Consider the following 108,989-nt stretch of genomic DNA (forward strand, 5'->3'; position numbering starts at 1 on the left):
CGCGCTCACCGACAGCCTCACCGGCCTGCCCAACCGCCGCCGCTACGACGCGGCCCTCGACGAAGCCTGGCAGCGCGCCGTGCGCCATCGGGAGCCGATCGCGCTGCTGCTGCTCGACGCCGACCACTTCAAGCGGTTCAACGACCATTTCGGCCATCACCGCGGCGACGCGGTCCTCCAGGCCCTGGCCGCGTGCGTGCTGCAGCGCCTGGCCGGCCTCGACGCGGTCGCCTGCCGGATCGGCGGCGAGGAGTTCGCGGTGATCCTGTCCGGCCTGCCCGACGACGCGGTGCGCGCGCTCGCCGACCGCATCCGCCGCGCGGTGGTCGGGCTTCAGATCGCGCACGCCACCGATGTCGGCGGCGTCGCCACGATCAGCGTCGGCCTCGCCTGCCGGGTGCCGGGACCGGGCGACGACGCGGCGGCCCTGTTCGCCGACGCCGACGCCGCGCTCTACGCGGCCAAGCGCGCCGGCCGCAACCGCGTCCGCGCGGCGGCCCACGCTGCGCCGGCCGAGCCGGTCGCCCTGACCGCCTGAGGCGCGCCCGCCGACCGGAGCGAGGGCCGGATCGGCAACGCACATCCACCTACCAATTCACTTCCACCTACCAATTCAAAGCCACTCACCAATTCCATTGCACTTATCGAGGCACTTGCACCGACCCCGCGGCGTCCCCTCACCAGGCGACCTGGAACCGCCCGATGAACACGTCGGTGTCGATCGCGCGGCCGCCCTGGAGGGCGGAGGGCGCGGCCCGCGACCGGACGTAGTCGGCCATGATCCGCACGTTGCGGTCCGGGTACCAGTTCACCCCGACGCTCACGTCGCGCTCGATGCCGCCGCGGATCGCGCCGTCGTCGAGGTCGATCGCGCTCACGCGGGCGGCGAGCTCGAACACGCCGATGCCGCCGCGGCTCACCCGCGCCTCCTCGCCGACCTTCACCGCCTCGAAGATCGCGTAGGTCGTGCCGTAGTTCGGCGTCACGGCGTAGGCGCGGCCCTGGCCGTTGAGCACGTAGCTGGCCTCGACGTAGCCGCCCTGGAACGAGACCGACCGGGCGCCGTCGAAGCGCGACACCTCGGTGCGGATGTACTCGGCCTGGATCAGCAGGCGTCCGGTGCGGTAGGCGGCCTCGAGGCCGAGCCGGCCGACGCTCGCCGCGTCGCGGATGTCGCCGGTGTTCACGAAGGGCCGCGCGAACAGGAACGCCTCCGAGCGGCTCGACAGGGCGAGCGGCGACTCGTCCCGCGGCAGGCTGCGGAAGCTTCCGGCGATGCCGAGATGGAGCACCGCGTCGTCGGTGTGGATCGGCGCGAAGGTCGCGCGCGTGGTCGAGGCGACGCCCTCGCTGCGGATGCCGGTGTTGGCGTTGCCGCCGAAGACGCTGGTGACCACGGTCCAGTCCTGACCGGACCGGCCGATCGCGAAGCCGAAGTTGCGGGCCGGCGCGAATGCGTCGGCGAGCGAGCGTTCGGTGAAGACGGTGTTGTTGTCGCTGGTCAGCTGGTCGAGGCTGAAGGGCTCCTTCATGTTGCCGACCGTGAGGATCATGCCGGGGATGCCCTTCCAGGCGATCGCCGCATCGTTGATCGGCCGCATCGGGTCGGCGAAATCGTACTGGAACGCGAGCTCGATGGTCTTGCCGAGGGTCAGGTAGCTCTCGATCCAGGAGCGCCGGACGCCCACGTTGTCGGAGAATGGCTCGGGGAACCCGGTCTGGCGGATGCCGGCCGCCCCGAAATCGAGCTGCAGCTTGCCGCCGATCCGAAGCTTGGCCGCGTCGTCGGGAAAGCGCAGCGTGATGCCCTTGTCGTCGACGGTCAGCGTCTCGCCGTAGGGGCCGGCAAGCGGCGACCCTTCGGCGGCGCCGGCAGGCGCCGCGCATCCGAGCAAGGTCGATCCGAGCAAGGTCGATCCGAGCAAGGTCGATCCGAGCAAGTCGGCGCGCGGGCCTAACCGCAGGATCGAACGGTCCGCCATCGCAACCTCCGCGGGCGCCGAACCAGGACCCGGGGCAAGGGATAGCGCGAAATCGCTGACGATATCGCGACACGCGGGCAACGGTCGCGCGGGTTTCACAGCATGGGAAGCGTCCGCGGACGCGGGCCGCGGGGAAACTGCGCCTCGATCATCGCGATCTCGGCCGCGTTGAGGTGGAGGGAGGCCGCGCCGGCATTCTCGACCGCCCGGGAGGCGCGGCCGGTCTTCGGGATGGTGAAGGTGTTCTCCATCCGCGTCAGGAACGCCAAAGCCACCGCGTAGGGCGTCGCGCCGTGCGCCTCGGCGATGCCGGCCAGCACGCGGCCGCCGGGGCTGGCGGGGTTCGGGAAGTCGCCGCTGCCGAAGGGTGAGTAGCCGACCAGCGCGACGCCGTTCTTGGCGCACCACGGCAGCACCGCGTGCTCGATCGCACGCTCGCCGAGATGGTACAGCACCTGGTTGCAGGCGATGCGGTAGGGGCCGGCGATGCGCAGCGCCCGGTCGAGGTCCTCGACGTCGAAGTTGCTCAGGCCCCAGGACAGGATCTTGCCCGCCTGCCGCAGGTCCTCGAAGCCGGCGATGGTCTCCTCCAGCGGGTGGTGGCCCGGCCAGTGCAGCAGGTAGGCGTCGAGGCGGTCGGTCCCGAGGCGCCGCAGCGACTGCTCGCAGGCGCGCGCCACCCCGCGGCGCGTGGCGTTGCCCGGCACCACCTTGGAGACGAGGAAGATTTCTTCCCGCGCGCCCCGGATCGCCTCGCCGACGATGGCCTCGCCGTCGCCGTACATCTCCGCGGTGTCGATATGGGTCATGCCGGCGTCGATGCCCGCGCGCAGGGCGGCGACGGCCGCCTCGCGGGCGGCGGCGTCGATCCGCCAGGTGCCCTGGCCGACCACCGAAACGTTGAGGCCCGTCGCGCCGAAAGGTCTGGCGTGCATCACGTGGATCCTGTCTCCAAAAGGCGCACCGTGCGCCCGGGAAGAGGCGCGCCGTGCGCCCCGAAGGTCCGGTCTCGTGGGCGCGGCCGCTCCATCGCCGGAACGGATGGCGCCTGCGCCTTAATCGCGCCATCATGGGACGTTGAGCAATGGCCCGGCACCAAGTCCGGACCTAGACTTTGGTCGATGCCCCGTTCCTGTGGCGGGGCGCCGTCCAGCCCGCTTCGTTCCGCACCGGGTCGAGAACGCTTCAGGATCGGTTTCGTGCACGCTGCCTGTCCGCCTCACGCCTCGTTCCTCGCCCAGGCGGACCACTGAATGCTCCCGCAGCATCGCTGGTTCTGGGCTCTCATCGTCGTCGCATCCGGCGGGGCGGGCCTCCTCTACAACCTGCTGTTCGTCGGCGGCACCTCGCTCGCGGCCGGCACGATCTACGGCCTCGCCGTCGGCGTGACGGTGCTGGCCTTCGACCGGGGCCTGATCCTCTCCGGCCTGCAGACGCGCCTGCGCCGCCTGCCGGCGATGCTGTACGTGCCCTCTGCCGAACTGCTCTACGTGCTGATGATCGCGCTCGGCTGCGCGCTCGGCGGCTCGGTGGTCTGGGCGCTCGGCCTCACCGACGACACGCTGTCCTCCGCGGTGCGGATCACCCCGCGGGTGCTGGCCTATTCGCTCGCGGTCTCGGCGCTCCTCGTCTTCGTCGTGCGGATGCGCGACCTCATCGGCGGCGAGGTGTTCGTGAACTTCCTCGTCGGGCGCTATCACAAGCCGGTGCGCGAGGAGCGGATCTTCCTGTTCCTCGACGTGGTCGGCTCCACCGCCTTCGCCGAGACGCACGGCGACCTGCGGGCGCAGGAATATCTCGGCGCGATCTTCGCCACGCTGGCCGAGCCGGTGCGGCGCAATGCCGGCTCCACCGACGACTACATCGGCGACCTCGCCATGATCACCTGGCCGATGGCCCGCGGCCTCAAGAACGCGCGCTGCGTCGCCTGCGTCTTCGACGTGCTCGACCGGATCGAGGCGGACGCCGCCGCCTGGACCACGCGGTTCGGCACCGTGCCGCGCCTGCGCGCGGCCCTGCACGGCGGCTCGGTGGTGACGGCGGAAGTCGGCGTCGATCGGCACAAGATCGCCTATTTCGGCGACGCGGTGAACGTCACCTCGCGGATCGAGGCCCTGTGCCGGCCGCTGGGCGTGAACATGCTGATCTCGCAGGACCTGCTCGACCGCCTCGACGCCTTGCCGGCGGGCATCGCGGCGCGGTCGCTCGGGGCGCACGCCCTGCGCGGGCGCGGCCAGCCGCTCTCCGTCGCGACCCTGGAGCGGGCCGCCCCCGAGATGCCGCAGCCTATCGAGACGGAGCGCCCGGCGCTTCGGATCGCGCGATGAGCGCACCCTGGCTCACCGGCCTGCGGATGGCGCTGCGCTTCGGCCTGCCGCTTCTGGGCATCCTCGTCGTCGGCCGCGCCATCGTCCTGTCGATCGGCGGCGAGATTTCGAGGGCGCAGTTCGCGCTCGGCGTGCTGCTGATGGCGGCCGGGTTCTCCGCCCGCCTCGTGCCGAAGCCGCGGACGCCGAAAGCGGCTGCGGGGAAACGTTCGTCGTGACCGGCCCGATCGCGATCTACGTCGACGCCGACGCCTGCCCGGTGAAGGACGAGACCTACCGCGTCGCCGCCCGCTACGGGCTGCACGTCTACGTCGTGGCCAACAGCTTCCTGAACGTGCCGCGCGAACCCTGGATCGAGCGCGTCGTCGTCGGCGACGCGATGGATGCGGCCGACGACTGGATCGCCGAGCGGGCTGGGCCGGGCAGCGTCGTCGTCACGGCCGACGTGCCGCTGGCCAGCCGCTGCGTGAAGGCGGGCGCGACGGTGATCGGCCCGAACGGCAAGCCGTTCTCGGAATCGGCGATCGGCATGGCGCTCGCCACGCGCAACCTGATGCAGGACCTGCGCGAGGCCGGCACGATCACCGGCGGGCCGCGCCCGTTCTCGGCGCGCGACCGCTCGGCGTTCCTCGGCGCCCTCGACCGAGCGGTGAACCGCATCCGGCGCGGCACCGCCTGATCCGGGACCCAGCACCATAAAGGGGCCGCGTCGGCGGCTCGACATGTACGGCGCAAGGGTTTCGACGCTTCGCGACGTCCCGAGCTGGGTCCCGGATCGCATTCCGCTGACGCCTCACCCGTCCGGGAAAACGGGCGCCGTACTCACCGAGCCGATCAACCGAAAATCCGATGATCCGGCGTGTTTCAGGCCGAGGCGATCGCCTTGAGGGCGTCGTTGATGCGGTCCTGCCAGCCCGGGCCGTCCTTCTGGAAGTGCGCCAGCACGGCGCTGTCGATGCGCAACGTCACCGACTCGCGCGCACCCGGGGCGGCCTGTGGCTGGCGCGGTGCCGGCGCCGCCGCCGCGGGCGCCGGGGCCGGGGCCGGCTTGGCGGTGGTCGCCGCCTTGAAGGCGGCCTCGGCCGCCTGGCGCGGATCGGTGATGCGGCGTGTCCGGTCGAAGGCCATGGTCGCGCCTCAGGCCTTCTTGGCGGCTTTGGCCGCGCTCTTCTTCGGGGCGGCCTTCTCGGCGCCGGCCTTCTCGGCCGCCTTCTCAGCGGCTTTGGCGGCTTTGGCGGCGGCGGCCTTCGTCAGCGGCTTGACCTCGGCGGCCTTCGCCTGCGCGTCGGAGGCCTCCTTGGCGAGGCGCAACGCCCGCAGGCGCACGGTGCGCTCGTCGACGGCCTTGATCGAGGCGATGTGCTCGGCCATGGCCTGGGCGCCCTCGCGCTGCATGCGCTCGGCCCGCTCCGCGCGTTCGGCCCGCTCCTCGGCCTTGTGCTTGGCTTCCTCTTCCGGAGTGCGGACTTCGTCCTCGGTGTCCGCGCCGGTATCGATCTCGTCGCTCATCGTATTCCTTTCGTCCCTGCCGGTGCCGTCGCGCCAAGGGCGCTCCACGTGCGAAGGGAGCGCTCCCGGTCGTCGGAATGGGCGGGTTCGGCGCGACCCGAGGACAGGTGGGCGGCCGGTTCGCATCGTCTCCGCCGGTCCGCCGCGAACCCGTCGCGGCGTGCGGAACTCAAGGTGGTGTAGCATGTCGGGCGCCCCGATGGCGAATGCCGCGGCGGCACGGACGGCAAGTCACGGCGACTTTTCCCGTGCCGTCGTAGCCTCGGGCGTCGTCGAAGCCGCCCGTCAGACCCGCCGGCACCTTGCGCCGGCGGCGTTTTCCTCTGTTCAACGCACGCGATAGTTGAGCGGGATCGTCACCGACAGGCTCGACTGGGTCACGCCGGGGGGCGCGGCCGGCAGGCTGCCGCGCACGGCGCCCAACGCCGCGCTGTCGATCTGGCCGACGCCGCTGCTGCGCGCGAGGCCGGCGCTCGTGACCTGTCCGGAGCGCAGCACGGTGAAGCGCACCATCGCCGTGCCGCCGGCGGTGCCGGCCGCCGCGCCCGGGTTCATCCGGCCGTGGATCGCCGAGCTGATCGCGCCGGTCCACTGGCGCATCGCGCTCGGATCGCTCCCGGCCGAGGCCCGGCCTGCCGCGTTCTCGCGCGAGGACGAAGCGGAGCTTCGGGTCTCGGCGCCCGCGCGGGCCTGGGCCTGCTTGGCCTTCGCCTCGCGCGCGGCCTTCGCCTTGGCCTCGCGGATCGCCTCCTTGCGCTCCTCGATCGCCTCGCGGCGCGCCTCCTCGATCTGCTCCTGGCGCTTCTGCGCCCGGATCTTCGCCTCGCGCTCGGCCTTGAGCTTGGCGAGGTCGACCTTCGGCTTCTCCGGCTCGGCCGGCTTTGCGGGCTCGGGGGCCTGCGCGACCACCGGCGGCGGGGGCGCCAGCGGCTCGGCCTGCTCGGCCTGCGAGGTGATGACCTGGCTCTCCGGCTCGACCGGGACGGCGTCGGGCGGCACCTCCGCGACGGTGGCCGGCGGCGGGGGCGCGACCACCGCCTCGTCGGGCTTGGCCTCGGCGGCGTCCGGCGGCGGCTTGGTCGGCTCCGCCTCGGCGGGCTCGTCCACGGGCTTGGTCTCGGGCGGGGCGGCCTCGCTCGCCTGGGTCTCGCTCGGCGCCTGCGTGTCCGCGTCGGTCATCAGCGGCGCGAGGTCGATCGAGATCTGCTGCTCGCCGGGGGGCGTCGGCGGCGTCAGCTTGAACAGGGCGAGGCCCGCCAGCGCGGCCAGATGCAGGGCGAGCGCGACGAGGAAGGCGGGAACGAGCCCCGACGAGCGGGAGTCCGGCCCGGTGTCGACGATGGCGGACATGGCTTACCGCGCCGCCCCGTTCGCCGGCGCGGCGGCGGGGGCGCCCGGAGCCGGTCCGCCCGGAGCAGGTCCGCCCGGAGACTGCGCGATCAGCGACACCTTGGTGAAGCCGGCCTGGCCGACGAGGCCCATGACCTCCATGATCTTGCCGTAGGCCACGTCCTTGTCGCCGCGGACCAGCATCACCTGGTCCTTGTTCTCGGCCGCCATGGCGCGCAGGCGCGGCACCAGCGTCTCGTTGGTGAAGACCTCCTTGGCGATCGAGGGCTTGCCGTCCTTGTCGATCGTCACCTCGACCGGCTTCTGCGACTGCGCGACCTTGGCGGCTGCGGTCTTCGGGAGCTGCACCGGCACGCCGGTGGTCATCAACGGCGCCGCGACCATGAAGATGATCAGCAGCACCAGCATGACGTCCACCATTGGCGTGACGTTGATCTCCGACATCGGAGCGGTGTCGAGGTCGTCGTCGCCGGAACCGCTCGCGCGGATCGAACCCATCGCCATGCGGCGTCCTCCGGGGTCGGCGGCTCGGGCCCCCAAGGGGCGGCCGCGTCGGGAATGGAAGGCCCGGCCGCCTGAGCGGGCCGGGATCGCGGGTCTCGGATGGTCGCGCGGCTATTCGGCGGCGGCGCGGTGCTGGACGCCGCGGTCGCGGGCGAGGCGGTTGCCGAGCAGGCCGATGCCGGAGACGAAGGTGCTCTGGATCCGCCCGACGTCGTTGGCGAGCTTGTTGTAGGCCATCACCGCCGGGATCGCGACGACGAGGCCGATCGCCGTGGCGAACAGCGCCTCGGCGATGCCCGGCGCCACCACGGCGAGCGAGGTGTCCTGGCTGCGGGCGATGGACGAGAACGAGTTCATGATGCCCCAGACCGTGCCGAACAGGCCGACGAAGGGCGCCGTGGACCCCGACGTCGCCAGCAGCGCCAGGCCGTTCTGAAGGCGCTTGACCTCGAGGGTCAACGCGCCGCGCATGGCGCGCTCGATCCGGTCGCGCCGCTCGGCGCGGGTCTCCGAGGCGTCCTGGTCGCGCCAGGCGTCCAGAGCCGCCTTCACCACGTGGCCGGCGATGCCCGGCATCCCCGTCTCCAGGCTGCCGCCCGAGCGCACCAGCGCATCGAACGCCTTGGCCTGGCGCCGCGCGGCGGCGAGGCGGACGACCTTCTCGAACACCACGGTCCAGCAGGCGAGCGAGGCGACCACCAGCAGGATCATCACCCCCTTCACGATCGGGTCGGCCTGCAGGAACAGGCCCACGAACGAGAAGTCGTGACCGGCGTCGATCGGGGCGGAGGTCGGATCCATTGCGAGTTCCTTGCAAGGTCGTTCGGGTGCGGCGACGGCCGCGGGCCGCCCGGCGGCTCTGGGCCGCCGGCCGGTATCGGTTCTCAGGGGCGGCCGGCGTCGCGCGCCGGGCCGGCTCGGCTCAGCGGTCGAACGGGATGTTCGCCTTGGTCTCGGTCTCGGTGCGTTCGAGGCAGGCTTCGCGGGTCGCGTCGCCGCCCTCGCAGGCGAGCACGTCGCTGAGCAGCACCCGGCTCAGCTTCGGGCAGGCGATCCCGGGGAAGTTGAAGATCTTGACGGTGGTCTTGCGGGCCGGGATCGGCCCGAGCTCGGCCGCGACCCGCTTCTGCACGATCCCGTCGGTGTCGAAGGCGAACAGGTCGAGCTTGTACGACTTCAGCGCAGCCCCGCGGCTGTTGTCGACGACGATCGTGGCCCGGCAGGAATCCTCGACGGATTCGAGCCGGTTGAGCTGAAGCTTGAGCGGCGCGGCCTTCTCGCCGGCCGGCGCATCCTGCGCCATCGCGGACACGGCGAGCGAGGACGCGAGCACGAGGGAGAGCCCCACGCAGGCGGCGGTGTCCAGGGCGAGCCGCCTGATGCGGAGCCGGTTAAGCGGGACGCCTCGCCCGAGCATCTGTTGAGCCATCGAAACGCTTCCCATCCTCCGCTCCGCGGGCGGCCCGTCCGGCGCCCCGCGCCGTGTCGAATTCGTCTGCCGCCGGGTCCATCCGGTTCGCGAGGCACGAAGCGGACGGCCGCGGCCGCGAAGCGGGCGGCCGAGAGGACCGGCGCCATCGCATCGCCGTCTCGGACCCTCCCTCGGACCACGGCCTCGGCGCGTGTCTGGAAAGGGGCGATGCGGTCGTCCGGCCTCGCGAAGATGCGCGCCCCGGCGCGATCTCCCGCAAGAGCGGAATGCAATGTGCCTGCGCGGCGGAAGTATCCGAGGTGCAGGGCAAGGATCAAGAGCGGCGCTGAAAATCAGAGCCGTTCCAAACTGTTACGAATACATCTCGCGTTGCGGCGTGCATCCTTGCCGAATGGTCCCGGCCTGCCTTGCCGGATCTGCCCGGCCGCCTGGTGGGATCGCGGCCGGCGGCTCTCTTGATGGGGCGGGCATGCTCGACCATATCGTTCCGGGCCGGATCGATGGTCCGGAAGGGGTGCCGCTTGCGGGCCCCGCAACGAGGTGCCCGCCGGCATTCCGGTCACGGGGCCTCCACAGGGGCGTTGCCGATGACCCGTCCATCCCCGTTCGGACACCCGTTCCTGCTCGGATTCGACGAGATCGAGCAGGCGCTGGACCGGGTCTCGAAGGCCGCCAACGACGGCTACCCGCCCTACAACATCGAGCGCCTCGTCCGCACCGACCAGGAGCCGGACCGCCTCCGCATCACCCTGGCGGTGGCCGGCTTCACCCGCGACCAGCTCGACGTGATGCTGGAGGAGAACCAGCTCGTCGTCCGCGGGCGTCAGGTCGACGACAAGGAGCGGCTGTTCCTCCACCGCGGCATCGCGGCGCGCCAGTTCCAGCGGGCGTTCCTGCTGGCCGACGGGATGGAGGTGCTGGGTGCCGACCTGTCGAACGGCCTGCTCTCGATCGACCTCGCCCGTCCCGAGCCCGAGCGGGTGGTGCGCCGCATCGCCATCCTCGAGCGCGATTGATCCGCCGGCGAAACACCCCACATTCGATTCAGGCCCACGATCGCCGGATCGGTTCGATCAAGACGGGATCGTTTCCGGGCTGTTTGCTCTGCCTCGAAAGGAGGGCACGACATGACCGACCTCACCACCTCCCCGCTGACGGCCGCCGACCTCGACCCGGCCGAGTTCAACGCCGCCGACCTCGCGGCGCTCGGCGAAGGCCACATCGCCTACGTCCGCTCGATCCGGTCCGACGAGGTGATGCGCCTTTTCCCGCAGGCGCCGCAGCTCACCCCCGGGCTCGACCTGTTCGCCCTGCTGTCGGCGAGCGGCGCCCCGATCCTGCTCGCGGATTCGCGCGAGGTGATCCTCGCCAACGCCGCCGAGCACGACCTCTACCCGGTCAGCCTGCACTAGAGCATTTTCAAGCGAGGTGGATGCCGGCTCGCGTGAAGAAAATACGTTTACACAGTCAGTTAGAGCATTTTCCGTGATCCGGAGATCATGGAAAATGCTCTAGCGGGCGTCGCCATCTCCGCCACCGCCGAGAGCAGCCGCGCGACGTCCTGCGGCCGCGACAGGCGGTGGTCGCCGTCGGCGATCAGCGTGAGAACCGTGCCCGCCGCCGGCAGCCTTTCGAGGATGCGAAAGGCATGCGGGTGCGGCACGTCCGGGTCGTTCATCCCCTGAAGGATGTGGACCGGGCAGCCGAGGTCGAGCGGACCGGTCAAAAGGCGGTTGCGCCGGCCATCCTCGATCAGCGCCATGCTGATCGCGTCGGGCTCCGGAGCGTAGGCGCTCTGGCGCAGCCAGACGCCGTCCTGTTCCAGCGTCCTGCGGATTTCGGGCGAGAATTTGTCCCACATCAGGTCCTCGGTGAAGTCGAGGGCCGGCGCGATCAGCACGAGGCCGGTCGGCGCCGGCTCGCCGCGCGCCGCGCAGTTGCGCGCCGCCAGGCAGGCGATCCAGCCGCCCATCGACGAGCCGATCAGCACCGGCGCCTCCGGTGCGTGCGCGGCGAGCACGGCTTCCGCGTCTTCGAGCCAGGTCGAGATCGTGCAGGCCGCGAACGCGCCCTCCGACTCGCCGTGGCCGGAATAGTCGAACCGCACGAAAAGCCGCCCCTCGGCGGCGGCGAAGGCGTCGACCGCCATCGCCTTGGTGGCGCCCATGTCGGAGTGGAAGCCTCCGAGCCAGACGATCGCCGGGCCGACGCCGTCGCGCACCCGCACCGCGATCCGACGTGCGTCCGCCCCTTCGCCTACCGTGACGTGCTCCAGCGTCGTGCCGTCCCGCATCCCGTTCTCCCGCCTTCGTCGAGGCCTGCGTTCCCGACCTGAACGCCGCGTCTTCAGCCGCCGTTTACCAGACCGTAAAGCGTACCCGTGATCCTATGACAATGAACGCTTCCCTGCGGCCGCGGCCCGCCTGCGCCCTCTCGCCGCGCGATCCCTCATGACGGAGGATCACCGGCCGGCGGTCGGATTTCCCGGCGACGCCGCGCCGCTGGCCGGCGCCTGCGTCCTCCAGATCATTCCCGAGCTCGATGCGGGTGGCGCCGAGCGCACCACCGTCGACATCGCAGCCGGCCTCGCCGCGGCCGGCGCGCGCGCGCTGGTCGCCACGGAAGGCGGCCGACTCGTCGGCGAGCTGCAGGCCAAGGGCGGCATCTGCCTGCCGTTTCCCGCCGCCTCGAAGAACCCGCTCCAGATGGCGCTCAACGTCGGCCGGCTGGCCCGCCTGTGCCGGCGCGAGGGGGTGCAGATCATCCACGCCCGCTCCCGCGCCCCGGCCTGGGTCGCGCTCGGCGCCGCGCGGCGGCTGAAGCTGCCCTTCGTCACCACCTATCACGGCAGCTATTCCGGCCGGACGGGCGTGAAGGTGCTCTACAACTCGGTGATGGCGCGCGGCGACGTGGTGATCGCCAACTCGCACTACACCGCCGACCTGATCCGGCGCCTGCATGCCGAGCAGGCGGGCGACCGCGTGCAGGTGATCCACCGCGGCACGGACCTCTCCGCCTTCACCCCCGTGGCGGTCGGCGCCGCCCGCGTCGAGGCGTTGCGCCGGAGCTGGGGCGTCGCGCCGCACGAGCGGGTCGTGCTGCTGGCGGCGCGTCTCACCGCCTGGAAGGGTCAGCGCATCCTGATCGAGGCGGCGGCGCTGCTCAAGGCGCAAGGGGTCGGCGACTTCGCCATCGTGCTCGCGGGCGACCCCCAGGGCCGCGTCGCCTACGAGCGCGAGCTCGACGCGCTGGTCGCGGCGCGCGGGCTCGAAGGCGTGGTCCGGCGGGTCGGGCATTGCACAGACATGCCGGCGGCCTTCCGGGCGGCCTCCGTCGTCGCGGTGCCGTCGGTGGAGCCCGAGGCGTTCGGCCGCTCGGCGGTCGAGGCCCAGGCGCTGGGCACGCCGGTGGTGGTGTCCGACCTCGGCGCGGTCCCCGAGACCGTCCTCAGCCCCCCCGAGGTTCCGGCCGGGCAGCGCACCGGCTGGCGCGTGCCCGCCGGCGACGCGGCGGCGCTCGCGGGCGCGCTGGCCGAAGCGCTCTCGCTCGGCGCCAGCGCCCGCGACGCGCTGGCGCGGCGCGAACGCGCGCATGTCGAGGCCAACTTCTCCCTCGCGCGCATGGTCGACGACACGCTGGCGATCTACGCCGGGTTGCTCGGCCGAGCGGGGCCGGCGTGACCGCGCGCCGACGGGAAGTTCTGCTGGGGGGCTTGTCTTTTCGCCCCGGACCTTCACATCACACGAAAGGCTTTCGCGTCGCGGAAGTCGGCATCGTGTCGAGTCGATCCCCGACATGTGTTGACTTGCCGCACGGTTCGGCCAAGGTAAGCTGTCCGGGATAGGCCGGAGCGATCGGTGGTCAGGGTAGCCCGGAACGGGATGCCAGCGGCCGCCGTTTCGTCGTTGCATCAGGAGAACACCGCCATTCGTAGACCCATGAGAGCCATGCCGGCCCCGCAGAAGGACGGGCCTCGCGCCAACCGGGACATCCGCGGCGTGCGCGACGTGCAGCTCATCGACGACACCGGCCTGAACCGGGGCGTCGTCGCCTTCTTCGACGCCTTGGCGCTAGCCGAAGAGGCCGGCCTCGACCTCGTCGAGATCGCGCCGAACTCCGTCCCTCCCGTCTGCAAGCTGCTCGATTACGGCCGCTTCCGCTTCAACGAACAGAAGAAGCAGAACGAGGCCCGCAAGCGGCAGAAGACGGTCGAGGTCAAGGAGATCAAGCTCCGTCCCGGCATCGACAAGCACGACTACGACACCAAGATGAAGTCGGTGCAGCGCTTCTTCGAGGAGGGCGACAAGGTCAAGGTGACCCTGCGCTTCCGCGGTCGTGAGATGGCGCACCAGGACATCGGCCTGCGCCTGCTCGAGCGGGTGAAGACCGAGACCGCCGAGATCGCCAAGGTGGAAAGCGAGCCGATGCTCGAAGGCCGCCAGATGATCATGATCCTGGCGCCGCGCTGATCCGTTCGCGCGCGTCACGAGATTCCGAAGCGCCGTCTCGCTCAGCGAGGCGGCGCTTTTCTTGTGCGAACCTACCCTGCGTTTCCGGGGCCGTGCATTCCGTGGATCCAGGCTTTCGCCGATCCGGCCCCCGGCCTATCTGCACGGGATGGCCCTGAACCCCGACGAGATCGAACGCTACGCCCGCCACCTGGTGCTGCCGGAGATCGGCGGCCCGGGGCAGGGCCGGCTGAAGGCGGCGCGGGTGCTGGTGGTCGGCGCCGGCGGGCTCGGCGCGCCGCTGATCCAATATCTCGCCGCCGCCGGCATCGGCACGATCGGCATCGTCGACGACGACACGGTGTCGCTCTCCAACCTGCAGCGCCAGATCATCCACGGCACGCCGGACGTCGGGCGGCCGAAGGTCGAGAGCGCGGCTGACGCCGTCGCCCGCCTCAACCCGCACGTCGCGGTGGTCGCGCATCCGATTCGGATCGACGCCGCGTCGGCCGAGGCGCTGGCCGCCGACTACGACGTGGTCGCCGACGGCTCGGACAACTTCGCCACGCGGTACGCGGTCTCGGATGCCTGCTACCGAGCGCGCCGGCCCCTCGTCACCGCCGCGCTCGGCCGTTTCGACGGCACGCTCACCACGATCCGCGCCCACGAGACCGGGCCGGACGGCCGCCCGAACCCGACCTATCGCTGCCTCTTTCCGAACCCGCCGCCGCCCGGAACCGTCCCGCCCTGCGCCGAGGCCGGGGTGCTCGGGGCGCTCGCCGGCGTGATGGGCTCGTTGATGGCGATGGAGGTGATCCGCGCCGTGACGGATTTCGGCGAACCGCTGGTCGGCCGCCTGCTGATGGTCGACGCCCGCGCGATGCGGTTCGAGACCCTGGGCTACGCCTTTGACGAGGCGAACCCGCTCAGCGGTTCGGGATCTTCCCGAGAAGGCTGACGATCTCGCTCACGTCCCGCTGGTCCGCCTTGCCGAGGCAGCACTTCTTGAACTTCTTGCCGCTGCCGCACGGGCACGGATCGTTGCGCCCGACATCCTTGAACGGGTTGACCGCCGGCATGCCGTAGCCCTCGCGGGTCCAGGCGAGCTGAGTGATCGGGTCGTCCAAGTAGCCATGGTTCCACGGGTCGAGGCGCTCGCGGTCGTCCGGCTTGCGCTCGGCCTCGCGCAGGGTCTCCTTGAACCACGCGGCGTCGCTGAATTCGTCGGTGATGCGCTTGTCGCGCCGCGCCGCCTCGGCCCGCGGGGCGAGCTCGCGCAAGCCGAGGAAGGCGATCGCCTCCTCCCAGCCGATCCAGCCCATGCCGTCCTCGACGGCCGCCTTCGCGTCGTCGAAGCGGACCAGCAGGTCGCGCATGGCGCCGCGGTCGATCCGGCCCTCGATCGTGAGGTAGACGCAGGCGCCGAGCAGGGCCTGGCGCACGGCGTCGTCGAAGGTGCTGTCGAGGACGAGCGCGAAGAGCGGGTCGGTCCGGCCGTCGAACAGGCTCGCCACCATCCGCGCGAGCGTCGTGGTGACGGCGTCGCCCAGGATCGCGTCGACGGTCTCCTCGTCCTGCTTGAGGAAGCGCAGGAGCGGTTCGAGCAGCCGCGCGTCGCGGGCGTGGGCCAGCACGTGCACACCCCAGAACAGCAGGTTCTCCTGCTCGGGCGTCAGCTCCGCGCCGGCGCCCGCCTCGGAGAGCAGGCGCAGGGTCTCGCCGGCGACGAGGTCCGGCTCTGCGAGCGCGCGCCGCAGCAGCGGCTCGGGCAGGGTCTCGGCCAGGGACAGCGCCTGACACAGGGATTCGGCGTCGGTCATGATCGGGGTCGCCTCGGTTGGGGTGGGATCAGCCGCGCAAGGTCGCGCCGGTCTTGCGGCCGACCTCGGCGACGATCCGGGCGCTCGCGGCCTCGATCTCCGCGTCGGTCAGCGTCCGCTCCACCGGCTGCAACCGCACCGCGATCGCCACCGACTTCGAGCCTTCGGGCACGCCGGCGCCTTCATACACGTCGAACACCTCGACGCCGGCGACGAGCTTGCGCTCCGCGCCCGCCGCCGCCTTGACGATCTCGCCGGCGGCGACGTCGCGGCCGACCACGAAGGCGAAGTCGCGCGACACCGGCTGGAAGTCCGAGAGCATCGCGGCGCCCTTGGTCTTGGTCGGCTTCTGCTTCGGCGCCGGGATCGCGTCGAGCACGATCTCGAAGGCCACCAGCGTGCCCTTCAGGTCGAGCGCCTTCATCACCCGGGGGTGCACCTCGCCGAAGTGGCCGACCTGGTTCTTCGGGCCGAACTGGAGCGTGCCCGAGCGGCCGGGATGCAGCCAGTCGGCGCCGGCGGCCACGACCTGGAGGCCGCCGGTCGGCACGCCCAACGCCGCGAGCATCGCCAGCGCGTCGGCCTTGGCCTGGAAGGCGTCCACGGTCGGCGCTGTGCCGTCCCAGTGCCGACCGCCGCCGGCGAGGTTCGCCGACCCCCGCCGCACGGCCGCGGCGCGGATGGTCTGACCCTCCGGCGCGTCGTCGGCGAAGCACTGCCCGACCTCGAACAGGGCCGCGTCGGGATAGCCGCGGTCGGCGTTGCGTTGCGCGGCGCGGAGCAGGCCCGGCACCAGGCTCGGGCGCATGTCGGAGAGCTCCGACGCGATCGGGTTGGCCAGGACGAGGTCGGCGCCGCCGCCGCCGAACAGCACCGCGTCGTCGTGCGGGATGAACGACCACGTCACCGCTTCCATCAGGCCGCGGCTCGCCAGCGCGCGCTTGGCGCGGCGGGTGCGCTTCTGGATCAGGGTCAGCGTCGGGCGCGTGATCCCCGCCAGCGGCGGCAGCGGCTTCGGCTCGATCCGGTCGAGGCCCGCGATGCGGATGATCTCCTCGACGAGGTCGGCGTTGCCCTCCACGTCCGGCCGCCAGGACGGCGGCACCACCTTCACCCGGTCGCCGGTGCCGGAGACCCGGAAGCCGAGGGCTTCGAGCGTCACCGTCATCTCGGCGCGGGACAGGTCGAGCCCGGCGAGGCGACGCACCTCGGACCAGGGGAAGTCGATGGCGTGGTCGCTCTCGGGCATCGCACCCGCGACCGTCGCCTCGGTCGGCGTGCCGCCGCAGAGGTCGAGGACGAGCTGCGTCGCCCGGTCGAGCCCCGTCAGCGTCGAGGCCGGGTCGACGCCGCGTTCGAAGCGGTAGCGGGCGTCGGTGATGACGCCGAGGCGCCGGCCGGTCTGCGCGATGTTGGCCGGATTCCACAGGGCCGATTCGATCAGCACGTCCGTGGTCGCGGCGTCGCAGCCCGAGGCCGCCCCGCCGACGATGCCGGCGACCGACTCGACGCCGTCGTCGTCGGCGATGACGACCATATCGCCGCCGAGCGCGTGGTCGCGCCCGTCGAGGCCCTTCAGGGTCTCGCCGGCGCGGGCGAGCCGGACGACGACGTCGCCCGCGACCTTCGCGGCGTCGAACACGTGCAGCGGCCGGCCGCGGTCGAAGGTCATGTAGTTGGTGATGTCCACGAGCGCGTTGATCGGGCGCAGCCCGATCGCCCGCAGCCGCGCCTGCATCCAGTCCGGCGATGCACCGTTGGTCACGCCGCGCACGAAGCGCAGCGCGAAGTGCGGGGCGAGGCCGCTCGCCGCCGGCACGTCGAGCGACACCGCGACGGGGCAGGGGCCTTCGCCCAGGATCTGCGGCTCGGCCGAAGATTTCAGGGCGCCGATTCCGGTGGCGGCGAGGTCGCGCGCGATCCCGAGCACCGAGGCGCAATCCGGGCGATTGGGGGTCAGGTTGATCTCGATGACCGGGTCGTCGAGCCCGGCCCAGAGGGCGTAGGGCGTGCCGACCGGCGCGTCCTGGGCCAAGTCGAGGATGCCGTCGTGGTCGTCGCCCAAGCCGAGTTCGGCCCCCGAGCATAGCATGCCGCGGCTCTCGACGCCGCGGATGTTGCCGACGGACAGGGTGATGTCCTTGCCCGGCACGTAGGTGCCGGGCGGCGCGAACACGCTCAGCATGCCCGCCCGCGCGTTCGGCGCGCCGCAGACCACCTGGAGCGGCTTTCCGTCCCCGGCGTCGACGCTGCAGACCCGGAGCCGGTCGGCGTTGGGATGCGGCTCGGCGCTGAGCACCTTGGCGATCACGTAGGGCTTGAGCGCGGCGGCCTTGTCCTCGACGCCCTCGACCTCTAGCCCGATCCGGGTGAGCGTCTCGGCGATCACGTCGAGGGACGCCTCGGTGTCGAGGTGGTCCTTGAGCCAGGAGAGGGTGAATTTCATGGGATTCGAGACGCTTCGGTTCAGGCGGCGCGCTGTCGCGCGATCGGAAGGATGGCGAGTTGCAGACGCTTGGGCGCTTCGAGGCCGCTCGACAGAGAAACGGCTTCCTGCGCATCCGCAACGAGCGTCAACGTCTGGGTTCGGCTGAAAAGGGGTGAGGGAGGAGCGTAATCGGCGGCATGACGCTGCTCCTGCAGGCTGCCGAACAGGAAGGCGACGCGTTCGATCCGCTCGTCGATCTGTCGGGCTTCCCGGCTTCGCAGCTTCTTGAGAACGGGTCCATGATCGAGCGAGCGATAGATCGGCGCCAGGATCGACGCCTTGCTCCATCCGACGAGGGCGTCGGAAAAGGTCGCGCACGGGGCGTGGAACACGGCGTCATACGCGCCGCTCACGGCACGCCGCATGCAGGCCTGCCGGAACGTCGGCTGCCCGGGACTCGCGGCGAGCAGTTCGGCCGTCGCGATCAGGTCGGCGACGAGGGGCCCTGGTATCCGGCGAGGCTTCATTCCGCGGCCTGGACGTCGTCCGAATACGGGGGCGGATCGTCAGGGAACGCGTAGATCAGATACGGGAAACGGTGTTCGCCGGCGGCTTCCAGAGCGTGCCCGAGTGCGACCATGGCTTCGCCGGTCACGCCGCCGCCCGTGACGCCTGCGCCGGGCTTGAAGCGCACCGTGATGAAGAGCGCATCCTCGCCTGCGGAGTTGGGACGTGCCTCGACGTGCGCTGCATCGAAACTCGTACCGTGCAACGACGCGCCGAGGACGCGCTGTGCGATCGTCTGGACCTCGAACTCGGTCATCGAAACCTCCCGAGACGTTTACCCCGTCAGCCCGCCGATCAAGCTCGGCACGTCGAGCGGGCGGAAGCCGTAATGCTCGATCCAGCGGATGTCGGCCTCGAAGAACGGCCGCAGGTCCGGCATGCCGTACTTGAGCATGGCGATGCGGTCGATGCCGACGCCGAAGGCGAAGCCCTGGAACTCGTTCGGATCGAGCCCGCAATTGGTCAGCACGTTCGGGTGCACCATGCCGCAACCGAGGATCTCGAGCCAGTCCGTGCCCTCGCCGAAACGGATCTCGCCGCCCTTGCGCGAGCACTGGATGTCGACCTCGGCCGAGGGCTCGGTGAAAGGGAAGAACGAGGGCCGGAAGCGCATCTTCACGGCGTCGACCTCGAAGAACGCCTTGCAGAACTCTTCCAGGACCCATTTCAGGTTGGCGATGTTGGCCGCCTTGTCGATCACCAGCCCCTCGACCTGATGGAACATCGGCGTGTGGGTCTGGTCGGAATCGTGCCGGTAGGTCCGGCCCGGGATGATCACCCGGATCGGCGGCTTTTGCGCCCGCATGGTGCGGATCTGGACCGGCGAGGTGTGCGTGCGCAGCACCTTGCGCTTCCCTTCCGCGTCGGGCGCGAGGAAGAAGGTGTCGTGCATCTCGCGCGCTGGGTGGCCCGGCGGGAAGTTCAGCGCGGTGAAGTTCAGCTCGTCGGTCTCGATGTCCGGGCCTTCGGCGACCGAGAACCCCATGTCGGCGAAGATCGCGGTGATCTCGTCGATGACCTGGCTGATCGGGTGGATGCGCCCGCGCGCTTCCGGCGCCTCGCGCAGGGGCAGCGTCACGTCGATGCGCTCGGCCGCGAGCCGGGTTTCGAGGGCCGCCTCGGCCAGCGCCTCGCGGCGCTGCGCGATCGCGCCCTGCACCCGGTCGCGCAGGCCGTTGATCAGGGGGCCGCGCGCCTTGCGCTCCTCGGGGCTCATGGCGCCCAGCGTCTTCAAGAGCTCGGAAACACTGCCCTTCTTGCCGAGCGCCGCGACGCGCACGGCCTCGAGCGACGCCTCGTCGGCTGCGGACGCGACCTGGGCAAGCAGGTCGCCTTCGAGGGTGTCGAGATCGGTCATCGCGGTCCCATCGCGTGCGGGTCGCCGCCCGGCGCAGCGGCGCGGGCTGGCGGACAAGGGGTCTGCGAACATGACGAAGGCGCGGCGCCCCCGAGGGAGCCCCGCGCCTTTCGCCGGTTCGTCGCTCGGATGGGGCTCAGGCCGCCTTGGCGGGCTGCGCGGCCGGCAGCGCGGCCTTGGCCTTCTCGACCACGACGGCGAAGCTCGCCGGCTCGTGGATCGCGAGGTCGGACAGCGCCTTGCGGTCGACGACGATGCCGGACTTCGCCAGGCCGTCGATGAAGCGCGAATAGGTCAGGCCGTGCTCGCGGACGGCGGCGTTCAGGCGCTGGATCCAGAGGGCGCGGAACGTACGCTTCTTGTTCTTACGATCGCGGTAGGCATACTGCATGCCCTTCTCGACCGCCTGCTTGGCGATGCGGATCGTATTCTTGCGCCGGCCGTAATAGCCACGGGCGGCCTTGAGGACTTTCTTGTGCTTGGCGTGACTGGTCACGCCGCGTTTGACGCGGGCCATGTTGTATCTCCTGGATCGAAAAAAGCAGTCTCGGCGGTCGTGAAGCGCTTACCGGCTGTTGGGCAGGAAGTACTTCTTCACGTTGGCGGCATCGCCCTCGAATAGGGTGGTGGTGCCGCGCAGGTTGCGGATCTGCTTCGTCGTCCGCTTGATCATCCCGTGGCGCTTACCGGCCTGGGCGTACATGACCTTGCCGGTCCCGGTGATCTTGAAGCGCTTCTTGGCGCCCGATTTGGTCTTCAGCTTGGGCATTTGGCTCTCCGCTGCGCGAAACCCCTGCCGTCCGACGATGGCCGGAGGGGTGCGCTCGATGGATGCTTCTGGTGGAGCAGCATGAACCGCCACGGCAGCCCTAACCGGCCGGGCGGTTCCACGCGGGGCGGCTTATGGCAGAAACCGCGCTCCGCTTCAATGCCTTCGCGGATGCCCGATCGATCCCGACGTTCCCGCCGGAGCGTCCGGAGGCCGGGTCACAGCTTGGCGGTGATGGTGGCGAGCACGGAGAGCGGCGCGCCGGGTGCGTTGTTGAACTGGTTGAACGGCTGCTCGATGTAGCGCCGGTCGGTGAGGTTGCGCGCGTTCAGCGAGAAGCGGCCGTGCTCGTCGAAATCGTAGAACAACGCCGCGTCCAGGCGCGCATAGCCGCCGACGGAGTAGCTGTTGTTCAGGTCGCCCGTGCGCCGCCCGACATAGGTGATGCCGCCGCCGACGGTCCAGCCGCGCAGGAAGCCGTCCTGGAACTGGTAGGTCGACCACAGGCTGGTGCTGAAGCTCGGCACGCCGACGAGGCGGTTGCCCACCGTGAAGGTCGTGTCCTTGGTGATCCGCGCGTCGAGCTGCCCGATGCTGCCGATGACCTTCCAGCCGGGCAGGATCTGGCCGGCCAGGTCCGCTTCGACGCCCTGCGAGCGCTGCTCGCCGGTGATCACCGAGAAGCCGGTGTTGGCCGGGTCGGTGGCGGCGACGTTCTGGCGGGTGATGCGGAAGGCGGCCGCGCTCAGGGTCAGGTCCGGCGTGAGGTCGAGGCGGCTTCCGACCTCGATCTGGTCGCCGGTCTCGGGGGCCGGGTTCGAGACGTTGAGGACGTTGGCGGTCTGCGGTTTGAACGAGGTCGTGTAGCTCGCATACAGCGTCAGCGGATCGAACGGCCGGTAGACGAGGCCGACGCGCGGCGAGGTTCCCGACAGCTCCTGGTCCGGCGGCACCGCGCGCGAGGTCGGCGTCCGATTGAAGTAGAACTGCGTTCCGGTGTCGTAGCGGACGCCGAGCAGCAGCTGCAGGCCGTAGCCGAGGTCGACCTGGTCCTGCACGTAGAGGCCGTAGAGGTCGTTGTTCTGCCGGAGGTCGCCCTGCAAGGTCGTGCCGACGACGGCCGAGCCGAAGGTCGGGTTGAGGAAGCCGACCGACGGGTAGCCGGTGCTCTGCGTCGTGTAGGAATGGCGATAGCCGTTGTTATACTCGAACCCGACGAGCACGGTGTTGCGCAGGCCGAACAGGTCGAACTTCGCGACCATCTCGGTCTGGCTGTCGATCGAGGCGTAGGCCGAGCGCACGGCGGTCTCCCGGCGTGCCACGATGCTGTTGTTGTTTGTCAGGCCGGTCGCGCGGGTCGCGATCAGGTCGAAGGCGCCGCCCTGGGCGCTGAAGACCTCGCGCAGGGTGACGTTCTCGTTCACGTCGTGCTCGATGCGGAGCAGACCGAAATTCGCCGTGCCGTTGTAGCGGCTGAAGGGCTCGCCGTAGTACCGGCCGATGTCGTCGAGGGGCACGCGCCCGTTCCGGGCGATCAGGCCCTCGTCGTATTGGGTGTCGGTGCGGGTGAACTCGCCGAGGAACGACACGCGGGTGTCGGGCGACGGGTTCCAGGTGAAGGCCGGCGCCACGAAGGTGCGGGAATTGTCCCGACCGCCGTAGTTGCGGAAGGTCGGGTCGGACTGCCCGGCGAAGCTGATGCGGGCCGCCAGGCCCTCGACGCTCGGGATCGGGCTCGACACCGAGCCCTGCACGCGGCGGAAGCCGAAGCTGCCGCCCTGGATGCTGAGGTCGCCCGAGGGCACCAGGGTCGGCTGGCGGGTGACGACGTTGATCAGGCCCCCCGGCTCGCCGCGGCCGTAGAGCACGGAGGCCGGCCCCTTCAGAACCTCGATGCGCTCCACGTCGGCGAGGTCGCGCTGGACGGTGTAGAAGTTGCTCGCCTGGTTCAGCAGGACGCCGTCGATCGCGTAGGTCTGGGTGGCGAAGCCGCGGATGATGAAGGTCTCGCTGCGGCCCTGCAGGGTGCCGCCCGGCTGCACGTTGCTGACGTTCTGCAACGCGTCGGCGAGGCGGACGTCCTGCTGGTCCACCAGCACGTCGCGCGGCACCACCTGGATCGATTGCGGCGTGTCCCGCAACGCCGTGTCGGTGCGGGTGGCGGTGGCCGAGCGTGCGGCGCGATAGCCGGCGACCGGGCCGCCGGCCCGCTCGGCGCTGACGCCGGTGACGCTCAGCTCCGACAGGACGACCTCGTCCGCCGCCGGGGCGGTCTGCGCCTCGGCCGCGGAGGCGAGGCCGGCCGTCAGCGAGACCACCGAGGCCAGCAAGCAACCGGTGGTCTCAGCGCGTCGTCGTCTCGTATCTCCGCCGTCCCAGACCATCGTTCTCGCTCGCGCTCATAGTGTCGGAGGCGATCGGCCCCGCTCGATCCCTTGGCGGATCATGGGCGGTACTTGCAATGATCGGACGAAATAAAGCGACGTATAAGCAAGATCCTTCGCGATGCGTCGCCCAAAGGGCACAACATCGATTTGGAATACTTCAAAACTATGATTTTACGATCTTGGTTTCCGCAAATGGCTCGGCTCGGTGTTTTCGGCCGACTTCGGCACCGTACAGGCTGTTCGCGCCGCCGGGTTCGCGTCGGGTCCGCGTCGGGTCCGAAGGGGCTTCGAGGATACCGGGGACAAGTCGCGGCGACGCCGACAGAGAGCTGCCTTCGCACCGCACAAGGAACCATAACCTTGGCCGTGGGTTTCGTTCATGTCCCACTCAGCCCGGGTCGGGTTAGATCCCCGAAACGCTGGCTACTCAGGAGACCTTTCGTGCGCATTGCCCAGATCGCCCCGCTCTCGGAAGCCGTACCGCCGAAGTTCTACGGCGGCACCGAGCGCGTCGTCAGCTGGATCACCGAAGAGTTGGTCCGCCAGGGCCACGACGTCACCCTGTTCGCGAGCGGCGATTCCGAGACCTCGGCCAAGCTCGCGGCCTGCACGCCCGAGGGTCTGCGCCTGCTCGGCTACCGCGACCACACCGCGAGCCACCTCGCGATGCTGCATCAGGTCCATCGCCGGGCGCACGAGTTCGATATCCTGCACTTCCACATCGACCTGCTTCAGTACCCGATGTTCGAGGACCTGAACCACAAGTGCATCACCACGATGCACGGTCGCCTCGACGTGCCGGACTTCATGCCGGTCTACAAGACTTTCACCGGGATGCCGCTGGTGTCGATCTCCGACAACCAGCGCGAGCCGATGCCGCCGAACGTCAACTGGCTGTCGACGATCCATCACGGCCTCCCGGCCCAGAACTGCCCCTATTCGCCGGAGGCCAAGGGCGGCTACCTCGCCTTCCTCGGCCGCATCTCCCCCGAGAAGCGCCCCGACCGCGCGATCGAGATGGCGATCCGCTCCGGCACGCCGCTGAAGATCGCCGCCAAGGTCGACAAGGCCGACCAGAAGTACTGGGACGAGGTCATCGAGCCGATGACCCACCACCCGCTGGTCGAGTACATCGGCGAGATCAACGAGGATCAGAAGAAGGAATTCCTCGGCAACGCCCTGGCGCTGGCCTTCCCGATCGACTGGCCGGAGCCCTTCGGCCTCGTCATGATCGAGGCGATGTCGGCCGGCACCCCGGTGATCGCCTTCCGCAACGGCTCCGTGCCGGAGGTCATCGCCGACGGCGTCAGCGGCGTCCTGTGCGAGACCATGGACGACGCGGTCGCCGCGGTCGCCACGGTCAAGACCATGAGCCGCGCCGGCGTGCGCCGCCACTTCGAGACCGCCTTCACCGCCGAGTGCATGGTCAAGAAGTACGTCGCCGCCTACGAGCAGCTGCTTTCCGCCCGCGATTCGGTCATCGCGCTGCCGGGCGCCGCGTCCTTCGCCCCGCATTACGGCGAGATGAACGGCTCGGCCCGTCCGGCGATCTCCATCGCCGCGATGCCGGCCTGATCCCACACCTCCGGCATCCGGCTTGCTTCGGGCTGGATGCGGATGAGCTGACCGACGCGGACGAGGGTTTTCTCCGTCGGCGCGGCGTCGTACAAACGGCTCAATCAGACGGTCACCAGGGCCGCCGCATCGCAAATTCGCGATCCGGCGGCCCTTTCGATTCGCACTCCTGGATGCGCGGAGCAGGTCACGCATGGCGGACACGACGACGGCAAAGGCGCAGCTCGGCGGCGACGGATCGCGGACGGTCGCGCACGGCTTCCAGGATGCCGACGAGGTGCTGCCGCAGTACCATATCGAGGCGCAGACCTCCCTGGTCGACCGGCCGCTGCGCTCGCTGAAGTTCGGCGAGGCCTTCGCGGTGCTCGATTCCTTCGGCGACATCGGCGTGCAGCCGGGGCCGGAGGGGCTGTACTTCCAGGACACGCGCTACCTCTCGCGCCTGCACTTCACCATCGAGGGCCAGCGCCCGCTGATGCTGTCCTCGGTGATGCAGGACGACAACGGCGCGCTCTCCGTCGACATGACGACGCCGGACATCCGCCTCGACGGCGGCGACGAGATCACGCTGCCGCGCGAGATCATCGCCATCGAGCGCACCAAGTTCCTGTTCCGCGGCGCCTGCTACGACCGGATCGGCCTGCGCTCCTACGATTCGCGCCACCGGACGCTCCGGATCGAGGTGACGTTCGACGCCGACTACCGCGACCTGTTCGAGGTCCGCGGTACGGCCCGCACCAGCCGCGGCAAGCGCGCCGTGCAGGTCGCGAGCGAGCACGAGGTCCAGTTCCGCTACGTCGGCCTCGACGAGATCGTCCGCACCACCGCACTGCATTTCGGGCCGAAGCCCAAGCTGCTCGAGCCCGGCCGCGCGGTGTTCGAGGTGACGCTCGCCCCCGAGGGCCGCGCCTCGCTGTTCGTCCGCGTGGTCTGCGAGGCGCACCGCGCCTTCACCAGCGCGCCCTCCGTCGAGAAGACCGGCGAGGACGCCGCCGCCGCGCTCTCGCTGGCCTCTGGCAGCACCGCGGTGAAGCCGCCGAAGGGCCTTTACGAGGGCATGGTCTTCGCCCGCGCCTACCGCGACGCGCGCCGGGACCTGCGCGAGCTGACCGCCGGCATCACTACGATCATCTCGTCGAACGACCAGTTCAACGAGGCCGCCTGCCGCGCCACCGCCGACCTTTACATGCTGGCCAGCCGCACGCCGGAGGGCATCTACCCGTTCGCCGGCATCCCCTGGTACTCCACGGTGTTCGGGCGCGACGGCATCATCACCGCGATGATGGCGCTGTGGATCGACCCGAAATTCGCCAAGGGCGTGCTGCGCTACCTCGCGGTGACGCAGGCCAAGGCGGTGGACCCGGCCGCCGACGCGCAGCCGGGCAAGGTGCTGCACGAGACCCGCCGCGGCGAGATGGCGATGCTCGGCGAGGTGCCGTTCCGGCACTATTACGGCACCATTGACGGCACGCCGCTCTTCGTGATGCTGGCCTCAGAATACTACGCCGTCACCGGCGACCGCGAGACGATCACCCGGATCTGGCCGGCGCTCGAGCTCGCGCTCGCCTGGATGAACGATTACGGCGACCGGGACGGCGACGGCTTCGTCGAATACGCCCGCGACACCGACAAGGGGCTCGAGAACCAGGGCTGGAAGGACAGCCACGATTCGATCTTCCACGACGACGGCCACCTCGCCAAGGGTCCGATCGCGCTGTGCGAAGTCCAGGGATACGTCTACGCCGCCAAGAACGGCATGGCCAAGCTCGCGGCGATGCTCGGCCACGACGCGATGGCCGAGACCTTGACCCTGGAGGCGGACGCCCTGAGGGATGCGTTCGACGCCGCGTTCTGGAACGAAGAGATCGGCACCTACGCCCTGGCGCTCGACGGCGAGAAGCGGCAATGCGCCGTGCGCTCGTCGAATGCGGGTCACGCCCTGTTCACCGGCATCGCCAAGCCCGAGCGGGCGGCGCAGGTGGCGGCGACGCTGCTGTCCAAGGACGGCTTCAACGGCTGGGGCGTGCGCACGATCGCCCGCGGCGAGGCGCGCTACAACCCGATGTCGTACCACAACGGCTCGATCTGGCCGCACGACAACGCGATCATCGCCATGGGGCTCGCGCGCTACGACCTCAAGCACGAGGCCGCGCGCATCTTCCAGGGCATGTTCGAGACCGCATTGTACCAGGACCAGAAGCGGCTGCCGGAACTGTTCTGCGGCTTCATGCGTCGGCGCCAGCGCGGGCCGGTTTCCTATCCGGTGGCGTGCAGCCCGCAGGCCTGGGCGGCGGCGGCGCCGTTCGCGTTCCTCTCGGCCTGCCTCGGCCTGGAGCTCGACCACGCCCGCAACCGCGTCCGCCTGCGCAACCCGATCCTGCCGGCGTTCCTCGACGGCGTCTCGCTCTACAACGTGCGGCTGGGCGAATCGCGGGTGGATCTCCGCTTCCACCGCCACGGCGACGACGTCACCGTCAGCGTGATGCGCCGCGTCGGCGACGCGCAGGTGGTGGTCCTCAAGTAGCTGCGCCGGGCATCTCGGGTGCAGGCATCTCGGGTGCAGGCATGTCGGCGTCGGATGTGTCGGCGTCGGGCTTGGCGACAGCCAGCACGACGCCGGCGAAGTCGCCGCGCTGCCATTGGCGCGCGACTGCGTAGGCGACGGCCTGCCCCGGGATCGCGAGCGTGACCTCGGCGGGCAGCCGGTGGCGGCGCGAGATCGCGAGCTTCGCGCCCGTCGCCGACATGTCGCGGATCACGCAAGGATGGGTCGCCCCGTCGGGGCAGACGATCGTGGCCGGCATCATCACCGCGTTGCGGCGGCCGCCGGAACGCTTCTCCGACGGCGCGGGCACGAGGCTGAGATGGCTGCCGGCCTTGGCCGGCTCGGACCCCGCCTTCGCATCCATGCCTCGGTGCTCCCCTCGCGTGCGCGACCCGTCGGGCGGCTTTTGTCCCGGCCCCATGTTGTCGTAAGCTTCGTTTCTCAAGAAGGGTTGAAGATGCAGGCTCCGCGCTCCGGGACTACGTCGTCTTGCGCGAGCAGGCCGACCTGCCCGACCATCCCCGGGCCTCCGGTCGTCGGGCGCCCGGCGTGAGCGTGCAAGCGAGCCCCCTCGATCTGGCGCAGGCGCTGCTCCGCTGCCCCTCGGTGACCCCCGAGGAGGGCGGCGCCCTGGCCCTGCTCGACCGGGTCCTCACCGAGGCCGGGTTCTCCGTCGCGCGTCCGGTCTTCTCCGAGCCCGGCACGCCCGACGTCGAGAACCTCTACGCCCGGATCGGATCGGGCGGCCCGTGCCTGCTGTTCGCCGGCCATACCGACGTGGTGCCGCCCGGCGACGCGGCGGCGTGGCGGAGCGGACCGTTCGACGGTGCGATGGCCGACGGCATCCTCTACGGGCGCGGCGCCGTCGACATGAAGGGCGGCATCGCCTGCATGCTCGCCGCCGCCCTGCGCTTCCTGCAGGCGCGCGGCCCGAATTTTTCCGGGTCGATCGCGTTCCTCGTCACGGGCGACGAGGAGGGGCCGGCGGTCAACGGGACCGTCAAGCTCCTCGATTGGGCGAAGGCCCGGGGCGAGCGCTTCGACCATTGCCTGCTCGGCGAGCCGACGAACCCGAGCACGCTCGGCGAAATGATCAAGATCGGGCGGCGCGGATCGCTCACGGGCAAGCTCACGGTCCACGGCCGGCAGGGCCACGTCGCCTACCCGCACCGGGCCGAGAACCCGATCCCGGGGATGCTGCGCCTCGCCTCGGCGCTCGCCGCCGACCCACTCGACGGCGGCACCGCGCATTTCGACGCCTCGAACCTCGAATTCACGACGATCGACGTCGGCAACAAAGCCACCAACGTCATCCCGGCGGATGCGCGGGCGGTGTTCAACATCCGCTTCAACGAGGGCTGGGATGCCGAGACGCTCGGCGCCGAGATCCGCCGCCGCCTCGATGCGGCCGCCGGCAACGCCGTCCGCTACACCCTCGACCTCGCGCCCTCGAATTCCCCGGCCTTCCTCACGCGGCCCGACGCCTTCGTCGACCTGGTCTCGGACGCGATCGCGGCCGAGACGGGCCTGCGCCCGACGCTCTCCACGACGGGCGGCACCTCGGACGCGCGCTTCATCAAGGACGCCTGCCCGGTGATCGAGTTCGGCCTCGTCGGCGAGACGATGCACCAGGTCGACGAGTGCGTGCCGGTGGCCGACCTGGAACGGTTGACGGCGATCTACGTGCGGATGCTCGACGCCTACTTCCCAACCGGCGCCTGAGGAAGAGGCTCAGGCGCGCTCGCCCCGAATCCCGCGGCAAATCCAGCCCTTGCGCGACCGATTCCGGCACAGCACCCGGTAGCCGCCGCCGCGGAAGCGGCGGCTCTTCGAGCCGAGCCGGTCGCCGACGGCGATGTAGATCTGTCGCAGGCGCTGCACATGCGGGTCGTCGAGGCGCAACTCGATGCTCGCGCGGACGAGGGCGGCGGTGGCGGCGCGATCCTTCGGGTCGAGGGGCACCAGCGCCTCGCCGAGGATGATGCGCCCGACCTCCAGCAGAAGCGCGTCCTTGGACGGGTCCTTACCGGCGGCGAGCCGTTCGAGGTCGAACAGCGTCCGCACGCCGAGCGGCCACAGCCGCACGATCTTGTCCCGCCCGACGGAGCAGCAGAGCTGCGCCTGCGCGACCCAATCCATGATCTGGTAGACGCCGTAAGGTGTCTCGACGAACAGCATCAGGGGGTTGGCCGCAGCGAGGTTCTGCGTCGAGTGGATGTGGTGGTCGTCGAGCCGGACCCGGATCTCGCTGTCGATGCCGTCGACGATCTCGACCGGGGTGATCTTGAACGCCCGGAAGACCTCTTCTTCCTCGCGCTTGAAGTTCTTCAACTGGTCGCGCTGGATGATGCTGCGCAGGACGACCTCCGGCATGACGCCGGCGACGAAGCAGGCGGTGATGGCCGCGGCCGCCGTCACCGCGGGCGAGACCGGCACCACCAGCGTCACGAGCTGGCTTCCGAACCAGATGATCGAGGTGGAGACGATCGGCCCGAGGACGAAGCTGATGAGGATCTTGTTGGTCTCGTTGGCGATCATGCCCGGGCTGAGGTCGAAGTTCTTGATCGCGCGGTACAGGCTGCGCAAAGCCGTGATGTAGCTGCCGGCGAAGGCTGCGCAGATGCCGAGCAGCCAGACCATGCCGACGCCCGTCGGCGTCGGGTAGCTGAAGCCGCCCCAGCGCAGGCCGCTCGGCTCGGTCATATGCTCGGCGAGCACCGATAGGAGCAGGGACAGGCCGTAGAAGGTCGAGGTCGCCGCGAGGATTCCGAATGGGGCGGAGCCGATGATCCACGCGATCACCGAATAGTCCTCGCGCTTGCCGCGGGTCTCTTCCGCCCAGACCGTGCTCCGCTCGCCCTCCGCCCGGCCGGCCGCCGGGTCCCGGCTTCGGCGGGCGCCGACGAAGTACTTGTATTTCACGAACTCGAATGACGGAATCAGGTTGGTCCCGGCCGGGTCACCGATGTCGAACACGGTCGCGAGGTCGGTGATGATCTCCTGGCGGTGCTTCTTGATCGATTCCCGCACGGCGATGAAGATCAGCGGCGAGAAGAACGCGAAGCACGTCGCCAGATAGACGATGATCTGAAACGGGCCTTCCATGGTCGTCGCCCCCCGGGTGCGCAAACAGCGCCCTCCACTTGCCGGGGGATCATCGCTCTTCGTACTAGAAAAGCAATCTCAGATTAATTAAATGCGAAATCGTTAATCTCAGGTCGATAATCGACGCCGACGAAGCACAGCCCGTGGGCGGGGGCCATCGGGCCGCAGCGGCTGCGGTCGCGGGAGGCGAGGATGTCTGCGACGCCGGCCGCGTCGAGGCGGCCGCCGCCGGCGAGCATCAGCGTGCCGACCATGCTGCGGACCTGATGGTGCAGGAACGAGCGCGCGTCGGTCTCGACCACGATCTCCTCCATTGACCCCATCGGCCGGCGGGTCACGTCGAGGCGGTCGAGGGTGCGCATCGGGCTGTTGGCCTGGCACTCGGCGGCGCGGAAGGCGGTGAAGTCGTGCAGGCCGAGGAGGCTCTGCCCGGCCGCGTGCATCGCCGCCGCATCGAGCGGCCAGGGCACGTGCCAGACCTGGCCGCGGGTGAAGGTCGGCGGGCTGCGCCGGTCGAGGATGCGGTAGCGATAGTGCCGGCGGATCGCCCAGTGCCGGGCGTTGAACGCCGGGTCGACGACCTCTGCCGAGAGAATCGAGACCGGGACCCGCTTCAGGTGCGCGTTCAGCGCGTCGCGCACCACGTCCGTCCGCCAATCCTTGGACAGGTCGAGATGGGCGACCTGATGCGTCGCGTGCACCCCGGAATCGGTGCGCCCGGCGCAGGTCAGCCCCTGCGTCTCGCCCGAGAACCGCGTCACCGCCGCCTCGATCGCGCCCTGCACGCTCGGATCCGCGGCCTGCCGCTGCCAGCCGCGAAACGGCGCGCCGTCGTACTCGATGACGAGCTTGTAGCGCGGCATCAGGCGGCCGGTTCGGTGCGGCGAGGGGCGGCGCCCTCCACGATCCCGGTCATACCAGGCGCGCCCCGGCTTCGAGCCGCGCGCCCCGCAAGAACTCCGCGCCGCTCGCGGTGCCGCCCTTGCCGGCGCGGCGGAGTTCGAGAAGCCGCACGGCGCCCGAGCCGCAGGCGACCGTGCCCTCGGAGTCGAGCAGCGTCCCGGCGGCGGCGGAGCCGGGGGCGACCACGGCCCGCAGCACCTTCACCCGCTCCGCGCCCTTGCCGAGGTCGGCCTCGAAGAAGGCGCCGGGAAACGGGCTGAGACCGTTCACATGCGCCGCGACCGCCGCGGCATCCTGCGCCCAGTCGATCCGCGCCTCGTCGTTGCTGATCTTGCGGGCGTAGAGCACGCCGACCTCGTCCTGCGGCCGGAAGGTCAGGGTCCCGGCCTCGAGCGCCCGCAGAGCCCGCGCCATCAGGTCGGCGCCGAGCGGCATCAGGGCGTCGTGCAGGTCGCCGGTGGTCATGCCGGGCCGGATCGGGATGCGGTCTTCCAGCGCCACCGGCCCGGTGTCGAGCCCGGCTTCCATCCGCATCACGCCGACGCCGCTCGTCGCGTCACCCGCCATCACCGCGCGGTGGATCGGCGCCGCCCCGCGCCAGCGCGGCAGCAGCGAGCCGTGCAGGTTGAGGCAGCCGTGGCGCGGGATGTCGAGGATCGCCTGCGGCAGCAGCATGCCGTAGGCGACGACGACGGCGACGTCGGCGCGATGCGCGGAGAAGGTCTCGGCGGCCTCTCGGTCCTTCAGGGTCGAGGGCGTCAGCACCGGAAGCCCGAGCCGGTCCGCCAGCGCGTGGACGGGGGAGGGGCGGAGCGCCATGCCGCGCCCGGCCTTGGCAGGCGCGCGGGTGTAGACCGCCGCGATCGAATGGCCGTCCTCGGCCAGCCGCGCGAGCGTCGGCACCGCGAAGTCCGGGGTGCCCATGAAGACGACGCGCATGGTTGCTGTCCGCTCAGGCCGCGTCGCGCTTGGCCGCCTTGGTGAACTTCTTCACGATCCGGTCGCGCTTGAGCTTCGACAGGTGATCGATGAACAGCACGCCGTTGAGGTGGTCGATCTCGTGCTGGATGCAGGTCGCGAGCAGGCCCGCCGCCTCGATCTCCTGCACCGCTCCGTCGAGGTCGCGGAAGCGCACGCGCACCTTGTCGGGCCGCGCGACCTCGCCGTAGACCTCGGGGATCGACAGGCAGCCCTCGTCGTAGACGCGCGTCTCCTCCGAGGCCCAGACGATCTCGGGATCGAGGAACACCTGCGGGTTGCGTGACCCCTCCTCCTTCGAGGTGTCGATCGTCACCACCCGCTTGGTCACGCCGATCTGGATCGCGGCGAGCCCGACGCCGGGGGCGTCGTACATCGTCTCCAGCATGTCCTCGGCGAGCGTGCGGATCTCCTTCGTCACGGGGCCGACCGGCTCCGACGGCAGACGCAGGCGCGCATCGGGCAGGATCACGAGGGGACGGATCGTCATGGCTCGACCGGGTGGCGGGGCAGGTGAGGGGACAGGCGTGTCGCCGGAATAGGATGCGGGGGGAGGGCGGTCAAATGCCGCCGGCGCCCTCCACTTCGGTGCGATTCAGAACGCGGTTCGGCTGCGGATCGCCGCGGTGAGCGTGCCCTCGTCGAGGTAGTCGAGCTCGCCGCCCACGGGCACGCCGTGGGCGAGCCGCGTGACCTTCAGACCGAGCGCCTTGATCGCGTCGGTGACGTAGTGGGCCGTGGTCTGCCCGTCGACGGTGGCGTTCAGCGCGATGATGATCTCGGTCACCTCAGGGTTCGCCGCCCGCTCGGCGAGGCTGGCGATGTTGAGGTGCTCCGGCCGCACGCCGTCGAGGGCCGAGAGCACGCCGCCGAGCACGTGGTAGCGCGCCTGCACCGCGCCGGAGCGCTCCAGCGCCCACAGGTCCGACACGTCCTCGACCACCACCAGCACCGTCGGGTCGCGCTTCGGGTCGCTGCAGATCGTGCACGGGTCGCAGGTGTCGACGTTTCCGCATTCCCGGCAGACGACGATGCGCTCGACCGCGACCCGCATCGCGTCGGCGAGCGGCGCGAGCAGGGTGTCGCGCTTCTTGATGAGCTGCAGGGCGGCCCGCCGCGCGGAGCGGGGGCCGAGGCCCGGCATCCGGGCGAGCAGCTGGATCAGGCGCTCGATCTCGGGGCCGGCGACGGCTTGCGGCATGAAGGGTTCGATCGTCTCGGGACGGATGGGGGGCGTCCCCTCCGATACCCGCCTTCGCGCCCGGGTTGAAGGCGGCTTGCGGTCCCACGCGCCATGCGCGTCGCGATCGGCACCTTACAGGTGTGCCGAGGCCTGACAAAGCGGCCTCCGTCTGTCCTCCTCCCTCCCGGGTCCAGGTTGACGCGATTGCCTTGCCGCCTGATCCAGAACGGGCCGGGAGCGGCGAACCAGCGTGCGGCGGTCCTGTACGACCGCACGGACGCTCCCTTGATCCGGCGCCGCGCGGCCCGGACCAGCGACACGGCGCGAGCAGGGGCCCGGGAGAGAGACCATGAGCGACATCGGCGATCACAACGCGGCCCACGGCGCCGAGGCGATCGGCCTGCGCAACCTGAAGGCCGTGCACTGGAACCTGGAGGCCCCGCGCCTCTACGAGGAATCGCTGGTCCGCGGCGAGAGCCGCCTGGCGCGCGGCGGCGCGCTGGTGGCCACCACCGGCAGCCACACCGGTCGCTCGCCCAAGGACAAGTTCGTGGTCCGCGACGCGAGCACCGAGAACGAGATCTGGTGGGAGAACAACGGCGCGATCACGCACGACCAGTTCGCCACCCTGCTCGCCGACTTCCAGGCCCACGCCGAAGGCCGCGAGCTGTTCGCGCAGGACCTCTACGGCGGCGCCGACGCAGGCTACCGGGTGAAGGCGCGGGTGTTCTCGGAATTCGCGTGGCACTCCCTGTTCATCCGCAACCTGCTGATCCGGCCAGCCCGCGCCGAGATCGCCGGGTACGTGCCGGACATGACGATCATCGACCTGCCGAGCTTCGAGGCCGACCCGGCCCGCCACGGCTGCCGCTCCAAGACCGTCATCGCCATCGATTTCACGCGCAAGATCGTGCTGATCGGCGGCTCGGCCTATGCCGGCGAGATGAAGAAGTCGGTCTTCACCTACCTGAACTACATCCTGCCGGGCGCGGGCGTGATGCCGATGCACTGCTCGGCCAACGCGGCGCTCGACGCCGAGGGCGGCTCGGCGATCTTCTTCGGGCTGTCGGGCACGGGCAAGACCACGCTCTCGAACGATTCCTCGCGAAAGTTGCTGGGCGACGACGAGCACGGCTGGAGCCCGGAGGGGATCTTCAACTTCGAGGGCGGCTGCTACGCCAAGACCATCCGCCTCTCGCGCAACGCCGAGCCCGAGATCTACGCCACCACCGAGCGCTTCGGCACGGTGATGGAAAACGTGGTGATCGATCCTGAGACGCGGATCCCCGACTTCGACGACGCCTCGCTCACCGAGAACACCCGCTGCGCCTACCCGCTCGACTTCATCGCCAACGCGAGCGACACCGGCCGCGCCGGGCACCCGAAGAACATCGTCATGCTCACCTGCGATGCGTTCGGGGTGATGCCGCCGATCGCCAAGCTCACCGGCGCGGAGGCGATGTACCACTTCCTCTCCGGCTACACCGCCAAGGTCGCGGGCACCGAGCGCGGCCTGACCGGGCCCGAGGCGACGTTCTCGACCTGCTTCGGCGCGCCGTTCATGCCGCGCCACCCGAGCACCTACGGCAACCTGCTGCGCGACCTCATCGCCCGGCACGACGTCGATTGCTGGCTCGTCAACACGGGCTGGACCGGCGGCGGCGTCGGCACCGGTCGGCGGATGCCGATCCGCGTCACCCGCCGGCTGCTCTCGGCGGTTCTCGACGGCTCCCTGTCGAAGACCGAGTTCCGCCGCGACCCGTATTTCGGCTTCGCGGTGCCGGTCTCGGTGCCCGGCGTCGAGCCGCACATCCTGCAGCCGGTCAAGACCTGGGCCAACAAGGCCGCCTTCGCCGAGACCGCGAACCGCCTCGTCGGCATGTTCAAGGAGAACTTCAAGCGCTTCGAGCAGCACGTCGACGACGACGTGCGCGCGGCCGAGCCGAACGCGCAGTCGATGGCGGCCTGAGGTCGGGTCGGGCGGCTCCGTTCGGGGTCGCCCACCCATCCAAACCCGTCATTCCGGGGCTGCGCAGCAGAGCCCGGAATCCAGAGCCGCGACGGGTCCAGGGGCGGCGCCGGAGCTTGCGATCCGGCGAACGCGGCGGCTCTGGATTCCGGGCTCGCCTTCGGCGACCCGGAATGACGGCGCGGGGGGGGCGAGGGCGCCTCAGCCTGGCCTGCGCTCGGACAGGAACGTCTTCATCCGCTCCAGCGCGCGCAAGATGTTCTCCGCCGAGTTGGCGTAGGAGAGGCGGATGTAGCCTTCGCCGTGGACGCCGAAATCCGGCCCGCCGATGACGGCGACGCCGGCTTGCTCCAGCAGCGACGCGGCCAGGGCTTTCGCCTTCCAGCCGGTGCGGCTCACGTTCGGGAAGGCGTAGAACGCGCCTTTGGGCACGATGCAGGACACGTCCGGCAGGTCGTTGAGGCCGTCGACCACGATCGTGCGGCGCCGATCGAATTCGGCGACCATCTCGGCCACGCAGTCCTGCGACCCGTCCAGCGCGGCGATGCCGGCCCACTGGGTCGCGGCGTTGACGCAGGAATGGGCGTTGACCGCGAGCTTGCGCGCCGCCTCGTAGAGCGGCTTCGGCCAGACCGACCAGCCGAGCCGCCAGCCCGTCATCGCGTACGTCTTCGACGCGCCGTCGAGGTAGATCAGCCGGTCGCGAATCTGTTCGTACCTGAGCAGCGAGTGATGCGCCTCGCCATCGTAAGTCATGGTGCCGTAGATCTCGTCCGACAGGATCGCGACGTCGGGATGGTCGGCGAGACCCTTCGCCAGGGCGTCGATCTCGGCCTTCGGCGTCACGCCGCCCGTGGGGTTCGCCGGCGAGTTGACGATGAGCAGCCGGGTCCGCGGCGTGATCAGCGCAAGGGTCTCCTCGGCCGAGAACGCGAAGCCGTTGGCCTCGCGGATCGGCACCGGCACAGGCGTCGCGCCGGTGAACTCGATCATCGACCGGTAGATCGGGAAACCGGGGTCCGGGTAGAGGATCTCGGCTCCGGGCTCGCCGAACATCAGGATCGCCATGAACATGGTGACCTTGCCGCCGGGCACGATCATCACGCTCTCAGGGGAGACCTCGACGCCGTGGCGCCGGTGGATGTCGCGGGACACCGCCTCGCGCAGGGGCAGGATGCCGGTGGCCGGCGTGTAGCCGTGGTGCCCGTCGCGCAGCGCCTGGATGCCGGCCTCGACGACGTGGGCCGGGGTTGGCATGTCGGGCTGGCCGATTCCGAGGTTGATGACGTCGCGTCCTTGAGCGGCGAGCGCGTTGGCACGGGCCAGCACCGCGAAGGCGTTCTCCTCGCCGATGCGTCCGAAGGCCGGAACGATCTGCATCATGGAAACGTCCTCCCGGTTCGCGCGGCCGGGCCGTCGAACGCCCGGCCGACCCGCCCCTTACTGCACGGAGCGTCCCGCGTGCACGGAGCGTGCCGCGGCGGGCGAGGCGATCAGTGCTTCGAGCGCTCGGCGAGCTTGCTCGCGCCGAACGACAGCGCGACGGCGATGGCGCCGAGGATCACGAAGGTCTTCACCGAGGCGTAGAACAGGGCCGGCTCGATGCCGGTGTCGGTGTAGAGCACGAGACCGATCGCGGCGAGCGGCAGCGAGATCAGGATGAAGAGCGGAACGAGCGGGTTCATGAACGGCACTCAGGTCGTGCGGGGCGGCGAAGTAACCCACGCGCTTGGACGGATCGCCCGTCCATAGCACCCCGGCGCGGTCGTGGGGACACCCGCCGCACCGTTTTTTTGCCGCGCATCGGGCCGAACCAGCCGCCGGCCTCAGGCCGGCACCCGCACCGTCGCGCGTAAGCCGCCGAGCGGACTGTCGTGGAGCGAGACGTCGCCGCCATGCGCGCGGGCGATGTCGCGGGCGATCGACAGGCCGAGCCCGGAGCCGCCCGCATCCTGGCGCGCGTCGTCGAGGCGCACGAACGGCTTGAACACCTCCTCGCGGCTTTCGACCGCGATGCCCGGGCCGTCGTCGTCGATCGAGACGAAGAACGCCCGCGCCTCGGCCCGGCCTGAGATCGCCACCGTCTCGCCGTAGCGGGCGGCGTTGGCGGCGAGGTTGAACAGGCAGCGCCGGAACGCGTCGGGCCGCACGGTGACGGAGGGCGACCCGGCGAGCTCGAAATCCGAGACCTGGGCGCCCAGGCGTTCCACGTCGGTGCGCAGGTCCTCGAGCAGGGCGCGCATGTCGGTGGGCGCCGCGTTCTCCGCCGAATCGCCGCGGGCGAAGGCGAGGTAGCCCTCCAACATGCGGCTCATCTCGTCGACGTCGCGCGAGAGCTCGTCGATCTCCGGGCTCTGGTCGATCAGAGCGAGGGAGAGCCGGAACCGGGTGATGATCGTGCGCAGGTCGTGGCTCACGCCGTTGAGCATCGTCGTGCGTTGCTCCATCGCGCGCTCGATGCGGCGCTTCATCTCGATGAAGGCGTGGCCGGCCTGCCGGACCTCGCGGGCGCCGCGGGGGCGGAACTCGATCTCGCGGCCCTTGCCGAACCCTTCCGCCACCGCGGCGAGCCGCAGGATCGGCTTGATCTGGTTGCGCAGGAACAGGATCGCGACGCCGAGCAGCACCATCGACGAGCCGATCATCCACACCAGGAAGATGTGCGAGTTCGAGGCGTAGGCCTGGGAGCGGCGCGCGGTGATGCGCATCACCCCGTCGGGAATCGCGACGCGAATCTCGATCAGGTTCGATCGGCCGACGGTGTCGATCCAGAACGGGCGGCCGATCTGGCGCTTCAGCTCGTCCGACAGCGCCTCGTCGAGGATCGAGAAGAACGGCCGCGGCCCGGGCGGCGGGATCTTGGCGCCCTTCAGGATGTCGAGGTCGAGGTTCAGCCGCTCGCCGGCGATGCGCGAGAGTGTCTCGGCGTCCTTGTCCTGGGGGTAGACCTCGTAGATGTCGATCAGCGCCGCGACGTCGGCCGTGACCGCCGAGGACAGGCGCTTGGTCACCAGCTGCCAGTGCCGCTCCATGAAGGTGTAGGCGATCACCGATTGCAGCAGCACCACCGGCGCGATGATGATGATCAGCGACCGGGCGTAGAGGCCCTTCGGCAGCAGGTCGCCGACGGCGCGCGAGACCCGCTTCCACAGGGTCCGCGGGTTAGCCAGCCGGCGCGAGGCCGAGCGGCGCGCGGGCGCGAGGTCCGGCGCGTTCACGGCGCGCGCCTGTCGGTGGCGAAGGATGTCGGGGCCGGCGGAAGGCGGCGCATCGGGCGGGGGTCCGGGCGAGGCCCCGGGATCGGGACGTCTCGGCCTTATGCCACCCCCGACGCGGCGCTCCAATGCGCGCCTGGTCCCGCGGTCGATCAGGTCGCGGGCGCCGGGCAGCACGAGGCCGCGGTCAGCCCGTCCTCGCGGACCTCGTGGGTGCCGGCCTCGGTGCTGCGGATGCGATAGCCCGGCGCGCCGGCATCGGCCGGCAGCAGGCCGATCACCTCGAAGATGCGGTTGCCGTTGCGGGCCGCCGCGAGGTCGCGGCGGCGGACGAGTTGTCCGAGATGAAACTTGTGGCCCATGTCGTGCCCTCCCACGCTCGCGCTCCCTTACGCATCGCGGGGCGGCTTCGGTTTCGCCTCGGGGATCGGGGACCGCGAGAGCGAGAGGATCGTCCGCTGCGGACGCCCGGACTTCTGGGCGATGTCCTCGTCCTGCGCCGAGATCACCTCGCGAGCCGGATCGTCGCCGTCGAGGCCGCCGAGGATTTCCATCGGGACGCGGCGGTTGGAGGCCTGCGAACCGTCCTCGTAGACTACGTCGAACAGCACGGAGCCCCGCTCCTGCGGCCTTTGCCTGGTGCGCTTACTCATTGCCTGCTTGGGGTTGGGGCCGACGTGAAACGCCGCCCGGGGATGGAACGGCTCCCGGTCCGGAGACGGGGCACGAAACGCCGCCCGGTCCGTCCCGCAAGAGCCGCGTGCGGCCGGCAGACGAGGCCGTGGCCGGCACGGAGCGTGAGATGGCGCAGGATCGGGCGTTTGGCAACGCACGGCACGCCCGCGCGCCCTGCAGACGTCGCGCAGACGTGACTCGCTGGCGGTGGTGTCGGTCTGATCAGCCGGCGAGGGACAGCTCGCTCTCGGTCGCGGCGCGCTCGCCGGCCGAGGACTTGATCCGGTAGCCCGGCTCGCCGGTGCGGTCCTCGGGCATCAGGCGGACGATCTCGCAGAGCAGGCCGGACGCGTCGTCCTTCACGGAGCCGAAGCCGCCGCGCGACTGACGGACACGCTGGCCGAGCTTGAACTTGTGGGACATCGAACATCACTCCTGGTCGCCGCGACGCCGGGTATCGAACCCGGGACGGGCGCGACGGATGCGGAGACGGATTCGGCTAGGGCTGAGGGCGCCGGCCCGAACGCCCGCGGGGTGAACCGCTGGCGGAGGGGCCGTCGCCGGGTTTCGGCTCGGCGAGCCGGTCTCGGTCTTACTTGCGGGCGCGGAGCTTGCGGGCGGCGAAGCGGGCGTCGCGCGCCTCCTTCTGCTCGGCGGCGAGGGCGGCCTGGCGCTCGGCCTTCTCTGCGGCGATGCGCAGCACCTCGGCGGCTTCGAACTCGCGCTGGGCCTTCGCCTCGGCGATCCGCTGGACCTCGGCGGCGAGCCGGGCGGCCTCGCGCTCCTTGTTGCGCTCCTCGCGGGCCTCGATCACGGCCTGGCGCTCGGCCTGGCGGGCGACCACGGCGGGATCGTCGGCGGCCGGCCGCGAACGATAGCGCGCCAGCATCGCTTCCCGCGCCTTCGCAGCGGTCTCGAGCCGGTCGGAGAACTGGTTGTCCTTGGATTGATTCACACAAGATCCTTATGCGCCACCGGCCCCATGCCGGATGCGGTCAGACGGGTCGGACCGAGGCGCACAGGTCGTCGCCTGCGGGGCTCGGCGGTGGTCGGCCCCCAGCGCTTGGCTGAAGGCGGTCCGCGGCGAGGTCGCCTCGCCGCGATTCGGTCGCGCCGTTCAGAAACGCGCGAAGCCGTCCCGGGTGGGACGGCTTCGACAACGATCCGAGGCGAACTCGGGTTCAGGCGGCCTGGAGGCTGCCGGCGGACTGCTTGCCGCTGCGACGGTCGGTCTCCATCTCGTAGGAGATCTTCTGGCCCTCGGTCAGGCCGCGCATGCCAGCGCGCTCGACAGCCGAGATGTGCACGAAGACGTCCTTGCCGCCGTCATCCGGCTGGATGAAGCCGAAGCCCTTCTGATCGTTGAACCACTTGACGGTGCCGGTGCTCATAGAAAATTCCGTATCTTATCAGGCGTCATAAGCCGACCGGCGCATGTGAATCACGCGCCAGATCGCTAATCGTCGAATTGTGGGAGAAAACACAGCGCACGACCATTACGGGCGGAGCGGCCGGATATCTGACCAGAAGTCGATGTTGTACTTTTTGCACACCCCGCGACATTTTGCAAACACCAACCGGCACGAACACGAAAGCGTGCCCGGCCGAGCGATGTCGCCGCCGCTCGAACCCGCGGTGCGTCGCCCGCGAATCCTCGGAGCGATCACGCGAAAGCGTGCTAGGTTGAAGCCATGCCCGCCACGCGCTCGTGCGGACGGTCTCTTCCTTCGAGGTGGACATGGCGCGCACCCCCGAGACCGGTGATTCATCGGTCGTCTCGATGGCGGAGTACGACAAGCGCGCCAAGCGCATCGCCGGGAACACCGGCGCGATCGCCGAGGACCTGAAGAAGAGCCGCCAGGCGACGAGCCTGCGCCTGATCGAGACCGCCGAGCGCAAGGCCTCGACCCCGCGCCTGACGCTCGTCGAATCGGGCGACGAGCCGGCTGGCGCGGAGTAGGGCGCCGGAGCATTTTCAAGCGACGTGGATGCCGGCTCGCGTGGAGACGATGCGACCGCACGGATAATGCTCTAGGCGCCGGCCAGGCTCCGGCGCGCGCGGCGGCGCTGCAGGAGGAGGCTGGCGGCGAGCGCCGTGCCGATCACCAGCGCCGAAACCGCCGTCGTCAGGCTTCCCAGCGCATAGATCTCCGGCGTCGTCACCGTGGTGGTGAGCCCCTGGAGTTCGAGCGGCAGGGAGTTGCGGCCGCCGATCGCCTGGCTGGTGCGGGCGAGTTCGTCGAAGGACAGGGTGAAACCGAACAGTGCGACGCCGACCAGTGCGGGGGCCAGGATCGGCACCACGACGTGGCGCAGCGTCTGCGCCCCGGTCGCGCCGAGGTCGCGCGCCGCCTCCTCGTAGGCCGGATCGAACCGGTTGAAGACCGCGAACATGATCAGCAGGCCGAAGGGCAGCGTCCAGGTCAGGTGAGCGCCGAGCGCCGAGCTGTAGAGCCCCATCGCGGTGCCGTGGTCCTGCAGCCAGCCCCAGCCTGTGGCGGCGGCCAGCGCGTTGATCGCGTCGTCGACCAGCCGGAACTCGAGGCCGATCCCGAGGGAGACCACGATCGAGGGCACGATCAGGCTCGCCACCGCGATGGCGAAGAGCGCGTTGGCGCCGCGAAAGCCCTTGCGGAAGGCGAGGCCCGCGAAGAACGCCAGCACGACGGTGAGCACCATCACCACGAAGCTGAGCCGGAGCGAGCGCCCGAACGCCGCCCAGATGTCGACGATGCCGCCGCCGGCCCAGAGCTTGCCGAACCAGTGCGTCGAGACGCCGTTCATCGGGAAGGTCAGCCCGCCCTGCGGGCCCTGGAAGCTCAGCGCCAGGATCGTCAGGGTCGGGCCGTAGAGGAACAGCACGTAGAGCGCGAAGAACGCCGCCAGCGCGGTGAAGGCCAGGCCTCGGGGGCGGTCGCTCACGGCTACAGCTCCTTGCGCAGGTCGATCACCCGGGTCAGCCCGAGGATCATCATCAACACGGCAGCCAGCAGCACCACGGCGTTGGCGGCCGCCGCCGGGAATTGCAGGTACGACATCTGGACCTGGATCACCTTGCCCACGGAGGCGATCTGCTGCCCGCCCATCACGCCCACCGTGACGAAGTCGCCCATCACCAGGGTCAGCACGAAGATGGTGCCGATGGCGATGCCCGGCTTGCACAGGGGGACGACGACGCTCCACAGGGTCTGCCAGCCGGTGGCGCCCGCATCGTAGGCCGCCTCGATCAGCGACCGGTCGATCCGCGCCATGCTGTTGAAGATCGGCACGATCATGAACACCGTGTAGAGGTGCACGAAGGCCAGCGTCACCGAGAAGTCGGAATACAGCAGTCCCTCGATCGGCCGCTCGATCACCCCGAGGCTGCGGAGCGTGTCGTTGACGAGGCCGTTGCGCCCGAGCAGCGGGATCCACGAGATCATGCGGATCACGTTCGAGGTCCAGAACGGGATCGTGCACAGCAGGAATAGCGCCATCTGCACCGCGCGCGAACGGACGTGGAAGGCGAGGAAGTACGCCACCGGGAACCCGACCATCAGCGTGAAGGCCAGCGTCAGCGCGCAGAACTTCAGGGTCGAGAGGTAGGTCCGCACCGTCGTGCACGGGTCGGCGAGGTTGCCGCACCCCTCGAACACGTCGCGGTAGTTCTGCAGCGTGAAGGCCGGGATGATCTCGTATTCGTTGTATTCCCAGAAGCTGACCATCAGCGTCAGCAGCAGCGGGATCGCGAGGAAGACCACGAACACCAGCGCCATCGGCGCCGCCTGGAGGTAGGGCAGGCGCCGGCGCGGGCGGGCGGGCGTCTCGGTTTGCTCCGTCTTCGCCGGGGCGTCGGCAAGCGCGGGAAGCGCCACGTCGCTCATTGCGAGACCTCCGACCGATGGAGCGCGCGCTCTTCCCTCCCCCCGCTGCGGGGGAGGGTACCCTGCGCAGCAGGGGGGGAGAGGAGAGCGCCGTATCCGGCGCTGTCGCTCCCCTCTCCCGACCCTCGCTGATGCGAGGCCCACCCTTCCCCGAAGAGGGGGGAGGGAAGCGGCGTCGCGGATATGGAAAGAACCCGCGTCACGCCGCGATGAACTCATTCCACTTGCGGACCATGTAGGTGTTCTCGTCCATCACCGCGTTCCAGCACGCCACCGCGCCCATGCGGGCCTCGAAGGAGCCGCCGTCGCGGGTGGCGCCGGCCTTTTCGAGCAGGCCGCCGTCGGGGCCGTGGATGTCCTTCTCGGCCGGCTTGCCCTCCATCCAGTAGGCCCACTCGTAGGGCTCCATCTGGGTCTTGGCGGTCTCGGGAACGGCGGAATAGTAGCCCTGGCGGTTGAGGTAGGCGCCGGCCCAGCCCGAGAGGAACCAGTTGACGAAGTCGTAGGCCGCATCGAGCTTGCGGCCGGTCAGCGTCTTCGGCAGGCCGAAGCCGGTGGCCCAGGCGCGGTAGCCTTCCTTCAGCGGCTGGTAGGTGCAGGCGACGCCCTGCGTCCGCACCTTGGTGACGGCGGGCGACCACATCGACTGGATCACCGTCTCGCCCGACGCCATCAGGTTCACGGATTCGTTGAAGTCCTGCCAGAAGGCGCGGAACTGGCCGGCGCGCTTGGCCTCGATCAGGAGCTTGATCGTGCGGTCGATCTCCGCCTTCGTCATGTTGCCCTTGTCGCCGTAGGTGTAGTCGCCGGTCGCCTCCACCACCATCGCCGCGTCCATGATGCCGATGGAGGGGATGTTGAGGATCGAGGCGCGTCCCTTGAACTCGGGATTCAGGAGCTCCCTCCAGCTGGTGATCGGGCGCTTGATCAGGTCGGGGCGGATGCCCAAGGTGTCGGCGTTGTAGGTGGTCGGGATCAGGGTGATCCACTCCGTCGGCGACGAGGCGAAGGACTTGCCGGTCTGGCCTTCGAGGTAGAACACCTTCTTCGGCGCGGTGCCCTGGTCGCCGATCGCCTTGCCGGCGATCTCGCCCTTGGTGAAGATCGGCGTGATCTTGTCCGCGTTCTTGATCCGGCGCGCATCCATGCCGAGGATGTTGCCCGAGGGGACGATCTTCTTCAGGCTGAAAAACTCGGTGTCGATCAGATCGAACGAGTTCGGCTGCGTCACCGCCCGCTTGGTGACCTCGTCGGTGACGACTGGGATGTACTCGATCGTGATCCCGAGATCCTCCTTCACCTTGCGGGCGATGTCGCCGGACTGGTTCACGGCGGTGCCGAGATAGCGCAGCGTCACCGGCTCGGCGGCGTGGACGGCGGGAAACCCGGTGATCGGCCCGGCCGCGAGCGCGGTGCCTGCCCCCTGGAGCAGCGTGCGCCGCGTGAACTTGATGCCGTTGGTCATCCGCGTGCTTTCCATAGTCTATGTTGAGCGGTCGCGTCAGGCGTCGAGGCGGTGGGCGGCGTCCGGGTCCCAGCCGAGCGCGACCCGGTCGCCCGGCGCCAGCGGGCGGCCGGCGAAGGTGGCGTCGTCGAGGACCGCGCTCAGGCCGCCCGGCTCGGTCATCCCGTCCGCCTCGAGCGCCACCTGCACGCTGGCGCCCTGGTATTCGACGGCCAGCACGCGGGCCTGCACCGCGCCCGCGCCGGGATCGGCCCCGAGCCGCATCCGGTCGGCCCGCACCGCGACCTTGCCCTCGGGCAGGGCGATGACGTTGTGGCCGCCGATGAAGCGGGCGACGAAGGCCGAGGCCGGGCGCTCGAACACCGTGCGCGGGTCGCCCGCCTGCTCGATCTTGCCGCCGTTCATCACCACCACGAGGTCGGACAGCGCCATCGCCTCCTCCTGGCTGTGCGTGACGTGGATGAAGGTGAGCCCGAGTTCCGCCTGGATGCGCTTCAGCTCCACCCGCATCCGCACCCGCAGGAACGGGTCGAGGGCCGAGAGCGGCTCGTCGAGGAGCAGCACCTTCGGGCCGGTGACCAGCGCGCGGGCCAGCGCCACGCGCTGCTGCTGCCCGCCAGAGAGTTGCGCCGGCAGGCGGTCCGCGAGGTGGCCCATCTGCACGAGGTCAAGCATCGCGTCGGCCTTCGTGCGGCGCTCGGCCTTGGCGACCCCGCGCATGCGAAGCGAGAACGCGACGTTGTCGCGGCAGGTGAGGTGCGGGAACAGCGCGTAGCTCTGGAACATCATCGCGGTGCCGCGCTCGGACGGCGGCGCGTCGCCGACGGCGCGCGGGCCGATCACCACCGCGCCGGAGCTGACGGCCTCGTGCCCGCCGATCATCCGCAGGGTCGTGGTCTTGCCGCAGCCGGACGGCCCGAGCAGGCAGCAATAGGCGCCCGACGGGATCTTGAGGTCGATCGCGTCGACGGCGAGCGTCGAGCCGTAGCGCTTCGTCAGCTGGATCACCTCGACGTTCATGCGGGTCCTTCGGTCGGCACGCCCTTCGCGAAAACCGGGGAGCAAGCCGCGGGCCATCACGGGCGCGGCGGCGTCGTAAAAGCGATGCCCGGGCCGTCGCACCGGGCGCCGGCGCATGGAGGCGATGCCCTGTCCGCAGGCGGGCCGGCGCCGGCATGCTTGTGGAGCCGGTCGCTTCGGTCTAACCCTCGCTCCCTCGGACACCCTGCCCGAACACCCTGGATGCGAGACGGCCGGAGACGGCGCGTCGGTCAGCGCCCTCCGCACGCGCGGTGGGTCCGCCGGAGTCCCACGAGTCCCATGCATGTCCCCCGCAGCGACGCCTACGTCCCTCCGAAAACGCCCGGCGCCCGGGTCCTCGTGGTCGAGGCGCGCTTCTACGACGGCCTGTCCGACGACCTGCTCGCCGGGGCGCTCGGCGCCGTCGCGGCGGCGGAGGCCCACGCCGCGGTCGTGACCGTGCCGGGCGCGCTGGAGATTCCCGCGACCGTCGCCATCCTGCTCGAGGCGGCCGAGGCGGCCGGCACGCCCTACGACGCCGTCGTGGCGCTCGGCTGCGTCATCCGCGGCGAGACCGGGCATTACGACATCGTCGCAGGCGAGAGCGCGCGGGCCCTGATGGACCTGTCGGTGCGCCTGCGCCTGCCGCTCGGCAACGGCATCCTGACCGTGGAGAACGAGGCGCAGGCCCACGCCCGCGCCCGCGTCTCCGAGATGAACAAGGGCGGCGGCGCGGCCGAGGCCGCCCTCGCGGTGCTCGCGCTCAAGCGCGCGGCCGCCGTCGCACGAGAGCCTGAACCCGCATGACCAAGATCAACCCGCGCACCGGCGCCCGGCTCTCCGTCGTGCAGGCGCTCTACGACATGGAGATCTCCGGCAAGGGCGTCCTCGACGCGCTCGCCGAGTTCGAGACCTTCTGGCTCGGCAAGGAGATCGACGGCGTGGTGCATCCGCCGGCCGAGACGGCCTTCTTCCGCGACCTGCTGCGCGGTGTCGTCGAGGAGCAGCGCGCGATCGATCCGCAGATCGACCAGGCCCTGAGCCAGGGCTGGCCGCTGAAGCGCATCGAGGTCGTGCTGCGCGCCATCCTGCGCGCCGGCACCTACGAGCTGATGTTCCGCCGCGATGTGCCGGCCCGCGCCGCGATCTCGGAATACGTCGACGTGGCCCACAGCTTCTACACCGGCGACGAGCCGGGCATGGTCAACGCCGTGCTCGACAAGGTCGCGCGCCAGACCCGCGCGGCGGAGCTGGCCGGCGCCAAGCAGGGGTGAGCGGCCGGGCGGGCGATCACGTGATTTCCTCGCGTCCCACCGAGGAGGCGCTGATCGCGCGCTACTTCGCCCCGCTCGCCGGCCCCGGCGCCGACGGCTTGCGCGACGACGCGGCGAGCCTCGCGCCGAGCCCCGGCCACGACCTCGTGCTGACGGCGGACGCGATCGTCTCCGGCATCCACTACTTCCCCGACGACCCGCCGGAATCGCTCGCCCGCAAGGCGCTCGGGGTGAACCTCTCCGACATCGCCGCCAAGGGCGCCGTCCCGCGCGGCTTCCTGCTCACCCTCGCCCTGCCGGCGGACTGGACCGAAGCCTGGCTGGCGCGCTTCGCCGAAGGGCTCGGACAGGCGAGCCGGGCGTCCGGCTGCCCGCTGCTCGGCGGCGACACGGTGAAATCCGGCGGGCCGGCGCTGATCGGCGTCACCGCGATCGGCGAAGTCCCTGCCGGGCGCATCGTGCGCCGCGCGACCGCGCGGGTCGGCGACAGGATCTGCGTCAGCGGCACCATCGGCGACGCAGCGCTCGGCTTGCGGATGCGGCTCGATCCCGATGCCGGCTGGGTCCGGGCGCTCGATGCGCCTGCGCGCGCGCACCTCGCCGACCGCTACCTGCACCCGCAAGCCCGCCTGGGCCTCGCCGACGCAGTCCTGCGCTTCGCGACCGCTTCGATGGACGTGTCGGACGGGTTGGCCGGCGACCTCGCCAAGATGCTGGCCGGCGCCGGCGCGACGGCCGAGATCGACGCGGCGGCGGTGCCGCTGTCCCCGGCTGCCACCCGCGCCATCGCGAGCCGGACGGACCTGTTCGACGTCGCCGTCACCGGCGGCGACGACTACGAGATTCTGTGCACCGTGGCCCCCGATTCCTGCGACGCGTTCCGCGCCGCGGCCGCTGCGGCCGGCGTGCCGGTCTCGGTCGTCGGCACCGTCGGATCAGGCAGCGGACTACCCGGCTTTCGCGATGCCGAGGGCGCCGCGCGCGTTTTCGCGGCGGGCGCGTTCAGCCATTTCTGAAAACGCCTCGGAGATCGTCCGGACCTTGGCGGGCGCGGTCGGCGCGACGGCCACGGGCGGATGGCCGAGCTGGCGCCGCACGTCGTCGATCAGGTGCGTCGCGACGATCGGGGTCCAGCGCGCGAGGTCGGCCTCCTGCACCGCAGCGCCGCCGCGCTCGTCCGCGTAGCTCTGCGCCGGAACCGAGAGCGAGCGCTGCAGCACCTGAAGCAGGGCGCCGTGCAGCGCCGGCGGTTGCATGCTCACGCGCTCCGCAATGAGGAACTGCACGGCGCTCGTCAGCACGTCGATCGTCGCCGCGAGCTTCGCCACCTGATCGCTGCTCATCGTGAAGCACTCTCTCCTTTATGCAACCAAGAGTAGTAGTTGCTATGGTTAATGCTGGGTTAACGCTCGGCTGAAGCGGCGATCGGCGATGCGGCCGCCCGCCGTCGCCGCCTAGACGGCCACTCACCCGGCGACCAGCGCCCTTCCGAAGAACAGAATTCAAAAGTCTATGCTGCAGCGCAGCAAGATCTCGTGGGGCCGATCGAAAGTCGCGTTTGCGCTCGACCGCGAAGTTTGGCAATCAAGTCTGGCACTTCTGCGAAGGAATGCCGAACCCGAGCCGATCGAGGGGACCCTGAGGGTTCGGCTCGACGACGACCAAGCCGACGCCACGCATCACGAGAACCAGGCATCACGAAAACAAGGGACGGGTGCATGACCGCTTTGCTGCTGATCATCCTGGGCGGGCTGTGCGCCGTCGCCTACGGAATCGTGACGATCAACGACGTGATGAAACGCGACGCCGGCACGCAGCGGATGCAGGAGATCGCCGCCGCGATCGCCGAGGGCGCGCAGGCCTACCTCAAGCGCCAATACGCCACCATCGGCCTCGTCGGCATCGTGCTCTTCGCAGCGCTCGCCTTCTTCCTCGGAATCAAGGTGGCGGTCGGCTTCCTGATCGGCGCGGTGCTGTCGGGGGCTGCCGGATTCATCGGCATGAACGTCTCGGTGCGCGCCAACGTGCGCACGGCGCAGGCGGCCTCGACCTCGCTCGGCGGCGGCCTCGAGGTCGCGTTCAAGTCCGGCGCCGTCACCGGCATGCTGGTCGCGGGCCTCGCGCTGCTCGGCGTCGCCTTCTACTACCTCTACCTCACCCGCGGGGCCGGCCTCGCGCCGGCCAGCCGCGAAGTCATCGACGCCCTGGTGGCGCTCGGCTTCGGCGCCTCGCTGATCTCGATCTTCGCGCGGCTGGGCGGCGGCATCTTCACCAAGGGCGCCGACGTCGGCGGCGACCTCGTCGGCAAGGTCGAGGCCGGGATCCCGGAGGACGACCCGCGCAACCCGGCCACCATCGCCGACAACGTCGGCGACAACGTCGGCGATTGCGCCGGCATGGCCGCCGACCTGTTCGAGACCTACGCCGTCACGGTCGTCGCCACGATGGTGCTCGCCGCGATCTTCTTCGGCGGCCAGGTCGACGTCGCGGGCCGCAACGTGCTCGAGGCGATGATGATCTATCCGCTGGCCATCGGCTCGTCCTGCATCCTCACCTCGATCGCCGGCACCTACGCCGTGCGGCTCGGGGCCAACCAGTCGATCATGGGGGCGCTGTACAAGGGCCTGATCACCGCGGGCGTGCTGTCGATCGTGGCGATCGCGGCGGTGAACTTCGCCCTGTTCGGCGGCCTGTCCACCAGCTTCACCACCTCCACCGGCGTCAGCTTCACCTCCGGCGGGCTGCTGGGCTGCGCGGTGATCGGCCTCGTCATCACCGCGCTGATCGTGGTGATCACCGAATTCTACACCGGCACCAACTTCAGGCCGGTGAAGTCGATCGCCGACGCCTCGGTCACCGGCCACGGCACCAACGTGATCCAGGGCTTGGCCGTCTCGCTCGAATCGACGGCGCTTCCGGCGCTGGTCATCGTCGGCGGCATCATCTCCACCCATGCGCTCGCCGGCCTGTTCGGCATCGCCATCGCGGTCACGGCGATGCTGGCGCTGGCCGGCTTCATCGTCGCGCTCGACGCCTTCGGCCCGGTCACCGACAACGCCGGCGGCATCGCCGAGATGGCGGGGCTGCCCTCCGAGGTCCGGCGCTCGACCGACGCCCTCGACGCCGTCGGCAACACCACCAAGGCCGTCACCAAGGGCTACGCCATCGGCTCGGCGGGCCTCGGCGCGCTGGTGCTGTTTGCCGCCTACACCTCAGACCTCGACTACTTCATCGCCAACGCCAGCGACACGCAGTACCGCTTCTTCAAGGGCGTCACGGTCGATTTCTCGCTGTCCAACCCCTACGTCGTGGTCGGGCTGCTGCTCGGCGGGCTGATCCCGTTCCTGTTCGCCGGCATGGCGATGACGGCGGTGGGACGTGCCGCGGGCGCCGTGGTCGAGGAGGTCCGCCGCCAGTTCCGCGAGAAGCCGGGCATCATGGCCGGCACCGACCGGCCGGATTACGGCCGCGCCGTCGACATGCTGACCCGCGCCGCGATCCGCGAGATGATCGTGCCGTCGCTGTTGCCGGTGCTGATGCCGATCGTGCTGTTCTTCGCGATCCAGCTCGTCGCCGGCAAGTCGCAGGCCTTCGCCACGGTGGGCGCGAGCCTGCTCGGCGTCATCCTCACCGGCCTCTACGTCGCGATCTCGATGACCTCGGGCGGCGGCGCCTGGGACAACGCCAAGAAGTACATCGAAGACGGGCACCACGGCGGCAAGGGCTCCGACGCCCACAAGGCGGCGGTCACCGGCGACACCGTCGGCGACCCCTACAAGGACACCGCCGGCCCGGCGGTGAACCCGGCGATCAAGATCACCAACATCATCGCACTGCTGCTGTTGGCGATCCTGGCGCACGCGTGAGGCGTGTCGATTCCCTCCCCCCTCCGCGGGGGAGGGAAGGGCGCCGTTCAACCGACCTTCCCGATCACTTCACACCGGAACGCGCCGTAGGCGCCGCGGGCGAGGCGGTCGGCCAGGGCCGGGAGGAACAGGGCGGCTTCCTCGGCGAGCCGCCAGGGCGGGTTGACCACGATCAGGCCGTTGCCGGTGAGCCGCGTGTCGTCGGGCCGATCGATCATCAGGTCGAGGCGGAGCGCCGGGCGGACGAGGGCGCCGTCGAGCACGCCCGCCATGCGATCGACGGCGGCGAGGTTCTTGATCGGATACCACGCCAGGAACACGCCGGTCGGCCACTTCGCCACCGCCTTGGCGAGGTGCGCGCCGAGGCGGTCGATCTCGCCCGGCACCTCGTAGGGCGGGTCGATCAGGACGAGACCGCGGCGCTCGGGCGGCGGGATCATCGCGTTCAGCGCGGTCCAGCCGTCGAGGTGGAGCACCTTGGTGCGGGCGTGTTCGTTGAAGCGCTCGCGCAGCACCGCATGGTCGGCGGGATGGAGCTCGACGAAGACGCCCTGGTCCTCGGCGCGCAGGAACTCGCGGATCAGCGCCGGCGAGCCGGGATAGGTCGTGGCACCGTGGCGCGCCCGGACCGCGGCGACGGCGGCGCGATAGGGCGTCAGCAGGTCCTCGACCGCTTCCGGGAACGGATCGTCGAGACGGCCCCAGCCGTCCAGCCATTCGGCGGTGCGGCCGGCCTCGTCGGCGGTGAGGTCGTAGAAGCCGAGGCCCGCATGGGTGTCGACGGCGCGGAAGGGAGCGGGCTTCAGGCAAAGGTGCGCGAGCACCCGCGTCAGCACGAGGTGCTTGAGCACGTCCGCGAAGTTGCCGGCATGGAAGGCGTGGCGATAGTTCATGTCCGCTGATCAAGCGGATCGCGCGGCCCGGGTCCAGCCGTCCGGCGCGGATTTCACCGCGAGGATCAGCGCGCGGCGCCGACCGTGATCTCGGGCGAGCGGCAATTGCCGCGCGCGACCTCCGGGCAGGAGGCGAAGCCGCGCAGGTCCTTGGTGAAGCAGATCCGCACCTCCTGCAGCTGCCCGCGGGCGCAGGACACCGCCATCATGTCCGGCCGCAGACCCTGGTTCGCGGTCACGAACTGCCGGGCGATCTCGATCGGCGCCAGGCGGCGCTCGGAGCCCGAGGTCTTGAGGTCGTCGGGAATCGTCACCGCCAGGCGTGCGGTCCGCGCGGCGTTGAAGTAGGCGGTCGGGTCGAGGCCGGAGCAGGTGCCGTGCTTGCGCCACTCGTAGCGGGCCAGCCCCTCGCTCGGGTAGACCTGGCCGGCCACCTCCATCGCCTGCGGGGTCGGCGAGCGCTGCACGGCCGAGCAGTTCTGCGGATAGCCGCGGGTGTATTGCGGCCACAGCCCGTGCACCACGAAGCCGAGGCCGCGCCCGGCCGCGCATTGGCGGTCGTCGCGCTGGCCGGCGGTCTCGCAATAGGTCGGCGACCAGGACAGGGCCAGGACGTAGAAGTCGAAGCTGCCGGGCGCGTCGTTGCCGCGGCCGTAGCCGCCGTAATCCTGAGCCTGCGCGCCTGCCGTGAGGAGGCCGGCCGTCAAGGCGGCGGAGCGGGCAGCCGCGATTGCGAGGCCGGCACGCCTCACGGGCGTGCCATGCGGCAGGCGGTGGCGTAGGCGTAGCTCAGGTCGCGGTCGAGGCCGTGGACGCAGAACTCGACGCCCCAGGTCGCGCCGATGATGCCGAGGCTCTCGCGCACGGAATAGTCGACCTTGCGGCGGACGCCGTCCGAGGTGGTGGCGGTCGCGCTGCAGAACCGGCGCGGGATGTAGTCGAGGCCCCACGGCCGCCACGCCGTCCGCTCGATCGTGTCGTAGGACACGATCGTCAGGGACGAGTTCCAGAACTTCGCCTCCTTCTCGGCGAACTGCGTCGAGACCTTCTCCAGCACGCCCGCATCCTGGCAGGCCGGGATGTTCGCGTCGAACGGGAAGGCGCGCTCCTCGGAGGGCTCGATGTCCTCCCGCGCCGAGCGCGCGAAGGCCGGCTGGAGGCAGCCGGCGAGGGTGAGGCCGACGCCGACGGCGACCGAGAGAGCGTTCGAGCGCATGGCGGGTGCTTTCCGCGAGGTGTCCTGCATCCGGCGACGTTGGCCCGGGGCACGCTCAAGTCAAGCCGGACGACCTTGGCGGCCACGCTTTCGCGATCCGGTGGGGCACGCGAGGCACACTCGTCGCTTCCTTGGCGCTCAGTAGATCGGCCCCGACGACAGCCCGGGGGCGGCCAGCGAAAGCGGCTCCTCGAATCCGCCCGGGTCTTCGCCGGGCAGGGCCGCCGCGACGCGCGGGGCGGGTCGTGCCGGCATCGGGCGCGGTGCGGGCGCCGAGGCGTAGGCCGAGGGCGCGACCGGGCGGGCCGGCGCGCGGGCGACCTGCGTCGGGCTCGCGGCGCGCGACGTCGGCGAGGCGCCGTAGGGATCGTCCTCCTCGATATCCACCGGGGCCTGCGGCGGCGCCGGCTGGCGCTCGGGCGGGCGGGGGCGGGACATCGGCCGCGGGTTGTCGGAGCCGAGCTGCGGCGTGAACTTGATCAGCGGCTGGCAGATCCGCTTCAGCCCGCGCGGGTCGTGGCGGGCGAGGTCCACGTGGATGTGGTCGTAGTGGAACACGTTGGAGCCCGGCGCCAGCACGGTGGTGAAGCGCTGGCACGCGCCGAGGAAAACCTCGCGCAGGAAACCCTGCTCGGCTTCGGTGCCGCGCCAACCGCCCTTGACGGTGATGACGTAGCCGTCGGCGAGCTTGAACGACATCACGTCGATCGCGTTGCCGAAGGAGTGCTCGGAGAGCTTGGCGCCGACCTGGTTGTTCCTCCCGCGGCAGGCGTAGGAGCCGGCGTTGATCTCGGCGACCGGCTGCCCGAAATACAGGGCGGCGGCCGGCTGGATTGTGTCGGCGAGCCAGGCCTCGGCCTCGGCCAGCGCCGGGCAGCCGAGCGTCATCTTCTGCTTCAGGATCACGGCGCCGCCGCCCAGCCGCGTCACCCGGAACGGCTGGGTCATGCCGCAGGGGCCGGGTCCGTCGATCTCCTTGGCCGGCACGACGAACTCGGTCGGCTCGACCAGCTTCTTGGCCAGGCACACCTGTTCCGCCTGGTCGCGCCAGGCGTCGCGGCGCTCAAACTTGTTGATCGCACAGCCGGTGAGCCCCGCGCCGAACAGCGCAAGGGCGGAGAACGCGAGTACGCTACGCCACATGGTGCGGAGAATGCTCACGATCGCGTAAATGCGGTGCTAACGCTGCCGCCGTCGCGACGCGGGCCTTCGCATGGTAGGGCCTGCAAATGGCGGTCGCGTTCGTGCCATCGCGCATGAAACCTGCACGGGCTTGCGCGCCGCTGTCGCCGGCGCCGCCCCCGAACCGATAAGTCCAAGTCGCTCAAGTCAAGGACGCGTGATGCTCTCGTTGGTCGACCTGCGCCGCCGCATCGAAGCCGGCACCCTCACGCCCGAGGGCGCGATCCGGCTGTCGCAGGAGGCGATCCTCGCGCGCGATCCTGTGGTGCGCGCCACGGTGGTCACCGATCCCGCCCCCGCCGTCACCGATGCCGGACCGCTCGCCGGGATCGCGGTGGGCGTGAAGGACATCATCGACACCGCCGCGATGCCGACGCAGATGGGCTCGCCGATCTACGAGGGCTGGCAGCCGAAGACCGACGCCCCGATCGTGATGCGCCTGAAGGCCCTCGGCGCGGTGGTGCTGGCCAAGACCACGACCTCGCCCTTCGCCAGCGTCGACCCCACCGAGACCACGAATCCGCACGATCCCGGCCACACGCCCGGTGGCTCCTCGGCGGGCTCGGCCGCCGCGGTCGGGGCCGGGATGCTGCCGCTGGCGCTCGGCACGCAGACCGGCGGCTCGGTGATCCGCCCGGCAAGCTTCTGCGGCTGCGCCGCGATCAAGCCCTCGTTCCGGCTGCTGCCCACGGTCGGCGTCAAGACGTTCTCGTGGGCGCTCGACACGCTCGGCCTGTTCGGCGCCGGCGTCGGCGACGTCGCCCACGCGCTGGCCCTGATCGCCGCCCGCCCGGCAATCGACCTGGGCGGCACCCCGCCCGGCACGCCGCGGGTGATGGTCGTGACGCAGGACTTCGCCGAGGCTCCCGCGCCGGAGGCGAAAAGCGCGCTCGACCGGGCGCGGCAGGCCGCCGAGCGCGCGGGCGCGCTGGTGCGCGACTTCGCGTTGCCGCCGGAATTCGCGGCCGCGTTCGAGAGCCACGGGACGATCCAGGATTTCGAGGCGCGCCAGGCGCTTGCCTGGGAATACGCCCACCATCGCGACGCCTTGAGCCCGCGGCTCGGGCCGCAGCTCGACGCCGCGCAGGGGCTGGACGCCGCCGCCTACGACGACGCGCGCCGCAAGGCGCACCGGGCGCGGCGCCTCCTCAAGACGCTGTTCTCGGACTTCGACGCGATCCTGACCTATTCGGCCCCCGGCTTCGCCCCGCGGACGCTGGCCTCCACCGGTGACGCCCGCTTCAACCGCCTGTGGACGCTGATGGGCGTGCCCTGCGTGAACGTGCCGGTGCCGGGCGACGGCCTGCCGGTCGGCGTGCAGGTCATCGCGCGGTTCGGCGGCGACGGGCGCGCGCTCGCCGTCGCCGCGATGATCGAGGGCGCCCTGGAACGCTAGAGCATTTTCCGTAATCTCTGGATCACTGAAAATGCTCTAACCTGCTGTGTGGTCGCATTTTCTTCACGCGAGCCGGCATCCACCTCGCTTGAAAATGCTTTAGCGCCTCAGACCGTGGCGTCCTCGCCGAGCGTGTCCTCGACGTAGAGCTGCTCCAGCAGCACCTTGATCACCGCCATCATCGGCAGGGCCAGCGCGATGCCCCACAGGCCGAAGATCACGCCGAGCACGAGCTGCCCGGCGAAGATCGTGGCCGGCGGGATGTCGAGGGCGCGCTTCTGGATGAACGGGGTGAGCCCGTAGCTCTCCAGGCACTGCACCGCCAGGTAGACGCCGAGCGCGCCGAGCAGCGCGTTCGTCCCCGAGGCGAGGCTCGCCAGAAGGATGATCACGCCGGCGAGCAGGGGCCCGACCGTCGGCACGAAGGCCAGCAGGCCCGCCTGCAGCCCGAGGATCAAGGAGCCGCCGATACCGAGGAAGCTGAGGCCGGCCCAGATGCAGACGAAGATCACCGCCATCGTGATCAGCTGGCCGAACAGCCAGTGCCGCAGGGTCTCTCCGGCGCCGTCGAGCACCTTGGCCCAGCGCCCGCGCTTCTTCGGCGGGATGAAGCGCAGCACCCCGTCGCGGTAGCTGCCCGGGTCGGCGGCGAAGGACAGGCCGAGGAACACGATCACCAGCACGTTGCCGAGCGCGCTGAACAACCCGACGAGCACCGTGGCCGCCGGGCCGAGGACATTGCCGGCATCCGACAGCAGCGAGCTGGGGCTCTTGATCGCACCGGAAGCGAGGCCGGCGAGCCCGCCGGACTTCTTGTCGTCGTCCTTCGGCGCGGGCTTCTCGTCCTTACCGGGGCCGTTCTGGCCCGTGCCGTTCTGCCCCTTGTCGTCCGAGCCGCCGCCCGGTTCGAGCATCGGCAGGTCGATCCCGTAGGAGGACAACCACCCGGTGACGGTGCCCGCCTGGCCCTTGATCGTCTGGCCGAGGTCGCGGCCCTGCTGCACCACCGTGGCGCCGCCGAACCCGATCAGGCCGATGGCCGCGGCCGCCACCGCGAGGCTGGCGATTGTCAGCCTCAGGCCGCGGGGCAGGGGCAGGAGGTGGCCGAGGCCGCGGGTGAGCCCGTCGAGGAACACCCCGAGCAGCACCCCGGCGAAGACCAGGAACAGGGTGCCCACCGACATCCAGGCCAGCGCCAGGAACGCCACGAACGACACCACGGCGATGCCGGATACGGCGAGCGGCAGGGTTCCCCGCCACGGGCCCACGGGGCCGGCGAACGCTTCGGTCTTGGGCTCGGCCATGTCGTCTTTCGTAACTGATGCGAGGTCGGCGCTCACGAGCGCTTGTGCGGCGTCGCGGTCAACCCTCGGTCGTCGCGGCGTCACCGAGGATCGCGGCCCAGCGCGCGGCGGCCGCGTCGTCCGCCTCCGCCGCCTCGACCCAGCCGCCCTTCGTCCCGTCGATCAGGTGCTCGCGCTTCCAGAACGGGGCCCGGGTCTTCAGATAGTCCATCAGGAAGCTCGCCGCCTCGAAGGCCGCGACGCGGTGGCTCGACGCGGTGATCACCAGCACGATGCCGTCGCCCGGCGCCACGAGGCCGTAGCGGTGGATCACCCGGACCGCCTGCAGCGGCCAGCGCGCCTCGGCCGCCGCAGCCACCCGCCCGATCTCGGCCTCGGCCATGCCGGGATAATGCTCCAGCTCGAGCGCCTCGAGCCGTCCGCCCTCGTCGCGGCACAGCCCCGTGAAGGTGACGACCGCGCCGGCGCGGCCGGCGAGCCGCCCGTTCAGCGCGGCGATCTCGGCGGCCACGTCGAACGGCGCGGCCTGGATCGCGACGGTGGGCAGGGGCGCGGCGCTTGGTGCGGCGGAGGGCGGAGGAGCGGGCGACATCGGGTTCTCGGCGCGGCGCAGCGGGGTGACGGTGACGGTGGCGCGACGACGAAACACGCTTGCGCCTGACTCGGCCATCGCCTGCGCCTATATGGCATATCGGCTCGCCGCCAGAAGGCGTGGGCCGATCGGCCCCGAAGGACGAAGACGTGACGCCCGAACTGATCCTTCCCTATGACGGCGTCCTGCCGGAATTCATCAGCCGCCCGGTCTGGTGCGGGCGCGGCAGCACCGCCATCGGCGCCGTGCGCCTCGGCAGCCAGGCCTGGATCGGCGACGACGGCGTGATCCGCGCGGACGGGCAGCCGGTCACCCTCGGCGACCGGTTCTGGCTCGGGCACCGCTCCACCGTCCACATCGCCACCTTCACCCACGGCACCACCGTCGGCGACAGGGTCACGGTGGGGCGCAACAGCGTGGTGCACGCCTGCACGGTCGGCTCCGACGTGGTGATCGAGGACGACGTCGTGATCCTCGACGGGGCCAGCATCGGCGACGGCGCGGTGATCGAGGCCGGCGCGACGGTGTTTCCGCGGGCGCAGCTCGCCGGCGGCTTCGTCTACGCCGGCAGCCCGGCCAAGCCGCAGCGCCCGATCGACCGGGCCGAGATCGACGAGCGCGCCGAGCGCCTGCGCGAGGCCGCGGGCGACCCGGCGCCCGTCGCGGCCGGCGATCCGCCGGAGGTGGAGGACACGGTCTACGTCGCCAGCACGGCCCGCGTCCGCGGACGCGTCAGCCTCGGTGCCGGATCGAGCGTGCTGTTCTCCTGCGACCTCCACGCCGAGGTCGGGCCGATCCTCGTCGGCGCCGACACCAACATCCAGGACAACACCGTGATCCGCACCCGCGGGGAGGGCGTCGTCATCGGCCGCGACACCACCATCGGCCACAACGTCCGCATCGGCGACAGCCGCATCGGCGCCCGCTCGCTGATCGGCATCGGCGCCTCGGTCGCCCCAGGCACGGTCATCGCCGACGACGTCATGCTGGCGGCAGGGAGTACCACCGATCCCGGCCAGCTCCTCGAAGGCGGCTACCTCTGGGGCGGCCGCCCGGCCCGCATCCTCGCCCCGCTGGACGCCGAGAAGCGCGCGATGATGGTCCGGATCGTCGAGGGCTATTGCGAGCACGGACGGGAATACCGGAAGGCCGAAGCCGGCCGGGGGTAAGCGCGGGGCGCGCACGAACCCCGCCGCGGCCACCGATTGCCCGGCTTCGGTGCTGTCCAAGGTGCGCGCATCCCCTCGCCCCGCCTGCGGGGAGAGGGCTTTGCCGACCTCGTCGTCGGCGAAGCGAGGCCGCAGCCGAGGGTGAGGGGGCTTCGACGGGGAAGCCTCATCCGGCACCTTCCCCTCACCGCCGCGTCGGCTCCGCCTCCGCTTCCTGCAGGCGCGACGCGGTGCCTGCAGGCCTCTCCCCGCCCGCGGGGAGAGGGGGCGTCTCTTCCTTCAGATCAAGCCTGCGTCAATCCGCGAACGCCCTACCTCAATCCTCCAGCCCGATCAGCTGGAAGCTGGTGTGGAGGTCGTTCGACATCGGCACGTTGAGGCGCTCGCCGTTCGGCAGGCGCTTGAGGAACCAGCGCTCGTAGGTCCAGCGCAGCTCGCGGCTCTCGGCGAGGCGGCTGAAGGTGGCGGCGACCGCGCCGGCCATCTCCGGGTCGTCCTTGCGGAACATGATGCCGTAGGGCTCGAACGAGAGCTTGTCCGGCAGCACCGTGTACTTGGCGCCGTCGGTCCCGTCGTTGGCGATCAGGCCGTAGAGCAGGATGTCGTCGGTGGCGAAGGCGTCGGCCCGGCCGTCCTTGACCATGGCGTAGGATTCCGCGTGGTCCTTTCCGGTCAGGATCTCGGCCTGCAGCTTGAGCTTGGCCAGGATATCGCGCACGGCGCGCTCGTTGGTGGTGCCGGCCGTGACGACGACCTTCTTGCCGCCCAGCTCGCGATAGGACGCGATCGCCGAGGCCCGCGGCACCAGAAGCTTCGTCGCGCTGATGAACGTCACCGGCGAGAACGCCGCCGTGCGGCGGCGTTCGGCGTTGGCGGTGGTCGAGCCGCATTCGAGGTCGACCCTTCCCTCGGACACCGCCGCGAACCGCGTCTCGGAGGTCACCGGCTCGTAGCGGACCTTCAGGTCGGTGCGCCCGGTCTCGCGGCCGATCTCGTCGACGATCTCGCCGCAGAGGTCGATCGCGTAGCCGATCGGGCGCGGGCTGCCGTCGGCCCGCTTGCCCTCGACGAAGGAGAACGGGACCGAGCTGGTGCGGTAGCCGATCACCACCTCGCCCTTGGCGGCGATGGTCTTGAGCGAGCCGGTGAGCACGTCGACCGCCCCCGCCGGCCCGGGCGTCGCGATGAGCCCGACCGCTATCAGCCCCGCCGCCAACGCCGCGATCACCTTGCCTGACGCCATCGCGATACTCCTGGATACGGCAGGCAAAGCCCGGTCGGGACGGAGGCCTACTCGGCGGCGGCCACGGCGCCGACATGGTCGAGCCGCTGGTCGCTCGTGGTCAGCTGGCCCTCCCATTTCGCGACGGCGACGGTGGCGATGCTGTTGCCGAGCACGTTGGTCGCCGAGCGGCCCATGTCGAGGAACTGGTCGATGCCGATGATCAGCAGCAGCCCGGCCTCCGGGATGTTGAACTGCGTCAGCGTCGCCGAGATCACGACGAGCGAGGCGCGCGGCACGCCGGCCATGCCCTTCGATGTCACCATCAGCAGGAACAGCATCGTGAGCTGCTGCCCCCAGGTGAGCGGGATGTTGTACGCCTGCGCGATGAACATCACGGCGAAGGTGCAGTACATCATCGAGCCGTCGAGGTTGAACGAGTAGCCCATCGGCAGCACGAACGAGGTGATGCGGTTGGGCACGCCGAACTGCTCGAGGTTCGTGAGCATCTTCGGGTAGGCCGCCTCGCTCGATGCGGTCGAGAAGGCGAGCACGAACGGCTCCTTGATCAGGTTGAACAGCCGTTTGATCCCGGCTCCCCCGAGCATCAGGAAGCCGACGCCCATCAGCAGGCCCCAGAGCACGCCGAGGCCGATGTAGAACTCGACCAGGAACTTGCCGTAGGTGACGAGCACGCCGATGCCCTGCGTGGTGATCGTCGCCGCGATCGCCGCGAACACCGCGACGGGCGCGAACAGCATCACGTAGCCGGTGACCTTGAGCATCACGTCGGCCACGCCCTCGATGCCCTTGGCCAGGAAGTGGCCCTTCTCGCCGAGCGCCGCGAGCGCCACGCCGAAGAAGATCGAGAACACGACGATCTGCAGGATTTCGTTGTTGGCCATCGCCTCGACCGCGCTCTTGGGCACGAGGTGGGTGACGAACTCCTTCAGCGACAGCGAGGCGGCCTTCAGACCGGTGCCGGCGCCGACGTCGGGCAGCGGCAGGTTCAGGTTGTGGCCGGGCTGCATGATGTTGACGAGGACGAGGCCCAGCATCAGCGAGCAGAACGAGGCGCCGACGAACCACAGCAGCGCCTTGCCGCCGACGCGACCGACCGAGGCCGTATCCCCGAGATGCGCGATGCCGACGACGAGCGTCGAGAACACCAGTGGCGCGATGATCATCTTGATCAGCCGCAGGAAGATGTCGCTGATCAGCGCGATGTAGCCGGCGATCTCCTTGGAGGTCTGCGGATCGGGCCAGGTGATGCTACAGAGATAGCCGACCGCGATGCCCAGTAGCATGCCCACGAAGATCATGGTCGTCAGCCGCGAACCTGTCATCGGGAACTCCTGGGCGAATGCGAGCCGGCGCACGACTGTCCGTTAAGAGAATGTGAAGCAGGAAGCGCGCCATGCGCAAGCGGCTGCGCAGCTTTAATCCCGTCGTTTCAGACCTTTTGTTTTTTGCCGGGATCGGATGATCCGGCGTGGCATTCTCGTCGCGCCGCGGGCTATGCTTGGCCGCGGTCCCGCTGAAACTGCAGTCGCCGCGCCTTGTGGCCGCCGAGCCACAGGTGCGGTACGGGACTTGCCATGAATACGGGACTTGCCATGAATGCGGGACTTGCCCTCAAGGCACGGCGCGCAGACGGAGAGACGGGCACACGATGGATGTCTTCGTACAGCAGTTGATCAACGGGCTGACGCTCGGGTCGATCTACGGCCTGATCGCGATCGGATACACGATGGTGTTCGGCATCATCGGCATGGTCAACTTCGCCCACGGCGACGTCTTCATGGTCTCAAGCTTCATCGCCTTGATCGGCTTCCTGATCCTCACCACCTGGCTCGGCGTCTCGTCGATCGCGCTGGCCTTCCTGATCGTGCTCGTGGTCTCGATGGTGCTCACCGCGCTCTGGGGCTGGGCGATCGAGCGGGTGGCCTATCGTCCCCTGCGCGGCTCCTTCCGGCTGGCGCCGCTGATCTCGGCGATCGGCGTCTCGATCTTCCTCTCGAACTTCGTCCAGGTGGCGCAGGGCGCGCGCAACAAGCCGCTTCCGCCGATGCTGTCGGGCGGGATCACCCTGTTCGAGACCGACGGCTTCCAGGTGTTCCTGTCCTACAAGCAGTGCCTGATCATGGCGGTGACCGCGGTGCTGCTCACCGGCTTCTGGTACCTCGTCCAGCGCACGCCCTTCGGCCGGGCGCAGCGCGCCTGCGAGCAGGACCGCAAGATGGCCGCGCTGCTCGGCATCGACGTCGACCGCACGATCTCGCTCACCTTCGTGCTCGGCGCCGCGCTCGCCGCCGTCGCCGGCGTCCTGTACCTGATGTATTACGGCGTGGTCTCGTTCTCGGACGGCTTCGTGCCGGGGGTGAAGGCGTTCACCGCGGCGGTTCTGGGCGGCATCGGCTCGCTGCCGGGCGCGGTGCTCGGCGGCCTGATCATCGGCCTGATCGAGACGTTCTGGTCGGCCTACTTCTCGATCGAGTACAAGGACGTCGCCGCCTTCTCGATCCTCGCCGTGGTGCTCATCTTCATGCCGTCGGGGATCCTCGGCCGCGCCGAGGTCGAGAAGGTTTGATGGCCGCCGCCACACGCGGGGCCGTCGGCCTCCCCGGCATCCTCAAGGACGCCGCCTTCTACGCGCTCGGCACCTTCGCGCTGTGCGTGCCGGTGGTCGCCTTCCGGACCGATGCCGGCCCGACCGGCGGCCTCGAGCTGACGCCGCGCTGGGGCCTCGTCCTCGCGCTCTGCGCCGCGATCTTCCTGGCCCGCCTCGCGCAGCGCCTGATCCTGATGCGCCGCGACGCCCGCCGGGCGCTCACCCCGGCGCGTTCGCAGGCAACGGAGGCGGTCGGCGCCACCCCGAATGCCGGGCAGCGCGTCTCGATGCTGGCGCTGTGGCTGTTCATCGGCATCGCGCTGACGCTCCCCGTCGTCGCGGCGCTCGCCAGCGGCAGCCTCGGGGAGGGGCGCTACTGGATCGACCTCGGCATCCTGATCCTCACCTACGTGATGCTCGGCTGGGGCCTCAACATCGTCGTCGGCCTCGCGGGCCTGCTCGACCTCGGCTACGTCGCGTTCTACGCGGTCGGCGCCTATTCCTACGCACTCCTGTCCACAACCTTCGGCCTGTCGTTCTGGGTCTGCCTTCCGCTCGCCGGCCTGTTCGCCGCCCTGTGGGGCATGCTGCTCGGCTTTCCCGTGCTGCGGTTGCGCGGCGACTACCTCGCCATCGTCACGCTGGCCTTCGGCGAGATCATCCGCCTCGTGCTGATCAACTGGGTCGACGTCACCGGCGGCGGCGCCGGCATCTCGTCGATCCCGCGCGCGACCTTCTTCGGCATCCCCTTCACCGCGGGCGAGGACGGGTTCGCGGCCCGCTTCGGGCTGACCTTCGACTCGATGCACCGGGTCGTGTTCCTGTACTACCTGATCCTGGCGCTCGCCCTGATCACCAACGTCGTGACGCTGCGGCTGCGACGGCTGCCGATCGGCCGCGCCTGGGAGGCGTTGCGCGAGGACGAGATCGCCTGCCGCTCCCTCGGCATCAACACCACCACGACGAAGCTCACGGCCTTCGCCCTCGGGGCGGCCTTCGGCGGGTTCGCCGGCTCGTTCTTCGCCGTGCGCCAGGGCTTCATCAGCCCCGAGAGCTTCAACTTCCTCGAGAGCGCGATCATCCTGGCGATCGTGGTGCTCGGCGGCATGGGCAGCCAGGTCGGCGTCGCGATCGCGGCGGTGGCCATGGTCGGCGGCCCCGAGATGCTGCGCAACCTCGGGTTCCTGAAGGCGGTGTTCGGCCAAGGCTTCGATCCGAACGAGTACCGCCTGCTGCTGTTCGGCCTCGCCATGGTGGCGATGATGGTCTGGCGCCCGCGCGGGCTGATCTCGGAGCGAACGCCCTCGGTGGCGCTCGGCGAGCGCCGCGCGATCTCGGGCGCCCACGTCAGCGAGGGCCACGGTTGATGACGCGGCCTTCCCCCGACGCCGAGGCGGTGCTCACCGTCGACCACCTCACCATGCGCTTCGGCGGGCTCGTCGCCGTCGGCGACCTGTCCTTCAAGGCCCGGCGCGGCGACATCACCGCGCTGATCGGCCCGAACGGCGCCGGCAAGACCACGGTCTTCAACTGCATCACCGGCTTCTACAAGCCGACCGAGGGCAAGCTGACGCTGGCCCACGCCGACGGATCGAAGCACCTGCTCGAACGTCTGCCGAACCATGCCGTCAACCGGATCGGCCGGGTGGCGCGCACCTTCCAGAACATCCGCCTGTTCCAGGGCATGACGGTGCTGGAGAACCTTCTCGTCGCCCAGCACGCCCCGCTGATGCGGGCGTCCGGCATGACCGTGCTCGGACTCCTCGGCCTCCCGGTCTACCGCCGGGCGGAGGCCGCGGCGATCGAGCGGGCCAAGGACTGGCTCGGCCGCATCGACCTGATCGACCGGGCCGACGACCCGGCCGGCGACCTGCCCTACGGCGCCCAGCGCCGCCTGGAGATCGCCCGGGCGATGTGCACCGAGCCGGTTCTGCTCTGCCTCGACGAGCCCGCCGCCGGCCTGAACCCGCGCGAATCGGGCGAGCTCAACGCGCTGCTGCGCCACATCCGCGACGCGCACGACACCTCGGTGCTGCTGATCGAGCACGACATGTCGGTGGTGATGGAGATCTCCGACCACGTCGTGGTGCTCGATTACGGCGTGAAGATCGCCGACGGCACGCCCGGCGAAGTCCGCGCCGACCCGCGGGTGATCGCCGCCTATCTCGGCGTCGAGGACGAGGAGGTCGAGGCCGTCGAGGCCGAGGTCGGCCTCACCGTGACCCATCTGGAGGTCGAGGCTTGAGCGTCGCCGGCATCAACGTCCTCGTCGAGGAGACCCGGGCGCTCGCCGCCGAGAAGGCCGGGGTCCGCAAGACCCTGCTCTCGGTGCGCGGGGTCTCGACCTATTACGGCAGCGTCGCGGCTCTGCGCGGCGTCGACCTCGACGTCACCGAGGGCGAGATCGTCACGCTGATCGGCGCCAACGGCGCCGGCAAGTCGACCCTGATGATGACGATCTTCGGGGCGCCGCAGGCCCGCGAGGGCACGATCACCTACGACGGGCGCGAAATCACCCGCCTGCCGACCCACGAGATCGCCCGCCTCGCGATCGCGCAGTCGCCGGAGGGCCGCCGGGTCTTCCCGCGCATGAGCGTGCACGAGAACCTGCAGATGGGTGCCGCGCTCCACAACGGGCAGTACTTCGCGCAGGACCTCGAGCGCGTCTGCGCCCTGTTCCCGCGGCTGAAGGAGCGCCTGACCCAGCGCGCCGGCACCATGTCGGGCGGCGAGCAGCAGATGCTGGCCATCGCCCGCGCCCTGATGAGCCGCCCGCGCCTGCTGCTGCTCGACGAGCCCTCGCTCGGGCTCGCGCCGCTGGTGGTGAAGGGCATCTTCGATGCGGTGCGCGACCTCAACCGGCGCGACGGCATGACGATCTTCCTCGTCGAGCAGAACGCCTACCATGCGCTCAAGCTGGCGCATCGCGGCTACGTGCTGGTCAACGGCCGCATCACCATGAGCGGCACCGGGCGGGCGCTGCTCGCCGACCCCGCGATCAAGGCCGCCTACCTCGAAGGCGGGCACGGCGCCCCGGTGGAGGCCTGACGCGATGCAGGGTGTGATCTACGAGGAAGAATCGATCGCGCTGTTCCTCCTCGTCACCGTGGCGATGGGCGGCTGGGCCGGGTGGATGGCCGCCCGGGGCCTCGCCAAGGCGTGGCGGCCGCTCTGGCAGATCGTGCCGGCGCTCCTCGCGGTGGCGGCGGCGGTGCGCTTCATCCACTTCGCGCTATTCGGTGGGACGCTTCTGTCACTGCACTACTATGCGGTCGACGCCGTCGTCGTCATGATCGTCGGGCTGGCGGGCTACCGCTGGACCCGGACGCGGCAGATGACGACCCAGTATCGCTGGCTCTACGAGCGGACCTCGCCCCTGACCTGGCGGAGCCGTGCGCCGGCGGCCGGCGAACCTTGATCGCGACCGCGGCGAGGCGCGTGCCGAGCGCACGATTCTTGCCCTTGGCCCGCGGTCCGAATTCAGATCACAACCAAGGGGATTTGCGATGAGAGCGATACTTCTGGCCGGCCTCGGTCTCGGTGCCATGCTCGCGGCGGCGCAAGGCGCAGAGATCAAGCTCGGCATCGCCGCGCCGATCACCGGCAACAGCGCGGCGATCGGGACGCAGCTCAAGAACGGCGCGACCCAGGCGGTCGAGGACCTGAACAAGTCCGGCGCGGTGAAGGGCACCACCTTCTCTGTCCTCGTCGGCGACGACGCGTCCGACCCCAAGCAGGGCGTCTCGGTCGCCAACAAGTTCGCCTCGGACGGCGTGAAGATGGTCGTCGGCGACTACAATTCCGGCGTGTCGATCCCGGCCTCCGACGTCTACCAGGACGCCGGCATCATCCAGGTGACCCCGGCCTCGACGGCGGTGAAGTTCACCGAGCGCGGCCTCTGGAACGTGTTCCGCACCTGCGGCCGCGACGACCAGCAGGGCGCGGTGGCGGGCGCCTACCTCGCAACGAACTTCAAGGGCAAGAAGATCGCCTTCGTCCACGACAAGACCCCCTACGGCAAGGGCCTGGCCGACGAGACACTGAAGGCGCTGAAGGCCAACGGCGGCAAGGACGCGATCTACGAGGGCATCAACCCGGGCGAGAAGGACTATTCGGCCCTCGTCTCGAAGCTGAAATCCAACAAGATCGACGTGGTGTATTTCGGCGGCTACTACACCGAAGCCGGTTTGATCCTGCGCCAGATGAGCGACCAGGGCTTGAAGGCGCCGCTGATGGGCGGCGACGGCCTCGTCGACAAGGAGCTGGTGGCGATCGCCGGCCCGGCGGCGGAAGGCACCCTGACCACGTTCCCGCCGGACGCGCGCAAGAACCCCAACGCCAAGGACGCGCTCGCCGGCTTCAAGGCCAAGGGCATCGATCCCGAGGGCTACACCCTCTACTCCTACGCCGCGGTCCAGGTGCTCGCCAAGGCGATGCAGGAGACCGGCTCGACCGACGGCAAGAAGCTGGCGGAGTGGCTGCACATGGGCAAGCCGGTCGACACCGTCGTCGGCCCGATCGCCTACGACAAGAAGGGCGACATCACGAAGCCCGACTACGTGATGTACCAGTGGAAGAAGAACGCGGCCGGCAACATCGACTACGCCGGCAACGAAGTCACCAAGTAGCGCTCGTCGCTCCGAAGACCGAGCCGTCCCGTGCCCTGCGGGGCGGCTCGTTCGTCTCCGTTCCGCGAGACAGATTGGCGGCTTTCCAGGCATAATCGCCGCCGAGCCGCGAAATCCCGGTGCGTCCGCCCGGGAATCGTGCACATTGCATCCCGCATGGGCGAAAACGCCCGGCTCCGACGTTCGGATCGACAACCGGGTGGACCCTGTGAACGCCGACGCGCCACGGCCTCGATCCGTGCGGGCAGACCGCACCCGGCCGGAGACGGCCCGGTTCCGGGTCATGAGTGCGTTTACTGCTTCGGTTCCGATGCGCGGCGCAGTTGTCCCCAGCCCATCGGCCAAGCTCGCTTCGCCGAGCCTCGTTCCGGCACCATCATTGCAGAGGCCCGGCCAGCGCCGGCCGCCCTCTGTGCGTCCGCCACACGCCGCACTGTCCGTGCGGCTCGTCACGGGAGTTTCGTCTTGACGCAATCCAACCTCGACCGCCGCGGGATCGTCGCTGGCCTCGCGCTCGGCGCGGCGCTGTTCGCAGCCGGCGCCCAGGCCCAGGAACTGACCGGCACGCTGAAGAAGGTGAAGGAGACCAACGCCCTCACCATCGGCTACCGCGATTCCTCGGTGCCGTTCTCCTACCTCGACGGCGACCAGAAGCCGGTCGGCTACGCGATGGACATCTGCCTGAAGATCGCCGAGGCGGTGAAGAAGGAGCTCAAGCTTCCGGGCATGGAGGTGAAGCTCAACCCGGTCACCTCCGCGACCCGCATCCCGCTGATCGCCAACGGCACGATCGACCTCGAGTGCGGCTCGACCACGAACAACGCCGACCGCCAGAAGCAGGCTTCGTTCACCAACACCCACTTCCTGACGGCGACCCGCTACGTCTCGAAGAAGGACGCCAAGCTGCACACGATCGACGACCTCAAGGGCAAGACCGTGGTCTCGACCTCGGGCACGACGAACATCAAGCAGATCAACGAGGCCAACACGGCCAAGAGCATGGGCCTGACCATCTTGCCCGCCAAGGACCACGCCGAGGCGTTCCTGATGGTCGAGACCGGCCGCGCCGTGGCCTTCGTGATGGACGACGTGCTGCTCGCCTCGCTGATGGCCGGCTCGAAGACCCCCGACGCCTACGAGATCTCGACGGAAGCCCTGTCGAAGCCCGAGCCCTACGGCATCATGCTGCGCAAGGACGACGCGCCGTTCAAGGCCGTGGCCGACGCTGCGACCAAGGCGCTGTACGAGAGCCCCGAGGGCAAGGCGCTCTACACCAAGTGGTTCGAGAAGCCGATCCCGCCGCGCAACATCAACCTGAAGCTCCCGATGAGCGACGCGATGGTGAAGCAGTTCAAGAGCCCGAGCGACAGCGCCGACCCGGCCGCCTACTGAGCCGGGCCGAGCGGATCCCGGGGGGCGCCCTTCGGGATCCGCGACGCGGATCGATCGAACGAGAAACGGTGAAGCGCGGGCGATGAACTACAACTGGAACTGGGGCATCTTCTTCGAACCATCCCCCGAAGGCACCGGCACCTATGCCGACATGCTGCTCTCGGGCCTGGTCTGGACGATCGCGACCGCGCTCTCATCCTGGGTCATCGCCTTCTTCCTCGGATCGCTCGTGGGCGTGATGCGCACGCTGCCGTCGAAGGCCGCGAACGCGGTCGGCACGGCCTATGTCGAGCTGTTCCGCAACATCCCGCTGCTGGTGCAGATGTTCCTCTGGTACTTCGTGCTGCCGGAGGTGCTGCCGCAATCCTGGGGCAACGCCCTCAAGCAGCTGCCGAACGCGCCGTTCTACACCGGCGTCGTCTGCCTCGGGTTCTTCACCGCCTCGCGCGTCGCCGAGCAGGTGCGCGCCGGCATCCAGTCGCTGCCGCGGGGCCAGGGCCTCGCCGGCACGGCGATGGGCTTCACGGTCTACCAGACCTATCGCTACGTGCTGCTGCCGAACGCCTACCGGGTCATCCTGCCGCCGATGACCTCGGAGTTTTTGAACAACCTCAAGAACACCTCCGTCGCGCTGACGATCGGCCTGCTCGAGCTCACCGCCCGGGCGCGCTCGATGCAGGAATTCTCGTTCCAGGTGTTCGAGGCCTTCACGGCCGCCACGATCCTCTACGTCCTCATCAACCTCTTCGTCATCGTGCTCGCGTCCCTCCTGGAACGCAGCGTGGCGGTTCCCGGGCAGCGCTGATGTTCTCGAACTTCGATTTCGGCGTCGTCTTCGGATCGCTGCCCTACCTTTTCGGGACGGGCATGGTGTTCACCGTGACCCTGACGGCGCTCGCCGCCGGCATGGGCGTGGTGCTCGGCACCCTGCTCGCCATGGCGCGGCTTTCGGGCGTGCCCGGTCTCAAACACGTGGCCAAGGTCTACGTCGAGCTGATGCGCTCGCTGCCGCTCGTGCTGGTGATCTTCTGGTTCTACTTCCTGGTGCCGTATATCGGCGCCTACCTCACCGGCGCCTCGCGGCCGATCCAGGTCGGCGCGTTCTCGTCGGCGCTGATCACCTTCACGCTGTTCGAGGCGGCCTACTTTTCCGAGATCATGCGCGCCGGCATCCAGTCGATCCCCAAGGGGCAGACCGGGGCGGCCTACGCGCTCGGCATGACCTACGCCCAGACGATGATCACCGTCGTGCTGCCGCAGGCCTTCCGCAACATGCTGCCGCTGCTGCTGACGCAGACGATCGTGCTCTTCCAGGACACCTCGCTGGTCTACGTGCTGTCGCTGACCGACTTCCTCGGCGCAGCCTCGAAGGTGGCCCAGCGCGACGGGCGCCTCGTCGAGATGTACCTGTTCGCGGCGGTCGTCTACTTCGCCGTCTGCTTCTCGGCCTCGTTCCTGGTGCGCCGGCTCCAGCGCCGCGTCGCCATCATCCGCTGATCGCCGTTTCACGTGATCGCCGTTTCCAAGTGATCGCTGTTTGAAGGACCGCGCCATGACCTCGACGCCGATGCCGGCCCCGACCGCCACGACGCCCGTCGCCCCCGGTTCGGTCGCGCCATCCGACTCCGGCCTGCAGTCCGGACCGCTGACGAGTCCGCCGCCGCGCATCGCCACCGGCACGCCGATGATCGCCATCGACAACGTCAGCAAGTGGTACGGCGACTTCCAGGTGCTGACGAACTGCACCACCCAGGTCGCCAAGGGCGAGGTCGTCGTTGTCTGCGGACCGTCGGGCTCCGGCAAGTCGACCCTGATCAAGTGCGTCAACGCCCTGGAGCCGATCCAGAAGGGCCAGATCACGGTCAACGACACCAAGGTCGTCGACAAGGCCACTGACCTGCCGAAGCTCCGCTCGCGGGTCGGCATGGTGTTCCAGCACTTCGAGCTGTTCCCGCACCTTTCGATCACCGAGAATCTCACGGTCGCCCAGCGCAAGGTGCTGAAGCGCCCGGCCGAGGAGGCGAAGAAGAAGGGCATGGACCTGCTCGCCCGCGTCGGGCTGTCGGCCCACGCCGACAAGTATCCCGGCCAGCTTTCCGGCGGCCAGCAGCAGCGCGTGGCGATCGCCCGGGCGCTCGCCATGAACCCGGTGGTGATGCTGTTCGACGAGCCGACCTCGGCGCTCGACCCGGAAATGGTCGGCGAGGTGCTCGACGTGATGGTCGAACTCGCCAAGGAGGGCATGACGATGATGGTCGTGACCCACGAGATGGGCTTCGCCCGCAAGGTCGCCGACCGGGTGATCTTCATGGATCGCGGCGAGATCGTCGAGGACGCCCGGAAGGAGGACTTCTTCGGCCAGCCCCGCAGCGAGCGCGCGCAGCAGTTCCTGTCGAAGATCCTGCAGCACTGACCGTTTGGTTCGGCGAGCCCGGCGCGACATCCACGCACCGGGCTTGGAGGCTCAGCGCTCGATCTGCACCGGGCCGTCCATGCCCGGCCAGTCCGAGTATCCGTTGGCGCCGCCGCCGTACCAGTAGGGTTTGGGCGCCTCCGCGAGCGGCGCGCCCGAGGCCAGCCGCGCGACGAGGTCGGGGTTGGCGATGTAGGGCCGGCCGAAGCTGAACAGGTCGGCGTGGCCTTCGGCCAGCTCCTTCTCGGCCAGATCCAGGGTGTACTGGTTGTTGCCGACATAGGCGCCCGAGAAGCGCTTGCGCAGGTCGAGGAAGTCGACGCCGTCCGGCACGTCGCGCGTCTGCTGCGTCACGCCCTCGATCGTGTGGATGTAGAGCAGGCCGAAATCGGACAGCGCGTCGACATAGGCGCCGAAGGTGGCATGCGGGTCGCTGTCCAACGGCGTCTTGCCGGGCTCGGTGGTCGCGGGCGACAGGCGGATGCCGACGCGGTTTCCCCCACCCCAGACCTCGGTGACGGCCTTCACCACGGCCAGCGGGAAGCGCAACCGGTTCTCGATGGAGCCGCCGTATTGGTCGGTGCGCGTGTTGGTGGAATCGCGGACGAACTGTTCCAGCAGGTAGTTGTTCGCCGAGTGGATCTCGACGCCGTCGAAGCCGGCGCGCTTGGCGTTCTCCGCCGCGCGGCGATAATCCCCGACGATCCCGGGGATCTCGTCCGTCTCGAGGGCGCGCGGCGTCACGTGCGCCTTCATGCCATCCTCGGTGAAGGCGGTGCCCTTCGGCTTGATCGCGGACGCCGAGACCGGCAAGCCGCCGTCCGGCTGAAGGTTTGGGTGTGAGATCCGGCCGGTATGCCAGAGCTGCAGGAAGATGCGGCCGTCGTTGGCATGCACCGTCGCGACGATCCTGCGCCAGGCCTCGACCTGCGCATCGGACCAGATGCCCGGGGTGTAGGCGTAGCCCACGGCCTGCGGCGAGATGTTCGTCGCCTCCGAGATGATCAGCCCGGCGTTGGCGCGCTGGCCGTAATAGTCGGCCGCGAAGTCCGGCGGCACCCCGGCGACGGAGGACCGGCTCCGCGTCAGCGGCGCCATGACGACCCGGTTCTTCAGCGTGAGGTCGCCGAGGGTGAAGGGCTGCAGCACGGGGCTGTCGGAGCGGGACATGCGAATCCTTGGCGGTGAATGTCGAGCGGCGCCATCACCAACGCCGGCGCCTCGATGCCGGAACAACGTTCCGCCCGCCGCGGAGTTCGCCGCAGCGCACCAACCCCTGGGCGGCTACTTCCCCGTCCAGTCGTGCCCCGCCACCAGCGCCTCCACCGGCTTCTGCCAGGTCGAGGGCTGGTCGTCGGAGCCGGAGCCGAGGGCGCATTGCACCATGACGCTGTCGCTCCAGCGGCCGTACTTGTAGCCGACCGCCGGCAGGTGGCCGACGCGGACGAATCCGCAAGCCTCGTGCAGGCGCAGCGACGCCGCGTTCTCCGAATCGATGTAGCCGATCATCTGCCGGTAGCCGCCCGCGGCGCAGGCCTCGATCAGCGCCGGCAGCAGGCGCCGGCCGATGCCGGCATGCAGATGCTCGGGATGCACGTAGATCGAGTGCTTCAGGGTATAGCGGTAGGCCGGCCGCTTGCGGAACGGCACCGCGTAGGCGTAGCCCGCGACTTGCCCGTTCCGGTCGGCGACGAGGTGGGGCAGGCGCTTCTTGCGCATGGTCTTGCGCCGCCGCCGCAGGTCGTCCGGCAGCAGCCGGTCCTCCTCGAAGTCGCCGACGTCGCCGACGCCGCGGCGGATGTGGTGCTCGTAGATTGCCACCATCGCCGCGAGGTCGCCGTCCGATGAGGGGCGGATGACGATGTCGGCGCAGGGCGCGGCCGGCTCTGGCGTCGCGAGGGCGCCCGGCGCCGCGGCGTCCTCCATCAGCGCGCCTCGCGCATGACGTAGGTGTGGAAGCGGATCTGCCCGTCCGGCTCGACCTGCCGGTAGACGCCCTGGATCTCGGCCTCGAAGCCGGGGAACAGGTTGGCGGAGCGCTCGAACATCTTGAAGTAGTCCAGCATCGGCTTGGCCCGCTCATCGATCCGCTCGCCGGGCAGCACCGTGCCGATCCCGGGCGGGTAGACCAGAAGCAAGGTCGTCGCCACACGGCCCTCGGCCTCCGCGATCGGCACGAAGTCGACGTTGTTTCGCGTCAACATCTGGGCCGCGGCCTTGGGCGCCATCACCATCTCGGGCAGGTGCTGCGGCTGGAACTGCTTGCGCTGCAGCGCCGAGGTGCCGTGCTCGCGGTGGAAGGCGTGGAAGTCGGCGCAGAGGTCGCGCAGGCGGATGCCGCGGTAGCGGTTCGGCCGCCGCCGCACGAACTCAGGCATCGCGTCCTCCAGCAGCACGTTGTCGTCGTGCAGGCGCTTGAAGGCGACGAGCCCCGAGATCAGCGTGCCGGCCTTGGACGATTCGACGCCGGGCGTCAGCAGGAAGAGCAGCGAGTTGAGGTCGTTCTTCTCGGCGACGATCCGGTTCTCACGCAGGTACTGCGCGACGATCGGCGCCGGCACGCCGTGGGCGGCGTATTCCCCAGTCGCCCGGTCGAAGCCCGGCGTCAGCACCGTGAGCTTGTTCGGGTCGGTCATGGCGTAGCCGGGCGAGGTCTCGGGCCCGACATGGGTGAAGCCGTGCCAGCGCGCGCCGGGACGCAGCTCCCAGTGCTTCGGGTCCGAGGCGAGCACGTCCGTCGTCAGGCTCTCCCACGGCACGTCGACGCCGTCGGGGCCGGGCGTCACGTCGGGGACGAAGGGGTCGAAGAACCAGCGCCGGCTCGGATCGCCCTCCTTCTCCTCGAACTCGCGGCGGATGGCGCGGACCTTCTTGCGCCACTCGATCCCCAGGCGGATCGTGTCGTCCCACAGGATCATGCCGGACCGGCCCTTCATCATCTGCGCGCCGACGTCGAGCGAGGCGAAGATCGGGTAGAACGGCGAGGTCGAGGCGTGGACGAGGAAGCTCTCGTTGAGGCGGCGATGCTCGACGCGTCGGGTCTGGCCGCGGATATGACCGTCCTTGGTGTGGATCTGCGAGGCCTGGCTGAAGCTCGCGAGCTGCTTGTGGGTCGATTGCGTGGCGATGATGCCGGGGGAGGTCTCGTCGAGCCCCTTCAGCCCCATGGCGAACCGGCCCACGAAGAGCGGATGGAACTTCATGAAGCCGGCCCAGGCCTCGTCGAACAGGATGTAGTCGCACAGGTGGCCGATCTTCTCGACGACGCCCTGCGCGTCGAGGATCGTGCCGTCGTAGGTGCACTGCTCGATCACCGCGACGCGGAACGGGCGCTCGCGGCGCCAGGCCTCCTTGTCCTCCACCAGCGGGTTGCGGCGGATTTTTTCGCGAATGGCCTGCTCGTCCAAGGCCTCGTGGTAGATCGGGCCGATCAGGCCGTAGGCGTTGCGGTCGGTCTCGAGGAAGATCGGGATGCCGCCGGCGAGCATCAGCGCGCCGTGGTGGGCCGCCTTGTGGTTGTTGCGGTCGAACAGCACGAGGTCGCCCTCGGCCACCAGCGAGCCCAGCACCACCTTGTTCGAGGCCGAGGTGCCGTTGAGGACGAAGTAGGTCTTCTCCGCCCCGAAGATCTGGGCGGCCTCCTTCTGCGCCCTCAACGCCGGACCCTCGTGGGTCAGCAGGTCGCCGAGGTCGAGGACCGAGTTGTCCAAGTCGTCGCGGAAGATCGCCTCGCCGAGATGCTCGACGAAGATCCGCCCGATCGGCGAGCGGTTGTAGAAGATGCCGCCGTTGTGGCCCGGGCAGGTCCAGAGCTGGTTGCCCTTCTCGGCGTAGTCGACGAGCGCGCCGAAGAACGGCGTCTTCAGGGTCTCGGCATACTGCGTCACGCGGGAGACGAGGCCGCGGGCGATGAACTCGGGCGTCTCCTCGGCGAGGAAGATGTAGCCGTCGATGAAGTCGAGCAACTCGACCGGGATGTCTTCCAGGCGCTTGCGGCGCACGAGGATGACGATCGGCATCTCCAGCCCGCGCCGGCGCATCATGTCGATCAGCGACGCCGCCTTGCCGTCGAGGCCGCGCTTGCCCCAGTCGACGACCATGCAGCCGATCGCGGCGTCGGTCTGGACGGCGATCGCCGCGTCCTCGACGCGACGCGCGCGGATCACCTCGAAGCCGCGGCCCTCGACCGCCGTGACGATCTGCGCGACGCGGACGCCTTCGAGGTCGTCCGGATCGAAGGCCGGCGCGCACATCAGCACGGTGAATCGGCGGTGGAAGTCCATGGCGTGCCTCTGGCGTAGCGGGTCGGCGCCTGCCTGCGACGCCGTCGTGACGGTTGGATGACGGTCGCGCCGAATGGCGCGGGACCCGGCGGGCGCGGGCGGCCGACATCTGGTTCGCCCGGGTAATACGATCGCGTCGCCAAGGCCATGACGACGATGCCGCCGGGCGCCCGGCCGACATCGGATTCGGCGTCGCCTCCCGCGGGACTTCCCCGTTGCGGTTCGCCTCGCTTTCGCCCCAGCGGATGCCGACAAGACATGCGCTTAACGGATCCTTCACCTCAGCGCCGCGAGCGTCCGACCCGCATGAAGCCGAATCTCGCGATCCTTCGTCCTGCCCTCGCCGCCGCGCTGCTGGCGCTCGCGACCCTGCCCGCCGCGGCCCATCCGCACGTCTGGGTGACGGCAAAGGCCGAGATCGCCTACGCCGACGGCAAGGTCGTCGCCGTGCGCAACGTCTGGACGTTCGACGCCGCCTACACGGCCTTCGTCACGCAGGGGCTGGACGCGAACAAGGACGGCAAGCTCACGCCGGACGAGCTGCAGACCCTCGCCACCGAGAACACCGGCAACCTCGCCGAATTCGGCTACTTCACCAAGCTGAAGGTCGGCGGCAAGGAACAGGCCTTCGCCGACCCGGTCGAGCCGCGGATGGCGATGGAGGGCGACAGCCTCACCCTGAGCTTCCGCCTGCCGCTGAAGACGCCGCCGTCGCAGGGGCGCGGCGTGCTGGCGCTCGAAGTCTACGACCCGACCTACTTCGTCTTCTTCGGCCTGTCGGAGGCGCCCGACGCGGCGACGCTCGTCGGCGCGCCCGCCGGCTGCGCCGCCACGGTGACGCGGCCCAAGACGCCCGAGCCGAAGACGGCGGAGGCCGGATCGCCGGGCATGAGCGAGGCGTTCTTCGAGGCGCTGACGGCGGCCTCGGGCTACGGCGTGCAGTTCGCGAACCGGGTGCTGGTCGCGTGTCCGTAGGCGCCGCGCTAGCTGTCCCGCCGGCCCGGCGCCTGCCGCTGCGGCTTTCGCTGGTCGCCGCCGCGATCGGCGTCGCGGCCCTGGTCCTCGCGCTTCTGGTCTGGCTCGTGGCGCCCGGCCTCGCGACGCCACCGCCGCGGTCTCCGTTCGGGATCGGCTTCCGCGAGGCCGCGCCCTCGGCGACCGGGCTCGGCGGCTGGCTCCTGGCGATCCAATCGAGCTTTTCGCGGAGCCTCCAGGCCGCGCTCGCCGCGATCAAGGGCGGCGGCGACTGGACGCCGCTGGTCACCCTCGGTTTCGCCTACGGCGTCTTCCACGCCGCCGGCCCTGGGCACGGCAAGGCCGTCATCGCCGGCTACCTGTTCGCCGGCGAGCGAGCCCTGCGCCGCGGCTTCGGCCTCAGCTTCGCCGCCGCGGTTCTGCAGGCTTTGGTCGCGATCGCGATCGTCGGCACCGGCCGCCTCGTCCTCGGCGCCACCGCCGCCGGCATGACGCAGGCCGGCAACGCGATCGAGATCGCGAGCTTCGCCCTCGTCGCGGCGATCGGCCTCGCGGTGACCTGGCGCAAGGCCGGGCGGCTCGCCGACCTCGGCGCGCCGGGCGGCTGCGGCCCGAATTGCGGCCATGCCCGCCTCGCCGACGCGCGGGCGTTCGAATCCCTCGATACCTGGCGGGAACGCGTTGCCATCGTGGTCGCCGCCGGCTCGCGCCCCTGCGCCGGGGCGGTGCTGATCCTGGTCTTCGCCGCCGCGCAGGGGATGCTGGCGGCCGGCATCCTCGCCGTGTTCGCCATGGCGCTCGGCACCGCGCTCACCACCGGTGCGCTCGCGAGCCTCGCCGTCTTCGCCAAGGGCGCCGCCCTGCGCCTGGCCGGCGGCCGCGGACGGGCCGGCATCCTGGCGCTCGGCGCCCTCGAGCTTCTGGCCGGCGCCTTCGTGCTGGTGCTCGGGCTGGCGATGCTGTCGGGCGTCGCGCTCGACGTCGGCGGCTGATCGCCCCCTCGCCAACCCAACGCCAGCGTGCCACGCTCGCTCCCGGACACGATTCCCGGCAGCTCGAAGGTTTCGCATGGCAGGGTTCGACCACATCCTGAACTGGCGGCTGCTCTCCGGCTCGCACCCGTTTCCGGGGCCCGACGGCGGCACCTGCATCAACGAGGCCGCCCTCGTCGCCGCTGGCCTGCCCTATCGCGCGATCCGGTCCAGCGACGACTGCCCGCCCTGCTTTTCGCGCCCGCTCGCGGCCTATGCGCTCGGCCTCAACGACGCGATGCCGGACGCCGAGCGCCACCGGCTGATGGCCTTCGTCCTGCGCCTGTCGGGATCGGCCGACCTGCCCGCGGTCGAGATCGAGCGAACGGTGTTCCTGGCGCTGGCGAGCATCCGCCGCCTGCTGCCGCCGCTGCTGGAAAAGGCCGGGCTCGTCGACCTCGCCGTCCTTTGCGCCGCCGCGGGCGACATCGACGAGGCGCTGGCCGCCGCGCGCTCGGCCGCATGGCAAGGCGGCGCGCGGGCGCAGGCCGCCTCGGGGCGTCAGGCCTGGATCGCCGGGGCGCTGGCGGCGGCGGTCTCGCGCACGGCGACCGCGGCGATCCGCGCCGCCGACGACCCGCGCTGCGCCGCCGAGATCGCCGAGGGTGCGGCGGCGTTCGTGCCCGGCGCCTGGAGCCTGGCGGTCGACATCCTCGACGACGCCTTGGGGATCGGGCGTCAGGCGCCGGACGTGGACCTCATCGCCGCCCGGGGCCGCCTCGATGCCGCGCGGGCGGTCGCCCACGCCTGAGCGGCGCCGCGCCTCAGGCGGCTGCGGAGGCCGCGTCCAGGTCGAGCTCCACGGTCTCGCAGTTGTCGAGCCAGATCCCGGTCAGGTGGAAGAAGAACGTGCCGTGGCCGACCACCGCGATGGTCGCCTCCGGACGCGCCCGCAGCCATTCGCGGAAGCCGGCGACGCGCTGGTCGAACAGGTGCCGCGGCTCGACAGGATGCCGGCCGTCCTCGACGCCCTCCTCGGCGTGCCACCACACCTCGGGAAGGTGCCCGACATCGAGATGCGGGAATTCCGCCGCGATCTCCGAGGCGACCCGGCCGACGTCGCAGCTGCTCTCCTGGCACTCCCGGTGCAGCACCTCGACCAGGATCTTCGGCTCGGCCGGATGGTCGGCGAAGGCCAGCGCCGTGGTCTCGATCGCCCGTGTCAGGGGCGACACCACCACGAGGTCGAAGGGGATCTCGGCCAACGCCGCCCGCGCCGCGCGCGCCTGCCCCTGGCCGCGCGGGGTGAGGCGGGCGTCGCGGTGGTCGGGATCGCGGCCAGTGGCGCGGTGGGCGGCGTTGAAAGTCGATTCGCCATGTCGGAGGCAGACGATGCGGGTCGGGCCGTTCATGCGGGTCAAAGGTCTCATCGGTTCGGGCGAAGGATCAGGACAACAGTCAGGCGAAGCGGCCGCCGCGCTGGATCACCTCGATCTTGTAGCCGTCGGGGTCGGTGGCGAAGAAGAACGTCCCGAGTTCGGCGTCGCCGTGCTTGAGGGTCTTCACGTCGGTGGCCGGAAGCCCCTCGCGGGTGAAGCGGGCATGCTCGGCTGCTAGGTCTTCAACCACCACGGCGACGTGGCCGTAGCCGTCGCCGAGGTCGTAGGCCTTGGTCCGGTCCTTGTTCACCGTCAGCTCGATCTCGAACGGCGAGTCCGGCGCGCGCATGTAGACCAACGTGAAATCCGGGAAGTCGAAGCGGTCGGACACCCCGAGCCCGAAGGCCGTCTCGTAATAGGCGACGGAGCGCGTCTCATCGCGGACGCGGATCATCGCATGGACGGGCTTGGCCATTCTTCGCTCGCGGCTGGCAAGGTTCTCGGGTCTCCCGGACATGTGGCGCGATCCTCCGGTATGGAAAGGGCAGAAGCCGTGCGCCCCATCGCTGGCAGCCCCGCGCGCTTGCCGTAGAAGGCAAGGCGACCCTGCCGACCGATCGAGGCGCTCCGCATGACCGCTCCCATCCTGCTCGCCACCAGCCAGCCGCCCGACGAGGAAGCCGCCTGGCGCGAGGCGCTGGCCCGCGCGATGCCGGACGAGCGCCTCGTCACCGCCGCCGACGCCTTCGACCGGTCGGCGGTCACCATCGCGATCGTCGCCAACCCGCCGCCGGGGGCGCTCGCCGGCCTGCCGGCCCTAGCCTGGGTCCACAGCCTGTGGGCCGGGGTCGAGCGCCTGTTGCAGGACGCGACGCTACCGCCGGTGCCGGTCGTCCGGCTCGTCGATCCGACCCTGGCCCGCGCGATGGCCGAAACCGTCGCGGCGGCCGTGCTCGCCCTGCACCGCGATCTTCCCGTCTACGCTGCGCAGCAGCGCCGGCGGGAATGGCGCCAGCATCCGGCCCGCGCCGCCGGGCAGCGCCCGGTGGCGATCCTCGGCATGGGCGAGATGGGTCGCGCCTCGGCGGCGCTGCTGCGCGGGCTCGGCTTCCCCGTCCGCGGCTGGAGCCGGTCGGGCGCCGCGATGCCGGGCGTCGCCATGCATGCGGGCCGCGACGGCCTCGCGGCGGCGCTGGACGGCGCGGCGTTCCTGGTCAACCTGCTGCCGCTCACGACCGAGACGCGCGGCATCCTCGATGCCGACGCCTTCGCGCGGCTGGCGCCGGACGCCGGCGTGATCAATTTCGGGCGCGGCGCGCACCTCGTCGAGGCCGACCTGTGGCAGGCCCTCGACGCGGGGCAGGTCGGGCATGCGGTGCTCGACGTGTTCACGCAGGAGCCGCCGCCCCCGGAACACCCGGCCTGGACCCGTCCGGACGTGACCGTCCTGCCCCACGTCGCGGCGCCGACGGACGAGGCGTCCGCGGCCGCGGTGGTCGCAGCCGCGGTGGCGGCCTTCCGCAGCACCGGGCAGGTGCCGGCGGGCGTCGACAGAACCCGCGGGTACTGAGGGCGGCGCGCGCAAGCTCTCGCGCGATGTCGCTGCGTCGTCGTCTTGCGCGCGCGAAATGCACGTCGCCAGGGGAACCGGCGGAAACACGCCGTTACAAATTTGCTGCCGGGACCCGTCTTCGATTGTCGCCCGTCCCGGGCCATAAGGGGTGGCGAAGTCCCGTCGGGACGTGACCGAAGACGACCGCCGCCGATGAACGCGCCCGCCAACCCGCACATCCTGATCGTCGAGGACGACCGCGAGATCGCGAACCTGGTGGCGCGCTACCTGCGCGGCAACGCCTGCCGCGTGACGCTGGCCGGCGACGGCGCCGAAATGGACCGCGCGCTCGTCGACGGCCGGGTCGACCTCATCGTCCTCGACCTGATGCTGCCGGGCGAGGACGGCCTCAGCCTGTGCCGCCGCCTGAGAGAGAATTCCGCGATCCCGATCCTGATGCTCACGGCCAAGGCCGAGGAGATCGACCGTATCGTCGGCCTCGAGATCGGCGCCGACGACTACCTCGCGAAACCCTTCAACCCGCGCGAGCTGCTCGCGCGCATCCGTGCCGTCCTGCGCCGCACCGGCAACGAGGTGGCGGAGGAGGAGGGCGTGCGCCGGATGCACTTCGTCGGCTGGACGCTGGACGTCTCCCTGCGGCAGGTGCTGAGCGCGGAGGGCGCGCGCATCTCGATCACCGGCGCGGAGTTCGACCTGCTCCACGCCCTGTGCCTGCGCCCCGGCCGCGTGCTTTCGCGCGACCAGCTCCTCGACCTGACGCAGGGGCGCAGCGCCGGCCCGTTCGAGCGCAGCATCGACGTGCTCGTCAGCCGCATCCGCCAGAAGATCGAGCGGGATTCGCGCAATCCCGAGATCATCCGCACGATCCGCTCCGGCGGCTACCTGTTCACGCCGGACGTGACCCGGTCATGAGGTTCACATGAGCTTCGGTGGCATCAGGGCGCGGTTGCGGCCGCGCAGCGTCGCCGGGCAGATCGCGCTCCTCGTCGTCGCGGCGATCGTCGTCGCCCACGCGGTCGCGACCACGGCCTTCGTGCTTCTGCGCGAGCCGTGGCGGCCGGACGACCACCCCGGCGTCGCGGCCGGCCGCCTCGCGATCGTCGCGCGCCTGCTCGACTCGGCGGCGCCCCAGGACCGTGCGACTCTCCTCGCGAACGCGGCCCGCAGCGTGCCGAACCTCCAGATCGCCCCCTGGAGTGAGGCCGCGCCGACGGACGACGGCTCCGACCGTCCGGTCGTCCGCCGCCTGCGGAACGGGTTCGGCCGGGCGCTCACCGTGGTCGACATCGGCACGCCCGAGATCCGCAAGGCGGGCTACCTCCGGCTCGGTATCGCGACGCCGAACGGCGCGCGGCTGCAGGCGAGCCTGCCGGACGACCCGCTGCGCCCGCCGCACGAGGGCGCGATTATCTTCACCGTGATCTTCCTCGCCCTCACCCTGGCCCTGCTCTCGGTCTGGGCGACGCGGGCGCTGACGGCGCCGCTGGCGCGGCTCGCGGGCGCGGCCGAAGCCTTCGGCACCGGCGACGACCACGCGGCCCTGCCTGAAGCCGGCCCGCAGGAGGTCATCGCCGTCTCGCGCGCCCTCGACCGGATGCGCAACCGGGTGCGGCGCCTGATCGACGACCGCACGCAGATGCTGGCCGCGATCAGCCACGACCTGCGCACCCCGATCACGCGGCTGCGCCTGCGCGCGGAATTCATCGACGACGATCACGCCCGCACCATGACGCTGCGCGACCTCGACCAGATGAACGCGCTGGTCGAGGCGGCCCTTTCCTTCGTCCGCGACGGGCAGGGCGGCGCGGCGGGCGCGCGGACGCTCATCGACCTCGCCTCGGTGGTGCAGACCGTCTGCGACGGCTTCCTCGACGTCGGCGCCGACGTCGCGGTGACGCAGAGCCGGCACGTGCTGGTGCGCGGCCGGCCGGACGAGCTCGAGCGCGCGATCACGAACCTCGTGGACAACGCGGTGAAGTACGGCGGCGGCGCCCGCCTCGCCATGGAGCAGACGCCGCGCGGCGTCCGCATCGTCGTCGGCGACACCGGCCCCGGCATCCCGGATTCCGAGCGCGACGCCATGCTGCAGCCGTTCGTGCGCGGCGACCGGGCGCGCAACCTCAACGACGCCAGCGGCTTCGGCCTCGGCCTGTCGATCGTGCTCGCCATCGTCGAATCGCACGACGGCTGGCTGACCCTGACGAACCGCCCCGAAGGCGGCCTCGCCGCCGCGATCGAGCTGCCGCTGGCAGCCGCCGTCGCGCCCGAGCGCATCGAGACCCGGATCGCCGCCGCAGCGGAATGAGCGACGCGGCCTGCATCGCAGGCGCGCGAGCGGCGTTGAGGCCGAGAGGCATCGAAAGGCAGCACAGCATGGACGTCGGTTTCATCGGGCTCGGGCGCATGGGGCGCGCCATGGCGGCCAAGCTCATCGAGGCCGGGCACACGGTCCGGGTCTGGAACCGCTCGCCGGGCGTCGCGCAGGAGATCGTGGGCGCCACGCCGGTAGGAACCGCGGCCGAAGCGTTCGCGGGCGACGCCGCCATCACCATGCTCTCGGACGACGCCGCCCTGCGCTCCGTGATCGTCGAGGGCGGCTTGCTCGACGGCGCCGGCCGGCCGGGGCTGCACCTGTCGATGAGCACGATCTCGGTCGCCCTGGCGCAGGAACTCGCGGCCATCCACGCGCGGGCCGGCATCGCCTATGTCGGCGCCCCGGTGTTCGGGCGGCCCGACGCGGCCGCGGCCGGCGCGCTCAACATCGTCGCAGCAGGCGATGCCGCGGCGATCGAGCGCGCGGGTCCGCTCCTCGACGCGATGGGCACGAAGACGTGGCGTTTCGGCACCGAGCCGCATCAGGCCAACGCCGTGAAGCTCGCCGGCAACTTCATGCTGGTCTCCGCCATCGAGGCGATGGGCGAGGCCGCCGCCTTCGCCGAGGGGCACGGCGTGCCGGCCGCCGACCTGCTGACGATGCTCACCGGCACGCTGTTCGCCTCGCCGGTCTACAAGGGCTACGGCGCCTCCATCTCGGCGAGCCGCTACGAGCCGCCGGGCTTCGGGCTCAGGCTCGGCGCCAAGGATATCGGCCTCGTCCTCCGCGCGGCGGAGGCGGCGAACGTGCCGATGCCGTTCGCCGGGGTGCTGCGCGACAACCTGATCGACGCGATCGCGCATGGCGACGGCGACAAGGACCTCGCGGCGCTGGCCACCGTGGCGACCCGGCGCAGCGGGCGCTGAGGCTCGCGCCGTCCCTCACTCCGCGCGACGGCGCCGTCGCCGGCGCCTTGCGCCCGGCCCGCGATGCCATACCTGAACCGTGCGGCCCGCGGATCGGGCTCTCGCACCCACGGGCCGACGCGCGGCCTTGCCGAGGCACGCCGATGATCTCGACCGAATCCGACATCCTCAACACCGCCGCGGCCTGGCGCCGCGACGGCCGCGCGGTGGCGCTCGCCACCGTGATCGAGACCTGGGGCTCGGCTCCGCGCCCGGTCGGCAGCCACCTCGTCGTCGAAGAAGACGGCAACTTCCTCGGCTCGGTCTCCGGCGGCTGCGTCGAGGGCGCGGTGATCACCGAAGCCGCCGACGCGATCGCCGACGGCAAGCCGCGGGTGATCGAGTTCGGCGTCGCCGACGAGACCGCGTGGCGGGTCGGGCTCTCCTGCGGCGGTCGTATCCGCATCTTCGTCGAGCGGATCGACTGACCATGCGCGCCGACATCCTGGAAGGCTTGAACGCCGAGCGCGCCGGACGCCGCGCCGCGATCCTCGTCACCGATATCGCGGACGGCACGCAGCGCCTGGTGCGGGAAGCCGACATCGCCGGCGACGCCCTCGCCGAACCCCTCGGCCGTCACCTCGCCGCCGGCCGCAGCGGCCTGATCGAGGCCGGCGGCCGCACGCTGTTCCTCACGGTGCAGGTGCCGCCGGTCCGCCTCGTCGTGGTCGGCGCGGTGCACATCACCCAGGCGCTTGTGCCGATGGCCGCCGCCCTCGACCTCGCGGTGACGGTGATCGACCCGCGCACCGCATTCGCCAGCCCGGAGCGCTTTCCCGGGGTCGAACTGGTCGCGGATTGGCCTGAGGCAGCGTTCGGCGGCGCGGTGCCGCCGCTCGACCGCTACTGCGCGCTCGCCGCGCTCACCCACGATCCGAAGATCGACGATCCGGCGCTCAAGGCGGCGCTGTCTGCCGAATGCTTCTACATCGGGGCCCTGGGCTCGCGGAAAACCCACGCGGCGCGGGCGGTGCGGTTGATCGAGGCCGGCTTCTCCGAGGCGCAGATGGCGCGCATCCGCGCGCCGATCGGGCTTGCCATCGGTGCCGTGAGCCCGGCCGAGATCGCGCTTTCGGTGTTGGCCCAGGTGGTCGCCGCCCTGCGGCGGGCGCCGCGCGAGGCGGCCTCGTGAAGTTCGGGCCGGTTCCGGTCGAAGCGGCCCTCGGCCTGATCGCGGCCCACACCATCAAGGCCGGCGGCGCGACCCTGCGCAAGGGCCGGACGATCCTGGCCGAGACCGTGGCCGGGCTCGAAGCCGAGGGCGTGCGCGACCTCGTCGCCGTCGCCCTCGAACCCGGCGACGTCGGCGAGGACGCGGCCGCCGAAACGCTGGCGCGGCACCTCGCCGGCGCCGGCCTGCGCAGCGAGGCGCCGTTCACCGGGCGCTGCAACCTGTTCGCGAACGAAGCCGGCGTGCTGGTGGTCGATCGCGCGGGCATCGACGCGGTCAACGGCGTCGACGAGGCGATCACCGCCGCGACGCTGCCGCCGTTCAAGCCCCTCGTCGCCGGCGAGATGGTCGCGACCATCAAGATCATCCCCTACGCGGTGGCGGGAGACGCCTTGGCGCGCGCCTGCGCCGCCGCGTCGCCCGGGGCGCTACGGGTCGCACCCTACCGTCGGCGCCGGGTCGGGGTGGTCTCGACGCGGCTGCCGAGCCTCAAGGAGACGACGATCGACGGCACGCTGTCCGCGCTCGCCGCGCGGCTCGCGCCTACGGGTGCGGAGATCGTCGCCGACATCCGAGTGCCGCATTCCGCCACCGTGGTCGCCGACGCCCTGTCCGCGGCGATCGACCAGGAAGGCGCCGACCTCGTCATCGTGTTCGGCGCGTCCGCCATCGCCGACCGGCGCGATGTCATCCCGGCCGGCATCGAGGCGACCGGCGGCGCGGTCGTCCATTTCGGCATGCCGGTCGATCCCGGGAACCTGCTGCTGCTCGGCGCGTGCCGGGACGTGCCGGTGATTGGTGCGCCCGGCTGCGCCCGCTCGCCCAAGGAGAACGGCTTCGACTGGGTGCTGCACCGCCTGCTCGCCGACCTGCCCGTCACCCGCGCCGACATCGTCGCGCTGGGCGTCGGCGGCCTCCTGATGGAGATCGTGTCGCGGCCCCAGCCCCGGTCCGGCGAGCCGAGCGCGGCCGACGATGCCTGAGGCTGCCGTCGGCGCCGTCCTGCTCGCCGCCGGGCGCGGGACGCGGTTCGGAGCCGAACCCAAGCTGCTCGCTCAACTCGACGGCAAGCCGCTGGTGCGCCACGCCGCGGACGCCGCGCTCGCGGCGAAGGCCCGCCCGGTCGTGGTGGTGCTCGGCGCCCATGCCGCGGCGGTGCGGGCGGCGCTCAACGGGCTCGACGTGGCGTTCGTGGAGAACGCCGCCTTCGCCGACGGCCTCTCGACCTCGTTGCGGGCCGGGCTCGCCGCGTTGCCGCCCGGGACCGACGCCGCAGTGATCCTGCTCGGCGACATGCCCCGGGTGACGCCGGGGCAGATCGATCGCCTCGTCGCCGCCTACCGCGCGGCGCGACCGGCGCCGGCCGCGATCGCGCCGGTGGTCGAAGGGCGCCGCGGCAACCCGGTCCTGCTCGACCGGCGGGTACTCGCCGACGCCCTCGCAGGCCTGTCAGGCGACCACGGCGCCGGCCCGTTGCTGAAGGGCCGCATCGACGTGCTTGAGGTTCCGGGCGAGCCCGGAACGGCCCTCGACGTCGACACGCCGGACATGCTGGCACGCCTCTAGATTCTTGTCGCTGCAAAGGGTCTTCGCGCGCATCGCCATCGGTCGCGGTTAAAGACGCCTTGAGCGCTCAGGCCTTCTTCGCCTCGCTTCGACACCGATCCGAGCAGTAGCGAACCTCGTCCCACACCCGCTCCCACTTCTTGCGCCAGGTGAAGGGGCGCCCGCACTGCGCGCAGATCTTCGTCGGCAGGTCGCCCTTGCGGACCATCTTGCCCGAGCCGTTCTTGCCCGAGCCGTTTTGGCCGGCCTCACTATTGTCTCCGCCGCGCCGCGCCATCCCCGTCATCGTCCGATCTGTTCGGCCTCGGCGACGCCCACCGGCGACCAGCGCGTGATCTGGATGAAGCCGTCGCGGGCCGCGACCACCACGTGGCGCCTGTGGCGGTGGACGACCGTGCCGGGCGCATGCTTGTGCGCCTCGCGCCAACCCGCGGCCTCGGCGACGTAGACGCGGGCGTCGCCGAGGCGCGCCAGCGTCTCGATCGTGCCGAAGGCCCGCACCCGGCGCAGGATCGCGGCGACGTCGGCGCGGAAGTCGAGGGTGCGGTCGACGTCGCTGGCGCGTGCCCAGTACGAGCCGTCGCCCTGCGGCTCGGGCCGCCGCCACCGCGCCGGCAACTCGCGCCCGAGCGGCCCGATGGCGAGGCGCTGCGCCGCCATCTGGCACTTGGCCAGCAGCGTCTCGTGGTTCTCCAGCGTGTCGAGCGGGAACAGGTCCTGGGCGAGGATGTCGCCGGTGTCGAAGCCGTCCTCGGCGAGCACATGGGCGGTCACGCCCCAGGTCTCGAAGCCCTCCTCCACCGCCCGGAACAGCGGGTAGGGGCCGCGCCCCGTCGGCAGCGGCGAGGGGTGAATGTTCAGCCCGAAGGCGGCGCGGGTGCGCCACCCGGTGATCAGCCAGGGATAGCCGGCGACGACGAGCGCCCAGTCGCGCCCGTGGGCGGCGTTCAGCGCATCGAGATCCGACGCGCGCAGGCGCGAGAGCTGGATCGGCACCCGCAGCTGGCGGGCGCGCGCCACCACCACGTCGTTGTGATCGTAGAGGCCGTCGCAGGGGCGGGTGAACAGCTTGATCGGTGTCCAGCCGGCCTCGATCAGGCCCTCGAACACGCCGCCGAGGAAATCGATGCCGGCGAAGGCGAACTTCATGGGCCTGGATTCTCCGGCTGTCCCAACGGGATGCGACCTTGTGGAACGGCCGCGCCGACCGCCGCCGACTCCCCCCTCCACCACGATGCCTTAACTTCATCTTGCCGAACCGTCTCCACCGACAAGGGGCGTTCGGCGCCAAGGGACGTTCTGGGCCAATGGACGTTCTGTGCCATGGACGGGGGAGCGAGCATGCGACGGGTTCTGATCTACGGCGGCACCGGCGGCATCGGCCGGGCGACGGCGGACGCCCTCCGGCACCGCGGCTTCTGCCTGCACCTCGCCGCGCGCGACCGCAGCCGGCTGGACGCCGCCGCGGCGGAGCTCGGCGAGACCACCGTGACGGCCGGCGACGTGACCGACCCGGACTTCTTCGCGCAGGCGACGGCGGAGGCCGGCGACGCCCTCGCCGGGCTCGTCTACGCGGTCGGCACGATCAACCTGCGCCCGCTCGCTCGCCTGACGCGGGCGGATGCCGAGGCGGATTTCCGCATCAATGCCCTCGGCGCCTTCTCAGCGATCCAGGCCGCGGCCGGCGCGCTCAAGGCCGGCGCCGGCGAGGCGGGCGCGGGCGTCGTGCTGTTCTCCACCGTAGCGGTGGCGCAGGGCTTTCCGGCGCATGCCTCCGTCGCGATGGCGAAGGGCGCGGTCGAGGGCCTCGCCCTGTCGCTGGCCGCCGAGCTCGCGCCGCACGTGCGCATCAACGTGGTGGCGCCCTCGCTGACCCGGACGCCGCTCGCGGCCGCGATCACCGGCAACGCCACCCTGGCGCAGGGTATCGCGGCGATGCATGCGCTCCAGCGCCTCGGCACCCCGGAGGACATCGCGGGGCTCGCCGCCTTCCTCGTGTCGGCCGAGGCCGGCTGGATCACCGGGCAGATCATCGGCGCCGACGGCGGCCGCTCGATGTTGCGGACCAAGGGCTGAGGCGCTTGGCTCCACAAAAGTCGGCCCCGCGAAAGTCCCCTCGCGCCAAGACCCTGCGCTTCGTCCTCGGCGACCAGCTCAACCGCCGCGTGTCGAGCCTCGTCGACCTCGACGACGGGGACGTGGTGCTGATCGTCGAGGTGATGGCGGAGGCGACCTACGTCCGCCACCACAAGCAGAAGATCGCGTTCCTGTTCTCGGCGATGCGCCACTTCGCGGTCGAGCTCGAGGCCGAGGGCATTGCCGTCGACTACGTCCGCCTCGACGATCCCGGCAACACGGGCAGCTTCACCGGCGAACTCGAACGCGCGGCGGCCCGGCACGCCCCCACGCGGGTCGTGGTGACGGAGCCCGGCGAGTGGCGCGTCTGGGCGATGATGCAGGACTGGCGCGACGACCTCGCCGTGCCGGTGGAGATCCGCGACGACAACCGCTTCCTGTGCCCGCGGCGCGAGTTCGCCGACTGGGCCGGCGACCGGCGGGCGCTGCGCATGGAGACGTTCTACCGCGGCATGCGCCGCCGCACCGGGCTGCTGATGGACGGCAAGGAGCCGGTCGGCGGCCAGTGGAACTTCGACGCCGACAACCGCAAGAAGCTACCGAAGAACCACGCGGTGCCGAACCGCCTGCGCTTCGCGCCGGACGCGACGACGCGCGAGGTCTTCGCCCTCGTAGAGCGCCACTTCGCAGGGCATTTCGGCGACCTCGACGGCTTCGGATGGCCGGTGACCCGCGGCGAAGCCCTCGACGCCCTGAAGCACTTCATCGCCGACGGGCTGCCGACTTTCGGCGACTACCAGGATGCGATGAAGGCCGGTGCGCCGTTCCTCTACCACGCGCTGATCTCGCCACCGCTCAATGCCGGCCTGCTCACCGCGGAGGAGGTGTGCCGCGCCGCCGAGCGCGCCTACCGCGAGGGCGCCGCGCCCCTCCATTGCGCGGAGGGCTTCATCCGTCAGATCCTCGGCTGGCGCGAATACGTGCGCGGCCTCTACTGGGCGCGGATGCCGGCCTACGCCGAGACCAACGCGCTCGATGCGACACGCGACCTGCCGTGGTTCTACTGGTCGGGCGAGACCGAGATGAACTGCCTGGCGCAGGTCGTGTCCGAGACCCGGGCGCACGCCTACGCCCACCACATCCAGCGCCTGATGGTGACCGGCAACTTCGCTCTGCTTGCCGGCCTGGCGCCGGCCCAGGTCGAGGAATGGTACCTCGTCGTCTTCGCCGACGCCTACGAGTGGGTCGAGCTTCCCAACGTCCACGGCATGGTGCTGTGGGCGGATGGCGGCGTGATGGGCTCGAAGCCCTACGCGGCGTCGGGCGCCTACATCAACCGGATGTCGGATTACTGCGGCGCCTGCCGCTACGACGTGGCGAAGAAGGCCGGACCGGACGCCTGCCCGTTCAACTACCTGTACTGGAACTTCCTGATGGCCAACGCCGACCGGCTCGAGGGCAATCCGCGCCTCGCCATGCCCTACCGCTCGCTCGCCAAGATGACGCCGGCGCGCAAGGCCGAGATCGCATCCGATGCGGCCTCGTTCCTCGACGGCTTGAGCGCGGACGCGCCGTCCGCGTCACGTGCGATTCCCGATGAGGCCGGTAGGCGCTCGAAGGATCAGCTCCGCATCTTCTGATATCGGCCTATCGGAGCGGGCTCCAAACCGACAAAGCCACGTAGGGGCTCGGCCGCCGTGCGTTGCTCTCGATCTGGACGCCGCCCGAGACGCGAAAATTGTAGGCGCTGATTGCGAAGTCGGTGGCGTGGAGCCCGACGTTCCACTTCGTATAGCCGGACCGGTCGGCGTAGAGGCTGGCCTCCGGACCGAGGTAGGCGCCCCAGGCGCGATAGCCGAGGCCGATCCGGGACCAGGCCGAATCGCGGGCCGAGCCGAGCACCAAGGTGGCCTGGACCAGGGTCTCGTCGGTCGGGCGCGCCCAGACCTCGCCGTGCAGGCGCAGGCCCCACTGTACCGGCAGCGTCGCCTCGCTACGGCCGTCGATCAGGGCCTCGATGGCGCCTTCGGGGCCGGCGTAGAGGGCAACCACGCCCCATTCGGAGAACCATTGATAGCCGACCAGCGTCGCACCGAGCGCGGTGTAGCGCGACAGGCGCACGGGCCCGGACGTCGATGCGCAGACGCAGGGCGTCTCGTTGCGCCGTCCCCCGCCGACGCTCGCCAGCACGGCGAAGCCCGGGCGATCGAGCCTGTCGAGCGCGACCTTGGCGCCGACCGATAGGAAGTTCGCTGCGCCCGCATCGAGGCTGCCGAACAGGAGGGTGTCGACCTCGCCCGCGCACGCCGTGGAACATCCCGGCGCTGTGACTGCGAGCACGAGGCCCGCCACGCGCGTAGCGATCCACCGCCGTCCCGTCGATGCAGCCGGGCATCTCAACGCCGCGCCCCTCATTCAGGAACAAGATCTCAGTCTTTCGACGCGACGATGATGATTGTCGCGTGACCCGCCGTCTTCTCGATTCCGTTGCGGGCATCATTTCGGGGATGATCTGTTGTGGATTTATCAACCTCATGGGCGTCGAATTTACTTCAAGTCGGCAAATGCGTAAGCCGAGCAACTTGAAAGAAAATGTTCTTTGAGGTGGGTTTGCCAGCCTATCGACGATCGACGTCCGACGCGCTCGCACGGCCGCGGGGAAGCGGCGCTTGGCGGCGGTGCGGAACTCGGCTAGAGCCCGCGCCGGGACAGCAACCTGCGGCCACGTTTTGTATTCCGGTGCCCGAACGTCCGACGTCCTCACGGTTCTCGCCAACCAGGAGGGGGACCGCCTGACCGTCGGCGACATCGTCGCGGTCTTGCGGGATCGTGCCTTCGCGCTGCTGGTGGTGCTGCTCGGCCTGCCGAACTGCCTGCCGATGCCGCCGCCGATCCCGCTGGTCTGCGGCCTGCTGCTGCTCCTCGTCGCGGTGCAGATCGCGATCGGCAAATCCTCGCCTTGGCTGCCGAAGGCGCTGCTCGGGCGCTCGGTCGCCCGAAAGGACGTGGAGCGCGCGGTCAAGCGCGCCGTGCCGGTGTTGCGGCGGCTGGAGCGGTGGTCGCGGCCGCGGCTCAGCGTGTTCGAGACGGCGCTCGGCATGCGCGGCATGGGCATCGCGCTGCTGACACTGTCGCTCGCCCTGATCGTCGCGGCGCCGGTGATCGGCCAGATTCCCCTCGGCCTCGCGGTCTGCCTCGTCGGCCTCGGGCTGGTCGAGCGCGACGGCATCCTGGTGCTGGTCGGGCTGGGGATCGGAAGCCTCGGCGTGCTGCTCAACGCCGGCTTCGCTTACGCGATCGTCGCAGGGATCATCAGTCTCTTCCACCTCTGAGCCGAAACGCTCCGAATCGCATCGCTTGAGTTCACGCCTCGAGGTGTCTCGGCTTGACGAGGCGGTAGAGCAGACCGCCGCGCGGGCCGGCCAGCATCGACACGAGATACAGGGCACCCGCCGCCAGCACGATCGCCGGCCCGGTCGGCAGGTCGAGATGGTAGGACAGGCTGAGGCCGGAAAAGCTCGCCAGCACCGCGATCAGCATCGAGGCCGGGATCAGCGTGCCGAGGTCGCGCGCCCAGAACCGGGCTGCGATCGCCGGAAGCAGCATCAGGCCGACCGCGAGCAGGGTGCCGAGCGCCTGGAACCCGCCGACGAGGTTCATCACCACCAGGCCGAGGAAGGCGTAGTGCACCGGGCCGCCGCTGCGACTCACCGTGCGCAGGAACAGCGGGTCGACGCATTCCATCACCAGCGGGCGGTAGATCAGGGCGAGGCCGAACAGGGTCGCCGTCGCGATGCCGCCGAGCAGCAGCAGCGCCGGGTCGTCGAGGGCTAGCACCGTGCCGAACAGGATGTGCAGCAGGTCGATCTGCGATCCGCGCAGCGACACCAGCAGGACGCCGGCGGCGAGCGAGATCAGGTAGAACGCGGCGAGGCTCGCATCCTCGCGGATCACGGTGGAGCGTGTGACGAGGCCGGCGAGCAGCGCGACAGTGAGCCCGGCCACCAACCCGCCGAGCGTCATCGCCGGCAGCGACAGGCCGGCCACGAGGAACCCGACCGCGGCGCCGGGCAGGATCGCGTGGCTCATCGCCTCGCTCATCAAGCTCATCCGGCGCAGCATCAGGAACACGCCGACCGGCGGCGCCGAGATCGACAGGGCGAGGCAGCCGACCAGCGCCCGGCGCATGAAGCCGAACTCGACGAACGGCGCAACGAGATCGATCACGCCGCAGTCTCGCGCTGTTCGGTGGAGGCCGAGTGGTGATGTCCATGCCCATGCCCGTGCTCGTGGGCATGGGCGTGGTCGTGCCCGCCTCCCGGTGCGTCGAGCCCCGCCGCGGCGTGAGCGTGGTCGTGGGCGCAGATCGCGGCATCCTCGTCCCAGGCCTCCGACAGGCGGGTGGCGCGGGCGAGGTTCTGCGGCGACAGCACCGACGCGGTCGCGCCCCAGGCCACCGGCTCGCGGGCGAGCAGCAGGGTTTTTGGGAAATGCGCACGCACCTGCGCCAGGTCGTGCAGGGCCGCGACGATGGTCCGGCCCTCGCCGTGCCAGGTGCGGATCAGCGCGATCAGGTCGTCGGTGGTGCGTGCGTCGACCCCGGTGAAGGGTTCGTCGAGGAGGATCACCTGCGCGTCCTGCAGGATCAGGCGGGCGAACAGCGCCCGCTGGAACTGCCCCCCAGAGAGCGTCCCGATCGGGCGCGCCTCGAAGCCGGACAGGCCGACGGCCTCGAGCGCCCGCTGGACGGCGCCGCGATGGCCGAGCAGGCTGCGCCAAGCGCCGGAGCGCCGCCACAGGCCCATGCTGGCGAGATCGAGGACACTCAAGGGGAAGCTGCGATCGATCTCGTCGGCCTGCGGCAGGTAGGCGAGGGTGCGCGCCGGCATGCCACGCAGGATCTGCCCGTCGAGGCTCGGGATGTCGCCGATCAGCCCCTTGAGCAGGGTCGACTTCCCGGCGCCGTTGGGTCCGACCAGGGCGAGCAGGTCGCCGCGGCGGATGGTGCCGTCGAGGTGATGCACCGCCGGATGCCGGTCGTAGCCGAGCGTCAGGCAGTTCAAGCGGATGTCGCCGGGGGTCGGCGCGCCCGCACTCATGTGCCGAGCGTCCAGGCGATCGCCAGCCACAGCGGCCCGGCGAGCGCGGCGGCCAGGCCGAGGCGGAACGCCAAGCCGCTGTGGAACAGCGACGCGGACGAGGAAGCCGGCGGGCGTGATCTGGGTCTCAAGGGAGGCGATCTTGATCGAGGGGCGCGAAGGCCGGGCGTCGATCCGTTGCCCGGACCGGGTGCGCGGCCTATAATCTCCGGTGATACACTGTAACACCGGCAGCGTTCAATCGCGGTCGGGACGCCAAGGCTGGGACGCAAGGAGCGGAATGCACGACCACGCCGGGCACGAGGGAGGCGCGTGCGGGGCCGACCACGCCGCCGCGACCATGGCGCGTGCCGAGAAGCTCTGCCGCGACCGCAGCCTGCACTTCACCAAGCTGCGCCACGACGTGCTCCAGGCCGTCGCCGAGACCGGCAAGCCGATGGGGGCCTACGACATCGCCGAGCGCCTCAGCGGGCCCGAGCGCCGGGTGGCGGCGGTGTCGGTCTATCGCGCGCTCGACTTCCTCACCGAGAACGGCCTCGTCCACCGCATCGCCAGCCGCAACGCGTTCGTCTCCTGCGCGCACGAGCACGGCGCCGGGGAGGGGCTGGTGTTCCTGATCTGCCGAAGCTGCGGCGGCATCGACGAGACCACGTCGCCGGAGATCGAAGCCGGGCTCGGCCGCACCCTGGAGCGGGCAGGCTTCCGCCCCGCGAGCCGCATCCTCGAAGTCGAGGGCGAGTGCGGCGCCTGCCATGGGCGACAGGGCGACGACGCGCATTGAGGGAGACGGCCGGCGGCGGACGATGCGCTCCCTTCCCACCCACCACCTCATCCTGAGGTGCCGCGTCACCGGCCTCGAAGGAGGTCTGCAGAACGCGCACGATCCCTGGAGGGCTCCTTCGAGGCTTCCGCTTCTCGTCCGCACCTCAGGATGACGTGGATGGTAGGATCAGCCGCCTGACAGGAGTCAGCGCCGCCGAAAATCAGACCCTGGAAACGCTCAGAACGCGTTGCGATAGGCGCGGCGCGAAAACACCGTCTGGAACATGATCTGGATGTCGAACCAGATCGACCAGTTGTCGATGTAGTGCAGGTCGTGGGTGACCCGGCGCTCCATGTCGAGATCGGTCAGCGTCTCGCCGCGCAGGCCGTTGACCTGCGCCCAGCCGGTGATGCCCGGGCGGACGTTGTGGCGCCGCGCGTAGAGCGCGATGCGTCGCTCGAAGCTGCGATCGTGGGCGAGCGCGTGCGGCCGCGGCCCGACGAGCGACATCTCGCCCTTCAGCACGTTGAGGATCTGCGGCAACTCGTCGATGTTGGAGCGGCGCAGGAAGGCGCCGACCCGGGTGATCCGCGAATCGTTGCGCGAGGCCTGCTTGAACACCGCGTCGGATTCCACCTTCATGCTGCGGAACTTGAACACGCCGAAGGGCTGCTGGTTGAAGCCGTAGCGCTTCTGCCGGAAGAACACCGGGCCGGGACTGTCGAGCTTGATCGCAACCGCCACCGCCGCGAGCAGCGGGCTCAGTGCAAAGAGGGCGATGGTGGCGAGCGTCACGTCGAGGATGCGCTTGAGCAGAACCTCGGCAATGCTCAGGGGGCGGCGCCCGATGTTGATGCCCGAGAGCCGGCCGACGCGGGAGACTTGCATGTCGGGGAAGCGGTCGAGCACCGAGCCCGGGCGCAGGTGCAGGGCCGCCGGCACCCGAAGGAACGCGTCGATGCAGCGCTCGACCTCGGCGGTGTCGGCCCAGGGCACCAGGATGAAGACGTCGTCGGGTCGCAGGAACCGCACTACGGAGACCGCGAGGTCGAGGTCCTCGGACATCTGGGCGTGGCGGGTCGCCGCGTCGGCCCGGGTGTCGATTCGGCGGAGGTAGCTCGTGCCGACGACGCGCAGGCCGAGGGAGTCGGCTTCGTTGCTGGCGTAGAAGCGGGCGATGTCGTCCTCGAAGCCGACGAGGTGGACGCGGCTGACCGAGCTGGAGGCCGGCGTCACGCCGCGGCGCACGAGGCCGATCATCGCCGCGTGCGCCAGCATCAGCGCCGGCAGGCCGCAGACGAACAGGGTCAACGCGACGACGCGGGAGACGTCGTTGGTGGTCTTGGTGATGAAGCCCACGACCAGGGCGGCCGCCCACGCGACCAGCCACAGGGCGGCGCTGCGCTGGAGCGACGCCTTCTGCGCCAGCATCGCCTCGATCGCGTATTCCTCGCGCAGGGCCGAGGTCGAGACGATGACGAAGGCGAGGAGTCCCGAGAGCTGCAGGCCCCAGCTCGACGACAGCGGCATCACCTCGCCGTTGAGGATGTAGAAGTAGCCGTATTCGATCACCATCGCGGTCAGAACGATCGACAGCATGTCGATCACCGCCACCGAGGCCGAGATGCCGACGCGGAACGCGTCCCGGCTCCGGCGCGGCAGCAGGGCCGCCCAAACCGTGCGCCGCCGCTCGGCCGAGGTCGGCAGCGGTTGGAAGGTCTCGGGCAGACGATCTTGAAACATCTGGCGCGCCATGTTCCGAACTGAACCGGACAGTGTCCCGAAACGACGCACATCGTGGGTCGCAACGAGCACTCTTGGACGACGGAGCAAGCGTAGGGCCGTGATCACGACGCCCGTGACCTTGCGCTAGACTCTTTCGCCATAAGACGCCGACCGGCGCGTCGCAACGTGAGGAAACTACCGAGAAGACCATTTCCCTAAGTTAAGAACGCAAAAGGAAATTGATTATCGTCGTTACCCTACGGATTCGGTGGGGAATGCGTTTCGCGCTCACGCTTCATATCGTCGTGATGATTTGGAAAACATGACTTCGCAGTAGTCAGCGGCCGCGCGGGTCCGCAAGTCGCGTGACGACCCGGCGGCTTCGACGGGGCGCGCAGACTTGCGTGCATAAGGGGATGAGAGCGGACGCCGAGGGCAGGTGAGGCTTCTAGTGAGAGCGGGCTCGACTCCGTCAAAGCCGTGTTCGAGAGCTTGAAGACTTGGCATCGGCCCCGACGGGCGAGTTCGTCCACCGGCCAGGCACAGTCCAAGCGAAGGCTCGGCTAAATCGAAGACTTGGCTGCATCGAAGCCCCGGCCCGCGTGCGCGGAGGCCGGGGCCGCGCGATCATTCGGCGGCGACGGCGTTCTCGGCTCCGCCGACGGTCTGGATGGTCTCGAAGCCCTCGAACTGCGGATGTCCGAGATAGAGCGGCTTCGTCGTCGGCACGCGGCCGTGCGCCTTGCGGAACTGCTCGGAGCGGGTCCAGGCCTCGAAGTCTGCCTTCGAACGCCAGATCGTGTGCGACGCGTAGAGGATGTGGTCGTCCGCCTCCGGTCCGCGCAGCAGGTGGAACTCGACGAAGCCCTCCATCTCGCCGAGGTGGCTGTCGCGCCCGAGCCAGACCTGTTCGAAATCGGTAGCGGAGTCCTTAACGACTTTGAAACGATTCATCGCAATGAACATCAACATCTCCATGATTTGATGGCGTCCGGCCATCGTTCCGAAGTCGGACTGCCGGTCTGCGTAGTTCCCACCCAGGGTTGCGGCCGGACGACGACCGCAAGTCGAGAACTCACTTACTATAGTTTTAGCGCGGGCATGAGGCGGGTAAGCGCGAACGCGGTGACAACCGCCCTGCTGGAACGATCTAAGCTTGCATTCTCGTTTAATTCGTGTCCTAGTTGTTTTTGTTGAAGCGCTCGGGTGGGTAGCCCTTCGCCCTCGCCGGGCGTCGGCAGGGCACCGTCAGGCGCGCGCGAGGCAGGTGGCGGCCTGCGTGACTGGGTGTCAATCGTCCGAGCGGCGGCAGAACCGCGCGAGGATGGCGGTGCGCCCTAAGTTGTGGCCGCGAAACAGGACTGTGTCCGACGATGATGCCGAAACAGACCACCGACGTCGACCGCCTCGTCGGGCTCCGCATCACCGCCCTGCGCAAGGCCCGCGGGTTGAGCCAGACGGCGCTCGGCACGGCGGTGGGCGTCACCTTCCAGCAGGTGCAGAAATACGAAAAGGGCCAGAACCGTGTCGGCGCCGGGCGCCTGCGCGAGATCGCCCGGCTGCTCGACGTGCCGGTCTCGGCCTTCTTCGAGGAGAAGGACGAGGGCGCGGCCCCGAAGGAGGACGTGTTCGGCTTCCTCAGCGCGCACGGCGCGATCGAGCTGCTGCGCGCCTACGCGCTGATCGAGAACGACCAGATGCGCCGCGACGTGCTCGCGATCGTGCGGACGGTGGCCAAGCTCGGTCAGCCGCAAGCCGACGTGGCCGAGGCCGAAGCCGCCGAGTAACGCGATCTGATGGGCACCACGGGGGCGCGGTCCGCTGCGGCCTGCGCGGCGGTCCGCGTCAATCCTCCAGCGCGATCAGGTGGAAGAACGTGCCGGTGACGCGGCCGCGCCGATGCCCGGCGAAGCCGAGGTCGGTTCCTTCCGCATCCGCGACCCGGCAGAACGCCTCGTCCTCCGCCGGCGGTGGGGTGAGTTCGGTGGCGTAGTGGAACTCGTGGCCGACGAGGCGCAGCCCGGCCGGCCCCAGCAACCCGTCGCCGATCGGGTGGGCGACGCGGTATCCGAGATGGAGCTTGCGGGCCTTGTACGAGGTCGCGACCGGCAGCAACCCCGCCATCGGATGCCGGATGCCGGCGGCGTCCTCCAGGCTGTCACCCAGAACCATGTAGCCGCCGCACTCGCCGTGCACCGGCCGCGTCTCGGCGAAGGTCCGTAAGCCGTCGCGGAAGGTCGTGGCTGCGGCGATGCGGCCGGCATGCAACTCCGGATAGCCGCCGGGTAGCCAGCATACGTCGCAGCCGTCGTCCGGCGCTTCGTCGGCGAGCGGCGAGAACGGCACGATTTCGGCGCCTGCCGCCTGCCAGCCCGCCGCCTGATGCGGGTAGAGGAAGCTGAACGCCGCGTCTGCGGCGACCGCGATGCGCTGGCCGGGCGGGCAGGGGAGGGCGCCCGCGCCGACGGGGACCGCACCGCCCGCTGCGGCCAGGATCGCGTCGCAGTCGAGCCCCTCGACGGCGAGGTCGCCGAGGCGGTCGAGGCGGGCGTCGAGGTCGGCGGTCTCGCGCGCCTGGACGAGCCCGAGATGGCGCTCGGGCAGGACCAGCGACGCGTCCCGCATCAGCGCGCCGAGCACCGGGATGCCGACGCGCTGCAGCCCGGCCTCGACGAGGCGGCGATGGCGGGCGCTGGCGACCTTGTTCAGCACCACCCCGGCGATCTTGACGCGCCGGTCGTAGAGAGAGCAGCCGAGCGCGATGGCGGCGGCCGATTGCGCCGCCCCGGAGACGTCGAGCACCAGCAGCACCGGCCAGCCGTAGCGGGCGGCGATGTCGGCGTTCGCCCCCGTGCGGCCCTCGCCGGCGCGGACGCCGTCGAACAGGCCCATCGACCCTTCCGCCACGACGATGTCGGCATCGCGCACGGCAAAGCCCGCGACCGCGTCGAGGAGGGCCGGCCCCATGGCGAAGCTGTCGAGGTTCACGCTCGGATGGCCGGTGGCGGCGGCGTGGAAGGCCGGGTCGATGTAGTCCGGCCCGCATTTCACGCCCCGCACGCGCAAGCCGCGCCGGGCGAGCGCCCGCATCAGCGCGAGCGTCACGGTGGTCTTGCCGGAGCTCGACCGCGGCGCGGCGACGAGGATGCCGGGCACGCTCATGCGTTCGAATCCTCGGCGTCCACCGTCCCGACCGCGCCGCCGGGCCGGAACCGGCGGTCGTAGTCGGCGGCGTAGAGCGCGCTCTCGCGAAAGTCTTCGGCGCCGAGCGCCGGCCCGACGAGGATGAGCGCCGTGCGCTCGATGCCCGACCCCGCCACCAGGTCGGCGATCGTCGCCAGCGTGCCCGTGATCACCCGCTCGTCCGGCCAGGAGGCGCGGAACACCACGGCGGCCGGGCAGGGCGCGCCGTAGAACGGGATCAGCTCGGCGACGACCTTGTCCAGGATGTGGATCGAGAGGTGCAGCGCGAGGGTCGCGCCGGTGGCGGCGAAGGCGGCCAGCGTCTCGCGCTCCGGCATCGCGCTCGCCCGGCCGGAGGTGCGGGTGAGGACGACCGATTGCGCCACGCCCGGCACCGTCAGCTCGCGCTTCAAGAGCGCGGCCGCGGCGGAAAACGCCGGAACGCCCGGCGTGACCGTGTAGGGGATGCCGATGCGGTCGAGGCGGCGCATCTGCTCGGCGAGCGCGCTCCAGATCGAGAGGTCGCCGGAATGCAGCCGGGCCACGTCCTCCCCGCGCGCATGCGCCGCCTCGATCTCGGCGACGATCGCATCGAGGTCGAGCGGGGCGGTGTCGACGATCCGCGCGCCGGGCGGGCACCAGCCGAGGATCTCCGGCGCGACCAGCGAGCCGGCATAGAGGCAGACCGGGCAAGCCGCGATGCGGTCGCGCCCGCGCAACGTGATGAGGTCGGGGGCGCCCGGTCCGGCGCCAATGAAATGGACGGTCATGCGGTCGCGATCTGCGCCGCTCGGGCGCGCTTGGATTCAAGATTCGGGTGTTCGGCGCCCGTCGGCGCCATCGCCGCGAGCGCGCAGGTGACCCGCCCGTCGTCGATGCGGGCGAGGACGAGGCGTCCGCCCTCGCCAGCCACCGCCAGGGCGGTCGCCTCGGCCAGCGAGCCGACGCCGCGCGACTGCTCGATCCGGGCCGAGCGCGTCGGCACGCGCGGATCGACCGAAAGGAGCGCTTCGGGCTCCACCGACGCGGGCACGAGGCCGAAGGCGGCGGCGGCCTCTTGGATCGCCGGCTCGCCGGCGCGGTCGGCGGCGGTGACTATGGCGACGAGGGCGCCCCCGCACGCGGCCTCGTCGAGGGCGCGGCGGATCAGGGCGACGATCGCTTCGGGGGCGACGCCGTGCCGGAAGCCGATGCCGGCGACGAGGCGGGGTCCCGTCACGGCTTGGTCCAGGCCCATTGCGTCACCGGCATCGCCGCCCGCCATCCGTGCAGACCGCCGACCGGGTCGGCGCGGGCGATCGACAGCCGCCGCAGCGACCCGCCCTGCGCGGAGAAGGCGGCGAGCAGCACCGCCTCGCCCTCCAGCGTCACCGCGTTGGCCACGAGCCGGCCGCCGGATCGCAGGGCGGCCAAAGCCGCTGGCAGCACGCCCGGTGCCGAGAGGCCGCCGCCGACGAAGATCGCGTCCGGCGCCGGCAACCCGGCGAGCGCGTCCGGCGCCGGGCCGTGGACGACGGCCAGTCCCGGCACGCCGAGGGTCTGCGCGTTGCGGGCGATGCGCTCGGCGCGCGCGGGATGGGCCTCGATCGCCAGCGTCCGCATGGCGGGATGGCGCAGCATCCATTCGATACCGACCGAGCCGGCGCCGGCGCCGACGTCCCAGAGCAGTTGCCCCGCGAGCGGACGAAGCGCCGCGAGCGTCACGGCGCGGATCTCGGCCTTGGTCAGCTGCCCGTCGTTCTCGAACCAGCCGTCGTCGAGCCCGGCGGCGAGGCCGACCGCGCGACAGCCGGGCTCGCCGACCACCTCGATCGCCAGGGTGTTCAGGGCGTCGATGTCGCCGAGGTCAAAGCCGCGCGCCGGGCTCTCACGCAGGCGCTCGCGCGGGCCGCCCATGGCCTCGCACACCGTGATCCGCGAGGCGCCGAAGCCGCGTTCCGTCATCAGCGCCGCGACCGCGGCCGGCGTCGTCCCGTCCCAGGACAGGACGAGCAGGCGCGCGCCGGGCTGCAGGTGGCGGACGACCTGCGCGAGCGCCCGGCCGTGCAGCGTGACGCAGGCGCATTCGGCGAGCGGCCAGCCGAGGCGGGCGCAGGCGAGGCTGAAGGCGGAGGGAAGCGGGAAGGCGCGGATCTCGGCGGCCGGTACGATCCGGGCGATCTCGGCGCCGATGCCGTAATGGAACGGGTCGCCGGTGGCGAGCAGGCAGGTCGGCGTCCCGCGCCGCGCCAGGATGTCGGGATAGGCGTCCGAGATCGGACTCGGCCAGGCGCGCGATTCCGCATCGAGCCGGCCGGCGAGCGCGAGGTGGCGGCCGCCGCCATAGACCACGCGGGCGCCGTCGAGCGCCGCGGCGGCCGCGGGCGAGAGCCCGGCGCGGCCATCCTCGCCGATCCCGACGATCGCGAGCCACGGCGCGGGCCTCGACACCGGTTCGGGCCTATCGGACAAGGCGGCCATGCGGATCCTCATCCTCGGGGGCACGACGGAGGCCAGCGCCCTCGTCCGCGGCCTTCTCCCCCATCCCGGCCTCGCCGTCACCCTGTCGCTGGCCGGCCGCACCGCGAACCCGGCGGTCGAGGCGGTCCCGACCCGCGTCGGCGGGTTCGGCGGCGCCGAGGGTCTGGCCCGCTACCTGCGCGACGAGGCGGTCGATCGGCTGGTCGACGCCACCCACCCGTTCGCCGCGCGCATCGGCCGGAACGCCTCTGACGCCGCGGCGGCGGCCGGCGTGCCGCTCCTGGCGATCCGCCGCCCGGCCTGGGCGCGCGCGCCGGGCGACCTCTGGAACGAGGTCGAGAGTGTCGCGGACTGTGTCGCGGCGCTGGGCGCGGCGCCCCGGCGCGTCTTCCTCACGGTGGGCCGGATGGAGGTCTCTGCCTTCGCCGCGGCGCCCCAGCACGAATACGTCGTGCGCACGATCGAGCCGCTCGGCGACGCGCTCCCCGTGCCGCGCCTCACGGCGATCCGCGCGCGCGGCCCCTTCGACGAGGCCGCCGAGACGGCGTTGATGCGGGACGCCGCCATCGCGGTGCTGGTGACCAAGAACGCCGGCGGCGCCGCGACCTACGGCAAGATCGCTGCGGCGCGACAGCTTCGGCTGCCGGTGGTGATCGTGCGCCAGCCCTGGAAGCCGGCGGTCGAGACGGTGGCGGACGCAGCCGGGGCCGTGGCGCGGCTCGTCGGCGCGGGCCGGCCTCATCCGACGCTGCGCGGCGTGTAGACGAACGGCCGCTCGCCCGGCCCGCGCGGGATCAGCCGCGTGGTCGAGGCGCCGATGACGACCATCGTCGCCATGTCGGCGGTGGCCGTGCGCGCCTCGGTCAGCGTCATCACGCGGATCGCCTCGTCGGGGCGCGTCACGGCGCGGGCGAACACCACCGGCGTGTCGGGCCGCCGGATCTCGGCGGCGATGCCGAGGGCCTTGCCCAGCTGCCAGGGCCGAGCCGACGAGATCGGGTTGTAGAGCGAGACCACGAAGTCGGCGCGCAGCACGGCTTCGAGCCGGGCGGTGATCACGTCCCAGGGCTTGAGGTTGTCCGACAGCGAGAGCGCGCAGAAGTCGCCCCCCAGCGGCGCGCCGAGGCGGGCGGCCGCCGCCAGCATCGCGGTGATGCCGGGCTCGACGGTGATCGCGAGGTGGCGCCATGCCGGATCGCCGGCCTCCACCGCCTCGAACACCGCCGCCGCCATCGCGAACACGCCGGGGTCGCCGCCCGAGACCACCGCCACCCGCCGGCCGGAGGCCGCCAGTTCCAGCGCATGGCGCGCGCGGTCCACCTCGACACGGTTGTCGCTGGCATGCCGCGTCAGCCCCGGCCGATCGGGCACGCGGGAGACGTAGGGGATGTAGCCGATCAGGTCCTCGGCCGCATCGAGCGCAGCCTGCGCGCGCGCGGTGAGCAGCCCGGCGTCGCCCGGCCCGAGGCCGACGACCGCGAGGCTTCCGCCTCCCGCGACACGTGCGCTCACGGCCTGCGGCCTTCGCCCGGCACGAGCACCATCGAGAAGTAGGGCGCCACGTCGTCAGGTTTGTCCGCCAGCGGCACGACGCGCTCGCCGGCCATGGTGCCGCGCTCGACGTAGACGGCGCGCCCGAGCAGCCCGGCCTCGCGCAGGGCGGCGCGGACCTTCGGCAGGTGGCGCCCGAGCTTCATGATCACGGCGGCGTCGGTGCCGGCGAGCCGCGCGGCGAGGTCGGCTGCCGGCAGGGTCGCCGGCAGCACCGTCAGCACGTCGTCGCCCCAGGTGATCGGCGTGCCGGCCTTGGTCCAGCAGCCCGACATGCCGGTGACGCCGGGCACGACCTCCACCGGGAATCGGTCCTTCAGGCGCCGCCACAGGTGCATGAACGAGCCGTAGAAGAATGGGTCGCCCTCGGACAGGATCGCCACGTCGCGCCCGGCGCCGAGGTGGTCGGCCAACTGTCCCGCCGCGTCGTCGTAGAAGGCGGCGAGCGCCCCGACGTAATCCGGGTGATCCGGGTGCAACTCGGTGGTGTAGGGGTAGGCGAGGGCGAACTCGCGGGCGGGCTCGGGCGGCAGCACCGCGTCGGCGATGGTGCGGGCGTTGCCGCGGCGGCCCTTCTTGCAGAAGTGGACGAGGACCGGCGCGTGCTCCAGCACCCGCATGGCGCGGACGGTGAGGTAGTCCGGGTCGCCCGGGCCCATGCCGACGCCGAACAGCGTGCCGGTGACGGCCGCCGCCGGCCGGTCCGGCTGCGCGGCCGGCGCCTCCGCGAAGCGGTTCTCGCCCGCGTCCATCACTCGATCTCGTTGGCGAGCGCGTTGACGGCGGCGGCTGCCATCGCGCTGCCGCCGCGCCGGCCGTGCACCACGACGAACGGCACGCGCCCGTCGCGCGCCAGCGCCTCCTTTGATTCGGCGGCGCCGATGAAGCCGACGGGGATGCCGATCACCGCCGCCGGCGGCGCGACGCCCTCGTCGAGGAGCTCGAGCAGGCGGAACAGCGAGGTCGGCGCGTTGCCGACCGCCACGACGCTGCCGGGCAGGTGCTCGCGCCACAGCTCCATCGCGGCGGCCGAGCGGGTGGTGCCCATCTCGGCGGCCATGGCCGGCACGCGCGGGTCGGTGAGGGTGCAGATCACGCGGTTCTCGGCCCGCATCCGCGCACGGGTGCAGCCGTCGGCCACCATCCGCACGTCGCAGAGGACCGGCGCACCGGCGCGCAGGGCCGCCTCGCCGGCCTCGGCGAAGGTCTCGGACATCTCGACGTCGGCCGGCAGGTCGGTCATGCCGCAGGCGTGGATCATCCGCACGATCACGCGCTCGGCGGTGCCCGACCAGCGCGAAAGGTCGGCCTCGGCGCGGATCATCGCGAAGGACCGGGCGTAGATCGCGCCGCCGTCGCGCAGGTACTCGTGGCGGGCGCTCATATCGTGGTCCCGATGGTTTGTTCGGCGCTTGGCTGCCGACGGAGGGAAGAGGGGCCGAACGCCTGTGCCAGCGCGCCGGGTTTCGCCCTCCATACGCGCTCCAGCGCCGCGTCGAAAGTCAGTTCCCAAGCCGGCGCATCGCCGGGCGCGCCGTCGAGGACGACGCCGTAGGTCCCTGCGCGCGCGACCAGCGTCAGGTCGGCGCGGCCCGGGTGGGCGCAGCCCTTGGCGCAACCGGAGACGTGCGCCGTCAGCCCCGCCGCGGCGAACGGTCGGAACGCCTCCGCGAGCCGGGCGGCATCCGCCCCCGTCGGCGTCGAGCCGGAGGCGCAGGCCGGCGCGCCGGGGCAGGTGGCGACCGCGCGGCGCGGGTCGTCGGGCGCGGTGACGAAGCCGGCGGCGGCGAGTTCGGCCGCCGCATCGCACCGACACTGCGACCGCGGGCCGCGCACCGGCAGGACGAAGCCGCGCGTCGGCGAGACGCGGATGTCGTCCGCGTCCAGGTCGTCCGCGACCTGCGCCAGCCGGACGAGCATCGCCACGGTGCAGCGTCCGAAGGGCGCTTCGATCGGGAGGAATGGCGGTGCTTCACCGGAGAAGGCGCCTTTCCCTCTCACCTCCCCAGATGAGGGGGGGAAGAGCGTCGCGCCGTTTGCCGACAAAGCCATCACCATCTCGGCACGCGCGTCGGCCGAAAGGTCGCGGACGCGGCGATGGCCGCTCGCGGCGAACCTGCTCAACAGCGCTGCGACCGCTGGCGCGACCCGCTCAGCGTCCCAGGTTCCGACCCACGCGACGCCGGACACTTCGGCGAGGCCCAAAACCGCCACGCCGGGTCCGACCGCTCGCACGTGGATGTCGGCCGCGATCTCCGCCGGATCGAGGCCGGCGCCCTCGATCAGCACCAGGGTCTTCGGCGGTAGGCCGGCGATGGCGATCCCGTGCGCCTCGATCGCGCGGGCGATGCCCGCCACGTCGATCGCCTCGCCTGCCAACCCGGCGAGCGGGCTCGTCAGGGTGAGGCGCTGCGGGCCGCCGTCGGCGCGCACGTCGCCGAGGCCGGCCGCGTCCAACGCCGCGACGAGACCGGGGCGGGTGGCCTCGCTCACGCCGCGCAGCTGCAGGTTGGCGCGGGCGGTGACGTCGACATGGCCGTTGCCGAAGACGCGGGCGGCGTCGGCCACCGCACGGAGCTGCGCCCGCGTCAGGATGCCGAGCGGCGGATGGATGCGCGCGAGCAGCCCGTCGCCGGTCGGCATCGGGCGGGCGAGGCTCGGGCACCAGCCGCGGCGGCTCGAGGCCTCGGGGAGGACGCGGCGGGACGCACTCATTCCGCCGCCTGCGGCATCAGCTCGTCGGCCGGCATCGCGTTGCGGCGGCTGGTCCAGAGCCCGCGGGCGCGGGCCTCGTCGAAGCGCTCCAGGATCGCCCGGGTCGCCGCCGGGTTGGCGGCGCGCAGGGCGTCGAAGGTGTCGAGGTCGGCGATCCAGGCGCCGTAGAGCCGGTCGAAGTCGGCGTCGGTCACGGCGTCGGTGGCGGCGGCGAGCACGAACACTGCGTCGAGCCCCTGGGCCAGCTCCTGCGCGCCGCGATAGCCGTGGCGAAGCTGGCCGGCGATCCAGCGCGGGTTCGCCAAGCGGGCGCGGACGAGGCGGGCGGCGTCCTCGCGGGCGGTGCGCGCCTTCGGCGCCTCGGGATTCGAGGCGTCGAGGCTGTAGAGCGTCGGCGTGCCGCCGGCGAGCGACGCCGCGGCCGCGAACCCGCCCATGGCGTCGGCGGCGGCGTCGCCGTCGAGCAGGTCGCGCTCGGCCACGTCGAAGGCGTGAAAGTAGGCGTCGGCCTGAGCGACCCGCGCGGCGAAGCCCGCATCCGCGCCCTCGGCGTCGCCGTAGGCGTGGCTGCTGGCCGCGAGGTAGGCGCGCCCGAGGTCGTTTCGGTCGGCCCAGGCTCCGTCGAGGGCCGTCTCGGCGGCGCCGGCACCGTAGCGGCCGGGCGCCGCGCCGAAGACCCGGGCCTGCCCCTCGCCGCGGCGGCGGGCGGCGGCGAGCGGGTTCTCGTCGTCCTCCTCGTCGCGCTCGGCGACGGCGCGCGCGGCACGGTCGAGGAGGGCGAGGGTGTCGGGAAAGGTGTCGCGGAACGCGCCCGAGACACGGCAGGTCACGTCGATGCGCGGGCGGTCGAGCAGGGCGAGCGGCAGTACCTCGAAGCCGGTGACGCGGGTGGAGGCGTGGTCCCAGGTCGGGCGCACCCCCATCAGTGCAAGCGCGTGCGCCACGTCCTCGCCGCCGGTGCGCAGGGTCGGCGAGGCCCAAAGGTCCATGACGATGCGGGCGGGATATTCGCCCTCGTCCTGCAGGTGCCGCAGCACGATCGCGGCCGCCGCCTTCTCGCCGAGCAGGGTCGCCGCCCGGGTCGGCAGCGCGCGCGGATCGAGGGTGGTCAGGTTGCGGCCCGTCGGCATCACGTCGGTGCGCCCGCGCGAGGGCGAGCCGGACGGGCCGGGCGGCACGAAGCGGCCGTCGAGGGCAGCGAGCAGGCCGGCGCGCTCCGCGCGCGCGCTCGCGGCGACGGCGTCCGGCGCGCCGTCCGGTGCGCGGCCGAAGACGTGGAGCCCGTCCCGGAACGCGGTCTCGCCGAGGTCGCACAGATGCGCGTCGAGCGCCGCGAGTGCGTCGGCCATGGGCGTGTCGGCGTCGATGCCGGCGCCCCCCAGCAGGCCGGCCGCCTCGGCGTCGTCGAGGATGGCGCGCGCGATCAGCGCCGCGCGGCGCGGGTCGAGGACGCTCGCGGAGCTGTATTCCTCCACGAGCTCGCGCAGGCGCGCCGCCTCGGGATCGAGGCCGCCGGCCTCGACGGCGGGCGTCAGGTGCCCGAGGGCGACGCCGCCGAGCCGGCGCTTCAGCGGGGCCGCCTCGCCGGGATCGTCGACGATGAACGGATAGACCACCGGCAGGGCGCCGACGGCCCGCGCCGGCCAGCACCCGGGCGACAGCGCGACGGCCTTGCCCGGCAGCCACTCCGTGGTGCCGTGCGTGCCGAGGTGAACTAGGGCGTCGAAGTTGCGGCGCAGCCCGAGGTGGAACGCGAGGTAGGCGTGCGTCGGCGGCTCGTCGGGGTCGTGGTAGCCGGCCTTGCGGTCGTCCGACCGGCCCCGGTCGGGCTGGAGGAAGATCGCGATGCGGCCCGCCGCGCCCAGCTCTCCTTCTCCCGCAGAGGGGGGAGGGGATGTGTCGTGGCCGGACCTCACGACCCCGAATCGGAAGGAGCCGTCCCGGATGGCGGGGTCGGCGTCCGGCGCGCCCCAGCGTTCGGTCAAAACCTGGCGCGACGTCTCGGGCAGGGTCGCAAGCCAACCCCTGTAGTCGGCGAGCGACACCGCGAAACCCTGCACGCCGTCCGTCAGCGCGTGCATGAGCGCGGCGGCCTCCGGCAGCGATCCGCCCGCGTAGCCGGCGTCGGCGAGGTCCGACACGATCGCACGGGCGCTCTCGGGCGTGTCGAGCCCGACGGCGAAGCCGGCGCGGCCGCCGCGGGACGGGTAGTCGGACAGCACCACGGCGATCCGGCGTTCCGGCGCGGGCGTCGCGGCGAGGCGCAACCAGGCGGCGGCGCGGTCGGCGAGTGCGGCGATCCCCGGGGCGTAGGGGACCGCGCGGCGCTCGGCGTGCCCGTCGACGGCTTCAGCCTCCTGCTTGAACGAGATCGGAAACCCGGAGAGCCGGCCGTCGAACTCGGGTAGCGCCACCTGCATGGCGAGGTCGGCCGCGTTCATGCCGCGCGCCGAGGCCTCCCAGGCCTCCTGCGGGCTGCCGACCGTGAAGGCCTGCAGCACCGGGCAGTCGGCTGCGTCGAGGACGAAGCCGGCGTCCTCGCGCGCCGAGAAGGCGGTGGCGGCGACGATCAGGTCGGGCTTTCGCGCGCGGATCGCCGCGCGGACGACCTCGACCGCCTCCGGGTCCTTCAGGCTCGCCACCGCGACGGTCAGCGTCGCGATGCCCCGCTGGCGCAGCGCCGCGGCCAGCGCGTCGGCCGGCGCGCCGTCGCCGCCGAGCGCCGCCGAGCGGTAGGCCAGGATCAGCGCGTGCGGGGCGGGCGCGTCGGGTGGGGTCAACCCGAGCGGGGAGGCGCCGACGGACAGGGCGGTCTCCAGTGGCAGCGGCCCGCAGCCCGGGCACCAGGCGAACCCGCGCGGCAGGGTCTCGGGCGGCTCGACGGGTGTCGCGAAACCGATCTCGGCCGCGATCCGCCCGAGCATCCGGCGCAGGTTCTCGGGGCCGCCCGCGCGGAAATAGGCGTCGAGGATCGGGGCGAGGTCGGGCGCGGTCGAGAGCTCGACGAGGCGCGGGTCCGGCCGGTCGCAGCCGGGAAGGATCGCGAGCGGGATGCCGGCGGCCCGGGCCGCGGCGGCGCAGCGTTCGACGCCGTAGCGCCAGTAGTCGAGCCCGCCGAGGCAGCGGATGACGACGACCTTCGCCTTCGCCACCACCGTTTCGACGTAGAGGTCGACCGACATCGGGTGGCGCAGCCGCGACAGCTTGGCCAGCCGCAGAGACGGGAAGTCCGGCCCGCAGGCGGCGTGGGCGTTTGCCATGCCGAGCAGGTCGGAATCGGTGAACGACAGGAAGACGACGTCGCCGGGCTGCTGCCCGAGGTCGACCGCCGCCTCGCCGTCGTCGAGGCTCACCGTATCGATGCGGATCAGGTGCATGCGCTGAGTCAGCCTGCCGATTCGTCGGGCTCGTCGGCGACGAGGCGAGGCCGGTTCGGGAAGGTCACGCCGTCGTAGATTTCCGAGGCCGGCAGGACGATCCCGAGCGCTGAGATAGAGACCGTCGCGGCGAGGCCGAGCAGCCGTGTCTCGGCCCAAGTCCGGTCGGGCTCGCGCGTCCACAGGCGAACTTCCGCCGCGTTGGGCTCGACCAGCACGATGTGCTCGAGGTCGGCCATCGTGCGGTACTCGGCGAGCTTTTCGAACGCGTCGAAGTCCCGCGCGCTCGGCGACAGCACTTCGACGACG

Annotated in this window: 115 protein-coding genes (2 of these 115 cut by a window edge); 48 read left to right on the plus strand and 67 right to left on the minus strand. The window is 70.9% G+C overall.

The features are described 5' to 3' along the window. Positions 1–538, plus strand: the 3' portion of a protein-coding gene (locus MFF13_RS02580; protein ID WP_238270713.1) for a sensor domain-containing diguanylate cyclase. It extends 1,067 nt beyond the left edge of the window; the window shows 538 of its 1,605 coding nt (coding positions 1,068–1,605); its start codon lies off the left edge, out of view; it ends in the stop codon at positions 536–538. Positions 539–677: 139 nt separating this feature from the next. Here MFF13_RS02580 and MFF13_RS02585 read toward each other — a convergent pair whose 3' ends face one another. Further along, a complete protein-coding gene (locus MFF13_RS02585; protein WP_238270715.1) occupies positions 678–1,982 on the minus strand; it encodes an OprO/OprP family phosphate-selective porin in 1,305 nt (434 codons plus the stop codon). 95 nt (positions 1,983–2,077) lie between these two features. After that, positions 2,078–2,917 (minus strand): aldo/keto reductase, encoded by an 840-nt coding sequence (locus MFF13_RS02590; RefSeq protein WP_147761444.1) that lies wholly within the window; start codon positions 2,915–2,917, stop codon positions 2,078–2,080. Positions 2,918–3,235: 318 nt separating this feature from the next. Between MFF13_RS02590 and MFF13_RS02595 the strand changes: the two genes are divergently transcribed. Genes MFF13_RS02595 through MFF13_RS02605 form a run of 3 tightly spaced genes read left to right on the plus strand, consistent with a single transcriptional unit; the run spans position 3,236 to position 4,988 of the window. After that, complete coding sequence (locus MFF13_RS02595; RefSeq protein WP_238270717.1) at positions 3,236–4,309, plus strand: adenylate/guanylate cyclase domain-containing protein; 1,074 nt, start codon at positions 3,236–3,238, stop codon at positions 4,307–4,309. Further along, entirely contained in the window at positions 4,306–4,527 is a 222-nt protein-coding gene (locus MFF13_RS02600) for a hypothetical protein (RefSeq protein WP_147754414.1), read from the plus strand. The genes MFF13_RS02595 and MFF13_RS02600 overlap by 4 nt, the downstream gene beginning before the upstream one ends. Next, entirely contained in the window at positions 4,524–4,988 is a 465-nt protein-coding gene (locus MFF13_RS02605) for a YaiI/YqxD family protein (RefSeq protein WP_147761443.1), read from the plus strand. Before MFF13_RS02600 ends, MFF13_RS02605 begins: the two co-directional genes overlap by 4 nt. A 185-nt stretch (positions 4,989–5,173) precedes the next feature. Here the strand turns inward: MFF13_RS02605 and MFF13_RS02610 are convergent, their stop codons facing one another. From MFF13_RS02610 to MFF13_RS02635, 6 genes are all read right to left on the minus strand, one after another. Then, entirely contained in the window at positions 5,174–5,437 is a 264-nt protein-coding gene (locus MFF13_RS02610; RefSeq protein WP_238270726.1) for a BrnA antitoxin family protein, read from the minus strand. A gap of 9 nt (positions 5,438–5,446) precedes the next feature. After that, entirely contained in the window at positions 5,447–5,818 is a 372-nt protein-coding gene (locus MFF13_RS02615) for a hypothetical protein (protein ID WP_147754411.1), read from the minus strand. Positions 5,819–6,145: 327 nt separating this feature from the next. After that, a complete protein-coding gene (locus MFF13_RS02620; protein WP_147761441.1) occupies positions 6,146–7,168 on the minus strand; it encodes a TonB family protein in 1,023 nt (340 codons plus the stop codon). 3 nt (positions 7,169–7,171) lie between these two features. Then, the gene (gene tolR / locus MFF13_RS02625) at positions 7,172–7,672 is read right to left on the minus strand and encodes a protein TolR (protein WP_238270728.1); all 501 of its coding nucleotides are present in this window, start codon (positions 7,670–7,672) and stop codon (positions 7,172–7,174) included. A 111-nt stretch (positions 7,673–7,783) separates the two neighbouring features. Beyond that, positions 7,784–8,473 (minus strand): MotA/TolQ/ExbB proton channel family protein, encoded by a 690-nt coding sequence (locus MFF13_RS02630; RefSeq protein ID WP_147754494.1) that lies wholly within the window; start codon positions 8,471–8,473, stop codon positions 7,784–7,786. A 121-nt stretch (positions 8,474–8,594) separates the two neighbouring features. Further along, entirely contained in the window at positions 8,595–9,089 is a 495-nt protein-coding gene (locus MFF13_RS02635) for a Tat pathway signal protein (protein WP_147761463.1), read from the minus strand. Positions 9,090–9,691: 602 nt separating this feature from the next. Here MFF13_RS02635 and MFF13_RS02640 point away from each other — a divergent pair. After that, positions 9,692–10,120, plus strand: a complete 429-nt coding sequence (locus MFF13_RS02640; protein WP_147754493.1) for an Hsp20 family protein — start codon at positions 9,692–9,694, stop codon at positions 10,118–10,120. Positions 10,121–10,231: 111 nt separating this feature from the next. Continuing rightward, positions 10,232–10,516, plus strand: a complete 285-nt coding sequence (locus MFF13_RS02645) for a BQ00720 family protein (protein WP_147754492.1) — start codon at positions 10,232–10,234, stop codon at positions 10,514–10,516. A 59-nt stretch (positions 10,517–10,575) separates the two neighbouring features. Here MFF13_RS02645 and MFF13_RS02650 read toward each other — a convergent pair whose 3' ends face one another. Continuing rightward, entirely contained in the window at positions 10,576–11,397 is an 822-nt protein-coding gene (locus tag MFF13_RS02650; RefSeq protein ID WP_147761439.1) for an alpha/beta hydrolase, read from the minus strand. Positions 11,398–11,554: 157 nt separating this feature from the next. Here MFF13_RS02650 and MFF13_RS02655 point away from each other — a divergent pair, with 157 nt between their 5' ends. From MFF13_RS02655 to MFF13_RS02665, 3 genes are all read left to right on the plus strand, one after another. Beyond that, the gene (locus MFF13_RS02655) at positions 11,555–12,784 is read left to right on the plus strand and encodes a glycosyltransferase family 4 protein (protein WP_147761438.1); all 1,230 of its coding nucleotides are present in this window, start codon (positions 11,555–11,557) and stop codon (positions 12,782–12,784) included. A 267-nt stretch (positions 12,785–13,051) separates the two neighbouring features. Then, entirely contained in the window at positions 13,052–13,573 is a 522-nt protein-coding gene (gene infC, locus MFF13_RS02660; RefSeq protein ID WP_238270738.1) for a translation initiation factor IF-3, read from the plus strand. Positions 13,574–13,721: 148 nt separating this feature from the next. Further along, the gene (locus MFF13_RS02665) at positions 13,722–14,510 is read left to right on the plus strand and encodes a HesA/MoeB/ThiF family protein (protein ID WP_147814046.1); all 789 of its coding nucleotides are present in this window, start codon (positions 13,722–13,724) and stop codon (positions 14,508–14,510) included. Here MFF13_RS02665 and MFF13_RS02670 read toward each other — a convergent pair. The 8 genes from MFF13_RS02670 to MFF13_RS02705 form a co-directional block, all read right to left on the minus strand. After that, a complete protein-coding gene (locus MFF13_RS02670) occupies positions 14,479–15,372 on the minus strand; it encodes a DUF1186 domain-containing protein (RefSeq protein WP_238270740.1) in 894 nt (297 codons plus the stop codon). The genes MFF13_RS02665 and MFF13_RS02670 overlap by 32 nt on opposite strands. A gap of 28 nt (positions 15,373–15,400) precedes the next feature. After that, positions 15,401–17,818, minus strand: a complete 2,418-nt coding sequence (gene pheT / locus MFF13_RS02675) for a phenylalanine--tRNA ligase subunit beta (protein WP_147814048.1) — start codon at positions 17,816–17,818, stop codon at positions 15,401–15,403. A 20-nt stretch (positions 17,819–17,838) separates the two neighbouring features. After that, entirely contained in the window at positions 17,839–18,327 is a 489-nt protein-coding gene (locus MFF13_RS02680; protein WP_147761434.1) for a hypothetical protein, read from the minus strand. Next, complete coding sequence (locus tag MFF13_RS02685; RefSeq protein ID WP_238270742.1) at positions 18,324–18,623, minus strand: hypothetical protein; 300 nt, start codon at positions 18,621–18,623, stop codon at positions 18,324–18,326. The genes MFF13_RS02680 and MFF13_RS02685 overlap by 4 nt, the downstream gene beginning before the upstream one ends. Before the next feature lie 18 nt (positions 18,624–18,641). Then, positions 18,642–19,724 carry a phenylalanine--tRNA ligase subunit alpha gene (gene pheS / locus MFF13_RS02690; RefSeq protein ID WP_147761432.1) on the minus strand — a complete coding sequence of 361 codons (1,083 nt, stop codon included), beginning with the start codon at positions 19,722–19,724 and terminating at the stop codon, positions 18,642–18,644. Positions 19,725–19,860: 136 nt separating this feature from the next. Beyond that, positions 19,861–20,241 (minus strand): 50S ribosomal protein L20, encoded by a 381-nt coding sequence (gene rplT / locus MFF13_RS02695; protein WP_147751300.1) that lies wholly within the window; start codon positions 20,239–20,241, stop codon positions 19,861–19,863. Positions 20,242–20,289: 48 nt separating this feature from the next. Next, positions 20,290–20,493, minus strand: coding sequence for a 50S ribosomal protein L35 (gene rpmI / locus MFF13_RS02700; RefSeq protein WP_018044555.1), 204 nt, complete (start codon positions 20,491–20,493; stop codon positions 20,290–20,292). 218 nt (positions 20,494–20,711) lie between these two features. Then, positions 20,712–22,877 carry a TonB-dependent siderophore receptor gene (locus MFF13_RS02705; protein ID WP_373322473.1) on the minus strand — a complete coding sequence of 722 codons (2,166 nt, stop codon included), beginning with the start codon at positions 22,875–22,877 and terminating at the stop codon, positions 20,712–20,714. A gap of 444 nt (positions 22,878–23,321) precedes the next feature. Here MFF13_RS02705 and MFF13_RS02710 point away from each other — a divergent pair, with 444 nt between their 5' ends. Then, positions 23,322–24,455, plus strand: coding sequence for a glycosyltransferase family 4 protein (locus MFF13_RS02710; RefSeq protein WP_238270743.1), 1,134 nt, complete (start codon positions 23,322–23,324; stop codon positions 24,453–24,455). Positions 24,456–24,648: 193 nt separating this feature from the next. Next, positions 24,649–26,979 (plus strand): amylo-alpha-1,6-glucosidase, encoded by a 2,331-nt coding sequence (locus tag MFF13_RS02715; protein ID WP_147761429.1) that lies wholly within the window; start codon positions 24,649–24,651, stop codon positions 26,977–26,979. Here MFF13_RS02715 and MFF13_RS02720 read toward each other — a convergent pair. Beyond that, positions 26,972–27,364, minus strand: a complete 393-nt coding sequence (locus MFF13_RS02720; RefSeq protein ID WP_147761428.1) for a hypothetical protein — start codon at positions 27,362–27,364, stop codon at positions 26,972–26,974. The genes MFF13_RS02715 and MFF13_RS02720 overlap by 8 nt on opposite strands. 185 nt (positions 27,365–27,549) lie before the next feature. On the opposite strand from MFF13_RS02720, the gene dapE reads away from it, so the two are divergent. Next, positions 27,550–28,722, plus strand: a complete 1,173-nt coding sequence (gene dapE, locus MFF13_RS02725; protein WP_147761462.1) for a succinyl-diaminopimelate desuccinylase — start codon at positions 27,550–27,552, stop codon at positions 28,720–28,722. A gap of 9 nt (positions 28,723–28,731) precedes the next feature. Here the strand turns inward: dapE and MFF13_RS02730 are convergent, their stop codons facing one another. The 5 genes from MFF13_RS02730 to recR all read right to left on the minus strand — a co-directional run bounded on the left by MFF13_RS02730 (position 28,732) and on the right by recR (position 33,187). Then, the gene (locus tag MFF13_RS02730; RefSeq protein WP_147761427.1) at positions 28,732–30,105 is read right to left on the minus strand and encodes a hypothetical protein; all 1,374 of its coding nucleotides are present in this window, start codon (positions 30,103–30,105) and stop codon (positions 28,732–28,734) included. Between the two features lie 83 nt (positions 30,106–30,188). Continuing rightward, positions 30,189–30,968, minus strand: coding sequence for a tRNA pseudouridine(38-40) synthase TruA (gene truA, locus MFF13_RS02735; protein ID WP_147761426.1), 780 nt, complete (start codon positions 30,966–30,968; stop codon positions 30,189–30,191). Between the two features lie 49 nt (positions 30,969–31,017). Continuing rightward, positions 31,018–31,947: a methionyl-tRNA formyltransferase gene (gene fmt, locus MFF13_RS02740; RefSeq protein ID WP_238270745.1), complete on the minus strand. Its 930-nt coding sequence runs from the start codon at positions 31,945–31,947 to the stop codon at positions 31,018–31,020. A 13-nt stretch (positions 31,948–31,960) separates the two neighbouring features. After that, positions 31,961–32,476, minus strand: coding sequence for a peptide deformylase (locus MFF13_RS02745; RefSeq protein WP_147761424.1), 516 nt, complete (start codon positions 32,474–32,476; stop codon positions 31,961–31,963). A 105-nt stretch (positions 32,477–32,581) separates the two neighbouring features. Then, positions 32,582–33,187 carry a recombination mediator RecR gene (gene recR / locus MFF13_RS02750; RefSeq protein ID WP_147761423.1) on the minus strand — a complete coding sequence of 202 codons (606 nt, stop codon included), beginning with the start codon at positions 33,185–33,187 and terminating at the stop codon, positions 32,582–32,584. Positions 33,188–33,518: 331 nt separating this feature from the next. Between recR and MFF13_RS02755 the strand changes: the two genes are divergently transcribed. Next, positions 33,519–35,138, plus strand: a complete 1,620-nt coding sequence (locus MFF13_RS02755; protein ID WP_238270747.1) for a phosphoenolpyruvate carboxykinase — start codon at positions 33,519–33,521, stop codon at positions 35,136–35,138. Positions 35,139–35,339: 201 nt separating this feature from the next. Here the strand turns inward: MFF13_RS02755 and MFF13_RS02760 are convergent, their stop codons facing one another. From MFF13_RS02760 to MFF13_RS02795, 8 genes are all read right to left on the minus strand, one after another. Next, positions 35,340–36,521 (minus strand): pyridoxal phosphate-dependent aminotransferase, encoded by a 1,182-nt coding sequence (locus MFF13_RS02760; RefSeq protein ID WP_147761421.1) that lies wholly within the window; start codon positions 36,519–36,521, stop codon positions 35,340–35,342. A 110-nt stretch (positions 36,522–36,631) separates the two neighbouring features. Further along, the gene (locus tag MFF13_RS02765; RefSeq protein WP_147751313.1) at positions 36,632–36,823 is read right to left on the minus strand and encodes a hypothetical protein; all 192 of its coding nucleotides are present in this window, start codon (positions 36,821–36,823) and stop codon (positions 36,632–36,634) included. Positions 36,824–36,964: 141 nt separating this feature from the next. Next, complete coding sequence (locus MFF13_RS02770; protein ID WP_147751314.1) at positions 36,965–38,356, minus strand: ATP-binding protein; 1,392 nt, start codon at positions 38,354–38,356, stop codon at positions 36,965–36,967. A gap of 149 nt (positions 38,357–38,505) precedes the next feature. Beyond that, entirely contained in the window at positions 38,506–38,715 is a 210-nt protein-coding gene (locus MFF13_RS02775) for a hypothetical protein (protein WP_147751315.1), read from the minus strand. Between the two features lie 27 nt (positions 38,716–38,742). Then, a complete protein-coding gene (locus MFF13_RS02780) occupies positions 38,743–39,006 on the minus strand; it encodes a hypothetical protein (RefSeq protein WP_147751316.1) in 264 nt (87 codons plus the stop codon). 244 nt (positions 39,007–39,250) lie between these two features. After that, positions 39,251–39,451: a hypothetical protein gene (locus tag MFF13_RS02785; protein WP_147751317.1), complete on the minus strand. Its 201-nt coding sequence runs from the start codon at positions 39,449–39,451 to the stop codon at positions 39,251–39,253. Positions 39,452–39,620: 169 nt separating this feature from the next. After that, positions 39,621–39,983, minus strand: coding sequence for a DUF6481 family protein (locus MFF13_RS02790; protein ID WP_147751318.1), 363 nt, complete (start codon positions 39,981–39,983; stop codon positions 39,621–39,623). A gap of 226 nt (positions 39,984–40,209) precedes the next feature. Then, on the minus strand, positions 40,210–40,419 hold the full coding sequence (locus MFF13_RS02795; protein ID WP_147726903.1) for a cold-shock protein: 210 nt from the start codon (positions 40,417–40,419) through the stop codon (positions 40,210–40,212). Between the two features lie 347 nt (positions 40,420–40,766). Here MFF13_RS02795 and MFF13_RS02800 point away from each other — a divergent pair, with 347 nt between their 5' ends. Beyond that, positions 40,767–40,988, plus strand: a complete 222-nt coding sequence (locus MFF13_RS02800; protein WP_147751319.1) for a hypothetical protein — start codon at positions 40,767–40,769, stop codon at positions 40,986–40,988. Positions 40,989–41,059: 71 nt separating this feature from the next. Here MFF13_RS02800 and MFF13_RS02805 read toward each other — a convergent pair whose 3' ends face one another. The 4 genes from MFF13_RS02805 to MFF13_RS02820 form a co-directional block, all read right to left on the minus strand. Next, positions 41,060–41,950 (minus strand): ABC transporter permease, encoded by an 891-nt coding sequence (locus MFF13_RS02805; protein WP_238270749.1) that lies wholly within the window; start codon positions 41,948–41,950, stop codon positions 41,060–41,062. Positions 41,951–41,952: 2 nt separating this feature from the next. Then, positions 41,953–42,891, minus strand: coding sequence for an ABC transporter permease (locus tag MFF13_RS02810; protein WP_147761418.1), 939 nt, complete (start codon positions 42,889–42,891; stop codon positions 41,953–41,955). A 199-nt stretch (positions 42,892–43,090) separates the two neighbouring features. Then, positions 43,091–44,356, minus strand: coding sequence for an ABC transporter substrate-binding protein (locus MFF13_RS02815; protein WP_147761417.1), 1,266 nt, complete (start codon positions 44,354–44,356; stop codon positions 43,091–43,093). A 36-nt stretch (positions 44,357–44,392) separates the two neighbouring features. Next, complete coding sequence (locus tag MFF13_RS02820; RefSeq protein ID WP_238270751.1) at positions 44,393–45,376, minus strand: ABC transporter ATP-binding protein; 984 nt, start codon at positions 45,374–45,376, stop codon at positions 44,393–44,395. Positions 45,377–45,676: 300 nt separating this feature from the next. Here MFF13_RS02820 and ribH point away from each other — a divergent pair, with 300 nt between their 5' ends. Genes ribH through thiL form a run of 3 tightly spaced genes read left to right on the plus strand, consistent with a single transcriptional unit; the run spans position 45,677 to position 47,666 of the window. Beyond that, entirely contained in the window at positions 45,677–46,183 is a 507-nt protein-coding gene (ribH, locus tag MFF13_RS02825) for a 6,7-dimethyl-8-ribityllumazine synthase (protein WP_147761415.1), read from the plus strand. Next, positions 46,180–46,650 (plus strand): transcription antitermination factor NusB, encoded by a 471-nt coding sequence (gene nusB / locus MFF13_RS02830; RefSeq protein WP_147751325.1) that lies wholly within the window; start codon positions 46,180–46,182, stop codon positions 46,648–46,650. The genes ribH and nusB overlap by 4 nt, the downstream gene beginning before the upstream one ends. Positions 46,651–46,673: 23 nt before the next feature. Further along, a complete protein-coding gene (thiL, locus tag MFF13_RS02835; protein WP_147761461.1) occupies positions 46,674–47,666 on the plus strand; it encodes a thiamine-phosphate kinase in 993 nt (330 codons plus the stop codon). Here thiL and MFF13_RS02840 read toward each other — a convergent pair. Then, entirely contained in the window at positions 47,598–47,978 is a 381-nt protein-coding gene (locus MFF13_RS02840; RefSeq protein ID WP_238270753.1) for a hypothetical protein, read from the minus strand. The genes thiL and MFF13_RS02840 overlap by 69 nt on opposite strands. A gap of 184 nt (positions 47,979–48,162) precedes the next feature. On the opposite strand from MFF13_RS02840, the gene MFF13_RS02845 reads away from it, so the two are divergent. Together MFF13_RS02845 and MFF13_RS02850 are read left to right on the plus strand one after the other, a co-directional pair. Next, the gene (locus tag MFF13_RS02845) at positions 48,163–48,372 is read left to right on the plus strand and encodes a hypothetical protein (RefSeq protein ID WP_147814692.1); all 210 of its coding nucleotides are present in this window, start codon (positions 48,163–48,165) and stop codon (positions 48,370–48,372) included. Further along, positions 48,369–50,516 (plus strand): sodium-translocating pyrophosphatase, encoded by a 2,148-nt coding sequence (locus MFF13_RS02850; protein ID WP_147761413.1) that lies wholly within the window; start codon positions 48,369–48,371, stop codon positions 50,514–50,516. Before MFF13_RS02845 ends, MFF13_RS02850 begins: the two co-directional genes overlap by 4 nt. Positions 50,517–50,563: 47 nt before the next feature. Here MFF13_RS02850 and MFF13_RS02855 read toward each other — a convergent pair whose 3' ends face one another. From MFF13_RS02855 to MFF13_RS02870, 4 genes are all read right to left on the minus strand, one after another. Then, positions 50,564–51,409: a 23S rRNA (adenine(2030)-N(6))-methyltransferase RlmJ gene (locus MFF13_RS02855; protein WP_147751328.1), complete on the minus strand. Its 846-nt coding sequence runs from the start codon at positions 51,407–51,409 to the stop codon at positions 50,564–50,566. Between the two features lie 65 nt (positions 51,410–51,474). Next, positions 51,475–52,140, minus strand: coding sequence for a ribonuclease T2 family protein (locus MFF13_RS02860; RefSeq protein ID WP_147751331.1), 666 nt, complete (start codon positions 52,138–52,140; stop codon positions 51,475–51,477). 17 nt (positions 52,141–52,157) lie between these two features. After that, on the minus strand, positions 52,158–52,625 hold the full coding sequence (locus MFF13_RS02865) for a hypothetical protein (RefSeq protein ID WP_147761412.1): 468 nt from the start codon (positions 52,623–52,625) through the stop codon (positions 52,158–52,160). Positions 52,626–52,763: 138 nt separating this feature from the next. Then, positions 52,764–53,768 (minus strand): extensin-like domain-containing protein, encoded by a 1,005-nt coding sequence (locus MFF13_RS02870; protein WP_238270867.1) that lies wholly within the window; start codon positions 53,766–53,768, stop codon positions 52,764–52,766. Positions 53,769–53,967: 199 nt separating this feature from the next. Between MFF13_RS02870 and MFF13_RS02875 the strand changes: the two genes are divergently transcribed. Then, on the plus strand, positions 53,968–55,203 hold the full coding sequence (locus MFF13_RS02875; protein ID WP_147761411.1) for an amidase: 1,236 nt from the start codon (positions 53,968–53,970) through the stop codon (positions 55,201–55,203). Between the two features lie 107 nt (positions 55,204–55,310). On the opposite strand, the gene MFF13_RS02880 is transcribed toward MFF13_RS02875, so the two are convergent. Both MFF13_RS02880 and MFF13_RS02885 read right to left on the minus strand, forming a co-directional pair. After that, entirely contained in the window at positions 55,311–56,507 is a 1,197-nt protein-coding gene (locus tag MFF13_RS02880) for an AI-2E family transporter (protein ID WP_238270757.1), read from the minus strand. A 58-nt stretch (positions 56,508–56,565) separates the two neighbouring features. Then, a complete protein-coding gene (locus MFF13_RS02885; RefSeq protein WP_147761459.1) occupies positions 56,566–57,099 on the minus strand; it encodes a molybdenum cofactor biosynthesis protein MoaE in 534 nt (177 codons plus the stop codon). 149 nt (positions 57,100–57,248) lie between these two features. On the opposite strand from MFF13_RS02885, the gene MFF13_RS02890 reads away from it, so the two are divergent. After that, a complete protein-coding gene (locus MFF13_RS02890; RefSeq protein WP_147761409.1) occupies positions 57,249–58,268 on the plus strand; it encodes a gamma carbonic anhydrase family protein in 1,020 nt (339 codons plus the stop codon). A gap of 316 nt (positions 58,269–58,584) precedes the next feature. Here the strand turns inward: MFF13_RS02890 and MFF13_RS02895 are convergent, their stop codons facing one another. Both MFF13_RS02895 and MFF13_RS02900 read right to left on the minus strand, forming a co-directional pair. Then, entirely contained in the window at positions 58,585–59,511 is a 927-nt protein-coding gene (locus tag MFF13_RS02895; RefSeq protein ID WP_147827770.1) for an amino acid ABC transporter substrate-binding protein, read from the minus strand. Between the two features lie 47 nt (positions 59,512–59,558). Next, complete coding sequence (locus tag MFF13_RS02900) at positions 59,559–60,836, minus strand: dicarboxylate/amino acid:cation symporter (RefSeq protein WP_147752780.1); 1,278 nt, start codon at positions 60,834–60,836, stop codon at positions 59,559–59,561. 326 nt (positions 60,837–61,162) lie between these two features. Here MFF13_RS02900 and MFF13_RS02905 point away from each other — a divergent pair, with 326 nt between their 5' ends. The 10 genes from MFF13_RS02905 to MFF13_RS02950 all read left to right on the plus strand — a co-directional run bounded on the left by MFF13_RS02905 (position 61,163) and on the right by MFF13_RS02950 (position 70,534). Then, positions 61,163–62,080: a branched-chain amino acid ABC transporter permease gene (locus MFF13_RS02905; RefSeq protein WP_147752781.1), complete on the plus strand. Its 918-nt coding sequence runs from the start codon at positions 61,163–61,165 to the stop codon at positions 62,078–62,080. Further along, positions 62,080–63,468: a high-affinity branched-chain amino acid ABC transporter permease LivM gene (gene livM, locus MFF13_RS02910; protein WP_147761407.1), complete on the plus strand. Its 1,389-nt coding sequence runs from the start codon at positions 62,080–62,082 to the stop codon at positions 63,466–63,468. The genes MFF13_RS02905 and livM overlap by 1 nt, the downstream gene beginning before the upstream one ends. Next, positions 63,468–64,346 (plus strand): ABC transporter ATP-binding protein, encoded by an 879-nt coding sequence (locus MFF13_RS02915; RefSeq protein ID WP_147761406.1) that lies wholly within the window; start codon positions 63,468–63,470, stop codon positions 64,344–64,346. Before livM ends, MFF13_RS02915 begins: the two co-directional genes overlap by 1 nt. Beyond that, positions 64,343–65,149 carry an ABC transporter ATP-binding protein gene (locus MFF13_RS02920; protein ID WP_147761405.1) on the plus strand — a complete coding sequence of 269 codons (807 nt, stop codon included), beginning with the start codon at positions 64,343–64,345 and terminating at the stop codon, positions 65,147–65,149. Before MFF13_RS02915 ends, MFF13_RS02920 begins: the two co-directional genes overlap by 4 nt. Before the next feature lie 4 nt (positions 65,150–65,153). Next, positions 65,154–65,519 (plus strand): DUF6867 family protein, encoded by a 366-nt coding sequence (locus tag MFF13_RS02925; protein ID WP_147752785.1) that lies wholly within the window; start codon positions 65,154–65,156, stop codon positions 65,517–65,519. A gap of 88 nt (positions 65,520–65,607) precedes the next feature. Continuing rightward, on the plus strand, positions 65,608–66,729 hold the full coding sequence (locus MFF13_RS02930) for a branched-chain amino acid ABC transporter substrate-binding protein (protein WP_147752786.1): 1,122 nt from the start codon (positions 65,608–65,610) through the stop codon (positions 66,727–66,729). Between the two features lie 465 nt (positions 66,730–67,194). Continuing rightward, positions 67,195–68,121: an amino acid ABC transporter substrate-binding protein gene (locus MFF13_RS02935; RefSeq protein ID WP_373322474.1), complete on the plus strand. Its 927-nt coding sequence runs from the start codon at positions 67,195–67,197 to the stop codon at positions 68,119–68,121. Between the two features lie 82 nt (positions 68,122–68,203). Next, on the plus strand, positions 68,204–68,926 hold the full coding sequence (locus MFF13_RS02940; RefSeq protein WP_147752787.1) for an amino acid ABC transporter permease: 723 nt from the start codon (positions 68,204–68,206) through the stop codon (positions 68,924–68,926). After that, on the plus strand, positions 68,926–69,618 hold the full coding sequence (locus MFF13_RS02945) for an amino acid ABC transporter permease (protein ID WP_147752788.1): 693 nt from the start codon (positions 68,926–68,928) through the stop codon (positions 69,616–69,618). Before MFF13_RS02940 ends, MFF13_RS02945 begins: the two co-directional genes overlap by 1 nt. A gap of 187 nt (positions 69,619–69,805) precedes the next feature. After that, positions 69,806–70,534: an amino acid ABC transporter ATP-binding protein gene (locus MFF13_RS02950; protein WP_147752796.1), complete on the plus strand. Its 729-nt coding sequence runs from the start codon at positions 69,806–69,808 to the stop codon at positions 70,532–70,534. Positions 70,535–70,585: 51 nt separating this feature from the next. On the opposite strand, the gene MFF13_RS02955 is transcribed toward MFF13_RS02950, so the two are convergent. The 3 genes from MFF13_RS02955 to MFF13_RS02965 form a co-directional block, all read right to left on the minus strand. Further along, a complete protein-coding gene (locus tag MFF13_RS02955; RefSeq protein ID WP_238270759.1) occupies positions 70,586–71,704 on the minus strand; it encodes an alkene reductase in 1,119 nt (372 codons plus the stop codon). Positions 71,705–71,818: 114 nt separating this feature from the next. Then, positions 71,819–72,460 carry a GNAT family N-acetyltransferase gene (locus tag MFF13_RS02960; protein ID WP_147752790.1) on the minus strand — a complete coding sequence of 214 codons (642 nt, stop codon included), beginning with the start codon at positions 72,458–72,460 and terminating at the stop codon, positions 71,819–71,821. Continuing rightward, positions 72,460–74,817 carry an Orn/Lys/Arg family decarboxylase gene (locus MFF13_RS02965; RefSeq protein WP_147752791.1) on the minus strand — a complete coding sequence of 786 codons (2,358 nt, stop codon included), beginning with the start codon at positions 74,815–74,817 and terminating at the stop codon, positions 72,460–72,462. The genes MFF13_RS02960 and MFF13_RS02965 overlap by 1 nt, the downstream gene beginning before the upstream one ends. A 306-nt stretch (positions 74,818–75,123) precedes the next feature. Between MFF13_RS02965 and MFF13_RS02970 the strand changes: the two genes are divergently transcribed. The 3 genes from MFF13_RS02970 (at position 75,124) to MFF13_RS02980 (ending at position 77,574) form a co-directional block, all read left to right on the plus strand. Then, positions 75,124–75,792 (plus strand): DUF1007 family protein, encoded by a 669-nt coding sequence (locus tag MFF13_RS02970; protein WP_147752792.1) that lies wholly within the window; start codon positions 75,124–75,126, stop codon positions 75,790–75,792. After that, a complete protein-coding gene (locus MFF13_RS02975; protein WP_147761403.1) occupies positions 75,783–76,784 on the plus strand; it encodes a nickel/cobalt transporter in 1,002 nt (333 codons plus the stop codon). The genes MFF13_RS02970 and MFF13_RS02975 overlap by 10 nt, the downstream gene beginning before the upstream one ends. A 76-nt stretch (positions 76,785–76,860) precedes the next feature. Beyond that, positions 76,861–77,574 (plus strand): hypothetical protein, encoded by a 714-nt coding sequence (locus tag MFF13_RS02980; protein ID WP_147761402.1) that lies wholly within the window; start codon positions 76,861–76,863, stop codon positions 77,572–77,574. A gap of 13 nt (positions 77,575–77,587) precedes the next feature. Here MFF13_RS02980 and MFF13_RS02985 read toward each other — a convergent pair whose 3' ends face one another. After that, positions 77,588–78,193, minus strand: coding sequence for a histidine phosphatase family protein (locus MFF13_RS02985; protein ID WP_373322475.1), 606 nt, complete (start codon positions 78,191–78,193; stop codon positions 77,588–77,590). A 28-nt stretch (positions 78,194–78,221) separates the two neighbouring features. Continuing rightward, complete coding sequence (locus MFF13_RS02990) at positions 78,222–78,617, minus strand: VOC family protein (protein ID WP_147752930.1); 396 nt, start codon at positions 78,615–78,617, stop codon at positions 78,222–78,224. A gap of 156 nt (positions 78,618–78,773) precedes the next feature. On the opposite strand from MFF13_RS02990, the gene MFF13_RS02995 reads away from it, so the two are divergent. From MFF13_RS02995 to MFF13_RS03030, 8 genes are all read left to right on the plus strand, one after another. Further along, positions 78,774–79,712, plus strand: coding sequence for a 2-hydroxyacid dehydrogenase (locus MFF13_RS02995; protein ID WP_147761400.1), 939 nt, complete (start codon positions 78,774–78,776; stop codon positions 79,710–79,712). 195 nt (positions 79,713–79,907) lie between these two features. Beyond that, positions 79,908–80,627 carry a response regulator gene (locus tag MFF13_RS03000; protein WP_147761399.1) on the plus strand — a complete coding sequence of 240 codons (720 nt, stop codon included), beginning with the start codon at positions 79,908–79,910 and terminating at the stop codon, positions 80,625–80,627. A gap of 7 nt (positions 80,628–80,634) precedes the next feature. After that, positions 80,635–82,020, plus strand: coding sequence for an ATP-binding protein (locus tag MFF13_RS03005; protein WP_147761398.1), 1,386 nt, complete (start codon positions 80,635–80,637; stop codon positions 82,018–82,020). A gap of 68 nt (positions 82,021–82,088) precedes the next feature. Continuing rightward, positions 82,089–82,955: an NAD(P)-dependent oxidoreductase gene (locus MFF13_RS03010; protein WP_147827771.1), complete on the plus strand. Its 867-nt coding sequence runs from the start codon at positions 82,089–82,091 to the stop codon at positions 82,953–82,955. Positions 82,956–83,098: 143 nt separating this feature from the next. Continuing rightward, positions 83,099–83,422, plus strand: a complete 324-nt coding sequence (locus MFF13_RS03015; protein WP_238270761.1) for an XdhC family protein — start codon at positions 83,099–83,101, stop codon at positions 83,420–83,422. Positions 83,423–83,424: 2 nt separating this feature from the next. Then, positions 83,425–84,126: an XdhC family protein gene (locus MFF13_RS03020; protein ID WP_147761395.1), complete on the plus strand. Its 702-nt coding sequence runs from the start codon at positions 83,425–83,427 to the stop codon at positions 84,124–84,126. Then, positions 84,123–85,148, plus strand: coding sequence for a molybdopterin-binding protein (locus MFF13_RS03025; RefSeq protein ID WP_147761394.1), 1,026 nt, complete (start codon positions 84,123–84,125; stop codon positions 85,146–85,148). Before MFF13_RS03020 ends, MFF13_RS03025 begins: the two co-directional genes overlap by 4 nt. Then, positions 85,141–85,731 (plus strand): nucleotidyltransferase family protein, encoded by a 591-nt coding sequence (locus MFF13_RS03030; protein WP_147761393.1) that lies wholly within the window; start codon positions 85,141–85,143, stop codon positions 85,729–85,731. Before MFF13_RS03025 ends, MFF13_RS03030 begins: the two co-directional genes overlap by 8 nt. Positions 85,732–85,798: 67 nt before the next feature. Here MFF13_RS03030 and MFF13_RS03035 read toward each other — a convergent pair whose 3' ends face one another. After that, the gene (locus MFF13_RS03035) at positions 85,799–85,939 is read right to left on the minus strand and encodes a DUF2256 domain-containing protein (protein WP_147761458.1); all 141 of its coding nucleotides are present in this window, start codon (positions 85,937–85,939) and stop codon (positions 85,799–85,801) included. A gap of 74 nt (positions 85,940–86,013) precedes the next feature. Continuing rightward, positions 86,014–86,880 carry a formyltransferase family protein gene (locus tag MFF13_RS03040; protein ID WP_147761392.1) on the minus strand — a complete coding sequence of 289 codons (867 nt, stop codon included), beginning with the start codon at positions 86,878–86,880 and terminating at the stop codon, positions 86,014–86,016. 192 nt (positions 86,881–87,072) lie between these two features. Here MFF13_RS03040 and MFF13_RS03045 point away from each other — a divergent pair, with 192 nt between their 5' ends. Then, a complete protein-coding gene (locus MFF13_RS03045) occupies positions 87,073–87,807 on the plus strand; it encodes an SDR family NAD(P)-dependent oxidoreductase (RefSeq protein ID WP_147761391.1) in 735 nt (244 codons plus the stop codon). 5 nt (positions 87,808–87,812) lie between these two features. Then, complete coding sequence (locus MFF13_RS03050) at positions 87,813–89,447, plus strand: cryptochrome/photolyase family protein (RefSeq protein ID WP_147761390.1); 1,635 nt, start codon at positions 87,813–87,815, stop codon at positions 89,445–89,447. 7 nt (positions 89,448–89,454) lie between these two features. On the opposite strand, the gene bcsS is transcribed toward MFF13_RS03050, so the two are convergent. Next, positions 89,455–90,159, minus strand: coding sequence for a cellulose biosynthesis protein BcsS (bcsS, locus tag MFF13_RS03055; protein ID WP_238270770.1), 705 nt, complete (start codon positions 90,157–90,159; stop codon positions 89,455–89,457). Positions 90,160–90,536: 377 nt separating this feature from the next. Here bcsS and MFF13_RS03060 point away from each other — a divergent pair, with 377 nt between their 5' ends. Continuing rightward, positions 90,537–91,139 carry an exopolysaccharide biosynthesis protein gene (locus MFF13_RS03060; RefSeq protein ID WP_147752932.1) on the plus strand — a complete coding sequence of 201 codons (603 nt, stop codon included), beginning with the start codon at positions 90,537–90,539 and terminating at the stop codon, positions 91,137–91,139. A gap of 31 nt (positions 91,140–91,170) precedes the next feature. On the opposite strand, the gene MFF13_RS03065 is transcribed toward MFF13_RS03060, so the two are convergent. The 3 genes from MFF13_RS03065 to MFF13_RS26345 are packed head-to-tail and all read right to left on the minus strand — an operon-like array spanning position 91,171 to position 93,037. After that, the gene (locus tag MFF13_RS03065; RefSeq protein WP_147761457.1) at positions 91,171–91,995 is read right to left on the minus strand and encodes a metal ABC transporter permease; all 825 of its coding nucleotides are present in this window, start codon (positions 91,993–91,995) and stop codon (positions 91,171–91,173) included. Between the two features lie 35 nt (positions 91,996–92,030). Next, complete coding sequence (locus tag MFF13_RS03070) at positions 92,031–92,906, minus strand: metal ABC transporter ATP-binding protein (protein WP_147813970.1); 876 nt, start codon at positions 92,904–92,906, stop codon at positions 92,031–92,033. Then, on the minus strand, positions 92,903–93,037 hold the full coding sequence (locus MFF13_RS26345) for a hypothetical protein (RefSeq protein ID WP_281406013.1): 135 nt from the start codon (positions 93,035–93,037) through the stop codon (positions 92,903–92,905). Before MFF13_RS26345 ends, MFF13_RS03070 begins: the two co-directional genes overlap by 4 nt. 149 nt (positions 93,038–93,186) lie before the next feature. Between MFF13_RS26345 and MFF13_RS03075 the strand changes: the two genes are divergently transcribed. Further along, positions 93,187–93,687: a Fur family transcriptional regulator gene (locus MFF13_RS03075; protein ID WP_147752916.1), complete on the plus strand. Its 501-nt coding sequence runs from the start codon at positions 93,187–93,189 to the stop codon at positions 93,685–93,687. A gap of 219 nt (positions 93,688–93,906) precedes the next feature. Here the strand turns inward: MFF13_RS03075 and MFF13_RS03080 are convergent, their stop codons facing one another. Both MFF13_RS03080 and hmuQ read right to left on the minus strand, forming a co-directional pair. Further along, the gene (locus tag MFF13_RS03080) at positions 93,907–95,412 is read right to left on the minus strand and encodes an exopolysaccharide biosynthesis polyprenyl glycosylphosphotransferase (protein WP_147761387.1); all 1,506 of its coding nucleotides are present in this window, start codon (positions 95,410–95,412) and stop codon (positions 93,907–93,909) included. Positions 95,413–96,021: 609 nt separating this feature from the next. Then, positions 96,022–96,360 carry a heme-degrading protein HmuQ gene (hmuQ, locus tag MFF13_RS03085; protein WP_147752914.1) on the minus strand — a complete coding sequence of 113 codons (339 nt, stop codon included), beginning with the start codon at positions 96,358–96,360 and terminating at the stop codon, positions 96,022–96,024. Between the two features lie 407 nt (positions 96,361–96,767). Here hmuQ and MFF13_RS03090 point away from each other — a divergent pair, with 407 nt between their 5' ends. Next, positions 96,768–97,181: a helix-turn-helix domain-containing protein gene (locus tag MFF13_RS03090; RefSeq protein ID WP_147761386.1), complete on the plus strand. Its 414-nt coding sequence runs from the start codon at positions 96,768–96,770 to the stop codon at positions 97,179–97,181. 58 nt (positions 97,182–97,239) lie between these two features. Here the strand turns inward: MFF13_RS03090 and MFF13_RS03095 are convergent, their stop codons facing one another. From MFF13_RS03095 to cbiE, 4 genes are read right to left on the minus strand one after another with little or no spacing between them, the layout of a single operon-like run. Beyond that, positions 97,240–98,556 (minus strand): cobyrinic acid a,c-diamide synthase CobB, encoded by a 1,317-nt coding sequence (locus MFF13_RS03095; protein ID WP_147761385.1) that lies wholly within the window; start codon positions 98,554–98,556, stop codon positions 97,240–97,242. Next, complete coding sequence (gene cobM, locus MFF13_RS03100) at positions 98,553–99,347, minus strand: precorrin-4 C(11)-methyltransferase (protein ID WP_147761384.1); 795 nt, start codon at positions 99,345–99,347, stop codon at positions 98,553–98,555. The genes MFF13_RS03095 and cobM overlap by 4 nt, the downstream gene beginning before the upstream one ends. Next, positions 99,344–99,814, minus strand: a complete 471-nt coding sequence (locus MFF13_RS03105; protein ID WP_147761383.1) for a cobalamin biosynthesis protein — start codon at positions 99,812–99,814, stop codon at positions 99,344–99,346. The genes cobM and MFF13_RS03105 overlap by 4 nt, the downstream gene beginning before the upstream one ends. Next, positions 99,793–101,037, minus strand: coding sequence for a precorrin-6y C5,15-methyltransferase (decarboxylating) subunit CbiE (cbiE, locus tag MFF13_RS03110; protein WP_147761382.1), 1,245 nt, complete (start codon positions 101,035–101,037; stop codon positions 99,793–99,795). Before cbiE ends, MFF13_RS03105 begins: the two co-directional genes overlap by 22 nt. Here cbiE and MFF13_RS03115 point away from each other — a divergent pair. Then, a complete protein-coding gene (locus MFF13_RS03115) occupies positions 101,036–101,800 on the plus strand; it encodes a cobalt-precorrin-6A reductase (RefSeq protein WP_147761381.1) in 765 nt (254 codons plus the stop codon). The two genes, cbiE and MFF13_RS03115, sit on opposite strands and share 2 nt — an antisense overlap. Here the strand turns inward: MFF13_RS03115 and cobJ are convergent. The 6 genes in view from cobJ to MFF13_RS03145 are tightly spaced (at most 8 nt apart) and all read right to left on the minus strand, a layout consistent with a single transcriptional unit that may run on beyond the window. Then, a complete protein-coding gene (gene cobJ, locus MFF13_RS03120) occupies positions 101,776–102,549 on the minus strand; it encodes a precorrin-3B C(17)-methyltransferase (protein ID WP_147761380.1) in 774 nt (257 codons plus the stop codon). The two genes, MFF13_RS03115 and cobJ, sit on opposite strands and share 25 nt — an antisense overlap. Beyond that, positions 102,546–103,340, minus strand: a complete 795-nt coding sequence (locus MFF13_RS03125) for a precorrin-2 C(20)-methyltransferase (RefSeq protein ID WP_147761379.1) — start codon at positions 103,338–103,340, stop codon at positions 102,546–102,548. Before MFF13_RS03125 ends, cobJ begins: the two co-directional genes overlap by 4 nt. Beyond that, positions 103,340–103,972, minus strand: coding sequence for a precorrin-8X methylmutase (locus MFF13_RS03130; RefSeq protein ID WP_147761378.1), 633 nt, complete (start codon positions 103,970–103,972; stop codon positions 103,340–103,342). Before MFF13_RS03130 ends, MFF13_RS03125 begins: the two co-directional genes overlap by 1 nt. Then, positions 103,969–105,303 (minus strand): ferredoxin-like domain-containing protein, encoded by a 1,335-nt coding sequence (locus MFF13_RS03135; protein WP_147761377.1) that lies wholly within the window; start codon positions 105,301–105,303, stop codon positions 103,969–103,971. Before MFF13_RS03135 ends, MFF13_RS03130 begins: the two co-directional genes overlap by 4 nt. After that, the gene (gene cobN / locus MFF13_RS03140; RefSeq protein WP_238270772.1) at positions 105,300–108,680 is read right to left on the minus strand and encodes a cobaltochelatase subunit CobN; all 3,381 of its coding nucleotides are present in this window, start codon (positions 108,678–108,680) and stop codon (positions 105,300–105,302) included. Before cobN ends, MFF13_RS03135 begins: the two co-directional genes overlap by 4 nt. A gap of 8 nt (positions 108,681–108,688) precedes the next feature. Continuing rightward, positions 108,689–108,989, minus strand: partial view of a Uma2 family endonuclease gene (locus MFF13_RS03145; RefSeq protein WP_147761375.1) — the end only. The gene runs 308 nt beyond the window's last position; only the last 301 of its 609 coding nucleotides appear in the window; its start codon lies off the right edge, out of view — the gene reads right to left on this strand; it ends in the stop codon at positions 108,689–108,691.

It is taken from the genome of Methylobacterium cerastii, assembly GCF_022179125.1.
GTDB classification, from domain to species: Bacteria; Pseudomonadota; Alphaproteobacteria; order Rhizobiales; family Beijerinckiaceae; genus Methylobacterium; species Methylobacterium cerastii.

Bases quoted from the DNA above. Each gene is read 5' to 3' on its own strand.
- MFF13_RS02875 (WP_147761411.1), top strand. From the start codon at position 53,968: ATGCTCTCGTTGGTCGACCTGCGCCGCCGCATCGAAGCCGGCACCCTC.
- MFF13_RS02785 (WP_147751317.1), bottom strand. From the start codon at position 39,451: ATGTCCCACAAGTTCAAGCTCGGCCAGCGTGTCCGTCAGTCGCGCGGC.
- MFF13_RS02775 (WP_147751315.1), bottom strand. From the start codon at position 38,715: ATGGGCCACAAGTTTCATCTCGGACAACTCGTCCGCCGCCGCGACCTC.
- hmuQ (WP_147752914.1), bottom strand. From the start codon at position 96,360: ATGTTCATTGCGATGAATCGTTTCAAAGTCGTTAAGGACTCCGCTACC.
- pheS (WP_147761432.1), bottom strand. From the start codon at position 19,724: ATGACCGATCTCGACACCCTCGAAGGCGACCTGCTTGCCCAGGTCGCG.
- MFF13_RS02820 (WP_238270751.1), bottom strand. From the start codon at position 45,376: ATGAACGTCGAGGTGATCCAGCTGACGAAGCGCTACGGCTCGACGCTC.
- MFF13_RS03065 (WP_147761457.1), bottom strand. From the start codon at position 91,995: ATGCGCCGGGCGCTGGTCGGCTGCCTCGCCCTGTCGATCTCGGCGCCG.
- MFF13_RS02880 (WP_238270757.1), bottom strand. From the start codon at position 56,507: ATGGCCGAGCCCAAGACCGAAGCGTTCGCCGGCCCCGTGGGCCCGTGG.
- MFF13_RS02985 (WP_373322475.1), bottom strand. From the start codon at position 78,193: ATGAGACCTTTGACCCGCATGAACGGCCCGACCCGCATCGTCTGCCTC.
- MFF13_RS03125 (WP_147761379.1), bottom strand. From the start codon at position 103,340: ATGGACGCGGGCGAGAACCGCTTCGCGGAGGCGCCGGCCGCGCAGCCG.
- recR (WP_147761423.1), bottom strand. From the start codon at position 33,187: ATGCCGCAAGCCGTCGCCGGCCCCGAGATCGAGCGCCTGATCCAGCTG.
- MFF13_RS02720 (WP_147761428.1), bottom strand. From the start codon at position 27,364: ATGGATGCGAAGGCGGGGTCCGAGCCGGCCAAGGCCGGCAGCCATCTC.
- MFF13_RS02730 (WP_147761427.1), bottom strand. From the start codon at position 30,105: ATGGAAGGCCCGTTTCAGATCATCGTCTATCTGGCGACGTGCTTCGCG.
- MFF13_RS03015 (WP_238270761.1), top strand. From the start codon at position 83,099: ATGATCTCGACCGAATCCGACATCCTCAACACCGCCGCGGCCTGGCGC.
- MFF13_RS02970 (WP_147752792.1), top strand. From the start codon at position 75,124: ATGAAGCCGAATCTCGCGATCCTTCGTCCTGCCCTCGCCGCCGCGCTG.
- MFF13_RS02630 (WP_147754494.1), bottom strand. From the start codon at position 8,473: ATGGATCCGACCTCCGCCCCGATCGACGCCGGTCACGACTTCTCGTTC.
- MFF13_RS03045 (WP_147761391.1), top strand. From the start codon at position 87,073: ATGCGACGGGTTCTGATCTACGGCGGCACCGGCGGCATCGGCCGGGCG.
- MFF13_RS02955 (WP_238270759.1), bottom strand. From the start codon at position 71,704: ATGTCCCGCTCCGACAGCCCCGTGCTGCAGCCCTTCACCCTCGGCGAC.
- cobM (WP_147761384.1), bottom strand. From the start codon at position 99,347: ATGACCGTCCATTTCATTGGCGCCGGACCGGGCGCCCCCGACCTCATC.
- MFF13_RS02685 (WP_238270742.1), bottom strand. From the start codon at position 18,623: ATGACCGAGTTCGAGGTCCAGACGATCGCACAGCGCGTCCTCGGCGCG.
- MFF13_RS02895 (WP_147827770.1), bottom strand. From the start codon at position 59,511: ATGGCGTCAGGCAAGGTGATCGCGGCGTTGGCGGCGGGGCTGATAGCG.
- MFF13_RS03070 (WP_147813970.1), bottom strand. From the start codon at position 92,906: ATGAGTGCGGGCGCGCCGACCCCCGGCGACATCCGCTTGAACTGCCTG.
- MFF13_RS02640 (WP_147754493.1), top strand. From the start codon at position 9,692: ATGACCCGTCCATCCCCGTTCGGACACCCGTTCCTGCTCGGATTCGAC.
- MFF13_RS02905 (WP_147752781.1), top strand. From the start codon at position 61,163: ATGGATGTCTTCGTACAGCAGTTGATCAACGGGCTGACGCTCGGGTCG.
- MFF13_RS03010 (WP_147827771.1), top strand. From the start codon at position 82,089: ATGGACGTCGGTTTCATCGGGCTCGGGCGCATGGGGCGCGCCATGGCG.
- MFF13_RS03090 (WP_147761386.1), top strand. From the start codon at position 96,768: ATGATGCCGAAACAGACCACCGACGTCGACCGCCTCGTCGGGCTCCGC.
- MFF13_RS02715 (WP_147761429.1), top strand. From the start codon at position 24,649: ATGGCGGACACGACGACGGCAAAGGCGCAGCTCGGCGGCGACGGATCG.
- MFF13_RS03075 (WP_147752916.1), top strand. From the start codon at position 93,187: ATGCACGACCACGCCGGGCACGAGGGAGGCGCGTGCGGGGCCGACCAC.
- MFF13_RS02665 (WP_147814046.1), top strand. From the start codon at position 13,722: ATGGCCCTGAACCCCGACGAGATCGAACGCTACGCCCGCCACCTGGTG.
- MFF13_RS02600 (WP_147754414.1), top strand. From the start codon at position 4,306: ATGAGCGCACCCTGGCTCACCGGCCTGCGGATGGCGCTGCGCTTCGGC.
- MFF13_RS03035 (WP_147761458.1), bottom strand. From the start codon at position 85,939: ATGGTCCGCAAGGGCGACCTGCCGACGAAGATCTGCGCGCAGTGCGGG.
- truA (WP_147761426.1), bottom strand. From the start codon at position 30,968: ATGCCGCGCTACAAGCTCGTCATCGAGTACGACGGCGCGCCGTTTCGC.
- MFF13_RS02855 (WP_147751328.1), bottom strand. From the start codon at position 51,409: ATGAACTATCGCCACGCCTTCCATGCCGGCAACTTCGCGGACGTGCTC.
- MFF13_RS02595 (WP_238270717.1), top strand. From the start codon at position 3,236: ATGCTCCCGCAGCATCGCTGGTTCTGGGCTCTCATCGTCGTCGCATCC.
- MFF13_RS02995 (WP_147761400.1), top strand. From the start codon at position 78,774: ATGACCGCTCCCATCCTGCTCGCCACCAGCCAGCCGCCCGACGAGGAA.
- MFF13_RS02845 (WP_147814692.1), top strand. From the start codon at position 48,163: ATGCTGCAGCGCAGCAAGATCTCGTGGGGCCGATCGAAAGTCGCGTTT.
- MFF13_RS03135 (WP_147761377.1), bottom strand. From the start codon at position 105,303: ATGAGTGCGTCCCGCCGCGTCCTCCCCGAGGCCTCGAGCCGCCGCGGC.
- MFF13_RS02885 (WP_147761459.1), bottom strand. From the start codon at position 57,099: ATGTCGCCCGCTCCTCCGCCCTCCGCCGCACCAAGCGCCGCGCCCCTG.
- MFF13_RS02635 (WP_147761463.1), bottom strand. From the start codon at position 9,089: ATGCTCGGGCGAGGCGTCCCGCTTAACCGGCTCCGCATCAGGCGGCTC.
- MFF13_RS02670 (WP_238270740.1), bottom strand. From the start codon at position 15,372: ATGACCGACGCCGAATCCCTGTGTCAGGCGCTGTCCCTGGCCGAGACC.
- MFF13_RS02990 (WP_147752930.1), bottom strand. From the start codon at position 78,617: ATGGCCAAGCCCGTCCATGCGATGATCCGCGTCCGCGATGAGACGCGC.
- MFF13_RS02950 (WP_147752796.1), top strand. From the start codon at position 69,806: ATGATCGCCATCGACAACGTCAGCAAGTGGTACGGCGACTTCCAGGTG.
- MFF13_RS02850 (WP_147761413.1), top strand. From the start codon at position 48,369: ATGACCGCTTTGCTGCTGATCATCCTGGGCGGGCTGTGCGCCGTCGCC.
- tolR (WP_238270728.1), bottom strand. From the start codon at position 7,672: ATGGCGATGGGTTCGATCCGCGCGAGCGGTTCCGGCGACGACGACCTC.
- MFF13_RS02645 (WP_147754492.1), top strand. From the start codon at position 10,232: ATGACCGACCTCACCACCTCCCCGCTGACGGCCGCCGACCTCGACCCG.
- MFF13_RS02815 (WP_147761417.1), bottom strand. From the start codon at position 44,356: ATGACCAACGGCATCAAGTTCACGCGGCGCACGCTGCTCCAGGGGGCA.
- MFF13_RS03020 (WP_147761395.1), top strand. From the start codon at position 83,425: ATGCGCGCCGACATCCTGGAAGGCTTGAACGCCGAGCGCGCCGGACGC.
- MFF13_RS02940 (WP_147752787.1), top strand. From the start codon at position 68,204: ATGAACTACAACTGGAACTGGGGCATCTTCTTCGAACCATCCCCCGAA.
- MFF13_RS03105 (WP_147761383.1), bottom strand. From the start codon at position 99,814: ATGGGCCTGGACCAAGCCGTGACGGGACCCCGCCTCGTCGCCGGCATC.
- MFF13_RS03130 (WP_147761378.1), bottom strand. From the start codon at position 103,972: ATGAGCGCCCGCCACGAGTACCTGCGCGACGGCGGCGCGATCTACGCC.
- MFF13_RS02590 (WP_147761444.1), bottom strand. From the start codon at position 2,917: ATGCACGCCAGACCTTTCGGCGCGACGGGCCTCAACGTTTCGGTGGTC.
- MFF13_RS02915 (WP_147761406.1), top strand. From the start codon at position 63,468: ATGACGCGGCCTTCCCCCGACGCCGAGGCGGTGCTCACCGTCGACCAC.
- MFF13_RS02780 (WP_147751316.1), bottom strand. From the start codon at position 39,006: ATGAGTAAGCGCACCAGGCAAAGGCCGCAGGAGCGGGGCTCCGTGCTG.
- rplT (WP_147751300.1), bottom strand. From the start codon at position 20,241: ATGGCCCGCGTCAAACGCGGCGTGACCAGTCACGCCAAGCACAAGAAA.
- MFF13_RS03030 (WP_147761393.1), top strand. From the start codon at position 85,141: ATGCCTGAGGCTGCCGTCGGCGCCGTCCTGCTCGCCGCCGGGCGCGGG.
- MFF13_RS03115 (WP_147761381.1), top strand. From the start codon at position 101,036: ATGCGGATCCTCATCCTCGGGGGCACGACGGAGGCCAGCGCCCTCGTC.
- infC (WP_238270738.1), top strand. From the start codon at position 13,052: ATGCCGGCCCCGCAGAAGGACGGGCCTCGCGCCAACCGGGACATCCGC.
- MFF13_RS03000 (WP_147761399.1), top strand. From the start codon at position 79,908: ATGAACGCGCCCGCCAACCCGCACATCCTGATCGTCGAGGACGACCGC.
- MFF13_RS02655 (WP_147761438.1), top strand. From the start codon at position 11,555: ATGACGGAGGATCACCGGCCGGCGGTCGGATTTCCCGGCGACGCCGCG.
- ribH (WP_147761415.1), top strand. From the start codon at position 45,677: ATGCATGTCCCCCGCAGCGACGCCTACGTCCCTCCGAAAACGCCCGGC.
- MFF13_RS02795 (WP_147726903.1), bottom strand. From the start codon at position 40,419: ATGAGCACCGGCACCGTCAAGTGGTTCAACGATCAGAAGGGCTTCGGC.
- MFF13_RS02980 (WP_147761402.1), top strand. From the start codon at position 76,861: ATGGCAGGGTTCGACCACATCCTGAACTGGCGGCTGCTCTCCGGCTCG.
- nusB (WP_147751325.1), top strand. From the start codon at position 46,180: ATGACCAAGATCAACCCGCGCACCGGCGCCCGGCTCTCCGTCGTGCAG.
- MFF13_RS02610 (WP_238270726.1), bottom strand. From the start codon at position 5,437: ATGGCCTTCGACCGGACACGCCGCATCACCGATCCGCGCCAGGCGGCC.
- MFF13_RS03040 (WP_147761392.1), bottom strand. From the start codon at position 86,880: ATGAAGTTCGCCTTCGCCGGCATCGATTTCCTCGGCGGCGTGTTCGAG.
- MFF13_RS02705 (WP_373322473.1), bottom strand. From the start codon at position 22,877: ATGGTCTGGGACGGCGGAGATACGAGACGACGACGCGCTGAGACCACC.
- fmt (WP_238270745.1), bottom strand. From the start codon at position 31,947: ATGCGCGTCGTCTTCATGGGCACCCCGGACTTCGCGGTGCCGACGCTC.
- MFF13_RS02960 (WP_147752790.1), bottom strand. From the start codon at position 72,460: ATGGAGGACGCCGCGGCGCCGGGCGCCCTCGCGACGCCAGAGCCGGCC.
- MFF13_RS03095 (WP_147761385.1), bottom strand. From the start codon at position 98,556: ATGAGCGTGCCCGGCATCCTCGTCGCCGCGCCGCGGTCGAGCTCCGGC.
- MFF13_RS02650 (WP_147761439.1), bottom strand. From the start codon at position 11,397: ATGCGGGACGGCACGACGCTGGAGCACGTCACGGTAGGCGAAGGGGCG.
- MFF13_RS02745 (WP_147761424.1), bottom strand. From the start codon at position 32,476: ATGACGATCCGTCCCCTCGTGATCCTGCCCGATGCGCGCCTGCGTCTG.
- livM (WP_147761407.1), top strand. From the start codon at position 62,080: ATGGCCGCCGCCACACGCGGGGCCGTCGGCCTCCCCGGCATCCTCAAG.
- MFF13_RS02620 (WP_147761441.1), bottom strand. From the start codon at position 7,168: ATGTCCGCCATCGTCGACACCGGGCCGGACTCCCGCTCGTCGGGGCTC.
- MFF13_RS02810 (WP_147761418.1), bottom strand. From the start codon at position 42,891: ATGAGCGACGTGGCGCTTCCCGCGCTTGCCGACGCCCCGGCGAAGACG.
- MFF13_RS02755 (WP_238270747.1), top strand. From the start codon at position 33,519: ATGAGCGACATCGGCGATCACAACGCGGCCCACGGCGCCGAGGCGATC.
- cobN (WP_238270772.1), bottom strand. From the start codon at position 108,680: ATGCACCTGATCCGCATCGATACGGTGAGCCTCGACGACGGCGAGGCG.
- MFF13_RS02900 (WP_147752780.1), bottom strand. From the start codon at position 60,836: ATGACAGGTTCGCGGCTGACGACCATGATCTTCGTGGGCATGCTACTG.
- MFF13_RS02945 (WP_147752788.1), top strand. From the start codon at position 68,926: ATGTTCTCGAACTTCGATTTCGGCGTCGTCTTCGGATCGCTGCCCTAC.
- MFF13_RS02965 (WP_147752791.1), bottom strand. From the start codon at position 74,817: ATGGACTTCCACCGCCGATTCACCGTGCTGATGTGCGCGCCGGCCTTC.
- cbiE (WP_147761382.1), bottom strand. From the start codon at position 101,037: ATGGCCGCCTTGTCCGATAGGCCCGAACCGGTGTCGAGGCCCGCGCCG.
- pheT (WP_147814048.1), bottom strand. From the start codon at position 17,818: ATGAAATTCACCCTCTCCTGGCTCAAGGACCACCTCGACACCGAGGCG.
- MFF13_RS02680 (WP_147761434.1), bottom strand. From the start codon at position 18,327: ATGAAGCCTCGCCGGATACCAGGGCCCCTCGTCGCCGACCTGATCGCG.
- MFF13_RS02800 (WP_147751319.1), top strand. From the start codon at position 40,767: ATGGCGCGCACCCCCGAGACCGGTGATTCATCGGTCGTCTCGATGGCG.
- MFF13_RS02585 (WP_238270715.1), bottom strand. From the start codon at position 1,982: ATGGCGGACCGTTCGATCCTGCGGTTAGGCCCGCGCGCCGACTTGCTC.
- MFF13_RS02930 (WP_147752786.1), top strand. From the start codon at position 65,608: ATGAGAGCGATACTTCTGGCCGGCCTCGGTCTCGGTGCCATGCTCGCG.
- rpmI (WP_018044555.1), bottom strand. From the start codon at position 20,493: ATGCCCAAGCTGAAGACCAAATCGGGCGCCAAGAAGCGCTTCAAGATC.
- MFF13_RS03080 (WP_147761387.1), bottom strand. From the start codon at position 95,412: ATGTTTCAAGATCGTCTGCCCGAGACCTTCCAACCGCTGCCGACCTCG.
- MFF13_RS02760 (WP_147761421.1), bottom strand. From the start codon at position 36,521: ATGATGCAGATCGTTCCGGCCTTCGGACGCATCGGCGAGGAGAACGCC.
- MFF13_RS02870 (WP_238270867.1), bottom strand. From the start codon at position 53,768: ATGTGGCGTAGCGTACTCGCGTTCTCCGCCCTTGCGCTGTTCGGCGCG.
- MFF13_RS02925 (WP_147752785.1), top strand. From the start codon at position 65,154: ATGCAGGGTGTGATCTACGAGGAAGAATCGATCGCGCTGTTCCTCCTC.
- MFF13_RS02765 (WP_147751313.1), bottom strand. From the start codon at position 36,823: ATGAACCCGCTCGTTCCGCTCTTCATCCTGATCTCGCTGCCGCTCGCC.
- MFF13_RS03005 (WP_147761398.1), top strand. From the start codon at position 80,635: ATGAGCTTCGGTGGCATCAGGGCGCGGTTGCGGCCGCGCAGCGTCGCC.
- MFF13_RS02615 (WP_147754411.1), bottom strand. From the start codon at position 5,818: ATGAGCGACGAGATCGATACCGGCGCGGACACCGAGGACGAAGTCCGC.
- MFF13_RS02865 (WP_147761412.1), bottom strand. From the start codon at position 52,625: ATGCGCTCGAACGCTCTCTCGGTCGCCGTCGGCGTCGGCCTCACCCTC.